The sequence below is a fragment of the Maledivibacter sp. genome, assembly GCA_025210375.1.
GTDB lineage: Bacteria > Bacillota > Clostridia > Peptostreptococcales > Caminicellaceae > JAOASB01.
The window spans coordinates 1-97,322 of the sequence record JAOASB010000051.1; the positions used below are offsets into that span (position 1 = coordinate 1).

The following is a 97,322-nucleotide window of genomic DNA, read 5'->3' on the forward strand; positions in this document are numbered from 1 at the left end:
ATAATATGTATACTCCATGGTCTTTGCCGGATTGTAAATATAGTTTCCTGGTTCACCGGTTCTTCCCTTAGGTGCTATTTCCCTTATTAATTGATTTCTAGCACCATATTCATATATGATCTCATTCCCATTTCCGTCTATTTTACTTATTAGGTTTTTATTTAAATCATAGCTGTACCTTGTTTTTGTACCTTCCGGAGTCAATACCCCATATAAATTGTTGTTTTCATCGTATTTATAGGTCGTTGTTCTGTTGTTTTTATCGGTTTTAGTTGCCACATTTCCCAGGTCATCGTAGGTTATTCCTTCTACTTTGCCGAGGGGGTCGGTGGTGTATATAAGTCTATTATTTTTGTCATATTGGTATGCGGTTTCATTTCCTAGGGCATCGATGCTCTTGCTTTGGGCACTGTTTAGATTATATTCCAGTTTTTGTATTGTATTTCCATAGGGGTCCTTTTCCTCTATAAGCCTATCTATTGTATCATATACCTTTGTATATGTATTTTCCCTCCAGTCCCTTGTACTTGCTAGATTGCCATTGGGGTCATATTCATAGGTAATGGTTTTATCGATGCTTCCTACAGTATACTGCTCCCCAGTTTTTCTATTTAGTTTGTCATAGCTATATGTTCTTATATTTCCATTTCCATCGGTACTAGTTAGAACATTACTATTTTTATCATAGGTATAGGATACTGTTATGGCTTCCTCACCACTTTGGTTTTGCTGTGTTTCTCCCGTTAATCTGCCTAAAATATCATAGGTCTTGATTATCTGCTTTCCTAGGCTGTTTGTTATACTTCTTACATTTCCAAGCTTGTCATATTGATAGGTTTCTATGTTTTCATCTATTGTTTCATCATCTGGATAGGTAATGCTTCTTATCTTTCCTAATCCATTATAGGTATATATAGTGGTATTTTCTAAAGCATCTGATTTGGTAAGCATATTACCTAGTTTATCGTAGGTGCTTTCTGCTAAGGTTTTTTCCTGAGAATCTTTGTTTTTTCTTCTGGTAATTTTAATAACATTATCATCTTCATCGTAGCAGTAGCTTGTGATTGCTCCCTTTCCATTTATCTCTGCTGTTTTTCTTCCCCTTGCATCGTATTCATATTTAGTTGTGTAGGATTTGCTTCTATCCTTTGCAACGGGGTCTAGGATGGTTTTTACCATTCCTGCTAGATTATAGGTAGTAATAACCCCATAGCCACTGTTTATTTTCTCATCCGATGATTTTCCCCCGCCAGAGTCATAGCCTAGTCCATCGAGTTCTTTGACAGGTTGTCCCATGGCACTATACTTATATGCCTTGGATACTATGTGCTGCCATTTACCTTTACTGTCTTTATAATGGTATTCCTTGGTTTTGAGCCTATCCATTTTGTCGTAGGTATAAACTGTACTATTCATCTCATCAAAGGTCTTGGCCTCATCGTAGTTCTTTGGAGTTATTTCACCTATTTTCCTACCTGCAAGGTCGTATTTAAATATACTAGTTCCCCCAAGTGGATTTATGGTTTTTTCTAATAGTCCCATTTTATTGTATTCATGGGTGGTTGTGTTTCCCTTAGGATCAGTTTTGCTCAGTGGATTACCTTCATAGTTGTAGGTAGCCGATGATTTGATGTTTGTTAGATTTCCATCTACATCTTTTATCTGACTAATTACGCTTATCTGGTTATCATTGAAATCATATTCAAAGGTAGTTATATTACCTTCCGTGTTTGTAACCGATTTAACATTACCATTTCCATCATAGCTATAGATAGTTGCTAAGTCTAGTTTATCGGTACTATCTAAGGCATTTCCATATATATCCCCTGACATCACATGTACTGTTTGTTTCTTTAGTCTATTTAAGTGGATATATTCATATTCTGTGACCTTTTTATTTGTATCATCGATATATTCCTCTGTTTTAGCTAAGTTGCCATCTAGGTCATAGGTATATGAAGTTTTTGCTCCGCTACTCTTTGCTGAATCTTTTAATTTCCCGTTCTTATAATATTCATTATTGACGATTATAAACTTTGTAGGGGTTTCATTTATTTCTACCTTGTCTATTCCTACCTTTTCTTCGGTCCTTCTTCCTGCCTTATCATAGGTATATATGGCACAAGTATATTTTGTCTGTCCATCTTCGATTTCAAATGGACTGTATTCTTTAATTAATCGATTTAACCCATCGTAATAATGATATTTTGTACTTCCATTTTTCTGGGTTATTGTTTCTATTTCTCCGTTTTTGTAATATGTTACGGATTGTCTTGTACCATCTGGATATTCTTCCTTGATTACTCTTCCTGCAAAGTCAAAGGTTTTAAAGGTTTCAGCTTTTTCACTATCATTTAGATATAATATATGCTTTACAAGCTCCTTGTTATCTGCACTTTTGCCATAGGTATGTTCTTCTAGGGTAACTGAATCTAAGTCCGATGCTTCTTTAAATTCTATTTTAATGATCCTATCGAGCTTGTCATAGGTATAGTGATATATTCCTCCATTTGGCATGGTTTTAGTCTCGGCATTGCCATAGACATCGTAGGTATATTCAGTTATGCTACCCATTGGGTCGGTTTCAGTTTTTAGTTGTCCATTTGGATAGTATACATATCTTGTGCCGTAGTCTCCATTATATGTGTTATTTGCGGTATCTTCATGGGCATTGTTATATTGGTTAGGGGATATTTCCTTTGTTTTTCTTCCTAATATATCATAGACTATTCTTTCGGTTTCTCCCCCATGATAAATAATCTTATTAAGCTGACCATTATTGTTGTATGAATAGTTTGTCGTGTACTGCTTTGCAGTGGTTTCACTTAGCTTCCATCCGTTCTTATTGTAGGTATAGGTTTTTATATTACCTTCTGGATCAGTAGCTGTCTTTATATTACCATATTGATCATAGGTATAGCTTGTCCTATTGCCCTCTGGATCGGTTATGCTTTTTAGCAGTCCCTTTGCACTACATCCTTGGGCCTGGGATTCTGCATCGGTATAGTAGCCATAGTTAATTATTGCAAAACCATCCACACTGCTTTCTCCTTCAATATATTCATCGGTACCATTTAATGGTCTTACTTTTTTTTGAAGGTATGTTTTTGTATTATCGTATATATAATAGGTGGATTTATTTTCTGGGTCCTTTTCCTTTATTACATTGTTCTTATCATCATAGGAAATACTCTTAATACTACCATCGGGATAGGTAATCTTTGTTACATTTCCCCTGTCGTCTATTTCATATCTGGTAATATTTCCATACTTATCTGTCTCACTTTTAATGTCCCCATACTTGTTTTCTTCACCTACTCTATAGTATTCCGTCTGGGTAGTATCCCCCTGTGGATCTTGAATCTTTGTTATATAGTTGCTTTTATCATACCAATATACCCATATCCTATCGTTATTATTTTCTATGATGGTGGTTTTTTGATTTACTGTATCATAGGTATATTTTGATATACTACCATAGGCATCCTTTGCTTCGATTACCTTGCCTTGGTCATAACCCGTTGTATGGTTATATTTTAACGTCTGAATAACTGTGTCATTGTTATCCTTTATTTCATTTATGAATCCATGGGAGTCATAGCTGTATTTCATTTGACTTCCCACGGGGTCGGTTATTGTCTTTAGTAGATCATTTTCGTAATTATAGGTTACTGTTCTGCCTAGGGGGTCAGTGATTTTGCTTATATAGCCCTTGGGATTATATGTGATTATAAATTCTCTACCTACTATGTCCTTAATTTTCGTAATTTTATTTTGTGAATTTAGTTCTATGGTTACTGTATTACCCTTTGGATCCTTCATCTGGGTTAAATATTTATTTGCATTGAATATATATGTATATTGATCCTTTGTAGTAAGGGTAAAGGTTCCATCACTATTTTTTACGAAGATGCTTCTATTATCCTCAGGATTGTAGGTGCCATCCTTTTTCTTTCTAAAGGTTTGAACACTACCATTGGGCAGGGATACAAGTATATTGTTTTCCCCCTCTATTTTTCCTTGGAACCCAAAGGTCCAGCCTTTTCCCAGTAAAGTTTTTTTATCATCCTTGGCATTGTATGTCCTGCTGATATTCATTTGAAAGCCCGGAGCAGCCATACTCATATCATTTACAGTAAAGGAATAGTTTCCCGTCGATGGATTTACTCCACTTTTACCATAATGCATTTGTTCCTTTATTTTTGCCAGCTGATCCATGGTATACCATGAGTCGTCGTTGAATCCATTGTCCCCTGGATCAACGGGGGTTTCTCCACTGGTGTCCTCATAGGTGTCGGGCTGTGGCTTTGTGTTACTTAGGGCCGCAAAGCCATTGACTCTACCATTTGTTGCTATCTTGTCCTTTAGGGTATGGCATACTACTACATTTTCCTTTATCCTATTTACTATTTCAGTGTATGTTAAATCCGGAAGATTACTCTTAAGAAGTCCCGCAATTGCCGTTACATGGGCCGCTGCTGCTGAAGTCCCGCTAAAGGTTTTATATTGGTTTTCCGGCATAGTGGTCATTATGTTTTCACCGGGGGCGGCTACATCGATGTATTTTCCATATCCCGAATACTTACTTAAAACTCCCATATTAGTTATTGAAGCTACGGATAATAGGTTAGGGATATTAAAGCATGCTGGATAGGTTGGATGGGTAAGTACATTACCACCCCTGTTTCCAGCCGATGCTATAAATAGAATGCCGCTGTTTTCCATGGAGTCCCTTAGGGCATAGTTGTTGTCAGAACCTCCAAAGCTACAGTTAATGATTTTTACTCCCTTTTCCATTGCATATTCAATGGCCTGTATGGCATCACAGGTATATCCTGAGGTTCCATTTATGAATTTTAGGGGCATTATCTTTATATTTGGTGCTATTCCCATTATACCCTTTTCATTGTTCTTAGCCGCTATTATTCCTGCAACCGCTGTACCATGCATATCATAGTTGGCACCATCATAGACACTGCTGTCTCCATTGACAAAGTCCCAGCCAGTTATATCATCTATATATCCATTGCCATCATCATCTATTCCATTGCTTGCTATTTCATCTGGATTAATGTATATATTTGCTGTTAAATCCCCATGATAAATATCTATACCAGTATCAAGGATACCAATAACTACATCGGAACTTCCCTGGGTGATATCCCAGGCAGGTGTTATATTTATATCAACACCTGCTCTTCCCGCTACCCCTTCTATTTCCTGTCCATTGTTAAGCAGGGACCACTGCTGGGTGAAAAGCTCATCCGTAGGCATGGAATCCACCGTAAGCTTATAGTTTGGCTGTACATATTCTACTTCTTCAGATTTTGAAAGTTCTTCGATTACACTATCAATATCCTTTTCTTCGGTTTCCATTATGTCTATTTTCTGCAGCTTAAATTCCTTTTTTGTTTCCAACTTGACGGATTTTAGCCTTTGTTTTATCCCTTTTTTCACATTTTCTTTTTTTTCTTTGAACTCCTTGTCTGGTTTTAAATCTGCATCAAATAGGGACTTTGTATCCTTTGCTTTAGACTTGTCCTTATATTTGACGATTATCTGGGTCTTTTCTTTATCGACTAGATTAACCTTGTGCTTTTCTCTATGCCTTTTATCTATTGGTTGTTTTGTTTTTTCTTTAATTTTTTCTAGTTTCTGACCAGGGTCTTTTATATCATCCTTTGTCTGTGGCTTTAGTGGCTGAGTCTCTTTAACTTTCTTTGTTGTATAGGTAGACATTCCTTCCTCTGCTAGGGCATATTCTGTAAAAGCTGAGAATACACTTGTTAGAGTAAGTAGTCCTATTAATGTAATGGAAATATATCTTTTGAAGCTCTTCATTCTTATCCCCTCCCTTACTGAATTGTATAGGTTATTACAGCTTCTTTATCTACTTTGAATTTAAGCCTTATACTGTTTATGATTCCGCTGTAGCTTTGTCCTATAGGTAGGGTGCTTTTCTTTTTAAACTGCAAGGTTCCCGGGGTATTCTGAATGACTTCAATATCCGTTCCACCAATATTTCCTATGGATAAATCTGGTCTTGCCGTTTGACTAGCTATGTCAACTATCTCAATTTCATTTGGATTATAGGTTATTGTAAAGGTGTAGTTTTTAAAGTCTCTAATATCAATGGCATTTAGAACTAGATTCTTTTCTTCACCTATATTTCCATTTATGTTGTAGTTTTGTATAGAGCTTTTTGTTCTTATGGTTATAGGTTGACTCCAGTTACCTATGGTTGCTGGATTTTTTGCCCTTACCTTATATGTATATTCTGTATTTGGAGTAAGTCCTGTTATAAGATAGTTATTTGATGCTCCTGCATTTAATATCTGTCCACCTGCTTCTACCTCGTATTCAACTGCTCCCACTGCTCCATCCCATGATAATCTTACGGAATTTAGTGTGGATGATGCCGTTAGATTCTGTGGTGCATCCGGTGCGTCTGCCATTGTTATGACGGTCACTGCCTTGCTCCACTGCCCCTGCATACCATCTGCTTTATTTACTCTGATTTTATATGTATAGGTTGTATTTGGCTGTAGCTCTGCAAAGGTATAGCTATTGGCTGATATCGCCGATGTAACTGCTCCATTTCCTTCTATATCATAGCTCACTGCTCCCTGTATGGGTTCCCACATGAGTGTTATCTGATTCTTTGCTGTTAGTGCTGAGATATTCTGAGGCGAGTCACTACTGCTTGCCTTTGTTATAACAGTAATTGGCACTGTATAGGCACTGGTGCCCTTTGCATTTACTGCCCTTACCATTATTTTTTTCTGGGTTCCAGGTACTAGTCCTGATATGGTATAGGTTGTGTCTGTAATGTTCTCTATAGGGCCATTATTTATTTTTATATCATAGCTGTCTGCATTGGTTACCATATCCCAGCTTGCTACGATCTTCGTTTCCGTAGCCGTAGCCCTTAGATTCTTAGGTGTAGCTAGGGCATAGGTGCTAATATTGACAATGTTTATGGCACTGCTCCAATCACTTGTTGTATCACCCTGTCTTGCCCTTATCCTATATATATGACTTGTGTTTGGCATAAGTCCTTTATGGGTGAAGCATGTGTTTAGACCATTGTCTACTATAACTCCATCGGCTTCCACATCATAACCATCGGCTCCCGTTACCCCTTCCCATGAAATCATTATGCTGGTATCCGTGGCACTGCTCCTTATATTTGAAGGGGCCGTAAAAATGTCCTTACTGGTTCTAACCTTGATAGGTGAACTCCAGTCGCTATAGCTTCCAGCTTTATGACTTCTAACCCTATATGTATGCTCTGTATCAGGGGTGAGTACACTGTGAGTGTATATACAATTGATACCATTATCTATGATATTTCCATCGGCTTCTATTTGATATTCCATACCAACTATCTCATTCCATCTTATTTCTACTGAAGTCTTTCCTGAATTAGCTACTATATTCATAGGTATTGGTAAACTATCGGTTATAGTTTTAGCTGTTACTTCACTACTCCACTCACTCTTACCTGCTGGATTTATACTTCTTATCCTATAGCTGTGGGTTGTATTTGGAAGTAATCCTGTATGGACATAGTTTGTACTGTTTCCATTTGATATGACTTCACCATCTAGTTCTATGTCATAGGAAACTGCATTTCCTACTGCATTCCAAGTAAGGGTTATGGTATTTTCCGTTGAAAGTGTATTTATATTTGTTGGTATAACTGGTGCCAGTGGTAAGGTTGATTTAGTAATTGCTTCGCTCCATTCTCCCTCGACCTCACCATTTTTAGCCCTTACCCTATAATTGTGTTCACTGTTTGGTAATAGCTGTATATGGGTATATGATAGGTTTGTCCCGTTATCAATTGGTTCTCCACCATCTGCTTCTACTTCATATGAAGTTGCATTATCTACAGGATTCCAGTAAATTGTTATTTCATTACTTGTTGCCGTAGCTGTTACTTCTGAAACCTTTTTTGGAGGTGGATTTAGTGTAGTTCCGCTGACAGGGGAACTAAATACGGTTTCTATCCCTTCTTCATTTTTAGCTTTTACTTTATATGTATAGGTTGTTAATGGAGCTAGTCCATTTATTGTTATACTTTTATTCTGTGGAATAAGCCATGTTGGTGATGTTGTTTCTTCTCCTGAAGATGATATGTAATTGTTATTTGATGTATTTACTATTTGGTATACTGTGTTGCTAGAATTATTATCTTCTATAGTTAGTTCCAATGTTATTGACGTAGGATTGTTTACTGTTATACTTGGTACTTCTGCCTTTGTATATATTTTTCTTGTAACTGATTTAATATTACCAGCTACATCCTTGGACTCTACCTTAATGTTATAATCCTTGTTTGGTGATAGTTTTGAAAAGGTATAGCTTGGGATGCTTTTCCAATCACTTATCATATTCCCGATTGAAAAACGATATGGAGATGCTGATAAGCCCGATGGGTCTGTTGCAGTACAGTTTACTGTTATATTATTAGTTGTGGAAGCTATAGAAGCTATACTAATGTTACTTTCTCCTCTTATATACCAATAACCATCAGAGTGGATTCCATTTTGGGGATATTCTGATGCAGTTCCAACTACAATGCCTTGTCTTGAACCTTTTTCCTTATGTTTATAAATAGTATAACTATCTAGAACATGCCTTTTATTTAAATAATATTTAGTATTAGCTCTTCCACCAGATATACTAATACTTGTTATTGGACCACTAAAATACTGATGATATCGATTACCCCAATCATAGGACGAATTAGGGCCAGGATAATTTGTCCAAAGTTCTCCTCCTTTAAAAGCATGTCCGTTCGCTCTATTGAATAAATATGAATAATACTTTTCTGAAGAACCTCCATCAATTACTTTATCTAAATATATTTTATAACTTACTAAGTCAATTGACCCATCGTCATTCACATAACTATTCAAGTGAAGGTTATATATAGGTGGAATTGAATATGTAGTATAAGTATTCTTATAAATTTTTTTGCTCTCAACACTACCACTGCTATCTTTATTCCAAACTTCATTGACTTTATATTTATAATAATAATACTTATTAGTACTAGCATAAGCCCCATCACCTTTAACCCAAAGCATAGTTATGCTCAAGATTAGTACTAAGCTTAATATAATCTTACAAAAATTTACATTTGAAAAATACCCGTTTCCTATCCTAGGTGTCTTGAATTTATTAGTTCTCATGATTTCTCTCCTTTAAAATCTCTTATATCTAATTTATATAGCTATTTTTAAACAAATTAAATAAATATAGGTATTAGCAAAGATTTTCAACATATTCTCCTATTCCACCACATACTTAATCCCACTCTTTCCACCTATCTTAGCCCTGAACTTTATGGTGTTAACCACTCCAGACCATATTTCATTTTCATTTATTCCTTTGTTTATCATCATCTTTATGGTTCCCGGAGAGTATTCTAGGATAGTTATATCTGTGCCGGAAATAGCTCCTGTAGAAGTATCATTTTCTCCAGTTAATGTACATAAATCTACTACTTCCAAGTTTTGTGGATTGTATGAAAGGGTAAATGTACGGGACTTTAAATTGTTTATGCCCGATGCTGTAAATATAATATCCACTAATTCATCTTTCTTAAGATTTATGGAGTATTCAATAAAAGATATTGGTTTACTTGCTAGGGTCTTTACAACTACCTCTCCACTCCACATACCTTCTGTTTCTTGATTCTTCGATCTTATTCTAAATATATGCTCTGTATTGGGTTGTAATCTTGCATGTATATACTCTGTAGCCGATACATTTGTATCCATATTGCCGTCTATCTCTATATCATAGCTAGTGCTTCCCTCTACGGCATCCCATTTTAAATATATTTTTTCCTCCGTTGAAAATGTAAGTATACTTTTCGGAGCCTCCAATAAAACTTTTTCTACTGGTTTCTCGATTGAAATTACTGCTTGGGAAGATATCCCTTGATACTCTGCTGTTATGAAGGCTTCACCCATTGAAAGAGCAGTTATCTTACCCTTGGCATCTATCTGTGCTACCGTAGTATCTGATGTAGAATATTCTGCATCTGTGGTTACATCCTCGATACTGTCATCGGAGTATATTGCTGTAACCATTATATTGCTGGTCTCACCCTTTTCCATGGAGTATTCCTTTGAGTCAAGCTGTAAAGACACCAATTTTTTTTCTGCTATTTCGATTTCTTCATTAATTTTAGGAGCAATGTTTTCATTTGCCTCTTCATTTATATCCGATTCTTCTGTTTCTTTATCTTTAGGAATTTCATCCTCCTCTGATATTGGCTGTTTATCCTCGGTTTTGACTTCTTCTTCGGATGTAGGTTTGGTAGTTTCCTTTACTTCATTGTCTGTATTTGTCTCCTCTGGATTATCCTTATTTACATCCTTAGGAGCTGTATCCTCCGGTGAAGTTGGTTTATTTTCTTCTATGGGCCCGTCATTTTCTTCCGGCGTACCCTCTACCTCCTTAGGAGTATTCTCCGGTGCTATTGCTTCTTCTCCTTGAGTCACTTCCTCTGCATATACCCCTTCTGTGGAGCTTAATAGGTTGGTTGGAAAAATTAGATTTTGAATTAATAATGCAATAACCAACGCACGTGAAAATAGTTTTAATTTTTTTAACATACTGCGCCTCCCATTTTGTATTTTTAATATATTTTGTTGAATATTATCGTTATATATCATATTATACATATTTGTCCTGTAATTTTTTGTCGTATTTGGTTGTATTAGTATAATTTTTTTTATATATAATAGGGGTAAAGGATTTAGGAATAAGGCATATGAAGGAAATCATAATGGTATCATAAAAGAATAGAAAAAATAACCAGCGGTCTTTGGGCAGACATAGTTATTTTAGAAAATTTAAATCTATGGAGGATATAGAAAAGTCACGGCAATAAATGGGATTGCCGTGACTTTTCATACATATATATCTATTTATAGAGAAATCAGCTCTTAATTATCTCTGCAAATTCTTCCTCAGTAATAACCTTTACTCCTAAACCATTTGCCTTATCTAGCTTTGAACCTGGATTTTCACCGGCCAATACGTAGGAGGTTTTTTTACTCACACTGCCCGTTACCTTTCCCCCTAGGCCTTCTATTATTTCCTTGGCTTCCTTTCTAGCATAGCTTGACAAAGTACCGGTGAGTACAAAGGTCATACCCTCAAGCTTCATATCTACATTGTCTAGGGATTTTTTCTTGCTTTTCATATTAACCCCTGCGGCCTTAAATTTGTCAATAACCTTAATATTTTCTTGATCATTAAAGAAGGCCACAATGCTTTTAGCCATTTTAGGTCCAATTTCATCTATGGCTGTAAGCTCCTCTTCCCCTGCCTTTGCCAACATATCCATATCTCCAAAGGTATCGCCAAGGAGCTTTGCCGCCTTGGACCCAACAAGCTTAATACCAAGGGCGTTTACAAGTCTTCCTAGATCATTTTCTTTGGATTTTTCTATGGCTTCTAGAAGATTTTGAACGGATTTTTCTCCCATTCTTTCCAGATTAACAAGTTCTTCTTTTTTATCCTTTATGTAATATAAATCTCCGGGATCCTTGATAAAGCCCTTCTCTAGAAGCATGGTAACCAATGATTCTCCTAAACCATCAATATTCATGGCATCCCTAGATACAAAGTGAATGATTCCCCTTCTAAGTTGTGCAGGACATGCAATATTAATACACCTCACTGCGGCTTCTCCTTCAAATCTTACGGTTTGTTCTCCACATTCAGGACATTCAGTGGGTAGGACATATTTTTCCTCATTACCCCTCCGATTTTCTTCTATGACCCTTACAACTTCTGGAATTACGTCCCCAGCCTTATGTATAACCACCCTATCCCCTATCCTTATATCCTTCATATTTATAAAATCTTGATTATGAAGGGTGGCTCTACTTACTACTGAACCCGCAACCCTTACAGGCTCAAGTATTGCCGTAGGAGTTATGGCTCCTGTTCTTCCAACCTGAGGGATTATATCTAATACCACCGTTTCCTTCTCCTCTGCTGGAAATTTAAATGCTATAGCCCATCTTGGACTCTTCGCCCTAGTCCCTAGGGTCTGTCGCTGGGCAAGATCATTAACCTTTATTACAAGTCCATCTATTTCAAAGGATAGATCGTGTCTCTTTTCCTGCCACTTTTCACAAAGTGCTATCACTTCATTGATATCCTTACACACCCTATACTCTGAGGTTTTAAATCCAAGCTTTTTTAGATATTCTAGTCCTTCAGAATGTTTCTTCACCTCTATACCAGAGGCAGTGAGTATATTAAAAACAAATATATCCAATGGCCTTGATGCCGCTACTTTAGGATCAAGCTGTCTTAGGGAGCCCGCCGCTGCATTTCTTGGATTTGCGAAAATAGTCTCTCCATTTTCCTCCTGGCGTATATTAAGCTCTGCAAATTTTTGCTTTGGTATATAAACCTCACCCCTAACTTCAATATCTATTTCATTTTGAAGTCCAAGGGGAATGGATTTTATTGTCCTAAGATTTTTTGTTATCTCCTCCCCAATGGTTCCGTCTCCTCTAGTTGCACCTCTGACAAAACTTCCATTTTCATATTTTAAAGCAACCGATAATCCATCGATCTTGTATTCCACTACATATTCTACCTGTTCTCCAACTTCTTTTCTAATTCTTTTATCAAAATCAAGTAAATCCTTATCATCATAGGAATTGCCGAGACTCAAAAGAGGCACCGTATGGGCGACCTGATCAAATTTTGACAATGGTTCTCCACCCACCCTTTGACTAGGTGAATCCGAGGTTTTAAACTCTGGAAATCCTTCTTCTAAATCCATAAGCTCCTTCATAAGCATATCATAATCATAATCACTTATTTCTGGTATATCTAATACATAATATCTATGGTCATGGTGGTTTATTTGTTTTTTCAGCTGTTGAATTCTTGTTTTAGCTTCATTCTTATTCATAGGATAGTCTCCTTTCGTATCAAGTTGAAAGTTCTAAGTGCTTGGGTCAGTTCTATATTGTCCTTTTTCTTTGCCTTAGAACTTTCCATCTGGAACATTAAACTAATTTATTATTTCAATCGGTGCAAAACCTAGCATGAGCTTTTTGATTCCTTGTTTGTCAAAGGCAATGGTCAACTCTGCTTTGTCTCCTGTTCCATTTATACTGATAATAGTTCCGCTTCCGAACTTTTTATGCTGTACCTTTGTGCCGGGTCTAACCTCAGAGGAATCCACATTGCTTACAGGTTTTTTTTGTATTTTTTCTTCCTTAGGTTTTTTAAAGCTTATCATATGGCTATTTGCAAAGGTATTAAGATCACTTGACCCAAAATCAATATTAGTCTGTTTTCCTATTATATCATCCATATTAACTAACTCTTGGGGTATATCATCTATAAATCTGGATACTGGATTTACATTTGTTCTACCATATAAGGTTCTCATTGAAGCATGGGTCAAGTATAGTTCCTCCTTAGCCCTTGTTATGCCTACATAGCACAGTCTTCTTTCTTCTTCCAATTCCTCATCATCCGCCATAGACCTTGATCCAGGAAAGATTCCATCCTCCATACCAACCATAAATACTACTGGGAACTCTAGTCCCTTGGCACTATGTAAAGTCATTAAGGTCACAGTATTATAATCATCTTGAAGATTATCTAGGTCAGAGCTTAAGGATATGTTCCCTAAAAATTCTTCTAAGGTATTTGTTTCAGATGTATTTTCAAATTCCATAGCCACGGACATAAACTCCCCAAGGTTTTCGATTCTGGTTTGAGCCTCGATAGTATTTTCATTTTTCAATTCCTCTAAATATCCCGTTTCATTTAATACATTCTCTATGATTTCTGCCACCCTTAATTCGTTTTTATTAACAATATATTTTGTTACTACATCTAAAAAGGAATTAATACCTGCAGTTACCCTTTTTGAAAAACCACCGATTTCATTTATATCAAGCATGGTATTAAATAGTTTTTCTCCCCTTTGCTCGGCTAAATCCCTAAGTTTTTCGATGGTCTTATTTCCTATACCCCTTTTAGGAGTATTAATCACCCTTACCAAGCTCACATCGTCAATGGGATTTTGAATCACCCTCAAATAGGCTATGATATCCTTTATCTCTTTTCTATCGTAGAATTTAAGTCCCCCATACATCCTATAGGGTATATTATTTCTCATTAAAGAATCCTCTATTACACGGGATTGGGCATTGGTTCTATAAAGAACGGCAAATTCCATAAACTTCCTTTTATCGTATTTAGCCTTTTTTTCAATCTCCCTTACCACAAAGTCTGCTTCATCACGCTCAGTTTGACCTTTGTAGTAGTTTATTTTTTCACCCTCATCATTGGCTGTCCAAAGTCTCTTTCTTTTTCTTCCCCTGTTTTCCTTTATAACATTATTAGCGGCCTCAAGTATGGTTTTTGTGCTTCGATAGTTTTGTTCCAGCCTAATAACCTCAGCATCATGAAATTCCTTTTCAAAGTCAAGTATATTTCTAATATCAGCCCCCCTAAACTTATAGATAGACTGATCGTCATCACCCACAACACATAAATTTCTATGAACCTTTGACAGCTTACTTATAAGGGTATATTGAGCTTTATTTGTATCCTGGTACTCGTCGACCATTATGTATTCAAATCTTCTTTGATAAAAATCTAAAACCTCGGGATTTCTTTCAAACAAATCAATGGTTTTAAGTATTAAGTCATCGAAGTCCAATGCATTATTGCTAACGAGCTTTTTTTGATAAAGCTCATATATATCACAAAGTGTTTTCAATTTATAATCACTATAATGAAGATTGCTATATTTTTCTGGTGTAAGGAGCTTGTCCTTTGCATCTCCGATTACGCTTTGTACATATTTAACGGGATATGCTTTATCATCCACATTAAGCTCCTTGAGACATTGCTTGATTACAGTTTTCTGATCGGCTGTGTCGTATATAACAAAATCCCTAGTATAATCTATTTTATCTATATCTCTACGAAGAATTCTGACACATGCGGAGTGAAAGGTACTGATCCACATATTTGAAGCAATACTCCCTATTAGGCTTTCTACCCTTTCCTTCATCTCCTTTGCAGCCTTATTTGTAAATGTAATAGCTAATATATTCCTTTCATATACACCTATATCCTCTATCAAATGTGCTATTCTATGGGTTAAAACCCTAGTTTTTCCCGATCCTGCACCTGCTAAGATAAGAAGGGGTCCCTTTGTTTTCTCAACAGCTTGCCTCTGTTTCTCATTTAAAGTAGATAAATCCATTATAAAGCTCCTTTCAATATATCTATGCGAATAATAATTTTCTAAGATAATCTTATATGATTTACTATCGACATGCAAATGTTTGTTCGTATATTTTTCTTTTTTTATTTCCTTCTTGTATTATTATCTAAGAATAGCAATATGATATCAAGTAAAATAATTAAAATAAAAAAACTGGCAAGCAATTTAGGTATTGTTACCAGTTTCTTATTCCTTATGACAATCTATAGATTAAAAAACTTACTCAGTCATAGCCACTTCAAATAATGTAAGCTGCTCTTGCTCTCCAAGCCTTATTAATGCCATAGGATCATTATCCTTAAAAAATGTATGGCGTATTTCTTTTTCCTTACTAATAATCAGACTATCTCTGTCAGCGGCGGGTCTTAGCTTACAGCTGTATACAACGGGAAAATAATCCCGTATAAATTTCCCTTCAGCATGGGCAGTTAGTGCTATTATTTGAAAACCCAGTTGCTCTGCTATAAAAAATACGGGATCTAGTACATGGTCACTAGAAGCCTTTCCAAAGGGATTGTCCATTATAACTGTACGATTTCGTTTTTGTTTTGTGGATATATGCTGTCTTTTCTCTGACAAATAATTCAATACCCCTAAAAACAATGCCATATTTTTACTCCACTTTTCTCCTCCGGACCATTTATTCGATCTTTCCCATGAGTGGGGCATGCCGCTTATCCTACCATCATTAGTTACTTTACGGCATTTTATCCTTATTTGGTTTTGCTTCATTACATTTTTTAGGAGCTGCTTAGCTTGAAGCCATTTTTCAATATTTTTTTTCATAAGCACATAATCTTCATTTCCCTGTTCATCCTTGAAATTATTACTATCTAACTGACTTAGCATCCAATCTATATGCCTTCTCAGCTCTTCTTTACCCTCTTGCTCATCCCAATCTGGAACATCAAATAAGTATATTTCTCTCCATTTATCTTCTATTTTAACCTTTGTTTTCTTTGGTATTAATCGAAGTTCCCCAGCAATATCACATATATAAGTATGCAGATGATTGATGAAGTGCTGAAGGTCTTTATCGTATTCCCTCATATGGTCCTCTGAAATCTTAATAATTCTTGATATTCTATCCTCCATCTTTGATTGCCAGTCAAGGACTTCACTATATTTGTTCTTAGTTTTAATACCTGATACAGCCATTTCCTTAATCTTAATATCATATATTTTTTCTTCGCAAAAAATTATAAATTGATTCCTATGTTCCCCTACCCTTTTCATCAACCTCTTCAAATTCTCTTGATGCAAATCAAGCTCTTTTATTAAACCCCTAACAATCTCTAATCTTTTGTAGGGATATTCCTGCTCCATTTCCGAGGACAATGTTTTAGTATTTATTTCTTCCACAAGATAATTATATTTTGTATTGTACTTTTCAAACTCAGTTATGGCTTCATTTATTTCCTTTAATTCCTTTGAAAATTTAGTTTTCATTTTATCTAAGTATTTACCCTCTTTATCAATATCAACTTCCTCATTCTCTAATTCTTCTTTTACAATGGGTAGTAGCCTTGTAAACACAAATATTTCTTCATAGACATCATGGAAATCTTTTTTTCTTAGCTCGTATTCCTTTAATTTATCCTTATATAACTCCTCTGCCCTTTCAAATTTTAAAGCTATTTTATCTAAAGATTCTTTATCATTACTTATCTCGTCTATTAATCTATTAATCTGCTCTTCTCCCTTTAATGGAAAGTTGAATTCTTCATTTATTAAATATTTTGCTAACTTACGCTTATTTTTTAAACCCCTTTCAAAATTTTCTTTAGCTGTCTTGGAATTATTAAGGGATTTTTCTATATCCTCTCTCCCTATTTGCTTTTTATTTAGTCTATCCTTAAGATGCTGACGTTCTTCTTCTAAGGCTTTTTTGCTTTTATCTGTATAGGAAGATATTTCACCTATAACCTCATTATAAAGCTTATCCTGTCTTATCATATTTAAGCTTGCATTATTTTCCCTAAGATCTTCTTTTATATCCCCAAGGGTATCTTCAGTAACTTTGACTTCATTGCTGACTTTTTTCGTATCAATTTCAATTATTTTTATTTCTTCTTGTACTCTAAATAATTCTTCCTCGGATTTCTTCTTCATGCTTTTTTTATCTGAATAGTAATAAAATTTTTCAATCTTACCTGATAGTAAATTATGCTCTCCTTGGAATTCACTGAGTTTCCTCCGATGATTTGATGTTTCTTCTTCTATTTGCTTTAATCTATCTTCCTTTGAATTAATTTTCCTTTGAACTTCATCAATGGAGGTTCTCAATTCCTTTAAATTTTCTTGAAGCTCTTGATGATATTCATAGGGATATTTGTCATAAAATCTTTTTAAATCCAGTAAATATACCTCATATCTATTATTTTCATTTTCCTTTGCCCTACGTTCCTTAGATGTGGCATCGGCTACTGCCTTTATTTGATTTTTCCATGAGATAAAGTTCCTTTGATCCAAATTTTCTTTCCATAAATATGGAAAAATGTGTCTTTCCTTAAGGTTTCCTTTGTTATTTATAATATTTCTTGCTTCATTATCAGTAATAATATAAACTGGATGGGTTAGAACATCGATCTTACCTTCTATTTTTTTTATTAGTTTATTTATTTCACCTTGGGTTGTAACTACAGTTATGGCCCAATAGGGATAAGAATTGTAAAGCTCAGTTTCTGATATTCCAAGGGTCTTCGCTACTCTCCCCACATATATTGTTCCTGTTTCAAGTAGATTAAATTGATTTTTCCAAGCATCTATTAAACCTTGAAGGGGTGGATCAGCGGTAAAATAATCATTATTCCCATAATCATCATAAAATCTATATGCTTTACGTTCCCTTTGAAATAGCTCCTCTTTCTGAGTTCTTAGTTTTTCTATTTCACCTTCAAAATAGCTTAATATCGTTGGTTGCTTAATGTACAAGGAACTAAAATAGTCCCAATCTAATCTAAACTCCTTTAATTTAAGTAATAGCTCATCATGTACTTCAGTCAATGCCTCTATCCCATTATTTTTTGTGTTCTCTTCTTGTAATAGGTTTTTCAGTTCATCTCTAAGGGGAGATAATGTATTAGATATTGTTTGTTTTTCTTCTTTTATACTACTTATATGGTCATTTGTCATATTTATATTTTTATCTAAGTCCTGGATTCTTCTTTTCCATTTGATATTTTCTTCTTCAATATCCTCATTTTGGGCATTATCTAGAACCTGTTTACATACTTTATCCATATCGTTCCTGTAGTTTTTTATATTTGCTTCTAGTCCGGCCCTTTCGTTGTTCTTTTTCAATCCATCTTTTTGCAGTTTTTGTAATGTATTTTTATGAATTTCAAGGGCTTCTCTATATCTATCAATCTGACCTTCTATATAATTAGCATTTTTTAAAAGCTTGTTTTCTTCTTCCACAAATATTCCCTTAAGCTCTGAAGAATTTTTATCAAGTTTTTCTTGAATATCTACTATTTCTTCATCCTTATCAAGCTCCATAAGCTGATTTTGATAAAGAATTATGGCATCTTTATTTTCCTTTATTTCCTTTTTGAGCTTTGCCACTTCAAGATTCATGAGTTTTTTTTCTTTAGCTTCATATGCTTCCCTTATATGGTCATACTCTTCCTTTTTCGTATTATATTTATCTTTCCTATGGGTTAACTCTTCATTTATTAATGCAAGCTTATATGATGCTTCTTTTCTATTGAATTCCTTTATCTTTTTTTCTAGCTCACCGTGGGAGGCATTATTTTCTTCGATTTTACTAGTAATTTTATTCCTTTCATCGGTACTGAAATCATATAAAGCCTTTGCTTCTTCCTTTTCCTTTATAAAGTCATGCTCGACCTTATTCAAATCAGTAAATGTTCTTACATAATAGCCTATTTGCTCCTCTACCGCCTTACTTTCTTGGATTCTAGCCCTCAGCTGTTTATGCTTTTTAAAGTATTCTCTATTTTTTTGAAATATCTGGGCAAAATCCTTTGTACCCTTTCCAGCTAAGGCTTCCTCAATCGTCGGTATTAGAAGATTATCCACAAGCTGTCCAGTAGTCTTACAGCCATCAAAAAAGCTTTCTACTCCACCTTCAGCACTATTTATAATGGCTATTCGCTTCCATTCTGAAGATATTATTTTATAATAATCTTCAATATATTTGTGATAGTCCTTTATGGTATCGAAGAGATGGGCGTTCATATATTGATTCTTCATTTGCCCATAATATTCATTCATTTCTTCTTTACTGGAAGGACGAAGTCTGCCATTAGTTGTTTTCTTTGTAAAGGGTATATTTTCTATGGAATGCTTATCATTGCTCTCATATTCATACACGTATTTATATGAATCAAGTCCCTTTTTACTAGTGAAAAGGGTAACAGCTGTAACTACATACTTTCTAGGTCTTTCATTGATTATCCACTCTATTGCTATATGGGCTGAATTACCCTCTAGGGATAATGTCTCCTTTATTTTTCTATCTGCCAAATCGGAATGGGGCAACACTGCCTGTATAGCAGTTTGTATCAATACTGTTTTACCACCACCATTTTCCAGTAGTATAGCTCCATTATGTCCATCAAACTGAAATATGTCATCGTTATATCTTTTTCCTCCGCCCTCGTATATTACATTTGTAAAGCGTATTTTAGAAATGGCTGGCATGTTTTTCTTTCTCCTTTCTCTTATCCAGTTGATACATAAATTCTAGTATTCCTCTATTGTATTCTAATTCCATATAATATCTCTGAATGATGGTTTTAGTTTTTTCAGTTAATTCTATTTCATCATTTCCTATATCTTTAATTAATTCCTGGGCTTCTAAAAACCTTTTTACTGTATTAAGAAAGCTCAATCTACTAATTGTCCTTGCATTTTGGGCCTTAACATTTTCCTTTAGGTCATCCATTGCATCCCATTTTTCAACTATTGCCACCCAATTATACTCATATTCCTTCTCAAATTTCTTTAATTCCTCAATATCCAACTCCTTTAATGAAAATATCCTTTCATTAACCCCCAAGAGCCAATCTCCTAATGATATGAAATCCCTTGTGGCTTCCATGGTTTGATAGCTATCATAGAACTCACCAAAAAGTATTATAATCGTGACATACATCAAATATATATCTAGATTTACAGCCTTAGAGGGTAGATATATACGTTTTATAGTGTCATTAGATACATGGAAAATGGAATCTATAGATATAGGTATAAGATATATATAATCCCCGGCTGAAACAATAGTGCAATCCATTTCCTTAGCAAATTGATCCACTAAGCCCCTTATGGCATCGTCCGCTAGATATAACCTTAATTCATCGTTTTCTCCGTATCCCTTAACCGATAGTTTTGAATATAAATTAAAGGCTTTTATGACCTGTTCATGATGATACAACATTATCCCTTTCCCCCAGTCTTAGTCTAATATTTCCTATACTATACCGATGGTTTTCATTTATCACTCCATTTATCTCATTAGCTTCTATGGTTTCAAATTTGCCCTTTAGTAAATTTTTAACTTCTCCAAATAATGGCGTAATCTCCTCTTCTTCTGATTCTACAATTAACAATGGCGAATGCTGATGAAGTATAATCCAAAAATCATAAAATGACCGATAATTTAGCATTTTACTATATTCTTTATGTTCTTTCATATACTTAACAAGTTGCCCAAGGGTTATTTCATTTCTACCATCCATTATATCCAGAATCATTTCCATTATCTTCTTGAAGTTCTTTCTTAAAATAGTTTTTTCAGCATCCAGCATGTCTTCCTCATATACATCTGGAAATTCGTCAAAATTCTCTTCCTGCTTTTCAACCTCAATTCTTTGGGTACTAAAGACAGTAAGAGGAGACCATGCATCAAATTTTTCCGTGAATAGGAAGGGTTCTATTAATCTACGGGAAGCTTCTAGGGGTAATGGAGAAGAAAGCATTCGACTTGTTATATCTTGATTAAAGTTAAAAGAGTCTATTCCAACATAATATAGGGACTCTTGAGCCGCATCAAGGGCGCTGGTTTTTAATATGATACTTTCCTCCAAAAGCTTTTTATGCTGATGGTGAACTTCTCCAAGCTCACGATCGATTTGAATTATAAGTTCATAGGTATCGTGTTCCTTTTCTTCCCTTAACTCATATCCTATTCTTTCCTTGGTATCTCTTACAAAACTTCTTAATTCTTCAAACTCCTCATTTTCTCTAACTAACCTTTGATTTACATCCTCAATAATTTCTTTATATCTTTTATAGGTTTCATCGGATATTATATTACGTTGTATTTCATGTTTTATATTTACTATTCGATCCTTAAGATTCCTTACATCTATTGACATCTCATCTATTTGCCGGAGGGCACTCACAAACTCTCCCTTTTCTAACTGCTTTCTTAACACTAATTGATTTATAGAAAGTTGAAATTCACTAAAATATTCTTTTGTAGCAAAAACTAGCTCTAACCCTTGTTCATCCAAGGTGTAATATTGGGTATTGTTTTCTATATCTGATCTATCCGCCTTTAGAATAGAATACTGTACTATTTCTTCCCGTCTTGTGTTCCAGTTATAGAAGCTTCTAAAGCTTCGTTTTCCACTGGTAGGTCTAAAGGTCTCTATTATTGTTCTAGCAACCCTTTCAAAACCATCTAAGCTTAAATCTATTTCCCCTTGATTTATTTCAAAGAAGAACTGGGCAAGCTCCTTTACTCCGGTTTTTCTGTTCCTAGTGAGCATATTTTCAAAAAAGAAAAGGAGAGTCAAAAGCCCTAAACTATGATAATCAATAGTTTTATCGCTATTATCCCTGCCTTTTTTATTTTGAAGCTTGAATAATGGATCAAAGAGGGCTAGTCTTTGTATACGCTCTTTATAGTTCTCCGTTATAGCTTTCATATTTATTACCATCGAAACTTCCTCCAAATATCCTGTAATTCCCTTTTATTCAATCCTTCTTGAGGATAATATCCCTTATTTTCTAGGGTGTATTTAATATTATTTTGATTATCCTTATCAAAAAACTTCAAAAAATTATTTAAGGCTTCTTGATTTTTATTTTGATTTTCTTTTCCCTTTGCACTATTCTTTTTTACAAGCTCTCCATAAAAATCACAGGCAGGCTCTATAGGTACCTTTTTATTTAAAGCATTCCAAATAGCTATTCCCTCAAAATCTATATCCCCAAAATAATACAAAGTATGTTTTCTGCCCTCTAAGGATAGCTGTTTTTCAAGGTGTGAAATACCCGATATTATTTTCCAGCCAGCTCCATAGATCAATGTAGTAAACTTTGTACTATCAAGGGCACTTAGTAATCCATAGTAGGTTGCTTTATTCTCTACGATAAGATGACTATACTCCGCTTGTGAAAAGTTTTTAGGATTTACGGCTAGCATAAGGGGATCAGGTTCATTATTGATTTTAAGCTTGCTAAGGATACCAAGTCTTTCTAATAGTACCTTGCCTCCACCTTCATCAATCCATTTCTCATCTCCTACTAATTGGAATGAGCGTTCTTGTGGGGTAACGTTACCGGTAGGAAATCCCTTTTCATTGAGATAAATATCGATCATCTTAATATATGCTAAATCATTTTTCCATTGCTGTTCACTTAAGGATAAGAAAGAGCTGAGATTAATATCCTTATGGACCCTTAATTGAAAACATTGTATTTCATCTATAAATGTTTTTCTTAAAGCATATTTGTTTAATCGATATGTATTTGCAAGGGGTATAGGCTTATTATTTTTCCCATGTTCCTTTATTTCCCTAAGTATATCTAGTTCAATAAGTCTATTTATCTCCCCAGCAAAGACTTCATAGGCTATATCCCCAGAAAACAATTTTTCCAATTCGCCTAGGGAAATAGTTTTTTTATTCTTTAAGGATTTTAAGAAGGACAAAATTTTTTCATTCATAATAATCACCTAAATTCTTAGTCTATTGAGGAAATTACATAACGTTTATATAAAATAATTATACCATTTTATTTAGGACAAGCTTTAAAATAATAAAAAAACTGGCAACAATGAATCCATTGCTGTCAGTATACAATAAAATAGAATCCTCTATTATTTAAGGATTCTAATATAGATTTAGATTCTATAGCCTTTAAAAACTTTAATTCCTACAATAATCCCGATATTTTAGGAAGCCATAAAGATACCTGGGGTACGAATGTAACCAAAAGTAATATGAAGAAATTACATGCTAAAAAAGGAATTGCATTTCTAAAAATATCTACAATAGATAAATCACAATCTCTTATTTTAGTACATGCATTTAAACACATACCTAGGGGAGGAGTAACTAACCCCATAGCCAATCCTACTATCATTATGGTTCCGAATTGTAGAGTATCTACCCCAATGGAATTCATAATCGGTAACAATAAAGGTGTTACTAACAAAAGGGCTGGGGTAACATCTATAAACATACCTATTAAGAGTATAAATATATCAAGCATGAGTAAAATCCAAAACTTACTAATATCTAGATTCATAAAGAAATTTGATACTGTATTTGGAAATTGCACCATGGCCAATATCCAGCTAAATATCATGGAAAACCCTATAACTATCATAACAGAGCTAGAAGATAGGACGGTTCTCTTCAATATCCTAGGTAAATCCTTTATTTTTAGTTCCCTGTAAACAAAATATCCAATAATGAATGAATATAATACCGCTACTCCTGCAGACTCACTGGCAGTAGCAATACCAAAGGAAATGGTTATAACAATCAATACGGGCATTATTAAAGCCAAAATTCCTTCCCTTGCTATATTAAATATATTTTTATGCTTTAATTCTTCACTTAAGTCTAGTTTATAATTGTTTTTCTTAGATATGATTTTTGAAATAACTATCTGGCTTCCCCCTATAAGTATCCCTGGGATTACTCCTGCCATAAACAGGGCCCCAACCGATGCTCCAGATATCATTGAATAGGTTAGCATAGGAACACTAGGAGGTATTATCATTCCCATGGTAGAGGATGCGACTGTTATACCTGCTGAAAAGCCTCTACTGTAGCCTTTTTTAACCATCTGAGGAATCATAACTGATCCTATAGCAGATGTATCGGCAACCGACGACCCAGATATTCCACCAAAAATCATACTTGCAAATACATTTACTTCTCCTAAGCCTCCTTTAATAGGCTTTACAGTGAATAAACTAAAATCTATTATTCTTTTTGTTATTCCTCCTGAATTCATTAATTCACCAGCCAATATAAATAGGGGTAACGCTATCATTACATATATGTTGGTTCCAGCCCAAATTCTTTGAGGAATCATTTCTATAAACCCTGGATTTGTGAACATTAAGAACAATATACTTGACATACCTAATGAATAGCATATGGGTACACCAATTATTATAAATACTAAAAAAAATAATAAAAGAAATATTACATTCATTTGATAAATCCCTCCATTTATACTGCTAGCTTCCAACACTCTTTTGATTAGATAACTTGCCGCTTAATATATCCAATACTACACTTTTGATTTTCCATACCTCATAGAATGCCACTAGAATACAGCTAATAGGAAACATGGCATAAATCATCTTATTGGGTATTCGCATACCAGGGGATAAAACATTTCCCACTTTTTGTATCCATACAATGGAAGCTCTAAATACTATTATTTGGACAAAAATTACTATGAGCCCAATAATCACATCAGATATAGCCTTTCCCCTTTGCCCATACTTTTCAGTCAAGAATTCTATCTGTATATGTTCATTATGCTTAACTCCCAGCACAAGTCCAAAATAAGTAGTAGCCAAAAATAGGATTGTTATTAATTCTTCTGTCCAAACAAAGCTTATAGAAAAAACATATCTTAGAATTACACAAAGGATTACTAGAAAGCTCAACGACCCCATTAAGGATATACATAAAAATGATAAGGCTTTATTCAATATTTCTTCAACTCTATCCATATTTTCACCCACTCAAGCATAGTTTAATGGGGGTGCCTCAGGGATTATATTTTGAGACAACCCCAATATTAATTATATTTTATATTTTTTACTTTATTGCTTTGATCTCATCTATTAAGTCTTGACTAAAGTATTTCTTTTCATTGATAAAGTAATCATAAACAGGCTTAGCAAGCTTTCTAAACTCCTCTATTTGTTCTGGAGTCAACTCAGTAATTTCAACGCTATCCTTTATTTTTTCAAAGGCTTCCTTATTTCCTTCTATCATCATTTTGTCACTTATTACCATCATATCTTCAGCAGCTTTAGTCAGAAGTTCTTGATCTTCTTTACTCAACGTATCAAACCATGATTTTGAAACATAGAATGGATCTGGATGAACTTGATAGTTTATTACGGTTAGATATTTTTGAACTTCATTAAACTTCATGGATTCGATATTCACAAATGGATTTTCCTGTCCATCAGCTACTCCGGTTTTTAAAGCCATATAAGTTTCAACATATGGAACGGAAACTGGATTTGCACCTAATGCTTCCATAGTTTTGATTATACTTTCAACACCAGGGGTTCTAATCTTTAATCCCTTTAGATCTTCAGGACATTGTACAGGTCTTACATTATTTGTTATATTTCTAAATCCACCTGCATCACCGGTAGCTAAAATAACTATATTGTTTTTCTCGGCAGCCTTTGAAATCTTTTGTCCTACTTCTCCCCTTGCAGCCTTTTGGAAGCTTTCTACATCATCGAAAAGGAAGGGCATAGTATATACTAAAAGTTCAGTTGCAACATCATCAAATCTACCTGCTCTTACCCCTTGTATAGAACCCATCTTAACGGCTTCTATCATTTCAGGCTCATTTCCTAACTGACCCGATGGATATATCTCAACTTGTATTCTTCCATTTGATCTTTCCTCAACTATTTTCTCAAATTCTAAGAAAGATTTATGTCTTGGAGTAGTGGTTGGTTGTGAATGGCCTACCTTCATCACTATCTGTTCCTGTTTTTCCTTGGCTTTAGCATCATTTGAAGTAGTTTCACTAGAAGCCGGTTTTTGTGAACATCCTACCATCAATCCCATAATCATTATTACGGCTAGTAAAATACTAATACTCTTCTTTAACATCTTAAGTTCCTCCCTTTTATTTAAACGTTTTCCCCTTCTATAAAGACTTGAGCAAAAGTCCTTACATACATCCAAAACTCAAAAAACATACAGTACTTAGATATATATATTGGATTTCACTCTATAATCTCTATAGGAGGAAATTTATCTAACCAGCCAGCCACCATCTATAGCTAAAATATGTCCATTGACATAATCTGAGGCTTTACTAGCTAAAAATACTACAGTACCCATTAAATCAGATGTTTCTCCCCATCTTCCTGCAGGTATCCTACCTAAAATTTCTTCATTTCTTTTTTCATCGGCCCTTATAGGTGCTGTATTAGCCGTTGCTATATATCCAGGAGCTATTGCATTTATTTGTATATTTTTATCAGCTAACTCATTGGCAAAGGCCTTTGTAATCCCTGCAACTCCATGTTTACTTGCTGTATATGGTGGAACAAATTTTCCTCCTTGAAAGGATAGCATAGAAGCTATATTTATAATTTTCCCACAGCCTTGCTTCACCATATGCTTAACCGCACTTTGACTTAAATAATACACCGCATTTAAATTAATATCTATTACAGCTTCCCAATCCTCATCCTTATATTCTAAAATAGGAGATCTTCTTATTGTTCCTGCATTGTTAATAAGTACATCTATTCTTCCAAATCTTTTTATGCATTCATCTATGGATTGTTTCGCATTTTCCTTCTTGGAAAGATCTGTCTTTATAAACTCCACTTTTTGTCCTAATCCTTTGATTGATTCATTGATTTCTTCCCAGTTATCTTCATTATAGCTAATTATAAATATATCTGCTCCAGCCTTAGCTAATGCCATGACGTATGCAAGTCCTAACCCTGTATTACCTCCGGTTACTACTGCAACTTTTCCCTTTAATGAAAACATATCCAAGGAAAAACTTTCACATAATTCGCTTAAATTATAATCCATATATAAGCTCCTCCCTTATCTATTTTAAATCACAATTATTTATATGATCCATGTCAGAAAACACTTGATTTTCTCCTACCATACCCCATATAAATGTGTAGTTAGCAGTACCAACCCCGGAATGTATTGACCAGCTTGGAGAAATAACTGCTTGTTCATTTTTCATTACTATATGTCTAGTTTCTTCAGGTTTTCCCATCAAATGGAATACCAATCCATCCTCTGGCATATCGAAGTACATATAAACTTCCATTCTTCTTTCATGGGTATGGCAAGGCATAGTATTCCAAACATTGTTTGGTTCCAATATAGTCATTCCCATTGAAAGCTGACAGCTTTGACAAACCGCTGGATGAACATATTTATATATGGTTCTTTTATTGGACTGTTCTAAGGAACCTAAATGCTCTGGCTCAGCATCGCTTATATTAATTTTTTTCATAGGATATTCCTTATGTGCAGGAGCGCTATTGAAGTAAAATTTAGCTGTTTTTTCAGAATCTTCGCTACCAAATACTACTTCCTTCACACCCTTGCCTATGTATAATCCATCCCTTGGATTCATCTCTATTTTCTCTCCATCAGCTACTACATATCCCTTGCCTCCAATATTGATTATTCCTAACTCTCTTCTCTCAAGAAAATAATCTGTGCCAAGGCTTTTACCACCTTCCAATTTAAGGGGCTCTGTAGGACAAGCTCCTCCAACAATTATTCTATCAACATGGCTATATACGAGATTTATCTCATCCTTCTTGAATAAATCCTCTATCAAAAAGTTTTCTCTCAAACCCTGTGTATCAAGTTCTTTTCCTTCTACAGGACTAACACTATACCTAGTATCCATTTTATATTATCCCCTTTCACTACTTTTGATACTTTTATGATACTATAGTGCCATAATAAATGTCAATATTTTTTGTTGTTTTAATATAGATTTTTATTTTTTCGCTATATTTCAGCGGTTAAATGACACTTTTAAGACTAAAGTGTCATGATAAAGATACTTTAACTGAAAATGACCAGTGCTGAAGTCTTTACTCTTCATACACAAAGGAGTATTTCCAAACCAAAGTTCTAATAAATAAAAGCCATAGTTATTTAATAACTATGACTTATATTTGACGTACCGATTCTCGCTCTATTATTGAGTGACTTAGAAATGCCTTTATAGTAGTAAAATCGTATTTTATAATATTTATAAGCTGTTCTACGGATTTTTCTCCAAGTGATTTAAAATTCACCTCCACTGAAGTTAACGGAGGCACACTATATTCAGCCATATTTACATTATCCATTCCTACTACAGATATATCCTCGGGAATGGAGAATCCCATGGTTCTAGCAATATTGATAAACTTTATTGCCTTTGAATCGCATATACCAAAATATGCAGTTGGTCTATCCTTAGAAACCAATATATTTCTTATGGCTTTTTCACTTTCCTTACTATCCTGTGAAATTATTATATGTTTATCCTTAATTTCAATATCATTATCCTTCATAGCCTTTAAGTATCCATTTATTTTCAATTCATCAACTAACAATTCCTGGGGATTTCCTATAACCAAAATATCTCTATGCCCCTTATTTATAAGATAATTAACTACATCATAGGCAGCTTTTTCAAAATCAACACATACATAACTTATATCGGGAATTTCTATTCTATGGTTTATAAAGATATGGGGAATATTCTTTTTCTTTAAGAACTTTGCTTCTCTAATCTCATCCTCTTTGTTTTTACCTATTATCAATACTCCTTTATTGTCACTCTTGACCCAGTTGGAGTAATCCTCATCGATTTGCTTTCCGGACCTAATAACAAGGTTCACTTTTATATCCTTTTTTTCACATGCCTCCATTACTCCTTGAACCATCTGGGTAAATCCTTGGAAATGCATATATTCTGGAGATACGCTTATTTCAAAATTTAGATTGAGACTCTTCGTGAGCTTATCCATTTTATAGTTTAAGTCCTTCATAGCTTCTACTATCAATTGCTTACTAGATTCCCGTACATTGTTTCCGTTTAGAAATCTAAACACAGTACTTCTAGAAACTCCAGATTTTTTAACGATATCATCTATGGTAGCCATTTAATACACCTCTTAAACTAGTATTGATTCAAAGTATCTGTTTTTTGATACTGTTGTATCTTTTTATATAATATCATATTTTATGGTATTTTAAACATAAAATTGTTCAGTTACACAGGTAAGGAAATTGCATAACTCTAACTTGGCTAAGTTGCATAATAAATGTGGTATGCCTCTAGGGCATTTAAGACTATATGTAGCAGTAAGTTTTTGAGGATTGTAATTATGCAATTCTGCCAAATCACAGTTATGCAATTTCCTCTATTATAAAAACTTATTGCATATTTCATCTTTTTATCCTATACTTTCTATTAAGTTTTATTTCATGAAGGGTGGTTTATCGTATGAAATCTGATATTGTGCAATCAGTAGATCGAACCTTTGACATCATAGAGGCCTTAATGAGTGGAGAAGTGGGTTTAGTAGATTTATCAAAAAGGGTAAACTTAAATAAAAGTACTGTCCATAGACTTTTAAACACTCTCATCTATAGGGGATATGTTAATCAAAATGAGGATAATAATAAATATAAGCTCACATTAAAATTTTTGGAAATTGGCAGTATAACCCTAAATTCTGTAGATATTGTACTTATTGCCAAACAACACATTAAAAGACTTTCAGAGGAAACTAACGAAGTAGTTCACTTAGTTTCAATAGAGAAAAATGAAATAGTATATATAGATAAGATTGAGTCTAACAATACTATTAGAATGCATTCATATATTGGAAAAAGAATTCCAATATATTGTACTGCAGTGGGAAAAGCCTACATGGCACATTTGGATAATGATCAATTTTCAAAGCTTTGGAAGTCCGTTAAGGATGATTTGAGTAAACTCACGGAAAACACTATCATTTCAAAGGATGATATGCTAAAGGAACTAAATATCATAAGGCATAATGGCTTTGCAATAGACAATGAAGAAAATGAAAAAGGGGTAATATGTGTTGCTGCGCCAATATTTAATTATAACAAAGAAATCAAATATGCTATAAGTATTTCTACCCCCAAAATGAGAATAGATGAAGATAAAATAGAATACTTTGGAAAGCTAGTTAAAGAAACTTCCAGAGAAATTTCTAAAGACCTTGGATATATTTATTAGTGTCCAAGGTCTTTCCTTATATGCCCCCTTATCCTTGGGCATATGAAAAAATAAACGAGTAAGGTCATAGTTTATTTTTCAATCTGCCTTAGATAAAACTTAGATTCCCTTGAGACTCTATAGTCCTTAACATATTCACATTTCCCTTAGGTGTCAAATGTAATCCATCAATGTAAAATTCGGTCTTATTCTCTTCATTTATGATACTGCCCAATTCTCCACAAAAATCCACAACTTGGACATTGAAAATACCACTAAACTCCATAATCCATTCCCTTATTTCCATCAATTCTTCATTAACCCTTACAAAGTCAGTTATATTAGACCAATATCTTTTAGCCATTTTAGGTTCTGTTAAGGGCTGAGTTCCAATAATAGGTATTATATTATTTCCATAGGCTTGATGTACCATAGTAGAAATATTGGATTTAATGACATTTAAAGGTACCTCCATAATTAAATCATTTGCTCCTCCCATAATAAATACATATGAGGGTTTATTATCTATAACGTCTCCATAGAACCTAGACAGCATTCCCCCTGTGGAATCTCCATTAATCCCTTTATTCAATACCTCTACACCATATTTTTTCTCGATCAACTTTGTCCAAACCTCTGATCGACTTAATTTATAACCATAGGTTAAGCTATCACCAATACAAACTATCTTCAAAATCATTAGCTCCTTTCTTAGGGTAAACTACACTATAACCTATTTTATCAAATTCTCCAGCCTATTACATAAATAATCAACATATAAAATAAAAATAGTAATTTCCCCCTTGCTAAAAAGGATTTTTTTTTTTATAATCAAGATATAGGTTCAAATTATAAAACTTAGTTTCATATTGTGAAACATTTAGAGTCGGGAGGATTCTTATGAAAAGACATGAGATTATCAAACGAATTGAAGACACAGGTATAGTTGCTGTTGTAAGAGCAGAAAACACAGAAAAGGCAGTTAATATTTCAAAAGCATGTATGGAGGGTGGAATAGATGCAATTGAAGTTACATTCACTGTTCCTGGAGCCCATAGGGTAATCGAGGATTTAGTTAATGAATTTGGTGATAGGCTTCTAGTAGGTGCTGGTACTGTTCTTGATAGTGAAACAGCTAGGATTGCAATACTTGCAGGAGCCAAGTATATAGTTAGTCCAGGCTTTGATTTAGATACTGCAAAGCTATGTAATAGATATCAAATCCCCTATATGCCAGGTTGTATGACAATAAAAGAAATGATTACAGCTATGGAGGCCGGTGCGGATGTTATCAAGGTGTTCCCTGGAAGCGCATTTGGCCCTTCATTTATCAAAGCCATTAAAGGCCCTCTTCCACAAGCAGTACTTATGCCAACGGGTGGCGTTAGTTTAGATAATGTTGATCAATGGATCAAGAATGGCTGTGTAGCAGTTGGAGCTGGTGGAGCTTTAACTAAAGGATCTAGGGAAGATATAACTGAAACAGCTAAAAAATTCGTTAGTAAAATAAAAGAAGCTAGAAAATCTTAAATTCCAAATGGATTTTTAGTTCCAAGTTCCATGTTCCAAGTTTCAAGGATTTAAGTAGTTTTTAGTGTCTTAAAACAAACTTCAAATACTTAAGGAAATTATAAATTTATAGATGGAGGTTATTTAAATGAAAAAAGTTGTTACCATGGGCGAAATAATGCTTAGACTTTCTACACCTGGATATGGGAGATTTGTTCAAGCTGAGTCATTTGATGTGGTATATGGTGGTGGTGAAGCAAATGTAGCTGTTTCCTTAGCAAACTATGGACTAGATGCTCATTTTGTATCAAAGCTACCTAAAAATCCAATTGGTGATAGTGCCTTAAATCATTTAAGAAGATTTGGAGTTAACAGTGATTATATTGCTAGGGGCGGAAATAGGGTTGGAATCTATTTCCTAGAAACAGGTGCTTCTATGAGACCCTCTAAGGTTGTTTACGATAGGGCCCATTCAGCTATAGCAGAAGCAGATATTCAAGATTTTGATTTTGATGAAATATTCAAGGACGCAGAGTGGTTCCATTTTTCAGGCATCACACCGGCTTTAAGCGAAAAAGCTGCACTTGTTACTGAAGAAGCCCTAAAGGCTGCTAAAAAACATGGCGTTACAGTATCAGTGGATTTGAACTATAGAAAGAAATTATGGACTCCTGAAAGAGCTAAGGAAGTTATGTCTAACCTAATGCAATACGTTGATGTTTGTATAGGAAATGAAGAAGATGCTGAAAAGGTTCTTGGCTTTAAACCTGGTAACACCGATGTAACTACTGGAGAATTGGAGCTTGAAGGCTACAAGAGTATATTTAAACAGATGAAGGAAACCTTTGGATTCAAATACGTAGTAACTACATTACGTGAAAGCTATTCTGCATCCGATAATGGTTGGTCGGCTTTAATTTATGATGGAAAGGAATTCTATCATTCTAAAAAATATGATGTGAGAATTGTGGATAGAGTTGGTGGAGGAGATTCCTTCGCTGGTGGACTAATATACTCCCTTGTATCTGGTAAGGATTTCAAGGACGCATTAGAATTTGCAGTTGCAGCATCTGCTTTAAAGCATACAATTCATGGGGATTTTAATCTAGTTTCCCCTGAAGAAGTTGAAGCCTTAGCAAAGGGTGATGCTTCCGGTAGAGTTCAAAGGTAAATGGCTATTAATATTATATGTTAATGAGCATTAACCCCCTCATAAATATATAATTATATATATAAACCTCACATTCCGATAAAAAACTGCTTTTAAAGCAGTTTTTTATCATTTTCATTATATTATTTTGGAAACTAACTCTCTACTAGGTGAGGCTATAACAGATGTACATACAATTTCACCTGTATCCTTCAATTTATTTAAACAAGTTTTTATTGCCGATTTAACGGAGGATATTTCTCCCGTTAGGATTACAAACCCCTTCCCCCCTAATCCTCTGGCTATTCTTATCTCTAATAATTCAACATTTGCGGCTTTAACAGCTATATCCCCAATAACTACAGCTGTCAATGCAGATATTGTTTCTACAATTCCTAAGGAAACTATTTTATTAACATCCGTCGTTGCAGTCAAAGCTGGAAAAACAGCTTTATGTACATTAGGTATTACATGGGTATCTATCGTAAATATCCCACCGAGGTTTCCACCTACTTTAACAGCAGTATTTACAGCTCCAACGTCTCCACATATCAAAGATACGTATTTCCCAGGACATAGAGGCGTAGATAATACAAGCTCAACATTTGCAGATTTTATCATCTCATCCGTTGCCTGTATTCCCCTTGCTATACTTTTAAATTCCACTAATCCAATAGCATCTTTCACCTGTATCCCCTCTTTTCATAAAAGATAAATTTACCATATTCCCCTTTCTTTGATTTTACTCCTTGCTGATTAAAATATAGTCGTCATGAATCTCTTTTACAATACCATTTATACTGGAATGCATCTTAGCTGCTAGCTTATCCCCTGGTATATCTAAGATTAATTGTCCTTTGCCTATCTTATCACCAGTTCCAACAACGGGCTCCGTACATGCTCCTATATGTTGTCGTCTATTTATCTTAACGGTATTGAAATTCCTTGTGATATCCTGTTTTAATGGGGCCTCAACATCATATTTTTCAATTCCCAATCGTGCTATTAATTTTTTTACTGGAAATTTTCTATATTCCCTAAATGGATTTGCCAGTTTAGGCTTTCTATTATGATTTTTCTTTATTCCATTACGGCCCATTTGATTCTTAAGAAACTTATTTAATTTCCAAGGTTGTAGACCCATAATACAAGCTTGTTCACAAAGTCCACATTCACAGCATAGAAAGGCTTCGGTTATGGACAGGGTACTATCACATGCATCTCCATAGCTCGCAATTCTCATTATTTTATCCGGATGTAATTTATGTCCTAATAGATTCCTTGGACAAACCTCGGTACATAGGGAACAATGACAGCAAGCACTTCTGGCCTGCTTTAACATCTTTTCTATGCCTTTATCCTTTGATTTAATCAAGCCATGATCCTTAGGTAGAACTATTATTCCCTTTGTGGTTTTAGTAATAGGTGCCTCAATGTCATCAATAAGTTTACCCATCATGGGGCCACCATCAATTACACAAAACTCTTCCTCCATAGTTCCACCAGCTAAATCCATGGCTTGCTTAATACTTATTCCTATTGGAAGCTTCATAGTTATAGGCATTCTCACTGCTCCAGTTACAGTTACATATTTATGTGTAACTACAATACCATTCAATGCATTATGTATATTTAAAAGTGTTTCAACGTTTATGACAATCACACCCACTTCTAAGGGTATTCCACCTTCGGGTACTATACGATTTAACACTTCATATACAGTGACTTGCTCATCTCCTGCAGGATAAAAATTCCCCAATTTAAATATATCTATATTTTCATATTGATTAATATATTTATTTAAGCTTTCCAAGGCCTTATGATATTTTGATTTTAAAGCCACTATTCCTTTTTTAGCTCCAGTTTCCTTAACAACACCATCTAACGCCTTCAATATTTCATTAGTCTTAGATGCCATAAGCTGTTGATCTACCCTCAATAATGGCTCACACTCAGCACCATTAACAATAATATACTCAGCATTCCCCCTCAATTTTATATGGGTTGGAAATCCAGCTCCCCCCGCACCTACAACCCCAGCTTCCTGTACAGCTTGTATCAGTTTATTTTCCATGTCGTCACCCTCAATTCTATTTAATTGAGAATCCTTCAACTAAAACACATCTTCTTTTCCTTGAAAAAGCCCTAGCAGAAGTTAAGCCTTCACCGGTTGGACCAGCTATTGTAAAGGTGGTATATCCCTCTGCACCATAGCCTATGCCCGAATAAGAAGGCCCATTCTTAACAAATATAGTTGTTTGTATGGCCCTAGCAAGTCTAGTTAAATTGTCAACATTTTGGGAATGCATGATAGCAGTATGCCTATTTCCATGTTCAACCCTAATAGCTAATTCTATTGCTTCATCAATGTCCATAACCCTTACTATAGGAAGTACTGGCATCATTAATTCCTCCATCACAAATGAATGGTCTTTATCTACTTCGGCTATTATCACTTTAATATCCTCATTGCAATCTATTCCAATGCTTTTTAGTATATAATCTGCATTTTTTCCAACAAATTCTCTATTTGGTTCGCCATTTTCCTTCAAAATTAATTTTTCAAGTTTATCTATAATTGTGGTATCCTTTATTTCATATGCATTGTTCTTTTTCATACAAAACATTAAATAATCTGCTATACCGTCTAGGGCAATAACTTCTTTTTCAGCAATACAGGGCAAATTATTATCAAAGCCACAGCCGTCAATAATATCCTTGGCGGCTTTTTCAATATTTGCTGTGGAGTCAACAACGGCTGGAGGATTACCTGCACCAGCGCCTATGGTTTTTTTCCCCGATGACATTGCCGCTTTAACTACACCTGGTCCCCCGGTGGCACATACCATATCAATTTTTCCATGCTTCATAAGTATCTGTGCTTTTTCTATGGTCGGATTTCTTATTGTTGTAACTAGATTTTTAGGGCCATTTGCCTTTTCAATAGCTTTATTAATAATTTCCACGGTTTTAACAGATACATCCTTAGCCCCAGGATGTGGTCCAAATACAATTGAGTTACCCGCTGCTATCATTCCTATACAATTACAAATAATAGTTTCCGTAGGATTGGTTGAAGGTGCTATAGCCCCTATAACACCATAGGGAGAATATTCGATTAATGTCAATCCACCATCCCCAGTAAAAACTTCTGATTTTAGGTCTTCTACCCCTGGAGTTTTTTCAATGACCAATTTATTTTTTAAAATCTTATGTTCATATCTTCCCATACCCGTTTCTTCAACAGACATTCTTGAGATATATTCAATATTTTCATTTATTTCATTTTTGATACTCTTAATGATTCTAGTTCTATCTCCTAAACTATATTTTGAAAATTTCTGCTTTGCTATCCAAGCAGCTTCAATAGCATCATTTATATCTTCATAAACTCCTAAATTATCCTCACATAGGGTATTTTTCTTGGTAGTTTGTTCATTGATTTCACACATTACCTTTTTTATGATTTCTTCTATTTGATTTATTGCCATACTCATACTAAATTCCCCTTTCCAGCTCAAACACTTTTAAGGAATGTAATGCGATTTCCATATCCTGCTCCACAGTCCCTCCACTTACGCCTACTCCACCAATAATCATATCCTTGTCCCTTAAGGGATAGCCTCCACCAAAGGCCACTATTCTATTATTATTTGTCCATTGAATTCCATATAGCTCTGAACCTGGCTGTACTAAGGAAGCAACCTTATCCGTTGACATCTTCAAAGCTGTAGCCGTATATGCCTTATTGATAGATATATCTGTACTCGCCAATAATGCATCCTCCATCCTATGTAGGAGGATAATGTTACCTCCTAAATCAACAATGGAATATACTATGGATACACCCATTTTTCTTGCCTTTTCTTCAGCGGTTCTAGCCATCTTCGTTGCCAGCCTAAGGGTCAATATTTTTTTATTTAAAAGCACATCTAATCTCTCCATGACTTTCCTTTTTACATTTTTTATGAAGGCTCTTTCCCCTTGTATTCTTGCAAGAACGAATAAAGCATCGGATAATCTATTCATATACATTAGAATAGGTTTACTTACCCCGGTATTCTTACTCAAAGTAATAATCTTTCTCTCAGCTCTTCTGATTATGGTTCTAGCGACATGTAATGTAGCTGATGCAGTGGTTTTTCCAGGAATGACAAAGTTTTTTTGAGGCCCAGCCTCTTCCGAATATCTATCTATTATACCTTCCAGTATAGAAACATCTTCTTCTCTAATTTTATCCCTTAGCAGCATATTTCCCTTTTCATCACTTGCAAGTTCAGCACCTATGCAAAATAGTTTGTTTTGGGTACATCTAAGTATTTCCTTTATGTCCATATCCTCTATAATGGAATATGCAACTCCTATCATTGATATAGCCTCATCCAAGGTACCATAGCAATCAACTCTAAGATCATCCTTTAATATCCTACTTCCACCGAACAACCCCGTTTCACCGGTATCCCCGGTCTTAGTATAAACCTTACCCATATGGCTTCCCTTCCTTTAAGATTCTACTTCTATATTGTCAATTATTGCTACAATAGCTCTATCAATAGGTGATTTTGAATTATTAAAGATATTTCTAGCAGAGCTACCCGTTGTAACAAGTACATACTCTCCGGCACCTGCTCCAACACAATCAACTGCAACCTCAGTATTACCAATCGGCTCATATTTTGCATTCATAGGCTGAACTATCAATATCTTTTTTCCCACAAGCCCTTCATCCTTGCTTGTAGAAATTACTAAGCCCACTATTTCTCCTATATACATGTTATAAATCACCTTCTATGGATAAACAACCTTAAAATTGTTTATCTTTATGATTTTCTTATTATTTTTACATCAAATTCTTTAATGGCTTCCCTTGCTAAATCAGTTATAACCGTTCTATCTCCAAGTATGATTTTTTGCTTGTTTTGACTGGCTTTTACTATGTCCTCTCTAGTGATAACCTTCTTATTTAAGGATATTTCTGAATCCCTAGTTACCTTCATAACAGCATTGTTATCAGTAATATTTTCTTTGCCCATAATGGAATTAAATAATTGATAGGAATCTACTAATATAATTCCATATTCTTTCATTGTTTTCATGTAATCCTTTAATCTATCCATATATTTTGTTGGTATTTTATTAAAACCTAAACTTGGCCTTATGGGATTTTCTAAGTCGCAGGCATCCTTTACTGCAAATATTTCAATCCCCTTCATAATTGCCCTCGAAACAATGTTGGTGGTTAATGTATCCGATATACATAGGGCTATTTTAGCGGCTGAATTCATTGTCAAAGTTGGTAATATCAATAGGTCTATATTAGCCATAAGCTTATTTACATCCTCGACTTCACTTTCCCTATAAACTGTATCCACTGCTAAATTATCCTTTATCAACTCAGGAGTTAGTATTTTTTCTGCTGACTTTGATAAAACAACATTCAATCGATAGTCATTATCTAGAAGCCTTTTTATCTGCTTAATTGATTCATTAAAGCCTATAGTTCCTCCTGTAAATATTACTAATGCATTCTTAGGTGGACTTTTTAGCCTATTAAAAACTTCCTCCACTATAAGATTAATCATTTCATCAAGATTCAAGATTTCCACCTCACTTCATAAAATCTAAAAGGGGTATAAAATAAGTCTTAACAGCTTCACTGTATTTGTTCAAATCTAGTAAAGCTGCAAGCTCTTAGTTTATTAAGCTTCTATCATTACCGTGTCCCCATTGGAAAGCATAGCTGCATTTGCTTCATCGGTATCAATATGCATCTCTAAAGCATAATTATCCGATACTCTGACTAAAACATTATAGAACTTCACCCTTCTAATACCATTGGTAACCACATCAACCATTGAATTATTCTTATAGCCATATCTTTCGGCATATTCCCTGGGCATATGAATATGTCGTAGGGCCGCTATTACACCTTTATCCTTTTCTATATGGCCCTTAGGCCCTTTAAGGATCATACCAGGAGTCCCATTTATTTTTCCCGATTCTCTAACCGGTGGCTTTATTCCTAGCTTGAATCCATCGGTTACCGATAACTCCAATTGTGTTGTATCCCTAAGGGGTCCAAGTACTCTTATGTTTTCCAGTCTCCCCTTTGGCCCCATGACACTTACAGTTTCTTTAGCAGCAAATTGTCCTGGCTGCTTCAAAGCTTTTAGCTTGGTTAGCTTATATCCCCTTCCAAATAGTGCTTCAAGATCCCCTTTACTAAGATGAATATGTCTGTTTGAAATACCAATGGATATATTTTTATCATCATTGCCTTGCCTCAGTCTATTTAAGACCTCAACTACTATCTTCTTCATGGTTTCTTGATCCATTTCAATCATAGGGATATTCTCCTTCCCAAGATTTCTATTCCTTGTCTAATTTGGGCAATATTTTTTCTGTATCCATATGGGGTCTAGCTATAACATGAACAGAAACTAGCTCTCCAACCTTTTCAGCTGCAGTGGCTCCAGAATCCGTTGCGGCTTTGACAGCCCCTACATCGCCCCTTACCATAACAGTAACTAATCCTGATCCGATTTTCTCATATCCTAGTAAAGTTACATTTGCGGATTTTACCATTGCATCCGCCGCCTCAATTGCACCTACTAAACCTTTAGTTTCTACCATCCCTAATGCATCTCTCATTGACTACTCCTCCTTTTTTTCTTTTTTATAATTGATACAAAGCTTTCTTGGTTCCCCCTTTTTCCTAGGACAAAGGGGATCTCCACATAGATTACATATCTCCCTTTGGTTTTTATATTGTTTTTCTATATTTTCAGATTCATCCTGTGATCCTACTACTTCAATTTTTTCTACCAACTTGGATTTTGATTCTTGTATTTCTTCAATATTCTGGAGTTTATTTTCTTCACTTTTCTTTAATATTCCAACGGTTTCCTCGGTTACTATTAATTTTTCTAATTCCACATGGGGTCTTGGTATAACCTGCTTACTCCACACCTTACTAACCTTCTGGGCAGCAATACACCCTGCCCTAACTGCAGCTTTAACAGCACCCACATTTCCTTCTATTTTGATTGTGACCAATCCTCCGCCTTTGCTTAGTTCATATCCTAGTAGCCTAATATTTGCTGATTTTACTGCAGTATCGGCAGCTTCTATTGCGGCAGCAAGACCTACAGTTTCAATAATCCCCAAAGCAAGCTTAGACAAGGAGAACACCTCCTTTAAAACGATTTACTTACCTCTAAATTCATCTTAGAATACTCTTTATTTGCTTATTTCTATATTTCTCAAACTAGCCCTTTAATCCATATCCTTAAAGGGTACTCCCTTTACAAGCCTAGCGGCATTTGAACCTAATAATCTCAAACTGTTGTGTTGGATATTTGCATTTATCCTAAATAAGGGTCTATCCCTTTTAAGCTTTACGTGGTGAAGAGTGACATAACCATCATGGCAAATTCCTAATCCCACATCCAATCTGGATTCTTCAGCAGCCTTAAAGCTGTATACCATAGAGGATTCTCCATCCATGCCCTTTATCTCATAGGGGATTCCCTCTTCTTCAATTCCCAATAGCAGGTCATGGAAGAAACTGATATCTCCTATTCTAGAATCATAATAAATCTTTATTGCGGACTTATTGTTTTTCATATATCATCTACCTCTTCCTTGTATCCCAATACCAATCCCGTTGCAACAGCATTTCTAGGCCCTTGACTTCCTCTTATATTGCCTCTGCCTGCCACTACCCCATATTTTGAAAGTGCATCTGTAACTAATTGTGGAATTTCAAAATCTAGGGCTGAACCCCCTACTAAAACAACATGCTCTATTTCTCTTATATTTCCAGTGGGGCATACCATTGTTAAAGCCCTAATGGCATTAGTTACAAATACCTTTTCCTTGGCTGTCCTCCTGATATACTTAATTCTTTCTAAGGAATGCTGCCCTGGTATTGGAATCATTGTATCTTCCTTCAATATTACGACCCTGGCAAATACCTTTGGATCAAGGGTATTTTCAAAGAACTGAACTGACCCGTCTTCATGTCTTATATGGAAAAGACTCTCGACCTTTGCCAAGGGGTACTTCTTTATATCCTCGGAAAGATCAAAATTCTCTAACCCAAGTTCTGAATTTATAAGCATAGTGACCATATTACCAGCACCGGCTAAATGAATAGAACTGATTTTTCTATCCTTACTTATAAATGATGCGTCGGTGGAACCTGCACCCATGTCTATTATAGCTAAAGGCGTATTGGTTCCAGGGGTTGTTAAAGCCCCTCTTATTGCCATATCAGCCTCTACCCCACCTACCTCTACAGTCACATCTATTGTTTTTTTAAGTTCATCGGCTATCATTTGCATTTGTAACTTATCCGCCTTTACCATAGCTGCTATTCCAACGGCATTTTCCATAGAAAATTCACCGGCGAGTCCTCCCTTTACTATCTGGGGAACAAAGGTATCGACAGCAAGGAGGTCTTGTATTTTTATAGAATTAGGATGTTGTTTTGTTAAATCCGACATAACCTGTCTAACCCTCTCAAGCATTCCTCCCGCATTAGTCCCGGGCTCACCCTTCACATCTTCTATGGGGGCACAAGTACTTAAAACCTTCATTATGGTCTTGGAACCTTCATCTATATCTATGATTTTCTTCCTTTTTTCTCCTATTATCTGTATTTTACCGGCCGGTATCCTTCTTTCCTTAACATCCCCCTTAGGTGTCTTTATAACAACAGCTGATCTGTTTCCAATTAACGCCCTGGCTATTGGAACTATCATCTTAGTTTCCTTGGAACTTAATTCAAATACTGTGGCTATGCCATAGGGATTTGAAAGTACTTCTACTACACCTCCAACCGGTGCCACTTCTATGGATGCCCTCATTTCTAAGGGTACTTTACTTAAAAGTGTTACTTCATCTACTATCGGTATAGTCTTACTGAGTCTATTTGCTATTAGAACCCCATCATCTTTTTGTACAATTGCCCCCTGTAGGTCTACTCCATTTTTTACTGCCCTATTTATTAGTGAAGCTGCATCGCTAAAATCAATTTCCTTTGGAATCAAAACTATTATGGGCTTATCTTCTTCTACTAAATTGAGATCTTTTATTGATACAGTATATCCTACCCCTAAACCTATACCCCCAGGGGTTGAAGGATTATGTCCTATCATAGTTGATTCAGTGATAATTGTTTCTGTTATGGTTTCCATGGCAACATCTCCAATAACTGGAGCGGCTTCATTTATCCTTATTAAATCTAAGTCCCCTATACTATATCCAGCTTTCTCTAAGGACTTTTTTAACGAGGAAAATACACCATGAATATTTTCTCTTGTTCCCTTTATGCCCGATGTCTTGACAATACCACTAGACAAAAACTCAATCTTCGTATTTTCCTTTAAACTTGCTAATGCTGTTTCTGTTGTAGCATTACCAATATCTATTCCAGCAATTAGTTTCATAGCTTAACCTCTTTTCAACCTGTTTCTTTCCTCATAGACCTGGGCTGCCTCTTTGACAAAAGCACTGTTTATTTTGGCATCATATTTATTTTCAAGTTCATCGGCTATATCTAAAAGCTCCTGTTTAGTTGAACGATAAGGTCTTAGAGCATTATATATTTGAAGAATCCTATCATCGGGTATGGTTATGAGTTCCGCCGCTCTTCTTAGGTTTCTTGCGAATGCGTCCTTTCCTACAGACTCGGATATTTGTGCTTGTAGCTCTAAGGTCCGAGGAGATATTCTAACATCATCAGCCGTTATACTCCCATTCAAAACAGCATCTAGGGTTATATCCTGTAATTTTTTATTTGTTGGAGTCCTTACCAATTCAGGTCTTTTCTCTGCCAATGGATAATCCTTATTTGCATCCATATGTCCTTTGTCATTTAGTAATTTCTCGTCTTTTATATCGGTTTCACCTTTTATGCCTTTATTCCCCATTGACATTATGACTTCTCTTACAATTTTTTCAATTATTTCTTTTTCGTTCATTATTTCACCTCCAATTATTTGAAGTTCACCTCTAAATCCACAGGCTCTTTGTGTGATACTACATGCTCAGTTTCCTTTATATGTAAAAGGGCAGCTAAGGCTTGATACTTTGGTCTTGCCATTTGATCGTTTTTAGTGGGAACCGGGTTAGGTGACTCTCCCTTTGCATATTTTGCCGCATTTTTACCAATAGCTCTATAGTCCTCCAATGTTATTACTGGAGCTTGTGGGAAAAGTTCTAAATTGCTTAGTGGGAATAAATCCTTTTGATGAATTACTGTTGTTCCTTTGGATTGAATTCCTATGCCTATTCCTGAGCCACTTATTTTTGCCGCATCATGGGCAATAAATGAAACATCCGATGTCCTATAAACCTTTATAATTCTGGCCTCTACCCCTTCTTCTTCAATGCCAGCAATAATCTCTCTCAACACCTTGGAATGTTCTATATCAGTGATGGTCTTTGTTTGGTATTTGCCAAATGCCGGTGCAACTCCAATTACGACTTCATTTGATTTAGTTCCCATATTTGAACTTCCCTTTTCCTTCAATTCCAAGTCCTTACACTCTAAGTTAACTTTTTCAACCCCTATGCCATCATCAAATTTCATCTGATCTTCTTCCACATCGAATTCCATAATAATATCCTTGATTATTTTACGTAACATTTTTTCATCTAAATTCATTACATAAACCCCCTCTCTACCATGGCTTTTATTCAAAATCTGAAGCTTTTCTTGCATTTTGAATATTTTTTATCTCATCCCATCTTTCTTGGCTAATTATATATCCGGTGCCGGGCCCAGCATAATCATTGGGTAGATTGACAGCACTTATTACTTTGAAATCCTTATCCAAAATTGCTGAAGTATGAAGGTAATCTCCCGCAACCCTTTGCTTTAATAAGGATAGTACGCTATCGGCAACATCTTCAAAACCTTTATTATAAAGGGCTTTGACTATATCTATTCCCGTTATTCCCCTTGCCATCATATCTTCCGCTGCCTTAAGATCCTCTACCACATTTCGATCGGGCATATCCTTGCTTCCGTGGGCATAGGTTGCTGCCTCTACTTCTTCATCGGTAATCTGTGGGAGTTCAAGTTCATCAAATAATCCTTGAACAACCCTTGAAGCCTTATTTCTTACTTTAATGACTTCTTCCTCTGTAACCGGCCTAAGTCCTGCATCTATCTTTAAATCTCTCTGGATTATATTCCAATCATCATAATCCTCAGCATCCCAATTTGATCCTGCAAACATATTATCGTAATTTGGTGTAGAGCTATATCCAGAACAAATAAAATCAGTTCCAGGGGCCATCTGCATTAAGGATCTAGCCACTCTTCTAAGGTCAGAATGGGTAAAGGTTTGATCATTACTTGATGCACATTCTAAATCCAGCATCATGGCAATTAGATTTTCAGCTAACACCGCCCTTATCCCTCCAGGTACTCCAGCGGGTACACCAATACAACTTACAGAACCATTTTGAGTTCCTTGAACACCTGCCCCCCTAGTTACATATAAGCATCTAGCCTCTAAGTAAAGCATTGATTTCCCCTCTGCATAACCCATCTGAACCTCAGAACCTGTTCCAGATGTAAATCGCATCTTTAACCCCCTTGATGCATAAGCAGAAGCCAAAAAAGATTTTGACCAAGGAGTATCGTCCCCATCTATAAAAACTGGCTCTGTACCGTAAACGGAAACTGTTTCGGCATAGGCTGTAAGTCCTCTCATTCCAAGAATTAATTCAGTAGCTTCCTCAACGGCACATTGGGTTAGAATTCCCGGTCTACCAACTTGAGCCCCCACCATTAACGCAAGGGCATTAAATGGTGCATACCGTACAATACCCACTGTTGTTTCCTGTTCATCAAAGCCTCTAATTGCTGATTCAGCTGCATCAGCAGCTATTTGAACAGGATTATCCTTAAGGTTAGTTACATGACATTGATTGGATGGTCTTTTTCTTGCTCTCATCTTCTGAAGAGACATCATCATTTCCACAACATTCATATAACCTACTACCTCAACTATCTTAGCCGGGGTCATGGAAGTACTAAGCTTTACAATCTCTTCTCTAGGAACATTTACATCACAAAGCATCTTAGCAAGCTCTTGAGAATTCATATCCATAACCTTTTCTGCATTTTCTAGATTAATTGCATAGTCTGCAACAAACCTATCTATCATATCAAATTCCTGTCTTTTCTTTCCATCTAACTCTATTATCCTGCCATTTTCTATTTTCAAACTTGGCTGGGGATCGTTTGGACTATTCATTGCAATCAAGCCAACTTCTGCCCATTCTTCCACAAAACCATCTTGATTTACTGGTCGCTCAGCTAAAACCTGAAAACGTTTGGATTTCATACACATTTCCTCCCTTCAATCAGTTCATTACTATATGTATGGAGTCGTAGTCGACGGTGCATCACCCGCCATAGCTTCTAGAAGCTGTAGTCCTATTTCCCTTGCAGCTATAAGGGATTGTCTAACCGCACCGGAATCTCCACTAACCATCAGAATTGCTTCGTTTGAATAGCTTGTTCCCTCAGCCGGAGAACCATATCCCACAACTTCGACATTGGCTGCCTTTACCGCCGTATCTGCTATAAGAACACCTATTGCAGCTGGGGCTCCTACTATAAGTCCAAAGGATTTTCCGATAGGGGCATTAAATGCTTTGTTACATGCATAGCTTGCTCTGGCAGTATATTGAAACTCCAAATGCCCTGCATCGTTTGCATAAACATCCCCAAAGGTTCTGTCTAATTCCTTCAAAGTAACTTCCACTGCTCTCCTAGCATCGGATACATCTTCTGCTCCAAATATGATTAAGCAACCATGACCGGCTCCTCCCTTTGTATCCCTAGCTAATTCAATAGTGATAATTTCTGTATTAGTCGCCTTTACCGCTTCGTCAGCAGCCATAATATGAGGCCCTGCCCCCGTACGACCGCCAACAATACCTATGGAACGATACTTTTTATCCAGCTTCATGGCTTCGTGTAGATTATAATCTACATTAGCAATAACCATCCCTATGGTGTCGCCAATTGCCGTTCCTACAAATTCCGTTAAGCCACAGGCCCTTGGTCCTTTATTGATTTCTATCTCTTGGCATTTCTTTTCTTCAATATTTGTTTCATTGACTTTCTTCATTACCTCTTCCATAATCTTATCCATTAAATTTTCCTTCATTTATTTACACCTCCATAAATATTTGATATCAGCGGTATCTTATATTTCTACTTTGTATGTAACATTTTTTCCACATCAGTATGTGGTCTTGGAATCACATGTATCGATACAACTTCTCCAACTTTTTGAGCCGCAGCAGCCCCCGCATCTGCAGCGGCCTTTACTGCTCCAACATCTCCCCTAACCATTACTGTCACCAGTCCGTGTCCAATTTTTTCGCAGCCAATTAGTTGAACATTTGCAGCTTTAACCATTGCATCTGCAGCTTCAATTGATCCTACTAATCCTTTTGTTTCAACCATTCCTAGTGCCTCATTGCCCATACTTTAATCCTCCTTTTTCAAATTTGTTCTATTTAGTAAAAACTTTGATTGCCATACTTTTATTTAAGGAAATTGCATAACTCTTACCTACCTAAGTTGCATATGGGTATATCATCCTTGATGTGATTACTTAAGATATAATCATATTTGATGTTTTTTAACTTTTGGGATTTTAAAACTATATAGGGTGGATGGTTATTATAGAAAGTAATTATAAAATCTGCTCATTTAATTACTATTCAATAATTTCTTTCATTATGTCGAAAAACCTCGATAATTATTTGTTATCCTAATGTATTAATTTGTGTTCCTTAAAAATGCCCTTAGGAGTTCATTAATTTTCTGAGGGGCCCTATGATAATTTTTTGTACTGGAAGTATATTTTTTTGTCCTATGTTTTTTGACACCACAAAAAAACACACTAAGAGGTCAATCTCAATGTGTTTCTTTGGTTTTCAATATTTTCATTTTATATCATATCTGCCACTTTCCATTTGAAGTATGTACATATTTGGTCATAAGATTACTTTTTAGCCGACTCTGTTTTTCCAATCTTTTTTTATTTCTATACTCAGAAGGAGTGATCCCTACTATCTTTTTAAAAACCTTACTAAAATAGTTTGATTCATTGTAGGATAGATCTACAGCGATATTTAGTATTGGCATATCCGTATTTTCTAACAGCTCCTTGGCTTTGTTGATTCTACGTTCCGTAATATATGTACTAATATTAATATCAAGCTCCTTCTTGAAGAATTTACTCAAATAACTGGGATTTAAATTTACATACCGGGCTACATCCTTCAAGGTTATGCCCTTTTGATAATTTTTTTCTATATAATTCATGGCAAGAAATAGGGAGTCATTAGAACAACATATTTTTTGATCTATTATCTCATTAAATATTTTTTCTAATATTTGAAATAGCCATTTTCTAACCTCAAAGGCATTATTCATTGATGAAATCTTAAAATCAAATTCACTATCTATAATTCTTGTGGTTTTCAAACCGATTTTGTCATATGCATATTGAATTCCATCAAGTATACTTCTCACATTTAATTTAAATCCTTTATTATCCTTAAAATACTGGGAATATATACTACTGAATATTTCATTCAATTTCTCCCTCGATTTGTTATAGTCACCATGGCTTATATTATTTATCAAGCTTTGAATCTCTACCTGTGAAATAACATACCCCATTTCAATCCTATCCATATATTTTCTCATTGTATCTAGAATCACTTGTGGTCTAGCTGGCTTTAGTATATAATCGTCTGCTTTAACCTTTAAGGCTCTTTGGGCAAGTTCAAACTCATCATAGGCAGTAAGTATAATAACTATTTTTTCTTTATTCTTAGCTTTAATTATTTTAGTTGCTTCAATACCATCCATTCCAGGCATTTTTATATCCATAAATATAATATCAGGATTGAATTTTTCACATAACTCAACCGCTTGTCTTCCACAACAAGCTTCTCCTACAATGCTTACATCTTTTATGCCTTCACTTATAATGATGTTTAGTGCATATCTTTCTAAATATTCATCATCAGCCAAAAGCACTTTAAACATTTTAGCTCCTCCTCAGCCCCTATGTTTTTGGTATTAAAAGCTTCACCAGGGTACCCTCGTCTATACTGCTCTTGATTTCTATACTGCATTTATCCCCATAGTAATGCTTTAATCTTTTACTTACATTACTAATACCTATACCAGTTGATTTACTTATACTACTATTATTTTTACTGTCATCTAAAATAATTTTCAGCTTATCATTATCAATACCTACTCCATCATCACTTATTTCAATCATTATACTTTCTTCTATGCTATATCCGACAACCTTAATACTTCCACCGGATTCCTTAGGTTCTAAGCCATGAATAATAGCATTTTCTACAAATGGTTGTAATGTCATAAAGGGAAGCTTTACTTTATTTATCCCTTGAGGGATATCTATTTCAAATTTTATTCTATTTCCAAACCTTATAGATTGTATTTTTAGATATCTTTCAATGTGAAGAATTGCATCTTCCAATAACACTATTTTGCTTTTATTCTTCAATGTATACCTTAGCATCTCGGCTAAGGAGTAAACGATTTCCTGTGTTCTAGGAGCTTTTTCAATTAAGGAAAGTCTTCCTATGGTATTTAGAACATTAAATAAAAAATGGGGATTTATCTGGGACTGCAATGCCTTTAGTTCTGCATCATTTAAGGCCTTTTGAAGTTCCCCACGAATTTTCATTTGTTCCAACAGCTTTATATTTTTGCCATTTAGTTCTTCTTGTATTAAAGTAATCATAGCCTTTTCAACAATATAATTTGACATATAGAACATCATATGTGCAGCAGCTACTACCTTATCATAAGGGGTTATGCATATTTCATCATAGGCCTTAACTATCTCGGGATTATCAGTCCAATTTCTTATTCGTCTAGTGATATTATCTAGCTTTAGCAATTCATCATCCTTCAACTTCGCTTGACCTGACAATATGGACCCCAAATACTGACCCTTTACAATTATAGGTACGGCAAAGTCTACTAACCCCATAGGGCATTTATAAATAGCAGGTTTTTCTGTTCTTGCTGCTTCTAAGCCTCCATGGGCATCGGATTGATAACATGCATATCTACATTGTTCGTCCTTTCTTATAAGTTTGCAAAAATTGGAAAAATTACTGTATCTCGTTATGGGTTTGCCTCTATAATCCACTGTTACAGCTGCAAAACCCGTGGCTTCTGCATATCTGTCTTGGATTTCCTGCAAAATATCAACATCAATAATGTCTTTAAGAAGAAACATATTCACCATAACTTTCCTCCATAAATTTGAATTATTGACTCAATTGCATATAAAACTTCTGCAAATAAATATATTAAAATAATCACAATTATGCAATTCCCCCATGTCGTCTAAGCATCTTTCCTTTTTTATTAACTTTTTAGTCCCATACATATATATATGCAATTTCATCTATTTTTTATAATTATTTCTATTTTATTTATTAATTTCCTTCTTAATCAATGCTTATTTTAATAATTGTCTTAGATATATAGGGTTTCCATAGTATAAGTTAAAGTCTATACTAATAAATAAAAGCTTCAAAGTTTTGACTGGAATCTCTATAGTGTCACAAAACTTCAAAGCTTTTATAATTTTAGTTACTCAAATCTTAAAGCATCAATAGGCTTTAATTTAGCTGCCCTATTAGCTGGATATATGCCGAAGATAATTCCTACGGCTAATGAAAAGCAAAAAGCAAATAAAATGATTTCCAAGCTGACCCTTGTTTCTAAAGGGGAAAACTTAGTGATAAGTTCACTAACTCCGATTCCCATTAATATACCGATTATTCCCCCCACACCACTTACTACACTGGATTCTATGAGAAATTGTATAAGTATATTCTTTCTTTGGGCCCCTATTGCCTTTCTAATCCCTATTTCCCTTGTTCTTTCTGTTACGGATACAAACATTATATTCATAATCCCAATTCCCCCTACAAGTAGGGATATCCCTGCTATACCTCCAAGCATTAAGGTAAGAATTCTAGTTGTCTTATTAACTTCTTTTAATATTTCCTCCGGTGTAAAAATATAATATTGTCTCGAATATTCATCCTTAGAAGGATATAGTTTATCTAAACTACTCTTTATTTTTTCAGAAAGCTTTATTACTTCTTCTTTATCATGGGCTTCTATCATAATATTGTTAATTCCCTTTTGACCCATAACCCTCTGCATTGTTGTGATTGGAATATATACCTCTTCCTGTGACATTTCGAACATTGATGCTTCCTTATCTCCAACGATTCCTACTACCTGATAGTTTTCTCCATTTATTTTTATAGTTTTCCCAAGTGGGTCCTCACCCTTGAAGAAGGTATTAACCATCATATTATTTACTGCCACAACCTTATGACGATACTCTATATCAAGGGGTACTATAAACCTTCCCTTTGACATCTTTTGATCATTAAGTTTTATATAGCTTCTATCGGCTCCTATTATAGAAAAGCTCTTTTTAGCATCCTTGTACTTAACTTCATCATTAGCGGTTAAGACCGGTGATATATTTTTTATCTTGAACTGCCCATAAAACTTTATAGTTTCTTCATAATCCATAAGCTTATCAGGGTCTTCTGGGAAAATATTTATCTTGATTATATTTGCACCTTTTTCGAGATCTGCTGTTATGCTTGAAGTTGCTCCCTGACCTATTGATACCAAAACTATTATTGAGAAAACACCTATTATTACTCCCAACATAGTTAAGATGGATCTCAATTTATTAGAAAGTATCTCCTTTATAGAAAGCTTTATAATCGTAATTAAATTCATCTTGATCTCCTTTTTTCTAATTTATTTCATCCACAATTTCCCCATCTTTTATCTCAATTATTCTATTGGCCAATTTGGCAACCTCATTGTCATGGGTTATTAGCACAATTGTGATTCCCTTTTTATTTAGGTCTACTAACATATCCATTACTTCCTCACTGGATTTACTATCTAGATTTCCCGTTGGCTCATCCGCAAGAATCAATGGAGGCTTTCCCGCTAAGGCCCTTGCTATGGCTACCCTTTGCTGTTGACCTCCCGACATTTCAGAGGGTCTATGCTTTAATCTATCGCCAAGCCCTACCATCTTCAATGATTCCAATACCCTTGTCTTTCTTTCATCCTTGTCTATACCCCTATATAATAATGGAAGTTCAACATTTTCGTAGGCATTTAATTTTGAAAGCAAATTAAATTTCTGAAATATAAATCCTATCTTCTTATTTCTAACAATGGCCAATTCCTTTTCATCATAGGCATTAATATCCTTAGAGTCCAATAAATATTCCCCTGCAGTATATGTATCCAAACAGCCCATTATGTTCATTAGTGTAGATTTACCCGACCCACTGGATCCGATTATGGAAACGAACTCTCCTTGTTCTACAACTATTGAAATTCCCTTAAGAACCTCCACCTCTAGGGCCCCTGTTTTATACGTTTTTCTTATATCCTTCATTACTATAATCGGCTCTTTCATTTTAATATCCAATTCCTTTCCATATAATATCTCCTTCTTTCAGATTATCAGATACTATTTCTGCAAAGTCCTTAGATACTAATCCAAGCTCAACTTCAGTTTCCTTAGTTTCTCCATCATTATTTTTCACCTGTATATAATATTTATCTTCTTTTTCATCAATATAATCTACTGGTACTAATAATACATTTTCCTTTGAACCTAATAGGATCTTCACATTAGCACTCATACCCAATTTTAAATCCTTAGGCTCATCTATACTTATTGTTACATCAAAGGTAGAAACTCCATTTTGAATATTTCCCTCTTGAGAGATATCCGTTACTTTCCCATTGAAGGCTTTTCCCTTTAAAGCAGATACATCAATAATAGCATCCTGTCCTTTTTTTACTTTAAGTATATCCAATTCATCTACTGGAATAGTTATTTTTAAATTATCTAAATCAGCAATTTTAGTCGCTGTATCATCTGAAGTTATATTTTCACCTGAAACAACATTCATACCTATTACGGTTCCGGCAATAGGCGAATATATGATATCATCATCAAGTTCCTTCTTTTTCTTACCAAGCTCAAGCCTATTATTTCTTACACGTTTTTCTTGCACCTCTATATCCCTTAAATAATCTTCATTACTAATTTTACCTAAAATATCACCTTTACTAACCTTCTGGTCTTGCTCGACACTTATATTATCTAATGTTCCATCTATCTTAAATTCTACAATTTTATTAGTTTTCCATTTCAATTTATTTATTTGTTCAATTGCGTAATAGGAAAATCCACCCTTGTTTATATCCACTTTAACTTCCATACCCTCAGCTAAGGCTCCTGGATTTTTAACTTCAACGGTTACATTATGCAAAAGTCCACCATTTTTTCCTCCAAAGCCTTGCTGACTTATCTTAGTAACTTTCCCCTCAAGGGTTTGATAGCTTCCTAATACAACAACATTTGCTTTATCTCCGACCTTCATCTTTTCCACTTGTTTCTTATTGAATGGTACAACTGCTTCCAGTACACTTTTATCAATAATCCTTAGATATTTTTGATCAGAAGAAACCTTATCTCCCTCTTCCCCAGAAATTTCAGTCACAATCCCGGAAAAAGGAGCCTTAATGGTTAAATTTTCAGCATCTTCCTTTAATTTTTTTAATCTATTTTCTGCTTCAAATATATCTAGACTACTTTGATTTATACTTATGTCATCCGATTCATTTCTAAGCTCTAATATTATATCCCCTTTGTCCACTCTTTGCCCTTCTTCAACATATACTTTAGCAACTGCTCCATTGTTTTGGGTCTTTAGTTCCTTCACTATTTTTGATTTCACATTTCCATTTCCGGTAATACTAGTTTGTATATTCCCGATTTCGACAACTGCAGTATTATTAGCTTCCAAGTTGTTTTTTTCTAGATTCGCCATTTCCTTAGCATCTGACTTTCCCTTAAAATAGAAAAATAATCCCAAAGCTATTATAAATATTACAATGATTATAGCTCCAATTTTCAAATATTTCTTTTTCACTTAATACAACCCCTTATAGATTTTTTTAATTAACAATTAAATCAAATATTGACTTGAGTCCCATCATAATTTTATACAATCTATATAATTCAATCCATCTATTTATCTTACAAAACAATTTGTAATCTTACATTTTTGTCACTAAAAAAGGGATGTATCAGAATGAATAAAGTTAGTCATTCTGATACACACCCACTTAAATTATCCTATAAAATTCTCATCCGCTAAAATTTAAACTTTGCAATCATTTCATGTAGTTCTTGTGAAAGCTGTGATAAAGTTTGACTTGTTGAAGTGATCTCTTCCATTGATGCAGTTTGCTCCTCAGTTGCCGCCGATACGTTTTGGATCTGTCCCGCCACTTCTTTACTTGATTTTTCTATTCCATTAGCCGATAGAACTACATGCTGACTCTCCTTTGCCACTTCAGAAATAGAAGCTGTAATAATTCCTATTTGAGTATTAACATTGTCAACTAAGACGGATATCTCATTAAAAGTGTCTTCTGCAATACCTACAGTTGCAATTCCATTTTTTACATTTCTCATACCTTCTTCCATAGTAACTTTAGCATTATCTATATTGGTTTGGTTTTCTATTATTAAGTTGTTTATTTCTTCTGTAGCCTTCTGTGATTCCTCAGCTAGTTTTCTTACCTCTTCTGCCACAACAGCAAACCCCCGGCCTTGCTCCCCTGCCCTAGCAGCTTCTATAGCTGCATTAAGTGCTAAAAGATTTGTCTGTTCTGCTATATCCTTTATTACATTAACTATCTCATTCATTTTATTAGAGCTGTTAGTAACATCTAATAAGGATTTTTGTACTTCCTTTGTACTATTGTTAATGCTGTCCATTTGCATACTAACCTTTCTCATTTCTTCCTTACCAATATTTGATCTATCAAAAACTTTACTGCTTACATCATTAATTACCTGTGCATTACTTGATACTTCTTCAATACTTGCTGATATTTCTTCCATTGCTGAAGTCACACTTAAAACCCGACTTAATTGTCCATCGGAGCTTTGTGCCACTTCAGTAGAAACCGATGCAATGTGTTCAGATGCCATTGTAGATTGCTCTGCTGTTGCCGTAAGCTCCTCAGAAGCCGATGCCACCTGTTCCGATGAATCAGCAACCAGACTCAAGGCATTACGTAAATTATTAGTTATAAGATCTAAAGCCCTGGCTAGACGTCCTATCTCATCCTTACTTTTTATATATTTTTTGGGAGCATCCTTTGTGATGTCAAGATTAGCCATTAACTCAAGATGCTTTGTCCCTTCGTTGATTGGTGTTATTATTTTTCTACTAATATAATAAACCACTATACTTCCAATGGCTAAAACAGCTATTGCCGCCATAATCAAAATTCTATTAAATTTATCCTGGACCCCAAACACTTCATTTTTTTCTAAAGCAATTGCAATCGATGCTCCCATACTTTTTATTGGTGCATATCCCAAATATTTATCAACACCATTGTATTCATATCGTCCTACTCCACTTTTTCCAGCTACCATTTCCTTTTGCAACTCTACCAAAGACTTAAGACTTGGATTATTTTTAAAATTTTCAAAATCATTATCCCTTTGTTTAACTAAATTAATATCACCGTGGGCTATTTTAACACCGTCCTTATTAATCATAAATGTCTTCCCTGTTTTTCCATAGGTAATATCATTAGTAATAGCACTCCAATGAGCAGCATCCATGGTTGCTGTTAAAACACCTAAAACCCTGCTTCCCTCTTTAATAGGCACTGCGAATACAATAACAAGAGTATCATCCACCTTGCTAATTATAGGATCTGATATTACATTTTTACCCGACATGGCTTCTTTAAAATAATTACGACCCTTGATATCCGAGATCTTACCATTTGTTGAATGAAGCATTCCATTTTTATCTACAGTACCCATTCTTAAATATCCCAATTTTTTTGCTTCATCATTCAGCATTAGAGACTTGTTTTTCCATGTTATTTTTTCATCCTTTAAACTACTGTCAGCAGCTATAATTTTAAGTGTATTAAACTCTCCTGTAATGCGACTTTCTACAATCATTGCGGCTTGTGATGCTATTTGAGTTAAAGACTCGTTTATACTCTGAGTTAATGATCTAGCTGCAAAAATTTCGACTAAAATACCTAAACTTGCACAAACAACCAACAATAAAACCGTGATATAGATTATCAGTTTAGTGCCTATACTTTTCATTATTATTCCCCCCGTATAATTTAACAATTAATACACTCTATGCCGTAAGTCCATAAAGACTCTGGATCATATATATTTTGGTCACATTCAATTTATAATATAGGGATTTTAGTATAGACTTTAACTTATACAAGTCCAAAATGCCCAGAACCATCGCATATTTGTCCATGTATAAGTTAAGTTATACTATGAAAACCCTATATATATTAGATAAATTAAACTTTATATGTATTTTTATTCAAAACATAATTCTACTAATTCTACTTTTTTTCATATTTCCCTTCATTTTTTTGTATTTAGACATTTTTTAGTTTGATATTCACAAAAAGGAACTAAAAAGAGAGATGACCTTTGTCATCCCTCGTACAATTTCTCAAAATTCCTATTTAACCTTTTTTTCAAGCTCTATTGCAATGCCTTTTATCTTCTCTTGTATTTTTTTTACATCATCAATTATTTTATCTAAATTGCCACTTAAAAGCTTTCTATCCCTCATAACAACATTTCCATTTACCATAGTCATTACAACATTATGGGGATATGCTGCATAGGTTATGGCTGAATAGTAATCATATATGGGTTGTATGTTAGGTGTATTTGTTTCTATTATTATTATGTCTGCTTTTTTTCCAACCTCTATTGACCCAATGGTATTATCAAGCTTTATAGCCCTTGCTCCACCAATAGTTCCTAGCTCAACGGCTTCTATTGCAGGGCAAATTCTGTTATTATTTGCAGCTACTTTTTGGATTTTAGTATATTGATCTAGTACATTTATTATATCTTGATGATTACCACTCATAGGTCCATCTGTTCCTAAACCAACCTTAACTTTTTTATCTAACATCCTAGGAACAGGTGCTACTTTTCTACCACTTTTGGCATTTGCGGCTACATTGTGTATTACTCCAACATCATTTTTATAAAGTATATCCATATCTTCTTCATTTGTATATACTAGATGGGCTCCTATAACTTTATCAGATAAAAAACCTATTTTATCAAGATATTGCACCGGTGTCATATCATATTCTTCCCTGAATTTATCCATCTCAGATATCATTTCCGATATATGAATAAGTATTGGCACATTATATTTTTCAGATAGTTCTTTTATCTTAAGTAAATGCTCTTCATCATTAGTATATGTAGCATGTGGGGCCAATGCAGGTATTATTAATTCATCATTCTTCCATTCCTTTATAAACTTGATGGCATAATCTAAGCCCCCATAGGGAATATCGGTATCGGGAGCAATTTTTTCAAGTATTGTCTCCCCTGCTATAGCCCTTATTCCTAATTCCTTTGCAGCCTTTGCAACTTCATCCTCAAAGTAATACATATCTACAAAGGTAGTAACTCCCCCAAGGAGCATTTCAGCAATACTTAACTTTGCTCCAGTGTTTACTAATCCTTCATCCACAATCATATCTTCTAAGGGAAACATATACCTTGTAAGTCTATCGGGTATATCCTCTCCCAAACTTCTAAATACAGACATAGATACATGACAATGCCCATTGATAAACCCCGGCATAATAATACCATTTTGAGCATCTATCTTTTCAGTATAATCATATTTATTTAATAATTCACTTGTATCCCCTATTTCCACTATATCCATCCCATTTATTACCACAGCACCGGCTTCAATAATGTCTTTGTTTTCATTCATGGTTATTATGGTACCATTATAAATGCATTTATAGGACATTTTTACTCCCCCTTTGCTTTTAAACCCGATTATTCATAGAAAAACATCACTATCCTAAATAATTCAAAGCTAACTATAGGTAATCTAGGTTTATAATTATATTGGCTGTAGAATAATAGTAACAATATCCTACAGCCAGTAGATTAATTCATCTGCTTTTTCTTTCTTTCCAATTCCTTCTTGTCATTAATTACTGATATTACAATAAATCCTATTATAGTAACCAAATATGGCGTCATATGGATAAATTCAACGGGTATAGGAAATGCTTGAAGATAATTTGATAATGTATCGGCAAATCCAAATAAAAGGGAAGCAAATAATGAACCTAGTGAGGTATTACCTGCTATGGCCCTAGCTGCCAGTGCAATAAAACCCCTACCGGCAGTCATTCCCGAAGAAAACCAAGAAACATAGCCCATGGATAGGAAGGCTCCCCCTAAAGCAGCAAATATCCCACTTATTATTAGGGCAATAAATTTTATTTTAAATACATCTATCCCAACAGATTCAGCAGCTTCTGGCGACTCACCAACAGCTTTTATTCTAAGTCCTAAGGACATATTATTAAATAGTATATGCATCAGCACTATACATACTATTGCCACATATGTTAGTATATTGTGTCCCGACAGTATACTGCCTATTACTGGTATACTACTTACTAAAGGTATATTAACATTTGGTAAAACCAAGCTGTTTAATGATGTAGATATCCCCTTATCTCCTGTAAGCTCAGTAAGTAAAAATACCGTGCCCCCAGCGGCTAATATATTGATAGCTATCCCAGTAAGCACAATATTAGTCTTAAGCTTTAGTGCAAAATATCCAAGAAGCATACTTACTAAAACACCTGATAAAACCGCCGCTAAAAGTCCTATCCATACATTCTGGGTATAAGCACTAAATATTACACCCATTAATGCACCTGTGATCATGGTTCCCTCAATACCTATATTTATGGCTCCAGCTCTACTTGCTACAACTGCTCCTAAGGTAGCAAAAAGTATCGGCGTAGTCGATCTTATAACTGCAAACCAAAATGCATCTTTAAAAATCATGCTAAGTAATGAATCCATACTATTGTACCTCCTTCTTAGCATTTAGATATTTTTCTTTTGCTAATTTATTTTCTTCTCTTTGCTTCCAATAGGCCAAGAATCTTTCAGCTGCGATCAATAATATCATAACAGCTTGTATAATAGAAATGATTTCATTATCTACATCTGCTCTTCTAGACATCATATCTGCACCTATTCTTAAATAGGATAGAAAAAAGGCAGCCAAGGGCACATATTTAGGATTATTCTTAGCAAGCAAAGCAACGATAACACCATCCCAAGCATAGGATGGTGTAACATCCCATAGGAATCTCTTATACATTCCTGACATCTCTATTGCCCCACCAATACCAGCAACAGCACCGGCAATAAATTGTGAGCTTATTATAACCTTTGCAGTATTTATACCAGAGTATTTTGCAAAATTTATATTATCACCAACAGTTCGTATTTCATATCCCCATTTTGTTTTATATATGTATATATAAGCTAAAATTATAAATAACATAGCTATTAAAAAACCTGCGTGTAATCTTGTCCCCGGTAATATTCTAGGAAGTGCAAAGCTTTTACTAAACCTATAGGATGCAAATACACTTGCCTCTGGATCCCTTAGATAATAATTAACTATGTATAGCCCAAAGAAATAGAACACATAGTTGAGCATAAGGGAAGTTACTAGCTCATTGGCCTTCCATTTTATCTTAAGAATTCCAGGTAATACTCCAATACATCCCCCTACAACACCTGAAAAAATCATGGCTACTACTGGATGTATCCCATTTGGTAATGTATAGTTTATGGCAACATAGGCTGCTACTATGGCCCCCATAAAAAAGCAACCATCAGCAATTAAACTAAAATGCTTTGATTGATATATTATACAAAGTGCTAAACCAGTAAATGTCAGAGGAATCATCATCTCAAGCACATTTGAAAAGTACTTAAGCTTTTGTAGGGGTCCAAAAAGGAAATTGGTGATAGAGTAGATAGGAGTTTTACTGGTTGCAAAAATAATTATTGTAGAGATTATAAGTGCTATAAATATAGCTATCATTGTTCTTAAAGTATCATATTTATTTATTTTTGGCTTCAATTTTAAACTAGTCATTTACGGCCCTCCTTATCTCCTCTTCCGATTGCTTATTTACTCCTAGCATATAAAGCCCAAGCTCTTTTTCCGTAACTTCACTTGCATCAGGTAAATATCCAACTATCTCGCCGCCGTTCATAACAATGAGGGAATCACTTAATGTCATTACTTCATTCAAATCTGCTGAAACTAATAATATGGCATTTCCTTCGTCCCTCATTTTGATTATCATTTTTCTTATAAATTCAATAGCTCCAACATCTATCCCTCTTGTTGGCTGATTTACTATTAACAGATCTGTGTCGGAACTAAATTCTCTACCAACTACCACTTTCTGTATATTCCCACCGGATAGTCCCTTAACGGCTGTTTTTTCGCTATCTGTTTTTACATTAAATTTCTTTATCAATCCTTTTGCCCAATCACTTATCTTTTTATTATCCAGTAAATATCTATTTTTTCTAAGTTCTTCACTTCTATATTTTTCAGATATAAAATTCTCTTCTACGCTCATATTAGGAGCTATACCTGTATGCATTCTATCTTCCGGTATATGAGCCATACCCAATTCCCTTATATTTCTTACATTTAAATTATTTATTTCCTTACTATGAACTAAGACTTTTCCATTAGTGGCTTTCTTAAGTCCAGTTATAATCTCTATTATTTCAGATTGTCCATTCCCCTCTACTCCAGCTATCCCTACTATTTCACCTTTTCTAACTGAAAAAGAAACATTTTTAACTACAGTCTTACCAAAGTCGTTTATATAATTAACACCATCAACTCTTAATAATACTTCCTTAGGTTGTGCTTTAGCCTTATCTATTTCTAGCTTTACATCTCTACCTACCATAAGCCTTGAAATATCATCTTCTGAAACTTCATTCACATTATGTACCCCTACGGAAAGTCCATCTCTCATGATAGTAAGCCTGTCACACAGCTTCTTAATCTCATGGAGCTTATGGGAAATAAATATTATGGTATGTCCAGATTCTTTCAATAACATTAGTTGTTCAAACAATTCTTCAATCTCTTGGGGTGTAAGAACCGCGGTAGGTTCGTCTAATATAAGTACCTTTGCCCCCCTATATAGGGCTTTTAGTATTTCAACCTTTTGCTTCTGAGATACGGATATATCCTGAACCTTGCTTTTAGGATTTATGGGCAGATTGTATCTTTCAGATAGTTCCTTTGTAACCTCTATAGCCCTTGCTTTGTCAAGAAATATCCCCTTCTTTATCTCACTACCAAGAACAATATTTTCTGCAACCGTTAAACTTGGAACTAACATGAAATGCTGATGAACCATACCAATACCAAGCTCAAGGGCATCCTGTGAAGAGTTCATATTTATTTCTTTTCCTCTTAAATATATCTTACCTTCTGTTTGCTTTTGCATACCAAAAAGTATCTTCATTAGTGTTGATTTCCCTGCTCCGTTTTCACCAACCAAAGCATGAATTTCCGCTTCCCTCAATGAAAATTCAACCTGATAATTTGCCACTACACCACCTGGATAAATCTTAGTGATTTTATCCATTTTCAGCATCTCTGACATTATATACACCTCTTTTCACTTATACATAAAGCCAGCTATAAGCTGGCTTTATGTCTCCCTAAGAAATTTTTTTGCTGATTCTATATCCCAGAGTATTACTTTACAGATTCCTTCAATTTTGCAAGTACTTCACTATCCATACCCAATGCACTGTCCACATCTATATTTCCAGCAGATATTTCCTTTTCGATTTCTTCCATTTTTTCTCTTACTTCCTGTGGAACTAGTTTTTCATAATAAGCATTTTTAGCAATGCCAATTCCATCCTCTTCTAAACCAACTGCTTCCGCTTTACCCTTTGGTATTGTTCCTTCAAAGTACATGTCAAGGGCTCTTAATAGTGAGTTATCAACTCTTTTTAATGCTGAACTTAAGATTCTATTTGCTTTTTCTTCATTGTCGGCAAATAGCTTTGCTTGGTCTGAATCAACACCAATAGCATACATTTTTGTCTCATGTGCTGCTTCTATTTGTCCTAATCCTGCTCTACCAGCAACATTAAATCCAATATCTACACCCTTAGTTTGATACTGAATCAATGCTAATTCTTTACCCTTTGCAGCATCACCAAATGAATCAATATAAGATATATCTATTTTGATATCTTCGTCAATATATTTTCCACCTTCAATATATCCAACTAAAAAGTCGTTGATTACAGGTATATCCATAGCTCCTAAGAAGCCTATTTTCTTTTCTTCATTTATATTTTCTACATCTGTTCTAGTAGTCATTTGAGCAGCTAAAGCCCCTGCTAAGAATCCTGCTTCATTTTGCTTATATGTAATTGAATATACATTATCTAATCCTTCAATTTCATCATAATTCACAGCAGTATCAAATAATATGTATGTCTTTTCAGGATAGTTTGGAGCAACTTCTTCTACATGCTCCTTCATGTGGAAAGTTCCTGTTATGATAATGTCCCATTCTTCTTCTGAAACATCTTCTAAAGTAGGAATAAACTTAGTCTTATCTGAACCCATTTCAATCGTTTTTACTTCTACCTTATCACCATATTTTTCTTTAATCATGTCCATTCCAGCTTGTGATGAATCATGGAATGACTTGTCACCTAATGAACCTGAAACCAATAATACAATCTTTGTTACATCAGCTGGAGCTTCAGTATTTGTTTCATTACCAGCATCAGCCTCTTTCCCTGAATTTTCAGTGTTTGTTTCAGCCTTTTCAGCAGAACAAGCCCCAAAAACAAGAATCATTGATACAACTAATAATAAAGATAAAATCTTTTTCATTCTACATCCTCCTACATATTTATACTTTTTTCGCAAAACTATGCTAATGATATCACATTTGAATTGATTTGTAAATTCTTTATTAAGGAAATAGAAGTGTTAATTTTTAGGAGTTACGGAAACATCCTTATGGATTTATTGTCAAGCCAATCCTTCATGTAATTACCCTTAGTAAGCCTAGGAGTATTGTCATCAATAATCTTTTTTGCTTTTTCCCCGCCAGCTTCTAACAAATCTACGATCGTCATAATTATCGCTTTTTGAGGTATAATATATGCCATTTCTTCATCAACTATCTCAAAATTTGACCCATGAACATTTCCCATGAACCCGCTGAAACCAAACTGAATCGTAGGCTTTATAGCTGCCAAATCTCCTATATCCCCCGATGCCATAGATTTTTGACCATCATAAATGTTTTCCGAACCTATTAATTTACCAAGATTTTGTTTTAAAACCCCTGACAGATCAGCACATTGCTCAAATGGCATGTATCCAACGGTATCCTCTATTACACACCTTCCTCCAACGGCATAGGCCCCTGCTTCAAATGCTCTATCCACCTTGGAATTGGCATCCATAATTGATTCTAAGGTTCCTCCCCTAACATAACCTTCTATAACAACCCTTTCAGGAATTGTATTTACAGTTTGTCCACCATCTTTGATTATTCCGTGTACTCTAATGTTATGTTCATCCATAAAGGTTTCTCTTTGGGCATTTACTGCTGTGAGTCCAATAGTAGCTGCATTCAAAGCATTTATACCAAGATGTGGTGCAGCACCGGAATGTGCAGCTTTACCATAGTAAGTTATTTTCTTTGCTATAAATCCATTAAGGGATGAATTTACATCTGCTTTTCTTTCCCTTATTCCTCCCATAGTATGACAGGATATGATTAAATCCCCATCATCAAATACACCTTTACTAATCATATCCTGTTTACCAGACATATAGTTTATCTTTCCTTCTTCTACTAGCCCTCTTCTATATTCAAAATCTGTAAATTCCTCGGCTGGAGTACCTATTAATGTCACTTTCCCACCTAAATTGTCCAATATATTACTTTCTTTCAACGCCTTCATTACCCCTAGCATTATCGCCACTTGATTTGAGTGGGCACATGTATGGGCTGCTCCATTGTCCTTTGTGGAATATTTATGTCCAGGAGTTGGAACTGCATCAAGTTCAGCTATCAAGACAATATTTATACCTTCTTTATCTCCAACTATGGATTTAATACCGGTTATGGATAGATTTTCTTCCACTTCTAATCCCATATCTTTTAAATATTCAACCATTAATTTGGAGGTTCTAAACTCCTTAAATCCTAATTCGGGATTTTTGAAAATATCATTTCCAAAATTAATTATTTCCTCCCTATTTTTATCTATAATTTCACACAATTTATCCTTAATTTTTACCACCCCATTATTTGATATTTTAAACATAGGATGATTTTATCATATAAAATTATCATAATACAATGTATTTCATCACTAAAAAATTTAAAAGCCGCTTTATATAAAGCGGCTAAATTCTTTGTTCTATCCATTTACCAATATCATCTAAAACCATATCTCTATCTTTACATTTTAGCATTTCATGCCTTAAACCATCATATATCTTTATTTGCTTATCGGTTGATGAAATTGAAGAGTGAAATTGAATAGATGCTTCCTTTTCCATAATCTTGTCATCGCTGCCGTGTAATATAAGGCATGGATAATAATAATCACCATAATTTTGCCTTAACCATCCAATTCCATAGATTAAAAACTGTACACCAAAGTTTAATGTTAATGATCTTAGATCTAGGTCTTGCCTCTCATAAATATCTATAGCTTCTTTATCCCTAGGTATGTCCCTTATAAGGGGATTTTTTATATAAAGCTTAGGTACAATTCTATTGATGAGCTTATAAAATTTCCCTTTTACTCCCCTAACTTGGATTGGCTCCATTGTGCCTGCTGAAGACAGTATTTGCCCATCTATTCTGTTTTTGAACATAATTCCATAGGAAGCCGTTATAAAGCCTCCCATGCTATGGCCTAACATAAAGATTGGAATACCAGGGTTCTCACCCTTAACAAATTCAATAAAAACATCGGTATCCTTTACAAAATCTTTAAAAGTGTTTACATACCCTCTTTTTCCCCCGGATCTGCCATGTCCTCTATTATCAAATCTATATACTCCATATCCGAATTCATTTAATTTATTCTTTATGTATTCGTATTTACCCAAGTGTTCACCGAATCCATGGACAATAACTACTATTGCCCTTGGGTTTTTAGTCATATCCTTCATATAATATAGGTTTGTAGAATCAAAGGATTCAACACTTCCACTTATTGATGCTGTTGATTTCATTTATCATACCACCTCAAAAACTGTCGATAAAAAATACTTTATGCTATATCATACCACATTATTTAGTATATAATTATAACTTTTTGATAAAAAATCATTAGCATCAATTTTACCACTATTGAAAAACAAAAAAACTTTGTTTTGTAAGGTTTTCTTGAACTTCTTTTCCAATAATTCTATTTTTATACATTAGATCAAGTACAATCCCTTGTCTCTTTTTTGCTCTTTCAGGATATTTCTTTGGGTTATATCCACTTGGAGCTTGGGGTAATCCAGCCAACAAAGCAGATTCCACCAACGTAAGCTCATCAACATCTTTATTGAAATAGGTTTGACTTGCATTTTGTATTCCATAGGCCCCCGCTCCATAATAGATACAGTTTAAATACATTTCTAATATCTCTTCCTTTGAGTAATCATTCTCAATTTTAATTGCTATATACAGTTCTTTTACTTTTCTTGTCAATTTCTTTTCACTTGATAGGAATAAATTTTTAGCTAGCTGCTGAGTAATTGTACTTCCCCCCTGTATAACTTCTCCTGCTTTCAAATTTGCAATAAAAGCCCGGCCTATTCCTATAACATCAAATCCATAATGTGAAAAAAACCTTCTATCTTCAACTGTAATTATGGCATCTATAAGCCCTTTAGGAATGTCGTCTATCTTAGTATAGTTGGGAACATCCGATGAAATTTTCTTTATTAAATTTTCATTAGTAGAATATGTTTCATTAATATTCTTATATACTAAGAAATTAATACCAATAAAACAAACTACTAAAGCTACCATAAATAGTATAATTCTTTTCATCTTAATCCCTCCAACTTCCTTAATTTATTTAACTTTAAGTTCTTTATCTTCATAGTTTCATTATATATTTATATAAAAATTGCATCCATTGAATAACATTACAATGACACTAGTTAACCTTACATTTTTGTAATGTAATCAAAAAAATAGAGCAAAATAAAAAACTTCACCCTAATTTATTGGCTTGAGGAATTTTTCTATAAAAAAAGAGACTATTTACTATAAAAATTCATAGAAAACAGTCTTTAAAATAAAACCTATTTTTCACACCACACTATACACATTTAAATGGACTACTATTAATAAACTAAAGCCTTTTCCTCAGTATATTTATCCATCCATTTAATACCATTAATCTTCTTAAACCCAAAGCCTGGTTCATCCTTTAACATAATCATGTATTCATCAAATATAGCTCCGCCCTCTATTGGATCTTCCTTACATAGTACTGGGCCATCCAAATCTATTTTAGTTATAATAGATTTCGCCCCTGCTAAGTGTGCCGCCGCTGTAACACTGATTTTACTCTCTAGCATACATCCTATCATACATTCTACTCCATATATTTCAGCTACGGAACATATTTTGAGTGCATTTTTTATACCACCAGTTTTCATAAGCTTAATATTAATAAAATCAGCTGCTCTCATTTGAATAATCCTTATTGCGTCCTTAGGTGAAAAAACACTTTCATCGGCCAATACTGGTATATTAATATTATCAGTTACTAACTTAAGTCCTTCTAAATCATCTGCAATTACTGGTTGTTCAACAAATTCAATATTAAATCCTGCATCCTCCATATTTCTTAGTATTTTGATGGCTTCCTTGGGTTTCCATCCTTGATTCGCATCTATTCTAAGGTCTACATCATACCCAACTGCATCTCTAATAGCTTTAATCCTTTCAATATCCAGCTTAGGATTCTTGCCTACTTTAATCTTTAGTGTTCTATATCCTCTTGTAACAGCATCTATACTATCCTTGGCCATTTCTTCGGGATCGTTAACGCTTATTGTTATATCTGTGATGATTTCCTTGGAATATCCTCCTAAGATTTTATATATGGGGGCATTATACATTTGTCCATATAAGTCATAAAGGGCTATATCAACCGCTGCCTTAGCACTAGTGTTTTTGACAACAGAATTATCTAGTATATCCATTATCTCTTCAAAATTTTCTATTTTTCTTCCAACTAAATTTTTTCTAATATGATCATTTATGGCTCCTATGATAGCTCCCCTAGTATCCCCCGTAATGACTCCCGTTGGAGGAGCTTCCCCGTATCCCACATTACCTGTATCGGTTTCAATTTTTATTATTACATCATCTACGGAATTAACCGTTCTAAGTGCTGTTTTAAATGGTGTCTTAAGGGGAATGGATACAAAGCCTATTTTAATATCGGTGATTTTCATTATATTCCCTCCAAAGTTTAGATTAACAAACCAAATTTTTTTGAGTATTAAGTATAAGCAACAGAGGGATTGCTTATACTGGATTTCATTTAGGTGAATATATTACGTTATGATTGTAAAATACCCGATAAATAAAACAGTATAATTTAATAATATCTTTGTTTAACCTCTGTATATTTTTTAACTGCATCTTTATAAGCCACTATTATAGCTCTTTGAGAAGTACCAAAATACCTTCTTTTTACCTCATCTTCTATTTCTTTATAGTACTTATCAAATTTTTGACCTAAGAACATACTTTTTATAAATTCTGAAGTTATATCTATAGTTGCAGTACTCTTAGCATCCACTACCTCATCAAGATCGGTATCAATAACAAAACCAATAAAAAATAGCTTGAATCGTTCTGTTATAGCATTATCATTACTGGTTTTTGCATGTCCTACTACATATACAGTATTCTTTCTATACACATTAACCATCCTTCACTTATACTTAATTATCGATAATTAACATTTATCTACTTTCTTACATAACCATATGTATATACAGTTATCTTCTATTCCCATGCTTTATTTACATCAAGGAAAGAACCTTACCCACTAGGAGGCCCCCACCAGTTCCTATTATATAACCCATCATAGCCATTAGTACCCCTATTGGAATCAAGGCTTCACTATATGAAGCTGCCAGTATAGGAGCTGATGCCACTCCACCTATATTAGCAAGACTGGCAACCCCACATGTAAATAAATCCAATTTGAATATCTTAGCTACTAAGGCTAAGACAACTGCATGTACAGCAAGGATTACAAAACCTGCAATTATATATATGGGGGCTTGAGTTAATTCTGCAAAGTTTGCCCTTGAAGCTATTAATCCAACTATTGTATATAACATAAGATTTGATAATTGTGGTGATCCCGGCAGCTCCCCTAAAGGTGTCATGGCACAAATTACTCCTGCGGTTGTTGCTATAATGACAGACCAAGTGGTTCCTGAAAGGAATGTTGTTGTTGGTAAAACTGTGGCAAGAGACTTTGCCATTGCTGAAACAAATAGGCTTGATCCCATTAATAATATCAAGTCAAGAAACTCAATATTTTGTCTCTTGTTTTCTTGTGAAGCTGCCAATTGTTCTCCTACTTCATCGATTATCCTAGTATCGGCCTTAGTCCACTTATTAAATATCTTGGAATATGGAACAAATGCTAATAGAAGCATAACCCATATGGAATAATCTATGGAATCAATAAGAAGGGTATATCCCATACTGGAATCCGGTACATTTAATGCACCTTGAATAGCTGCCATATTTCCTGTTCCACCCATCCAACTTCCTGCTAGGGCTGCAAAAGCTTTCCAAGTATCTGGTTCATACATTCCTTTAAATATCATAAAGGATACAATAAATCCTATCCCAATACTAAAAGAAGCAGCAAAAAATCCTAATAGCATTTTAGGTCCAAGTTTCACAATTTTTCTAAGGTCACATCTTAATAACATTAAAAATATCATAGCTGGTAATAAATTCCCCTTAACCATTTTATAATACATATTTACATCATCTGTTTTTTGCCAAACCTTAAATGTTGCCAGTAACATTACAGTGAAATATAGTAAAACGATGGCGGGAACATATTTAAAAAATTTACTACTGCTTTTCTTTTCAGCTAACACTATCAAACTAGCAAAAAATATGATGAATGCAAGATAAGTAAAACCATTTGTAATCATATAACTTCCTCCCTATTCTTTTTTTTAATTCCCATGATGATATTTATAGCACTTCAAATATTTCCACACCTCCTTCTTCGCAAGAATGTGTATTAATAATTGCAAAAAAACAAAAAGAAGCTCGTAGATTGTATAGCAATCAAACGAGCCTCATCTACGCTAATGCTTTGGGCATCTAAATAAATAAGGTCTAAAATTTAAATCCATTTCACTGAAATTATATCAAACTTAACTTGTTTTTTCAAGTATATTTGAAATCTATTGACTTTTCTAAAAATTTTAAAATAGCTTTATCATGAAATTTACTTATAAATGGAACTTATACCTTTGCATTTACAATCTTTGCATAGGAATTTACAGTTAAAAAATAATAAACCATATAGATTAGTGTATAGGCCCCTACACTTAAACTAATTGGTACAACTAGATTTATATCTAGCATTTTATTTAACAATGATACAGCCACTAAACTATGAAAAATACCTACCACTAGGGGAAGAAGAAATACGAATAGCATTTGCTTGGCTATTGAGGCCCTTATTTCCCTTTTATTAACTCCTATGTTTTTTAATATTTTATATCTTTCCTTATCTTCGTTGGCTTCTGAGAGCTGCTTAAAGAATATTATACTTCCCGTCGATAGTAAAAATACCAATCCCAGAAAAGCTCCAATAAAAATTGTTAAGCCAGATTCAATTAAACCCTCTCTATAACTTGTATAATATGAAGTAAACCTCCACCCAATTCCATCATGTTCTATATCAGTTTCTGTCACAATATCAGCTAACTCCTCAGTCAATTCCCTACTATATTTTTCATTACTATTTATATATGCCCTTCCCTTTATAATGTTTTCCCTACTCAAATACTTATCATATATCTCATCCTTAACTACTAATATATTAAATACCATAAATTGATTAAGTAATGAGTATTTTTTAGTATCCACTATTTTGAATTCATTTCTTTTATTTCCTAGATTGATTTCAGCCATCTTTCCAATATAGCTATCCATAAAACTTTCACTATAAAATTCATCAATAATTACTGCTTCATCCCTGCTATCTATATTGATTTTATCCTCAATTCCTCTTACTTCCATTATTTCATTAAATTCACTTTCAGAAATAATATTGATAACGTGTTCTGTTACTTTATATTTTGTGACTTGAGGTAATCTCCCTTTGACTTTAGCAAAATTAAAATCTACAGAGTTTATAACTTTATTTTTAGGATATTTCCCCATAACTTCTTCAACTTTCTTATCTACATTATCATCATTGCTTATATAAGCATATGAAAAGGGATACCGTATATCTATCGTTGTCTGAAAGTCATAATAGACACTGGCGGTTACACCCATGGCAGTAAGCGTTGTGGCACTAAGTATAGCTATGGTAGCTAGGGTTTTAGAATGACCCTTTATTCTATATGAAAGCTGAGATATTCTAATCATATTTATACCTTTATAATAATTTTTCCTATTCTCTTTTGCCAATTTAATCATAAATATTATAAAGGATGAAAAAAAGAAATATGTTCCCACAACTACCATAATGAAGGTTCCTAATATACTATATAAAGAGGGAAACTCCGGAAATAGATATAATGCGTATCCTCCCAGTATCAAACCTATTCCCAGTATTGCAAATATTATTGATACCTTTGGCTGCTTTTCTCCCATTTTTTCCGCTTTAAATAGTTCAATAAGCTTAAATCTAAAAATAATAGTATATCCTTGAACCGAAGTAATAAGAAACAATATGGCAAAGGTAATAATAGTATTGATTATTGCCTTGTGTATGATAGTAAATTTCACTTCCACGGAGAATCCCATTAATTTAATCAAAAGCATGGCGAAGACCTTTGACAACAAGCTTCCCATAAAAATTCCTGCCCCAAGGGCTACTATACCCATTATTAGATTTTCATAAAATAACATTCTTCCAATTTGTTTCTTTTTAACACCCATAAGCGAATATAGTCCAACCTCTTTTTTTCTTTTTTTGGTAAAAAAGGAGTTAGAATACAATATGAACATTATAGTAAAAATTGCAACTACAATAGACGATGTCTTAAATGCCACATCTATCCTTCTATCCACACCAACTATTTTTAGGATCTCCCCATTATATTGTATCGATGTAAATATGTAATATATCATAATACTAGATATCATTGATATAAAGTATATTAAGTAATTATAAAAATTTCTCTTAATGTTTTTTACAGCAAGGTCAAATAAGGTCACTATTATCACCTCCAAGTGCCCTTAGTATATCGATTATCTTCTGAAAGAACTCCCTGCGTGAACCTCCCCTAACAAGCTCAGTGAATAGGACCCCGTCCTTAATAAATATTATTCTTTGGCAATAGCTTGCCGCAAAGGCATCATGGGTAACCATCATTATGGTAACTTTATTATTTTCATTTAAGTCACTTAAGCACTCTAACAGCTCACTGGATGATTTAGAGTCCAATGCACCGGTGGGTTCATCTGCTAATATTAACTTAGGCCTATTTATAATTGCTCTAGCCGCTGCTGTCCTTTGTTTTTGTCCCCCTGAAACTTCATAGGGATATTTGCTCAATATATTACTAATTCCCAACAAAATTGCCACTTCATTTAATCTTTTTTCTATCTCTTTATGATTTACCTTTGTCAAAGCCAGAGGCAATACAATATTTTCTTTAATAGTTAATGTATCAAGAAGATTAAAGTCCTGGAAAATAAAGCCTAGTTTATTTCTTCTGAAGGAAGATAGCTTGTCCTCATTCATTTTTACAATATTATCTCCATCTATAGTGATTATTCCTGATGTAGGCTTATCTATGGTTGAAACCACATTTAAAAGAGTAGTCTTTCCAGCTCCCGATGGTCCCATTATCCCTATAAACTCCCCTTCTTTAATTTCAAGACTTATATCATCAATTGCAGGATATATATTCCCTCTTGATCCATATATTTTCTTTACATTCTTAGCTACTAAAACATTATTCATATATATCCCCCCATAATAAAGCAATTTTTGTATTTTTCTATGTCCTAAAAAAGGTTGGAAGCTCCTTAAGGATTTATAAGAGCTTTCAACCTTATTTTAATCAAAATATATAGTTTAAACCATTTATTTTCCTAACAAAACAATACTCAAATCTTACGTTTTTGTCACTTATAATTATTCATGGCTACAGGGCTTTATATATTATAATCAATGTAGATTATAATAATTTATAAGCTTTGGAAAATGTATGGTCAGTCTTGTATATTCTCCGTATACGGATTCCACGGATATATCGTGTCCTAGCTTTCTAGCAAGCCTTTTCGCCAAATATAATCCCATTCCCGTAGACCTATAGTTTTGTCTTCCTGTATATCCCGTAAATCCTTTTTCAAAAATTCTTCCTATATCCTCTGGCTTTATTCCAATTCCACTGTCCTCAATTATGAGTCTCTTCTCTTTGTTGTCTTTTTCAGTACTAACCCTTATTTTTCCACCACTATCAGTATATTTTAAGGAATTTGTTAAAATCTGATCCATTATAAACAAAAGCCATTTTTTATCCGTAGACACATCCATATTTACATTTTCCATTTCAACTTTTATTCTTTTATTTATAAAAACTTTAGCATGCTTTTTTATAATCTCTTTTAAAGCTTTCTCTAAATTGATTTCACCAATTAAATAATCCTTTGAAAAAGCATCTATTCTTGAATAATATAGCACTTGTTCAACTTTAGTCTCTATTTTATCCAGTTCTTCTTCTATACTATTCAATATATTCTCATGGGATTTACCCATGCTATTCTCAATGATTAACCTACTTGCTGCTATAGGTGTTTTTACCTCATGAACCCAAGAAGTTATATATTCAAAGTTCTCTTTTTTATTTTCATATAATCCTTCTATTTTATCATTTTGCTGCTGATAAATCCTTTTAAATAGCTGATTATATAAATACTGTTTATGGGTTTTAGGCTCGGGCAAACTATTAATGATATCCCCCTCAAAATTTTCTATGATGTAATTTATAGTACTATAATATCTTTTATTATATAAATAACTCCCCATAAAATATATTATAAAAAAAACGAAAGCAACAATGTTTATATATATAATATTATCTAAACCAACCTTTACACTTGGATCTAAATATACCACCAATGATATAAAAAACATTAGTGTAGCATAAAATAGAAACAAATATCTTCTATCGGATAAATATTCTTTAAGCTTCATTTTATTATATACCCCTGCCCTCTTTTTGTTTTTATAAAATCGTTTACCCCAATATCCGATAATTTTTTTCTCAATCTATTAATATTAACCGTCAAGGTATTATCATCTACAAAGCTTTCATCCTCCCAAAGCTTCCTCATTATCTTATCCCTACTTACTACATTGCCGTTATTTTTTATAAGTATATAAAGTATCTTGAACTCATTATTTGTAAGCTCTACTTTTTTTTCATTATATATAATATCATTATCCTTTAAATTTAATATTACACCATCATGCTCAATAACATTTGATTCAGTACTACTATAAGAATAGGTTCTTCTTAAAAGGGCATTTACCTTAGCCATTAATACATCTAGTGAAAATGGCTTTTGTACAAAATCATCTCCCCCCATATTTACCGACATTATTATATCCATATTGGTATTTCTTGAGGAAATGAATATAATGGGAACCTTTGAAACCTCCCTTATTTTATTACACCAATGAAACCCATCAAAGGTAGGAAGATTGATATCTAATAAAACCAAATGAGGATTAAACTCTACAAATGTGCTAAATACCAAATTAAAATCTTCAATAGCTAGTCCATTATAACCCCATCTTTCTACATTTTCTAGGATTATTTCTCTTATTTTTATATCATCCTCAACTATCATTATTTTAAACACTTTTGAGCCCCCATTCCATTTGCGGCATTATATTATATTATAACAAAACACAATGTAATAACCTAGGTTATAAGTTGAAATTTTATATATTATGTCATTGAGTAAATATATGAAGAAATTGCATAACCCTTACTTGGCTAGGTTGGATATGGATTTTCAAACTACATGGGGAGAGGGTTTTTATAGGAAGTAAATATGGAATTTGCCCATATAAATAAAAGAACCTGTTTATTTATATATGATTTCATTTAAATAAACAGGTTCCTTTTAAGGCAAATGTATACAAATTTTTATACAATTATAACGGTAATTTAGGAATTATATGTTCTATCATATCAGCTGCTATTTCCTCTGATCATTTAAATATGAGCAATCTCCTACTGGTGGCCTTAAATATACTTGTTTGCTATTTTTCTAGCACAGTAGCTCCGCCAGGATGTGTAAAAACTCAGAACCCAACACCCTTATATACGGTATACAGTGTCGATACTTTTTGAACATGTTTTAATAGCAAGTCAAGTAAATTTCTAATATTTCTTATTGCTTTTTCTCCAGATATGCATCGTCTCAGCTTCTTTAACTAATTCATCACGAAAATCAGGATGGGCAATGTTTATTAGTGCTTCAGCTCGCTGCCAAGTATTTTGCCCCTTTAACTTGGCTACACCGTATTCTGTTACTATCATATCAACAGCTGACCTAGGAGCGGTAACTATTGCCCCTGGAGTGAGTATAGGCTTAATCTTTGAAACCTTCTTACCTTTGACTTCAATAGTTGAAGGCAGGCAAATAAAGCTCTGTCCACCCTTTGATTTATAAGCCCCTTCCACAAAGTCCAATTGTCCGCCAGTCCCACTAACATGTCTGGTACCAATACTCTCAGAGCAAACCTGCCCGAATAAATCCATTTCAATAGCAGCATTTATGGACACCATATCGTCTATCTGACTTATTATCCAAGGAGCATTAGTATAATCTATAGGGCATGCTGCCAGTCCAGGATTATCATCGATAAAATCATACATTTCCTTAGTTCCCATGGCAAAAGCATAGACCTGTTTATATTTATCAATATTTTTACGGGCTCCAGTTATTTTACCTGCTTTGTACATTTCTACGTAAGCATCAGCATACATTTCAGTATGAACACCTAAATCTTTTAAGTCGGATTGTGCTACCATCTTACCTACAGCATTAGGAATACCCCCTATACCCAACTGTATACAGTTTCCATCATACATACGTTCTAAAATATAGGAAGCAATTTTTTTATCGATATCATTTGGCTTTGCTACTGGCAGTGTAGTTATCGGAACATTATTGCTTTCTATTACATAATCCACCTGTGAAATATGTACACTTTCCTGAAATCCGCCAAGACAACGGGGCATATTTTCGTTAACTTCTAAGATAACAGTCTGGGCAGTTTCCATCATTGCCCAACTACTTACAGCACTCGCTCCGAAATTAAAATAGCCGTGCTTATCCATAGGAGTAACCATTACCACAGCTATATTAGTGGGAATGCAATCCTGACGAGTCATTCTAGGATTTTCGTGAAGCTTTTGAGGGCAATGATAAAGATTTTTATGTATATATTTTTTATCATATCCTGCCGTATGCCATGCACTCCAAACAAAATGTTCACCACTTGGATCAACTTCAGCTGTAAAATGATGATAACCACCTATATCGCAACGTATCTTAACATCCCAGAGTTCATCTTTTCTTTTAGACAGTGCCTCATCAAAGTCATGGGCACTATTAATAGTAGCAGCATATTCTACCCAATCTCCAGATTTAACCAATTTTACAGCTTCATCGGCTGTCACAAGTTTTCTTTTATATTCATCCATAAATATTCTATTCATATCCTTTTAATCCCCTCTCTTCAATGAAATTTTTCTACTATAGCTTAGACTAAATCATCCTACAAGAAAGACTAAACCAATAACTTTTCTTAGCATAGATGTATCTGTAGACTACATGATACTTTTATATCTTCACACCCCCTTTAATTTTATTTTACTTTGGTATTAGGTTGATTCACTTATATTGATTTTTTTATTTGAGACTAAAATGTTACTTTGTCTCTTCCTTATCAATTCTGCTAATCTCTAATCGTAATCATCATCACTTTATCTTAATTGCAAAATATGTTCCACTTTTTAATATTTCTCCACAAGCCACTAAAAAGCCACTTCATTAATTAATTCGTATAAATTCTTGTGCTAATCTGGTAATAAACTTGTGCAATTAGTGCAATTTTTGTACAAATTATACATGTCCTGGCAATCTGAAGTTGTCTAATACAATTCACTGTTTATGATAATCTACAATTATCCTAGTAAAATAATTGTAGACTCTCCTAGAGGTAGCCCCTTTAAAAAACTGTATTTAATCTTCAAGCCTTAGTTTAAATTTTTCTTGACTTATTCTAGTACTATAGAACTCTAACAAAGTTCTTCCCTATATCTAAAAAGACAAACCCTCTTTCTTTAAAATAGGAATTTGTCTTTTTAGATATAAAATTTAAATTATTTAAACCAAAATTATTATACTCCGATTACTGCTCCATTCATTACATATGCACCATCAAGAACTTCGACAAATTCCTTCCAGAATTTCATGTCCTTTTCCTTGTCGATAATAGGTTTAGTTAAAGCTAATTCTTTTAAGAATTTTTCTTGCTTTTCCGTATTATTTTGGCTATTTAATTGAGTTAATGCATATTTATTAACATCTTTAATAAACAAGGCAAACATCTGGTCAATTAAATCTTCGTGTACATCTCTCAATCTAGCCCCTTCTAATATGAGCTGAGCATATACTATCATTGTAAATATTTCTCCATAGTTAAGCATATAGTCCATATTTTTTATTAATTTTTCGTCTGGTGCAGCCTCAGCCAACATTTTTTTAAAAGTTTCTACTTGATTTAAGAATACTTTTACGTTAGGAATTTCTACACCTTCATATGCCTTTTTATAATCTGGGAATTTAACCTTTGCAAGTCCGCCCATCCTTTGTGCAAATACATTAGAATCATCCTTAGCTTGATCACATACTAAAATTTCTGGATACTCTACATTTCCAAAGAAATAGTTCTTCATAAACTTAAGTACTAATGCCATATTTACATGGGCAGTACCTTCTAATCTAAATAAATAATCCATAGTTCCATAGGCATCAGATATATAGTTTTCATTTTCATAGCCCTTAGCACATACAACATCCATAATCAATCTTATTACATCTCCACCTTGAGTTGTAACCTTCATCTTCTGAATTGGGTTAAACAATAGGTACCGTCTATCTTCTTCTGACATGGACCTGAAGTAATCAAGGCTTCTAAGTGCATATAATTTCATTGCATTTGTACGGCAAAAAGCTTCAGATAAAAATGCTCTAATATGGGGAAACTCAGTAACTTTTCTACCATAGATAACACGCCTATTTGCATGGGTAATCGCTTCCCAAAATGCATGGGCAGCTATACCAGAACTCGCAAAGCCCAATTGGAATTTCCCAATATTTACTGTAGACAAGCCATCTGCGAATGCTTTATCTCCAACCGTTAATATATCTTTATCTGTAAGAGGATACTCTATCATTTCATATTCTCCAACTCTAGCTTGACCTATCGATGGGGTTTCTATATCCTTTACATATTTATAATTTCTATGTCTACTATCCACTACCCAATAAGTCCATTCTCCAGTTTCAGAATTTTTACCTAGAGTAGTTATCTTCGGAGCTATTTGAGCATTTCCTATATAGTATTTATTACCATTAGCTACATATTTTTCATCATTAACTGGTCTAATTGTACATTCATTAGAATAAAGATCTGCACCATGTTCCTTTTCAGACATTCCAAATGCAAATACATGACCCTCTTCTAATTGGTCAGCTAATTCCTTCTTTTGTTCTTCATTTTTACTCATCCAAATTGGTCCTACCCCTAGTACTGAAACCTGGAAAGTATATTGATACGATTCACCATAAAATGCAAGTATTTCACTCATTTCGCACATTCTTGCCAAATCAAAACGAGAGGCATCTTCACCATATCCTTCAGCAGTTAACATTGTTGCAAATATTTTATGATCTGCCTGATATTTCATCCAATCTTCCTGCCATCTAAAAAACTTATGATCTTCTCTTATTGATTGTAAACCTTTTTTCTCAAAAAACTCCATAGTTTTAATCATTGCATTATGGGTTTTTTGATCGGGATGCTTTACATTGTAGTCATTTGGATTTAATAATACTGTTTTTATTGCCATTACCATTCTCCTCCCTTATTTCTTACTTTTTTTCATAGTAATGTACCAACTATATACTTAATCTATAAATAGCTTAAGTATGGTTTGCTCTCCTATACATCTCTTTAATGTTCCTAGTCTATAATTCATTGTATAAGATTGACATAGAAAAGCTTGATTTATACATATACAAATACTCAGTGCTTATAGAAGTTTTGAATATGTTAAATTAATAGTCTTGCTTGAATCTCCATAAAGGTTAAGATACAGCTAAAGGTTCTATTCCTAATGCTTCTAGCTTTTCCCTCAGCACAAATAATTGCTACTTAATACAATTGAAGCTATTCCTTTTGATATATTATATATCTTTAAAATTCATAGCTAACACATCTTTCACCTTTCCTTATTAAAATGTTTATGAAATATATAATAGCAAAAACAATGCCAATTTAAAATCATCTAAATAACTATATACAAAGTTTCACATTTGTGAAAAAATTGTACAACAAATAAAATTTTTGCACAAATTATCCTAAAATCATATCGACAATATTAGACCTCTTTTCTCTTATTCTAAACATAAGCCATCAATTTCTATTGTTCCATAGTTTTACAATCATCTATTTAATAATACTCTTTTAATAAAGCTTACTAAGACCTATATAATCTTTTCCTTATCCTCAATTATCTCCGTTTCTAGAAGAATTCTCATTCTTTCTTTATAGTAATCTAATGTATAGGAAAATTGGAACATTATAATTTTCTTATATTTTTAATACTTAAATTTATCAATACGTTCTTGCATTTCTTGCGATAACTGTGCTAAGGAATTACTGGAATTAGCTATTCCTTCCATAGATGCAGTTTGTTCTTCTACCGAAGCTGACGCCTCTTCCGTTCCTGCTGCATTTTCCTTGGAAATATCTGATAGATTTTCAATAATGCTTACAATCTCGTACTTTTTATCTTCCATATCTTGTGATGATTCATTTATTGATACTATTATTTTCTTCATTTTTTCAATGGCATTGTCAATGCCTTTAAATTTGGTATTGGTCAATTCTACACTCTTGGATTGAGATGCAACAACTTCTTCTACCTCTTTCATTATCTCAACAGCATATCCAGTTTTATCCGTTAGCTCCTTAACAATAGTATCAATTTCTTCTGTAAAGACACTAGACTGTTCTGCTAGTTTTCTTATTTCATCTGCTACTACTGCAAAACCTTTGCCTGCATCTCCTGCTCTAGCTGCTTCTATAGCTGCATTTAGTGCTAATAGATTTGTTTGTTCTGCAATGTTTTTGATCATTTTACTAGCACCTTCTATCTTTTCTGCACTTCCATTGGTGTTAATAATAATTTCATGTATTCCTTTTGTTGAATTTTTACTAGTTTCTGTCTTTTCTACTAGATCATGCAAAATAATAATACCTTCATCTTTTAATTTAGTTACTTCATTAGTAGAGCTATTCAACGCCTTAATGTACCCTTGTTCTTTTTGGATTATATCACCTAATTCAGTAATATGTAATTCTCCATTTTCAGTATCTCTAGCTTGGTCACTAGCTCCTCTAGAAATTTCTTCAATGGTTCTAGCTACTTCTTCTGCTGCTGTTGATACCTGTAGGCTAGTTGAAGTTAGTTCCTTTGATGCTGAAGCTACATGTTGGGATTTGTCAGATATGTCTTTTAAAATATGAACAAAATTATTGCGTACCGTAGTCATGGCATTAGCAAGGGTTCCTATTTCATCTTTCTTATCCAAGTATTTGATGGCTGGACTATTTTTATCAAAAGTTAAGTCATATTTACTAAGACGATCTAACAGTTTTGATAGTCTTATTATTGGGATCGAAATTTGATGTCCAACAAAGTTAGCCATTGCTAGACCTAAAATAATGAAAATAAAAGCCGCAAGTCCTACTCCTATTTTTAAATCACTTAAGCATGCTAACACGTTTGAACGCAAGCCAGCTACTCCAACAATCCAATCAGTACCTTTAACAGGCGCATAACCAACATAAATATTTTCTCCATCTAAATTATCATAACTGCAAAAACCGTTTTCCCCATTTGTCATGTCATTAGCTAGTTCTGTAAGGGTATCATCTCCCTTAGCTTCTTCAATAAATCTTCGTTGTTCTAGTACAACCTCTTCATTTGGATGTGCTATGATAGTACCTTCTCCATTAATTAAATAGGCATATCCGTCTACTCCAAAATTAACATCATTAGTAATTGCACTCAAGGCTCTACCATCGAAAACAGCCGCTACTACACCTATAACATCTTTGTTTTCATCAAATATAGGAGTGGCACATAATACTATAATAGAACCATCAGCTCTACTAACAACAGGGTTACTAATAGAAGAATGTCCCTGCAATGCTAGCTGAAAATATTCCCTATCACCTAAATATAGTTCATCTCCACGGGAATTTTTTACGTTCCCATCTGGGGTACCAACCCCCATAAATAAGTAGTTGTTTCTTTCCGTTTCGTTTATTAGGGCTGGCAGCTGATCATTTTCCCAGTCCATACTTCGAATAGCCTGCCTATTCGCTATGCTTTCTATAGTGTTTATTTTGGATTCAATATCTTTAGAAATGATAACCGATACTTGTACTGCAAGCTCTTGTAAACTATCCCTTGTGTTATTTTCAATGGAATTCAATGCAATATTATATGAAATTAAGCTTAATCCACCAGCTATAACTAAAATGATTGCTACAAACCAAATGATGAGTTTTTGTCTAATGCTCTTCATTTCTACATCCCTCTTTTATCCTTAATTATATGGCTTGTTGCAAAACTCCAAAACCCCTATAAATACTGAGTTTTCTTATGTTTAAATGACTTAAATCCTCCATTGTGTAGTTTTATAACAAACTAGTGCTACTAAGTTAAAATGTCATATAGAAGAAATACAAATTAAGGGTTTAATCTCAAATGAACTTTTTAAGAATTATTCATCCTTAAAGCTTGGTTTTCTTTTCTCTATGAAAGAAGATATTCCCTCTTTTATATCATGGGTGCCACTACAATAGATTGATTGTGCCTGCTCGAATAATAACCCCGCTTCAGTACTATTATCTGATGCTACATTAATACCTTTTTTAGCAAACCTTACTGCTGATGGTGGATAATTTGCTAATTTCCCAGCTAACTTCATCGCAAATTTTTCTAAATCCTCATCCTCGACGAGATATTCTACTAATCCAATTCTATAGGCTTCATTTGCATCAATTTTATCACAAGCCATTACTAGTCTCTTAGCCTGACCCAATCCAACCAGCTTTGTTATCCTTGTTGTTCCTCCCATATCAGGTGATAATCCCAACTGAACTTCTGGCAATGCAAATACTGAACTTTTACCAGCAACTCTTAAATCTACCCCCGCAATCAATTCAACTGCCGAACCAATACAATATCCATGTACCGCTGCAATCACTGGTATAGGTAGTTTTTGCCAAAAGCTATATAGCCCTTGTAACCACTCCAAATTATCCTTCATGAACCTGCTACTTGCAGTGGAAAGGTATTTTAAATCAATACCTGCCGAAAAAGCTTGCCCCTCAGCAACAATAATAACTGTTCTTAAAGACTTGTCAGAATAGATTTCTTTTTGAATTGCTTCAAGCTCTAAGAAAAATTTTTCATCAACTAAGTTTAGAGGGGGATTGCTTAAGGTTACAATACCTATAGTTTCTTTCTTTTCATAATTAACTCTTGTACCATATGACATAATTGCATCTCCTTTTTTTATTTTTAATGCCACATTAAACGCATCATCGTGGGCATCCATAATTTTTCTTACTTCCTTCGCATCACCGATGACATCATACTTAATTCCCTGCTTATCAAGAATTTCTGTTAGCTCTTTCCCTAAAGGTGTGTAACCAGCAGCTAATATAATCGTATTTGCATTTATTTTTTCTATACCATCTTCACTTTTTAAAGTTATATCATTTTCATTAATTGAAATAACCTTAGTATTCTTTTTTAAATTAACCCCCAATGTCTTAAGTTCTTTAGTCATGATCCATTTATATCCACCCAATCCTTTACCAAGCTTATTGGTCATTTCAGCTACTGTAATTTTAGGTGAATCCTTGGATTTAGTATTCGGTAAAACAAATTTTACATCTTCTGGATTAATTGAAAGCTGAGGCATTAATTTTTTAGGTATATACTTTGCTTTAAAATTTTGATAATATACATCCGGGATCAATTTACTAATTAAATGTTCAGCAGTCTCTAAACCTACAATTCCTCCCCCTATAATCAAAACGTCCTTTTCTAAGATTTTTTTAATTTTATCATCTGAGGCCAATAATACATCCTCTGCCATTACAACCTTTGATCCATTAATCCCATCAATTGGTGGTATGATTGGGCTACTGCCGGTAGCAATAAATACATGATCAGGCCCTATCTCTTTAATCAATTCCCCTGTCACTTTAGTATTAAGCCTTACTTCCACGTCTAGCTTTCTTATTGTATCCTCTGTAACCTCTATATAATTTATAAAGGTTTCTTTATGAGGTGGTTTACTTGCTACAACTACCTTTCCACCTAATGCACCTTCTTTTTCACATAGAATAACATTATGTCCTTTTAAAGCACTAACTCTAGCAGCCTCCATACCGGCCGGTCCACCACCCACAATAAGGATAGTCATCGGATCATCTGTTTTTGTAATTTTAATTGTTTCTTTTCCTACCTCAGGATTAAACACGCATTTAACATCCTTAAATCTTAAAACTCTCTCTATACAACCTTGATTACAAGCTTGACATTTTCTATATTTTTCCCCATTTCTGACTTTGTTTGGATAGTATGGATCAGTAATTAACTGCCGACCAAGTCCTACAATATCCCCTTTATCTGCTTTTATTATATTTGCAGCTACCTCAGGATCATGAACTCTATTTGAAACAATAACTGGAAGTGAAATTACTTTTTTAATAGCTTCGGCCAAGAAATCATATCCTCCATAGGGAATATGCCTTGTCATTTGAGGAATAGGTGCTTCATGCCACCCTCCTGTAACATTTACTGCATCAATCATATCTTCTACATGTACAGTAAATCTTTGCATAAAATCTACACCATAACCCCCTAACATATCGGCAGCAGAAATTCTTAAAATAATTGGGAAATCACTTCCTACTTTTTCTCTAATCTTACCAATAACTTCTTTAGGAAATCTAATTCTATTTTCTTCTGATCCACCATATTCATCGGTTCTTAGATTCGTTTTAGGTGATAAAAACTGAGTAAGTAAATAGCCAACACTACAACTTATTTCAACAGCATCAACCCCTGCCTTTTTAGCCCTTAAAGCTGCATTGCCAAAGTCCTCAATGGTATTTTCGATGTCTTCCTTTGTCATAACACGTGGCTGGCTCTTATATAGTGGGGATGGCACTGCTGAAGGTGCTACCGGCTGTTTATTGCCAATTAGCATGGGCATATTATTTCTCCCAGTATGGAATAACTGTACAACTAATTTACAATCACCTTCATGCATTAAATTACTTAATTCTTTAAATTCTTCAATATACTTATCATGATCTAAAAAATGCATATCCGGTGGGCCAGCCACATCATTAACTGCTGCAATAACAGTTATAGCAGAAACTCCACCCTGTACTCTTTCTTTATAAAATGCCAGATCTCTTTCTGATATTCTTTTCTTTCTTGCATAGCCTGTATGCATTCCCAACATAAACAATCTGTTTTTCAACTCTAAATTTCCTATTTTAACAGATTTAAACAATGTATCTACCATTTAAAAATCACCTCATAACTTTTTGATTTTTTAGTATTTCCGCAACATGAACAATAATAAATTGTCTTTATTTATGGGATTGGATCTATAAGCGGCATGAAAATAACAGCACTAAATGCTACTCAAAATGATAAGCCTAAAATATATTGATTGACAAGGGGATTCATGGAAACCATATAATAACTTCTCTAAAATTTGTAAATTATAACATATTAATGTTGAAAGTGTAGTCCTTTACAATAGTATATATTGAGCAAAAACAATGCCAATAAAATTCAGCTAAATAACTGTATTCAAAGCTTAATGCATGTGCAAAAATTGTACAACAAGCTGAATTTTTGCACATAATATACGGATTTTATAATAAATAAAACCCCTTACATCTCATTATATGTGCAAGAGGTTAGTGTAAAATCATATCAAATTCAAAGTTCCTAGCTTGATAATGCTTTTCTTACAAATCCCACTAATTCCATTACAATCTTTTCCTCATCCCGGATTGTTTCTGATCCTAAAAATATCTTCATTCTTTCTTTATAGTAGTCGGATGTATAGGAAAATTGGAACATTATGATCAGGTTATCAATATAAAATGCCGTAAGTCGCTCATCAATATTAGCATTGATTATACCCTTCTCCTTGGCGGTTCTTATAACATCACAATATAAATCAACGGTAATAGATTCAAACTGTCTTGACAGTTTACTAGACAGCTTTGCAAGTCCTTGGGTTGTAGAATCTAAATATATTTGATTAAGCTGGGGGAAGTCTATGGCATATCTTCTAGATGACCGGAGTAGCTTTTCAAACACTTTAAATATATTATCATCCCTAATATTTACTTCATTTAAAGCTTTTTCTAATAGATGAAATCCTATATCTACAACCGTTAGAAAAAGATCCTCTTTAGAGTTAAAGTAACTGTACATTGACCCTATACTAATCCCTGATTTCTTAGCTATAACATTTATATTAGTCCCATTATATCCTTTGGCGGCAAATTCAGAAGTAGCTACATCTAAAATTTTTCGTCTCCGCTTTGCAGGTATCTTTTCAAATGTACTTTTATAAAATTTTACTTTATTCCTTATTTTCTCATATTCCTTAATACCATCTATCATCTTAACCTCCACTTTTTCATATCCATATCTCCCATTATCCCTCTGAATAGTATCTTTTGAATTTATTTTTGGCCATGATTTCCCCAGCTATCCCACCTAAATATCGTATAACAGGATAATTAACCTTAAGGTCAATGAGTTCAATTAAATTACCATCTCTATCCTTTAAAAACACCCAATCTGCTTCATCAGAGTGTTGGGGCTCTGAAAAGAAATACACCCCCTTTTCTCTAAGTCTGTTATACCATTTATGTACATTTTTCACATCTAAGGTAAAATGGGTGACCCCCGGTGTATTCCAAATAACCTGCTGACCCGGTAACGAAGATGAAAATTCAAATATTTCAACCACACCTCCCTTAGGCACTCTTAAAAACCCTAGGTGTACATGTACATCTTTCAATTTATATAAAGAATATAGTTTTTCTAATTCATCATTATTAAAATAATCCTCACTGATTAATCTAAAGCCAAACATATCATGATACCATTTCACTGATTTTTCAAAATCTGATACCGTTATTCCCACATGGCTCAGTGATCGTATCTTCAAGCTTTTCACCTCCCGTAACTATCAAATTAGCCTCTGAATCTCTTCCATGAACCTTTAACCCAGATTATTCATAGAAAATTTGTCAGAGGCTGATAAAAAGTCTTTATTTTGCATAGGAACCTACTAATAACATATATTCACCTAGTTGGGCCCCATACTCCGGCGCACCTTCCATAATAAGCTTACCCTTCATTGTTGCTTCAATCATATCATCGCTTTGGAGCAGTATACCAAGGGCACTATCTACAGAATCAAATCTCATAGTAAAAAATGGCTTTGACCTCTTGTATTCACCCCTAGCCGCCTTAGATTTACCAGCTTTTATTCTTATATATGCACAAAGCTCAGGCTTATCCTCAACAGCCCAAGCATATACTCTATCCGGACTTCTCTTCACCCAGTTTACAACATCGGGATGTCCTGCTTTATTTAGCTGACTAATTCCCGTAGATAATAAATAGAAATATAATTTGACTAAAAGTTCTTTATCTTCTTCTTTTTCCGGTGGCTTATCCATACTAAGTAACTTTGCCATACTATTTAGTGCCTTTAATGTACCTAATAGGAACCTCAAGTTACGCCACCCTTTAATGCGAGGAAGCTTTTTAGTTTTTCCAGCAAAGAAAGAATTTAGATGGGGAATACTCTTGAATTCCAATTCAATATCCCATGTATCAGTAGTCCCCTTAACAACAGTCCATATACCATCCTTAATAATAAAATGTGTACCAACCTTACCATTACTATCCAATGCACTTATTTGTATTTTACCTGTTTTCCCATTAAAGCCTTTGGCAAGTTTTTCTCTACTATCAATAATCACCTTCAATAGTGGTAAAACTGCATTTAAAAATATTTTATTTGCATAAATATCTTCCCTGGTAATCATGACTACACCTCATCTTCCCAGTCATCATCTTCCTCAAAATCCTTACCCATGAGCCGACGTACATTTTCTATAATTCCATTTGTATCTATCTTGTAATGTGCCATGAGATCCTCATGAAGTCCAATCATTGAAAATATGTCTGGGATTCCTAGCTTAACAAATGCACAGGACTTTCCTCCCTCTGCGATTACATCTGCAACGGCACTTCCTAAACCTCCTATCACATTGTGATCCTCCACGGTGATAATTCTTCTCGTTTCATGTACTGCCTTTAATACTGCCCCTCGATCAATTGGTTTAACGGTATGGATATTTAATACCCTTACCTTTATCCCATCAACAGCCTCCAAAATCTTAGCTGCCTCCATAGCCTGAAAAACACATGAGCCACATGCAATAATGGTTAAATCTGTTCCATCAACTAGTTGTACTGCTTCACCTATTTTGTATCCGTATTCCATATCCTCGTAGACCTTTCTATCAAATCCACGATTTATACGAATATATATAGGTCCTGGTGTTTCATAGGCTGCATATATGGCATTGGCAGTTTCTACTCCATCAGCAGGTACAATGACCTTACAATTGGCCATAGATCTCATAATTGCTAAATCCTCCGTACAATTATGGGTTGATCCTCCTTGCCCAAAGGAAAGCCCTGCATGGGTTGCAATAATTTTCACATTTAAATTTTGATAACATATATCGGTGTGTACTTGATCAAGGGCACGCATGGAAGCAAATATTGCAAAGGTTGAAACAAAGGGGACTAATCCAGCCTTAGCCATACCTGCAGCTATGCCAAACATATTCTGTTCAGCAATTCCTAAATTAAAGAAGCGCTCTGGAAATTTTTCTGCAAAGATTCCTATCTTAGTCGATTTTGCTAAATCCGCTGAAAGCCCAACTATTTCAGGATGTTTTTCTCCAAGATCACAAAGCACATTTCCGTATAGCTCCGTCATAGACAGATTTGTAGCATCAAGCATTGTATATGTCAATCCACCCATATTTACTCTCCTTTTAATCTTTTTTCATGATATCTTTGTAGACTTTCCCTACTCTGCTTTACTTTCACGGAATCAAGTCCACCATAATGCCATTTATAATTATCCTCCATAAAATCTATTCCACAGCCCTTTATTGTATTTGCTATTATTACTACTGGGGCTTCATCTTCCTTTAAAGCATACTCAATGGCTTCAGAAAGCTCTTTGAAGCTATGCCCATTTACTTCTTTAACAATAAAACCAAAGGCTCGCCATTTATCCACAAAGGGCTCTAGCTTCATGATATCCTCGGTGGGCCCATCTATCATGCATCTATTTCTATCAACTATGGTTATCATATTTGTAACTTTATAGTGGGATGCTGCCATGGCCGCCTCCCATATGGATCCCTCATTACATTCCCCATCACCTAAAAGACAATATGTGGTATAGGATTTTTTCTTCAATCTTGCAGCAAGGGCTGTCCCCAATGCTATGGGCATTCCATGACCAAGGGAACCCGTTGAGGCATCAACTCCTGGAACCTTCAATGAGTCAAGGTGTACACCAAGCTTTGAACCAGTATGATTATATTCCCTTAGAATCTCTTTAGAAAAATAACCCTTATCCGCCAACACAGGAGCAAATCCTACCCCTACATGACCTTTACTCAATATAAATCTATCTCTGTCCTCCCACTGAGGATTCTTATGATCAACATTCATGTACTTATAATAAAGAATAGTCATGATATCCATTGCACTTAAAGCTCCACCTATATGCCCACTTCCTGCCCACACAACGGTATCTACACATAGATTTCTTAGTTCATGGGATTTATTTTCCAGTGCTTTTATTTCATCATTACTTATTGGCATATTATTCTCCTTCCTTATAATAATTCTGGATGACGCTTTTTAACAAATCTAAAGGCCTCGTCTGCAATTTCATGGGTAAGCTTAATATCTTCATCGGTTATTGAACAATTCATAAATAAATTATGATGATTTGTAAAATAAGCTCCTCTACGTACGCATTCAGCAATCCACTCTTGATGCAGCATAAGGGAATCGTCATTGGTTATTCGCATATACCACATAGATGGTATACCAGTAACTTTAAGATTAAATCCGTGACCTTTACCGATATCTATAAGCCCATCGGTAAGCCTTTTTCCCATCTCCTGCATTAACCTTGGTGCCTTTAACTTTTTAAGTTTATTTATACATGCGATACCTGCTGCAAATGGTATTGCAGACATCCAATAGCTTCCGGTATACATAACCGATGATGCGGCATCCTTTAATGCATCGCTTCCACATAAAGCTGAAAAATTCCATCCATTCCCTAGTGCTTTACAAAAACACATCAAATCAGCTTTAAATCCAAAATAATGATCTGACCCCTTCATATCCAAACGAAAACCACAGCGAACATCATCTATAGCAAGTACAATTCCATTATCTGTACATAGCTTCCTAATTTTTTGCCAATAATCCCGATCTGGCAATTCACTATCTTGAAATACCGGATGATGATATGGCGTCGCCATAAAACATGCTATTTCCCCTGGATTTTCCTTTATTACTTTTTCCACCTGCCCATAGTTATTCCACTCAACATAGATGTTATTTACAACATCTTCCTCAGTAATCCCTGAATATCCAAGCTTTTGAGTCCATGGAGCTACCCCATGATAACCACCCTTGACTAATATAACCTTCTTTCTTCCTGTAGCCGCTTTAGCAACCATTGTTGCAAAACTAGTTACATCCCCTCCATTTTTAGCAAAAAAAGCCCAATCCGCCATATCTATGGTATCAACCATCAGCTCTGCAAGCTCTATCATTATAGGTGATGGTGAAGTAGTACAGTTCCCTAATTTCATTTGCTTTTCCACAGCTTTATCAACATCTTCATCGTTATATCCCAAGACATTTGGCCCATAGGCACACATATAATCAATGAACCTATTACCATCCACATCCCAAAAATATGATCCCTTTGCTCTAGCTCCAAAAAACGGATAGGCACTTACTGGAATAAAACAGCTATTTACTGGTCCTAAATGTCCATAGACACCTGTGGGAATAACCTTTATGGCTCTATTAAATAATTCTTGATTTTTATCATATTTATAAACCTCCACTTATATCCTCCTCTCTATTATTTTATATAGTATGGCACCTGTCCCAATAGCTTGTTCATATTGTCCAACATAGGTATAAAGCCCTTCATCTGTAATTTTTCACTGGCGATGCAGGTATAAGTATCAATCTCATCATTTAATACTAAATTTACTGTTTCTATATCCTCAAATATCATAGCCGCCCTTGGATAGCCAGAATTTTCTTTGCTTACTTTTATATGACCTTTTTCTACAGTAAGATAGATGGATAAATCACTATTTAAAACTGATATGGAAATTATTCCATCGGGAATTCTCTTTACATTTAATTTACCTATTTTATCTAGCTCTGCAATTTCAGCAAGTGCAAAGAATGCGGTGTAAGCAGTGAGAATAGTATTTATTTTAAAATACGACGGGTCTTTTAGAAGAGACTCTGTGGGCTTGAGATAATGTGATAGTCTATCAGTCATCTTTATGAACTCATTTTTTAAAAATCCTATCTTTGTAAATCCTTTAAGTATAATTGGGTTTGCCCTTCCATCGATCATTTTATTGAAGTGCTTAGGGGATTTAAAATAAAGCTTTATGTTACTTCTTCCTGTTCCCCTTTGTAATTTGCATTTTCCATTATTTAATGAAATCAATCCTTGTGGTCCATTTCTGACTGTGAACTGAATCGAAAGATTTTTGTTATTAGCTAATGCTTTTATTTCACTGTCTAGCTCACATAGATCTTCAAGATTCCTCAATATTGCAAATAGATTTATATTAGCCTTTATCAAGTCATCCTTCAATTACTTTCCCTCCTTTTTTAAATTAATTTATAAATTGCATATATATAGAGCGAGTACTCACTCTATGTATATGCCAAAAAAAAATAAACTAGAACAAATGCCAGTTTATTTTTATCTAAATATTGATAGCAACTATCAATTCAGTCCCTCATTCTATTATAAAATCTCTTTATCCACATACTCCAATACATTGTCCATGATATCCATAGCTTCTTTAAGCTCTGCCTCTTTTATTGTAAGTGGTGGAGCAATAATCAATATATTATCATGGCTGTAATTCCAAAACCCTTCACTTCTAAGTATTGAAAGAATTCTCTTCATTGTACCTTTAGAATCCTTGCCATAGGGTACTAAAGGTTCCTTTGTTCCCTTATCCTTTACAAGCTCTATGGCACTAAAAAGTCCTATACATCTAACATCTCCTACGCATCGATATTTTTCTTTCAAGTCCTCAAGAATCTCAGCTAATACTCTCCCCATTTCCCGTGAATTTTCTATTAGCTTTTCTTCCCTATAAACATCAATTGTTGCACAGGCTGCAGCACACCCCATTGGATGTCCACTATATGTTAATCCGCACCACAGCTTATTGTTATCAAAATATTTTGCTATTTCTTTACTAACTATTATTCCACCTAAGGGCACATATCCACATGTTATTCCCTTAGCAAATGAAATAATATCCGGTTTTACATTCCAGTTGTCTATAGCAAACCATTTTCCGGTCCTTCCCCAGCCTGCCATAACCTCATCACAAACCATCATAATACCATACTCATCACAAAGGTCTCTTACTCCCTGCATCCACCCCTTAGGTGGTATTAATACTCCATTACTTCCCACCACTGTTTCTTGGAATATTGCGGCGATCCTATGGGGGCCCTCAAATTCTATTTGATCCTTTAAAAGGGTAAGATAGTATTTTGTAGCCTCTTCTTCATCTTTAAACTCAATAGGCGCTCTATAGGTATATGGTCCAACAAATTTAACAAATCCTGGGATACCTGGTTCACTTGAAAATCTTCTATTCTCCCCCGTTAAATTTGCAGCTCCATATGTGGCACCATGATATGATCTGTAGGCTGAAAATATTTTATATTTCCCAGTAACCATACGAACAACCTTTATGGCATTTTCATTTGCTTCCGCTCCACCATTTGTAAAAAATACTTTACCCATATTGTCCGGTGAAACTTCAATAATCTTTCTAGCGGCTTCAGATTTGACATCTACTGCAAAGGCGGGGCCGATAAAGGGCAATTTTTCAGCTTGCCCTTTAATAGCATCTATTACCTTTTCATTGCCATGACCAATATTAACATTTACCAACTGTGAAGACATATCAAAGTATCTATTATTATCGGTATCCCAGAAGTATATACCCTTAGCTCTAGTTATCACCTTTGGATCTAATTCCCCCTGTACGCTCCATGAATGCATATTGTATTTCAAACTATCCGCTTTAATTTTTTGTCCATAATTAATACCCGCCTCAGTAATCACTATCCCCTCCTAATTTCTATAATTCATCCTACAGCAATGGTATTAGTATTATAAAACATCACTATTCCACCATACTTATTATCCTTATTCAGCAGTAGCCCCAATATCCTTTAACATTATATCCCCGAACAATTCTTCATCAGTGGGTTGAGTTGATTCAATTGGAGCAGATACCCATGTTGTATTTATTAAATGCTCCCAAGTAATATTTCCAGAAGAAATATTACCACCCCATGATCCGCAACCCAAGGTCAAGGTCATTGGCATGCCATTTGTCCAAGCCCCACTATTTGCTAGACACTGAGGCTGTCTAACCATGACACGACTTGTTCTAGTTTTATTTGCAAATTCCAATATACGATCTTCATTAAAGGAATGTATACCACAGGAATGGCCTCTTCCATGATATGAAGTTATTTCATTTACCCTATCTATTGCCTCTTGAAAATCATTGTATTTAAATAATGTTGTTACAACTGAAAGCTTTTCCCCAGAGAATGGATAATCTGATCCTACACCTGTTTCTTCTACCATGAAAAAGGTTTTTCCCTTAGGTAGATCAATCCCAGCTATGGCTGCTATTTTATGAGCAGGTTGAGCTATTATTGCTCCATTTAGATGTCCATGTATCCACATACCATTTTGAAGCTTTACTTTTTCCTCTGGACTTACGAGATATCCACCTTCATCCTGAAGATTTTGTACCATTTCACCATAAACACTTTCTTGAATAACACATGAATTTTCTGTTGAACAGCTTGTGGCAAAATCAAAGGTTTTACTACGCATAATTTTATTTGCAGCATCTTTCAAATCCGCTGTTTCATCTACAACTGTAACAGCATTTCCTTGTCCTACTCCATAGGCAGGTGTCCCAGAACTATATGCTGCTTTTACCATGCCACCGCCACCGGTTGCCAATACTAAGTCAGCCTGTTTCATCAATTCTCCACTTGTCTCCATAGTAGGTTCCTCTATGGATATAACCAAATCTTCCGGCGCTCCATATTTCCTTAAGGTCTCACGAATAATATTTACAATATATGTATTTGTTTTCTTTGTACGCGGATGTGGTGCCAGGATAATTGCATTTCTTCCTTTAATTGCAAATATTGCCTTTAAAACAGGAGTGGCCTCTGGATTTGTGCAAGGTACAAGGGCAGCAATTACGCCTACGGGTTTGGCAATCTTAAACAAAGCCCTTTCCTCATCTATATCTATAACACCTACGGACTTCTTGCCTTTCATATCACGAAGTCCGCCCCTAATCTTTGTCATAAGCTTTGCATACTTACCTTCGTAGTTTCCTAATTTTGATTCCTCCACAGCAAGCTTTGCAATATCCTGTGCGGGTCCGTCCTTTACTATATCCCATGCAATAGCTGTCACTAATTCATCTACTCTTTCTTGAGTATAATCATCTGCTATTTCTTGTGCCTTTCTAGCCCTTTCCATTAGTGATGCAACATACTCTCTTGCTTCTTTGTTGATCTCCATAGTCATAATAATACCTCCTTTTAAATTATTATTAAGTTATATGCTTTTAATTTAGATATATACAGAGAGTTCCAAGTAAGTCTTAATTTATACAGATAGAAATATCTTAGGTTTCTGGATATTTTTGATATGCATAAATCAAAATTTTGATTGGAATCTCTATAGAACTCAATAATAAATCGGAAAATTAATAATATTCATAACAAAGCAATTTTCGTGCCAAGTTTTTCTTTATTTAAAGCCTAGTAAAATCAATTGTTTTATTAGGCTTTTTCTTTTCATGGATAAAACTATTTTTATAATATTAGGCGTAATTACCCCTTGTGATCTCAAAAAACATTGTGGATAAGCCTACGGTCTTATTGAAAAAGCATGAGGCGTAATCACTCCCAATGGCGTGTTTACACCTCACACTTTATAAAGTATATATTTTAAATTTTGTAATTTTAAAGACCAAAATTTTTTTTCATCCCATGTTTCTTCAATTTTTTTCTCACATTACTACGATCTAGCCTTAATATATTAGCCATTTCCTGTACGCTATCAGCTCTTGCCATGACTGCAGTAAGAAGTTTTCTCTCACATTCTTTCATGGTTTCCCTAAATAATAAGGAATCACTGGGCTCAAATATTTCTTCCCTTTTAATATGCTTATAATCCTTAATTATACTTGGAAGATTATGTACTCCAATAGTATCCGTATTTGTGACTACAACCAAGCGTTCAATTATATTTTCTAATTGTCTTATATTTCCCGGCCAATCATAATTAATTAAATATTCCAATGCATCGGCTTCAATCCATTTTTGGAATATATATTTTCTATTAAATTTGTCTAAATTTTTCATAACTAAGGATTGGATATCCTCCCTTCGCTCCCGTAAAGGGGGTATAAAAATCGGAACAACATTTAAACGATAATATAGGTCTTCTCTAAAGGTTCTTTCTTTAACCATTGTTGCAAGATTTCTATTGGTCGCTGCAATTATTCTAATATCTACTGAAATTGAATTTTTTCCTCCAATCCTGACAATCTCACGGTCTTGAAGAACTCTTAATAGCTTGACTTGCAAATTCAAAGGAACTTCTCCGATTTCATCTAAAAACAGAGTTCCTCCATTAGCTAACTCAATTAATCCTATTTTACCTTCCTTTCTTGCTCCCGTAAATGCACCTTTTTCATATCCAAAAAGCTCCGATTCCAATAGGGTTTCTGGTATAGAACCACAATCTATCTTAATAAAGGGACCATTTTTACGCTTGCTATTATTATAGATAAACTTACTGAGAACCCCTTTGCCAACTCCCGATTCCCCCTCAATTAATACTGTGGAATCTACAGAAGCAATATGATTTGCCAAGGTTACAATCTTTTTCATTTTAGGGCTATGTATTACAATATCCTTCATTTTTATTTGTTTCAATCTCAAATGCTTAAGCTCTGATTGATATTTTTCTGCAAGCTGATGTGCCTCAGTTAATTCTCTTTTCAAATCATTTAATTCTGTTATATCCCTAGAGTTGGTAATAACTCTTATTATTTCATCATCCTTAAATATAGGAGTTCCTGTAACTATGATTTCTTTTCCACTTGGTACCTTCTGTAAAATTGTAACGGTTTCTTTTTTTTCCAAGGCCCTAAGTGTAGCAGATTCAGAGTAAATTCCTTGTTGTACCAATTCCTGCAATGGCTTTCCCTCAACATCCTTACTAGTTACTCCTTCAATTCTCTCTCCTGCTGGATTTATGCGTAGAGTTATTCCTTGCCCGTCAGTAACGGTTATACCGTCATAGGATGACTCAAATATTGCTTTATATTCCTGTTGCAATTCTTTATAGTACTGAATTTTTCTATAATATTTTTTCTTCAACAGCTGTTTTTCTATCATGTCTATTTTAACAAATCCTATATACGATCCTTGTTCATCAACAAAGGGAAGAATTTTTTGCTGTAATTTATTATAACTATATATATTGTCTTCTTTTCTGGCAACAACAAATTTTTTTTCCATTATTTGCGACACTTTTTTTCCCCCATGAAAGTTTCTTGTTAAGGAAAATATATCTACTATACCTATAACTCTGTGATTTTCGATAACTGGTAGCTGTGTTGTTTGTGCCAATTCAAATATATCAATTGATTTAAAGTAGTTTTCTTCCTTGGCATCCAAGAAATAATCTTTTTCTAAAAAAAAATCACTACTTAGCACTAACACACCCTCTTTCTTCAATCCCATTTTCCAATTATAGTTTATATTCTTCATAGGATAATTTAATCCTTTTAAAAATCAAAAATTCGTACCATATATTTACAAAACAAAAAAACACAATCGTCATTACATAACGAATGTGCTTTAATTTTAAAATAGTTATTGTATTATAAAACTTTGAGGAATTAGATGATTTCTCTTTTATTACTTTTATATTACTACACTATAAGTCCTTTTTAATTACAGCAATGCAAATTTTTTCAATTTATATTGAAGAGTACGCCTTGATATACCAAGCTCCTTAGCAGTTCTCTCTCTGTGTCCGTTGTTTCTTTCTAAGGCTTTTTGGATGGCTTTAATTTCTTCGATTTCCAAAATACTGCGTTCATCATGCTCATTAGATTTCATTTGACTAGATACTTTTCGCCTAATTCTAAGGGGTAAATCCTCTTGCATCAATATTCTTCCACTGGATAAAGCTATTGAACTTTCTATGGTATTTTGCAATTCTCTAACATTCCCCGGCCAATTATAATTCAAGAACATTTCCCATACACTCGGAGAAATATCTTCAATATTCTTGCCAAGTCTTTTATTCAATTTTTCAACAAAATGAAGCGTCATCTCCTCTATATCTTTTTTTATGTATCTTAACGGGGGACATTCTATAGTAATAACATTTAATCTATAATAAAGGTCTTCTCTAAATCTTTTAAATCTAACCGCCTCTTCAAGGTTAGCATTTGTAGCAGCAATAATTCTAGCTTTAAGTTGAATTGTTTTATATGATCCAATTTTCTCAAACTTTTTTTCTTGTAATGCTGTTAGAAGCTTCGCTTGTAGGCTATGATCCAAAGTTCCAATCTCATCTAAAAAAATAGTTCCTTTTCCAGCTAATTCAAATTTCCCTTGTTTACTTTCACTAGCTCCTGTAAAGGCCCCTTTTTCATGACCAAAAAGTTCACTTTCAATAAGGGTTACTGGTAATACTGCACAATTAACATGGATAAAGGGCTCTTTACTTCTATTACTTAGATTATGAATATCTCTAGCAATAACTCCTTTTCCTGTACCACTTTCTCCAGTTATCAATATTGTTGTATCCAAATTCTTGATTTTTTCTATCTTTTTTCTTATTTCTTTGATCTCTTTACTGGATCCTACTAATTGAGTATCTTCTTTAATGTTATCAGGTCTATTAATCATACTATCTTTAACTTTGAAAGCTTGTTTCACTTTATATATCAAATCATCATTATCAAAGGGCTTAGTTATATAGTCATAAGCACCAAATTTCATAGCTTCTACTGCATTATTTATTGTTCCAAAGGCTGTCATCATGATTACTATAATCTTTGGATTAGAACTCTTTATCTCTTTTAATACATCAATGCCATTCTTTTTAGGCATTTTATTGTCAAGAATAGCTAAGTCATATTCTCCTTCTTTGAATTTTCGACATGCTTCCTCCCCATCGTTAGCTGTATCTACTCCATATCCTTCATTGATTAATTCCTCACGCATAACCTTCAAAATAACTGCTTCGTCATCAGCGATTAATATTTTCTTCTTATTTCTATACATGTTACATACCCTCTTTCTAATAAGGTAAGTAAACTTTAAACTCTGTGCCTTCATCTAGCTTAGAGTTTACTACAATCTTTCCACCATTTTTTTCAATTACTCTCTTTACAATGGATAATCCCAATCCTGTACCGCTACTTTTAGTTGTATAGAAGGGGTTAAAAATTCGATTAATTTTATAACTACTTATCCCTCTTCCATTATCTGAGATATTAACTACAACTTTATTTTCTTTCTCTAAATTATAACTTTCAATAGTTATTGTTCCTTCTGTTCCAATTGCTTGAACTGCATTAAATAGAATATTTAAGAATGCCTGCTGCAATTGAACATTATTTCCTGTGATAAGGGGTAAATCCTTTGTAAATTTCTTTTTTATATTAATATACTTTGATTCTTCATGAAAACTTACAACATTAAAACATTTTTCTAATACTTCATTTATATCTAATAGGGAATATATATCTTCCTTTGTGATGAAGGAATAGGATAGCATTTGTTTTATTTTTTCATCAACTCTATCTACTTCATCTATAATTGGTTTAA

Annotated in this window: 71 protein-coding genes and 1 pseudogene; 3 read left to right on the forward strand and 69 right to left on the reverse strand. The window is 34.3% G+C overall.

What is annotated here, in order from left to right:
- The 15 genes from N4A68_17290 to N4A68_17360 form a co-directional block, all read right to left on the reverse strand.
- The coding region (locus N4A68_17290) for a S8 family serine peptidase (GenBank protein ID MCT4566049.1) at window positions 1–5,841 on the reverse strand (5,841 nt) is incomplete at its 3' end.
- Window positions 5,842–5,855: 14 nt separating this feature from the next.
- Entirely contained in the window at window positions 5,856–9,200 is a 3,345-nt protein-coding gene (locus N4A68_17295; protein ID MCT4566050.1) for a fibronectin type III domain-containing protein, read from the reverse strand.
- A 99-nt stretch (window positions 9,201–9,299) separates the two neighbouring features.
- Window positions 9,300–10,634, reverse strand: a complete 1,335-nt coding sequence (locus N4A68_17300; GenBank protein MCT4566051.1) for an Ig-like domain-containing protein — start codon at window positions 10,632–10,634, stop codon at window positions 9,300–9,302.
- A gap of 326 nt (window positions 10,635–10,960) precedes the next feature.
- Window positions 10,961–12,961, reverse strand: coding sequence for an NAD-dependent DNA ligase LigA (ligA, locus tag N4A68_17305; GenBank protein MCT4566052.1), 2,001 nt, complete (start codon window positions 12,959–12,961; stop codon window positions 10,961–10,963).
- 102 nt (window positions 12,962–13,063) lie between these two features.
- On the reverse strand, window positions 13,064–15,283 hold the full coding sequence (pcrA, locus tag N4A68_17310; protein ID MCT4566053.1) for a DNA helicase PcrA: 2,220 nt from the start codon (window positions 15,281–15,283) through the stop codon (window positions 13,064–13,066).
- Between the two features lie 240 nt (window positions 15,284–15,523).
- The gene (locus N4A68_17315) at window positions 15,524–19,972 is read right to left on the reverse strand and encodes a hypothetical protein (GenBank protein MCT4566054.1); all 4,449 of its coding nucleotides are present in this window, start codon (window positions 19,970–19,972) and stop codon (window positions 15,524–15,526) included.
- A complete protein-coding gene (locus N4A68_17320; protein MCT4566055.1) occupies window positions 19,956–20,708 on the reverse strand; it encodes a DUF6063 family protein in 753 nt (250 codons plus the stop codon). The genes N4A68_17315 and N4A68_17320 overlap by 17 nt, the downstream gene beginning before the upstream one ends.
- Window positions 20,692–22,215 (reverse strand): replicative DNA helicase, encoded by a 1,524-nt coding sequence (locus N4A68_17325; protein ID MCT4566056.1) that lies wholly within the window; start codon window positions 22,213–22,215, stop codon window positions 20,692–20,694. The genes N4A68_17320 and N4A68_17325 overlap by 17 nt, the downstream gene beginning before the upstream one ends.
- On the reverse strand, window positions 22,209–23,225 hold the full coding sequence (locus tag N4A68_17330) for a DUF2220 domain-containing protein (GenBank protein MCT4566057.1): 1,017 nt from the start codon (window positions 23,223–23,225) through the stop codon (window positions 22,209–22,211). The genes N4A68_17325 and N4A68_17330 overlap by 7 nt, the downstream gene beginning before the upstream one ends.
- A gap of 209 nt (window positions 23,226–23,434) precedes the next feature.
- Window positions 23,435–24,730 (reverse strand): TRAP transporter large permease, encoded by a 1,296-nt coding sequence (locus tag N4A68_17335; GenBank protein ID MCT4566058.1) that lies wholly within the window; start codon window positions 24,728–24,730, stop codon window positions 23,435–23,437.
- Window positions 24,731–24,755: 25 nt separating this feature from the next.
- Entirely contained in the window at window positions 24,756–25,259 is a 504-nt protein-coding gene (locus N4A68_17340; protein ID MCT4566059.1) for a TRAP transporter small permease, read from the reverse strand.
- 88 nt (window positions 25,260–25,347) lie between these two features.
- On the reverse strand, window positions 25,348–26,391 hold the full coding sequence (locus tag N4A68_17345; protein ID MCT4566060.1) for a TRAP transporter substrate-binding protein: 1,044 nt from the start codon (window positions 26,389–26,391) through the stop codon (window positions 25,348–25,350).
- 144 nt (window positions 26,392–26,535) lie between these two features.
- Window positions 26,536–27,333, reverse strand: a complete 798-nt coding sequence (gene kduD, locus N4A68_17350; GenBank protein MCT4566061.1) for a 2-dehydro-3-deoxy-D-gluconate 5-dehydrogenase KduD — start codon at window positions 27,331–27,333, stop codon at window positions 26,536–26,538.
- 19 nt (window positions 27,334–27,352) lie between these two features.
- The gene (gene kduI / locus N4A68_17355; protein MCT4566062.1) at window positions 27,353–28,180 is read right to left on the reverse strand and encodes a 5-dehydro-4-deoxy-D-glucuronate isomerase; all 828 of its coding nucleotides are present in this window, start codon (window positions 28,178–28,180) and stop codon (window positions 27,353–27,355) included.
- 268 nt (window positions 28,181–28,448) lie between these two features.
- Window positions 28,449–29,432: a LacI family transcriptional regulator gene (locus N4A68_17360; GenBank protein ID MCT4566063.1), complete on the reverse strand. Its 984-nt coding sequence runs from the start codon at window positions 29,430–29,432 to the stop codon at window positions 28,449–28,451.
- 344 nt (window positions 29,433–29,776) lie between these two features.
- On the opposite strand from N4A68_17360, the gene N4A68_17365 reads away from it, so the two are divergent.
- Window positions 29,777–30,541 (forward strand): IclR family transcriptional regulator, encoded by a 765-nt coding sequence (locus N4A68_17365; GenBank protein MCT4566064.1) that lies wholly within the window; start codon window positions 29,777–29,779, stop codon window positions 30,539–30,541.
- Between the two features lie 88 nt (window positions 30,542–30,629).
- Here N4A68_17365 and N4A68_17370 read toward each other — a convergent pair whose 3' ends face one another.
- Window positions 30,630–31,214: a GDSL-type esterase/lipase family protein gene (locus tag N4A68_17370; GenBank protein MCT4566065.1), complete on the reverse strand. Its 585-nt coding sequence runs from the start codon at window positions 31,212–31,214 to the stop codon at window positions 30,630–30,632.
- A 206-nt stretch (window positions 31,215–31,420) separates the two neighbouring features.
- Here N4A68_17370 and N4A68_17375 point away from each other — a divergent pair, with 206 nt between their 5' ends.
- Both N4A68_17375 and N4A68_17380 read left to right on the forward strand, forming a co-directional pair.
- Window positions 31,421–32,050, forward strand: coding sequence for a bifunctional 2-keto-4-hydroxyglutarate aldolase/2-keto-3-deoxy-6-phosphogluconate aldolase (locus N4A68_17375; GenBank protein MCT4566066.1), 630 nt, complete (start codon window positions 31,421–31,423; stop codon window positions 32,048–32,050).
- Between the two features lie 127 nt (window positions 32,051–32,177).
- A complete protein-coding gene (locus N4A68_17380) occupies window positions 32,178–33,200 on the forward strand; it encodes a sugar kinase (protein MCT4566067.1) in 1,023 nt (340 codons plus the stop codon).
- 117 nt (window positions 33,201–33,317) lie between these two features.
- Here N4A68_17380 and N4A68_17385 read toward each other — a convergent pair whose 3' ends face one another.
- The 53 genes and pseudogenes from N4A68_17385 to N4A68_17645 form a co-directional block, all read right to left on the reverse strand.
- Window positions 33,318–33,866 (reverse strand): BMC domain-containing protein, encoded by a 549-nt coding sequence (locus N4A68_17385; GenBank protein MCT4566068.1) that lies wholly within the window; start codon window positions 33,864–33,866, stop codon window positions 33,318–33,320.
- A gap of 55 nt (window positions 33,867–33,921) precedes the next feature.
- Window positions 33,922–35,253, reverse strand: coding sequence for an SLBB domain-containing protein (locus tag N4A68_17390; protein ID MCT4566069.1), 1,332 nt, complete (start codon window positions 35,251–35,253; stop codon window positions 33,922–33,924).
- Window positions 35,254–35,269: 16 nt separating this feature from the next.
- The gene (locus tag N4A68_17395; GenBank protein MCT4566070.1) at window positions 35,270–36,676 is read right to left on the reverse strand and encodes an aldehyde dehydrogenase EutE; all 1,407 of its coding nucleotides are present in this window, start codon (window positions 36,674–36,676) and stop codon (window positions 35,270–35,272) included.
- Window position 36,677: 1 nt separating this feature from the next.
- Window positions 36,678–37,667, reverse strand: a complete 990-nt coding sequence (locus tag N4A68_17400; GenBank protein ID MCT4566071.1) for a cob(I)yrinic acid a,c-diamide adenosyltransferase — start codon at window positions 37,665–37,667, stop codon at window positions 36,678–36,680.
- A 15-nt stretch (window positions 37,668–37,682) separates the two neighbouring features.
- Window positions 37,683–37,952: a EutN/CcmL family microcompartment protein gene (locus N4A68_17405; GenBank protein ID MCT4566072.1), complete on the reverse strand. Its 270-nt coding sequence runs from the start codon at window positions 37,950–37,952 to the stop codon at window positions 37,683–37,685.
- 47 nt (window positions 37,953–37,999) lie between these two features.
- On the reverse strand, window positions 38,000–38,776 hold the full coding sequence (locus N4A68_17410; GenBank protein MCT4566073.1) for a flavoprotein: 777 nt from the start codon (window positions 38,774–38,776) through the stop codon (window positions 38,000–38,002).
- A 102-nt stretch (window positions 38,777–38,878) separates the two neighbouring features.
- Window positions 38,879–39,523, reverse strand: coding sequence for a phosphate propanoyltransferase (locus tag N4A68_17415; protein MCT4566074.1), 645 nt, complete (start codon window positions 39,521–39,523; stop codon window positions 38,879–38,881).
- Window positions 39,524–39,548: 25 nt separating this feature from the next.
- Complete coding sequence (gene pduA / locus N4A68_17420; protein ID MCT4566075.1) at window positions 39,549–39,830, reverse strand: propanediol utilization microcompartment protein PduA; 282 nt, start codon at window positions 39,828–39,830, stop codon at window positions 39,549–39,551.
- A gap of 264 nt (window positions 39,831–40,094) precedes the next feature.
- Window positions 40,095–40,361 (reverse strand): annotated as a pseudogene (locus N4A68_17425) (BMC domain-containing protein).
- A gap of 93 nt (window positions 40,362–40,454) precedes the next feature.
- The gene (locus N4A68_17430) at window positions 40,455–40,805 is read right to left on the reverse strand and encodes a glycerol dehydratase reactivase beta/small subunit family protein (protein MCT4566076.1); all 351 of its coding nucleotides are present in this window, start codon (window positions 40,803–40,805) and stop codon (window positions 40,455–40,457) included.
- A complete protein-coding gene (locus N4A68_17435) occupies window positions 40,802–42,631 on the reverse strand; it encodes a diol dehydratase reactivase subunit alpha (GenBank protein ID MCT4566077.1) in 1,830 nt (609 codons plus the stop codon). The genes N4A68_17430 and N4A68_17435 overlap by 4 nt, the downstream gene beginning before the upstream one ends.
- A 3-nt stretch (window positions 42,632–42,634) precedes the next feature.
- Window positions 42,635–43,165 carry a diol dehydratase small subunit gene (locus N4A68_17440; GenBank protein MCT4566078.1) on the reverse strand — a complete coding sequence of 177 codons (531 nt, stop codon included), beginning with the start codon at window positions 43,163–43,165 and terminating at the stop codon, window positions 42,635–42,637.
- A 14-nt stretch (window positions 43,166–43,179) separates the two neighbouring features.
- Window positions 43,180–43,851, reverse strand: coding sequence for a propanediol/glycerol family dehydratase medium subunit (locus N4A68_17445; GenBank protein MCT4566079.1), 672 nt, complete (start codon window positions 43,849–43,851; stop codon window positions 43,180–43,182).
- A gap of 28 nt (window positions 43,852–43,879) precedes the next feature.
- Window positions 43,880–45,544, reverse strand: a complete 1,665-nt coding sequence (locus N4A68_17450) for a propanediol/glycerol family dehydratase large subunit (GenBank protein MCT4566080.1) — start codon at window positions 45,542–45,544, stop codon at window positions 43,880–43,882.
- A gap of 30 nt (window positions 45,545–45,574) precedes the next feature.
- The gene (pduB, locus tag N4A68_17455) at window positions 45,575–46,375 is read right to left on the reverse strand and encodes a propanediol utilization microcompartment protein PduB (GenBank protein ID MCT4566081.1); all 801 of its coding nucleotides are present in this window, start codon (window positions 46,373–46,375) and stop codon (window positions 45,575–45,577) included.
- 47 nt (window positions 46,376–46,422) lie between these two features.
- The gene (locus N4A68_17460; protein MCT4566082.1) at window positions 46,423–46,698 is read right to left on the reverse strand and encodes a BMC domain-containing protein; all 276 of its coding nucleotides are present in this window, start codon (window positions 46,696–46,698) and stop codon (window positions 46,423–46,425) included.
- Window positions 46,699–47,172: 474 nt separating this feature from the next.
- Window positions 47,173–48,276 (reverse strand): response regulator, encoded by a 1,104-nt coding sequence (locus tag N4A68_17465; GenBank protein ID MCT4566083.1) that lies wholly within the window; start codon window positions 48,274–48,276, stop codon window positions 47,173–47,175.
- Window positions 48,277–48,295: 19 nt separating this feature from the next.
- Complete coding sequence (locus tag N4A68_17470; protein ID MCT4566084.1) at window positions 48,296–49,522, reverse strand: PocR ligand-binding domain-containing protein; 1,227 nt, start codon at window positions 49,520–49,522, stop codon at window positions 48,296–48,298.
- Window positions 49,523–49,872: 350 nt separating this feature from the next.
- A complete protein-coding gene (locus tag N4A68_17475) occupies window positions 49,873–51,051 on the reverse strand; it encodes an ABC transporter permease (protein ID MCT4566085.1) in 1,179 nt (392 codons plus the stop codon).
- A 16-nt stretch (window positions 51,052–51,067) separates the two neighbouring features.
- The gene (locus tag N4A68_17480; GenBank protein ID MCT4566086.1) at window positions 51,068–51,739 is read right to left on the reverse strand and encodes an ABC transporter ATP-binding protein; all 672 of its coding nucleotides are present in this window, start codon (window positions 51,737–51,739) and stop codon (window positions 51,068–51,070) included.
- A 13-nt stretch (window positions 51,740–51,752) separates the two neighbouring features.
- Complete coding sequence (locus N4A68_17485) at window positions 51,753–53,279, reverse strand: HlyD family efflux transporter periplasmic adaptor subunit (GenBank protein MCT4566087.1); 1,527 nt, start codon at window positions 53,277–53,279, stop codon at window positions 51,753–51,755.
- Window positions 53,280–53,503: 224 nt separating this feature from the next.
- Complete coding sequence (locus N4A68_17490) at window positions 53,504–55,498, reverse strand: methyl-accepting chemotaxis protein (GenBank protein ID MCT4566088.1); 1,995 nt, start codon at window positions 55,496–55,498, stop codon at window positions 53,504–53,506.
- 382 nt (window positions 55,499–55,880) lie between these two features.
- Window positions 55,881–57,212: an amidohydrolase gene (locus N4A68_17495; protein ID MCT4566089.1), complete on the reverse strand. Its 1,332-nt coding sequence runs from the start codon at window positions 57,210–57,212 to the stop codon at window positions 55,881–55,883.
- Between the two features lie 143 nt (window positions 57,213–57,355).
- The gene (locus N4A68_17500; GenBank protein ID MCT4566090.1) at window positions 57,356–58,291 is read right to left on the reverse strand and encodes an ABC transporter permease; all 936 of its coding nucleotides are present in this window, start codon (window positions 58,289–58,291) and stop codon (window positions 57,356–57,358) included.
- Between the two features lies 1 nt (window position 58,292).
- Complete coding sequence (locus tag N4A68_17505; GenBank protein MCT4566091.1) at window positions 58,293–59,384, reverse strand: ABC transporter permease; 1,092 nt, start codon at window positions 59,382–59,384, stop codon at window positions 58,293–58,295.
- Entirely contained in the window at window positions 59,377–60,930 is a 1,554-nt protein-coding gene (locus N4A68_17510; GenBank protein ID MCT4566092.1) for an ABC transporter ATP-binding protein, read from the reverse strand. The genes N4A68_17505 and N4A68_17510 overlap by 8 nt, the downstream gene beginning before the upstream one ends.
- Window positions 60,931–61,025: 95 nt before the next feature.
- Window positions 61,026–62,189, reverse strand: a complete 1,164-nt coding sequence (locus tag N4A68_17515) for a BMP family ABC transporter substrate-binding protein (protein ID MCT4566093.1) — start codon at window positions 62,187–62,189, stop codon at window positions 61,026–61,028.
- 113 nt (window positions 62,190–62,302) lie between these two features.
- Window positions 62,303–63,640, reverse strand: a complete 1,338-nt coding sequence (locus N4A68_17520; GenBank protein MCT4566094.1) for an amidohydrolase — start codon at window positions 63,638–63,640, stop codon at window positions 62,303–62,305.
- An 82-nt stretch (window positions 63,641–63,722) separates the two neighbouring features.
- The gene (locus N4A68_17525; GenBank protein ID MCT4566095.1) at window positions 63,723–64,562 is read right to left on the reverse strand and encodes a lysophospholipase; all 840 of its coding nucleotides are present in this window, start codon (window positions 64,560–64,562) and stop codon (window positions 63,723–63,725) included.
- Window positions 64,563–64,677: 115 nt separating this feature from the next.
- Window positions 64,678–65,373, reverse strand: coding sequence for a transglycosylase domain-containing protein (locus tag N4A68_17530; GenBank protein MCT4566096.1), 696 nt, complete (start codon window positions 65,371–65,373; stop codon window positions 64,678–64,680).
- Between the two features lie 299 nt (window positions 65,374–65,672).
- Window positions 65,673–66,794, reverse strand: coding sequence for a dipeptide epimerase (locus tag N4A68_17535; protein MCT4566097.1), 1,122 nt, complete (start codon window positions 66,792–66,794; stop codon window positions 65,673–65,675).
- A gap of 146 nt (window positions 66,795–66,940) precedes the next feature.
- Complete coding sequence (locus N4A68_17540; protein MCT4566098.1) at window positions 66,941–67,276, reverse strand: DUF3870 domain-containing protein; 336 nt, start codon at window positions 67,274–67,276, stop codon at window positions 66,941–66,943.
- 94 nt (window positions 67,277–67,370) lie between these two features.
- Window positions 67,371–68,531 (reverse strand): DUF819 family protein, encoded by a 1,161-nt coding sequence (locus tag N4A68_17545; GenBank protein MCT4566099.1) that lies wholly within the window; start codon window positions 68,529–68,531, stop codon window positions 67,371–67,373.
- A 319-nt stretch (window positions 68,532–68,850) separates the two neighbouring features.
- Entirely contained in the window at window positions 68,851–70,782 is a 1,932-nt protein-coding gene (locus N4A68_17550; protein MCT4566100.1) for an ABC transporter permease, read from the reverse strand.
- The gene (locus N4A68_17555) at window positions 70,769–71,533 is read right to left on the reverse strand and encodes an ABC transporter ATP-binding protein (GenBank protein ID MCT4566101.1); all 765 of its coding nucleotides are present in this window, start codon (window positions 71,531–71,533) and stop codon (window positions 70,769–70,771) included. Before N4A68_17555 ends, N4A68_17550 begins: the two co-directional genes overlap by 14 nt.
- A gap of 207 nt (window positions 71,534–71,740) precedes the next feature.
- Window positions 71,741–72,769: a sensor histidine kinase gene (locus tag N4A68_17560; protein MCT4566102.1), complete on the reverse strand. Its 1,029-nt coding sequence runs from the start codon at window positions 72,767–72,769 to the stop codon at window positions 71,741–71,743.
- Window positions 72,766–73,440, reverse strand: a complete 675-nt coding sequence (locus N4A68_17565) for a response regulator transcription factor (protein ID MCT4566103.1) — start codon at window positions 73,438–73,440, stop codon at window positions 72,766–72,768. Before N4A68_17565 ends, N4A68_17560 begins: the two co-directional genes overlap by 4 nt.
- A 527-nt stretch (window positions 73,441–73,967) precedes the next feature.
- Window positions 73,968–75,311, reverse strand: coding sequence for a butyryl-CoA:acetate CoA-transferase (locus N4A68_17570; GenBank protein ID MCT4566104.1), 1,344 nt, complete (start codon window positions 75,309–75,311; stop codon window positions 73,968–73,970).
- Between the two features lie 684 nt (window positions 75,312–75,995).
- Window positions 75,996–77,729, reverse strand: a complete 1,734-nt coding sequence (locus N4A68_17575) for an acyl-CoA dehydrogenase (protein ID MCT4566105.1) — start codon at window positions 77,727–77,729, stop codon at window positions 75,996–75,998.
- Window positions 77,730–78,480: 751 nt separating this feature from the next.
- A complete protein-coding gene (locus N4A68_17580; GenBank protein ID MCT4566106.1) occupies window positions 78,481–80,478 on the reverse strand; it encodes a methyl-accepting chemotaxis protein in 1,998 nt (665 codons plus the stop codon).
- Window positions 80,479–80,676: 198 nt separating this feature from the next.
- Window positions 80,677–83,505 carry an enoyl-CoA hydratase-related protein gene (locus tag N4A68_17585; GenBank protein ID MCT4566107.1) on the reverse strand — a complete coding sequence of 943 codons (2,829 nt, stop codon included), beginning with the start codon at window positions 83,503–83,505 and terminating at the stop codon, window positions 80,677–80,679.
- Window positions 83,506–83,939: 434 nt separating this feature from the next.
- Entirely contained in the window at window positions 83,940–84,626 is a 687-nt protein-coding gene (locus N4A68_17590) for a TetR/AcrR family transcriptional regulator (GenBank protein ID MCT4566108.1), read from the reverse strand.
- A 34-nt stretch (window positions 84,627–84,660) separates the two neighbouring features.
- On the reverse strand, window positions 84,661–85,179 hold the full coding sequence (locus N4A68_17595; protein MCT4566109.1) for a VOC family protein: 519 nt from the start codon (window positions 85,177–85,179) through the stop codon (window positions 84,661–84,663).
- 103 nt (window positions 85,180–85,282) lie between these two features.
- Entirely contained in the window at window positions 85,283–86,068 is a 786-nt protein-coding gene (locus N4A68_17600; protein ID MCT4566110.1) for a hypothetical protein, read from the reverse strand.
- A 2-nt stretch (window positions 86,069–86,070) separates the two neighbouring features.
- The gene (locus N4A68_17605; GenBank protein ID MCT4566111.1) at window positions 86,071–87,078 is read right to left on the reverse strand and encodes a transketolase family protein; all 1,008 of its coding nucleotides are present in this window, start codon (window positions 87,076–87,078) and stop codon (window positions 86,071–86,073) included.
- A 2-nt stretch (window positions 87,079–87,080) separates the two neighbouring features.
- Window positions 87,081–87,935, reverse strand: coding sequence for a transketolase (locus N4A68_17610; protein MCT4566112.1), 855 nt, complete (start codon window positions 87,933–87,935; stop codon window positions 87,081–87,083).
- A 14-nt stretch (window positions 87,936–87,949) separates the two neighbouring features.
- Entirely contained in the window at window positions 87,950–89,206 is a 1,257-nt protein-coding gene (locus N4A68_17615) for an aminotransferase class III-fold pyridoxal phosphate-dependent enzyme (protein ID MCT4566113.1), read from the reverse strand.
- Between the two features lie 17 nt (window positions 89,207–89,223).
- A complete protein-coding gene (locus N4A68_17620; GenBank protein MCT4566114.1) occupies window positions 89,224–89,982 on the reverse strand; it encodes a hypothetical protein in 759 nt (252 codons plus the stop codon).
- A gap of 156 nt (window positions 89,983–90,138) precedes the next feature.
- Window positions 90,139–91,485: an aminotransferase class III-fold pyridoxal phosphate-dependent enzyme gene (locus N4A68_17625; protein ID MCT4566115.1), complete on the reverse strand. Its 1,347-nt coding sequence runs from the start codon at window positions 91,483–91,485 to the stop codon at window positions 90,139–90,141.
- A gap of 84 nt (window positions 91,486–91,569) precedes the next feature.
- Window positions 91,570–92,988, reverse strand: coding sequence for an aldehyde dehydrogenase family protein (locus N4A68_17630; GenBank protein ID MCT4566116.1), 1,419 nt, complete (start codon window positions 92,986–92,988; stop codon window positions 91,570–91,572).
- Window positions 92,989–93,428: 440 nt separating this feature from the next.
- Window positions 93,429–95,246, reverse strand: coding sequence for a sigma 54-interacting transcriptional regulator (locus N4A68_17635; GenBank protein MCT4566117.1), 1,818 nt, complete (start codon window positions 95,244–95,246; stop codon window positions 93,429–93,431).
- Between the two features lie 186 nt (window positions 95,247–95,432).
- Entirely contained in the window at window positions 95,433–96,776 is a 1,344-nt protein-coding gene (locus tag N4A68_17640; GenBank protein MCT4566118.1) for a sigma-54 dependent transcriptional regulator, read from the reverse strand.
- Between the two features lie 16 nt (window positions 96,777–96,792).
- A partial coding sequence (locus tag N4A68_17645; GenBank protein MCT4566119.1) for an ATP-binding protein occupies window positions 96,793–97,322 on the reverse strand: 530 nt, incomplete at its 5' end.

Coding starts and splice junctions, on each gene's coding strand:
- N4A68_17295 (MCT4566050.1), bottom strand. CDS start 9,200: ATGAGAACTAATAAATTCAAGACACCTAGGATAGGAAACGGGTATTTT.
- N4A68_17300 (MCT4566051.1), bottom strand. CDS start 10,634: ATGTTAAAAAAATTAAAACTATTTTCACGTGCGTTGGTTATTGCATTA.
- ligA (MCT4566052.1), bottom strand. CDS start 12,961: ATGAATAAGAATGAAGCTAAAACAAGAATTCAACAGCTGAAAAAACAA.
- pcrA (MCT4566053.1), bottom strand. CDS start 15,283: ATGGATTTATCTACTTTAAATGAGAAACAGAGGCAAGCTGTTGAGAAA.
- N4A68_17315 (MCT4566054.1), bottom strand. CDS start 19,972: ATGCCAGCCATTTCTAAAATACGCTTTACAAATGTAATATACGAGGGC.
- N4A68_17320 (MCT4566055.1), bottom strand. CDS start 20,708: ATGTTGTATCATCATGAACAGGTCATAAAAGCCTTTAATTTATATTCA.
- N4A68_17325 (MCT4566056.1), bottom strand. CDS start 22,215: ATGGTAATAAATATGAAAGCTATAACGGAGAACTATAAAGAGCGTATA.
- N4A68_17330 (MCT4566057.1), bottom strand. CDS start 23,225: ATGAATGAAAAAATTTTGTCCTTCTTAAAATCCTTAAAGAATAAAAAA.
- N4A68_17335 (MCT4566058.1), bottom strand. CDS start 24,730: ATGAATGTAATATTTCTTTTATTATTTTTTTTAGTATTTATAATAATT.
- N4A68_17340 (MCT4566059.1), bottom strand. CDS start 25,259: ATGGATAGAGTTGAAGAAATATTGAATAAAGCCTTATCATTTTTATGT.
- N4A68_17345 (MCT4566060.1), bottom strand. CDS start 26,391: ATGTTAAAGAAGAGTATTAGTATTTTACTAGCCGTAATAATGATTATG.
- kduD (MCT4566061.1), bottom strand. CDS start 27,333: ATGGATTATAATTTAAGCGAATTATGTGAAAGTTTTTCCTTGGATATG.
- kduI (MCT4566062.1), bottom strand. CDS start 28,180: ATGGATACTAGGTATAGTGTTAGTCCTGTAGAAGGAAAAGAACTTGAT.
- N4A68_17360 (MCT4566063.1), bottom strand. CDS start 29,432: ATGGCTACCATAGATGATATCGTTAAAAAATCTGGAGTTTCTAGAAGT.
- N4A68_17365 (MCT4566064.1), top strand. CDS start 29,777: ATGAAATCTGATATTGTGCAATCAGTAGATCGAACCTTTGACATCATA.
- N4A68_17375 (MCT4566066.1), top strand. CDS start 31,421: ATGAAAAGACATGAGATTATCAAACGAATTGAAGACACAGGTATAGTT.
- N4A68_17380 (MCT4566067.1), top strand. CDS start 32,178: ATGAAAAAAGTTGTTACCATGGGCGAAATAATGCTTAGACTTTCTACA.
- N4A68_17390 (MCT4566069.1), bottom strand. CDS start 35,253: ATGGAAAATAAACTGATACAAGCTGTACAGGAAGCTGGGGTTGTAGGT.
- N4A68_17395 (MCT4566070.1), bottom strand. CDS start 36,676: ATGAGTATGGCAATAAATCAAATAGAAGAAATCATAAAAAAGGTAATG.
- N4A68_17400 (MCT4566071.1), bottom strand. CDS start 37,667: ATGGGTAAGGTTTATACTAAGACCGGGGATACCGGTGAAACGGGGTTG.
- N4A68_17405 (MCT4566072.1), bottom strand. CDS start 37,952: ATGTATATAGGAGAAATAGTGGGCTTAGTAATTTCTACAAGCAAGGAT.
- N4A68_17415 (MCT4566074.1), bottom strand. CDS start 39,523: ATGATTGAAATGGATCAAGAAACCATGAAGAAGATAGTAGTTGAGGTC.
- pduA (MCT4566075.1), bottom strand. CDS start 39,830: ATGAGAGATGCATTAGGGATGGTAGAAACTAAAGGTTTAGTAGGTGCA.
- N4A68_17430 (MCT4566076.1), bottom strand. CDS start 40,805: ATGAAAAACAATAAGTCCGCAATAAAGATTTATTATGATTCTAGAATA.
- N4A68_17435 (MCT4566077.1), bottom strand. CDS start 42,631: ATGAAACTAATTGCTGGAATAGATATTGGTAATGCTACAACAGAAACA.
- N4A68_17440 (MCT4566078.1), bottom strand. CDS start 43,165: ATGAACGAAAAAGAAATAATTGAAAAAATTGTAAGAGAAGTCATAATG.
- N4A68_17445 (MCT4566079.1), bottom strand. CDS start 43,851: ATGAATTTAGATGAAAAAATGTTACGTAAAATAATCAAGGATATTATT.
- N4A68_17450 (MCT4566080.1), bottom strand. CDS start 45,544: ATGAAATCCAAACGTTTTCAGGTTTTAGCTGAGCGACCAGTAAATCAA.
- pduB (MCT4566081.1), bottom strand. CDS start 46,375: ATGAAGGAAAATTTAATGGATAAGATTATGGAAGAGGTAATGAAGAAA.
- N4A68_17460 (MCT4566082.1), bottom strand. CDS start 46,698: ATGGGCAATGAGGCACTAGGAATGGTTGAAACAAAAGGATTAGTAGGA.
- N4A68_17465 (MCT4566083.1), bottom strand. CDS start 48,276: ATGTTTAAAGTGCTTTTGGCTGATGATGAATATTTAGAAAGATATGCA.
- N4A68_17470 (MCT4566084.1), bottom strand. CDS start 49,522: ATGGTGAATATGTTTCTTCTTAAAGACATTATTGATGTTGATATTTTG.
- N4A68_17475 (MCT4566085.1), bottom strand. CDS start 51,051: ATGAATTTAATTACGATTATAAAGCTTTCTATAAAGGAGATACTTTCT.
- N4A68_17490 (MCT4566088.1), bottom strand. CDS start 55,498: ATGAAAAGTATAGGCACTAAACTGATAATCTATATCACGGTTTTATTG.
- N4A68_17495 (MCT4566089.1), bottom strand. CDS start 57,212: ATGTCCTATAAATGCATTTATAATGGTACCATAATAACCATGAATGAA.
- N4A68_17500 (MCT4566090.1), bottom strand. CDS start 58,291: ATGGATTCATTACTTAGCATGATTTTTAAAGATGCATTTTGGTTTGCA.
- N4A68_17505 (MCT4566091.1), bottom strand. CDS start 59,384: ATGACTAGTTTAAAATTGAAGCCAAAAATAAATAAATATGATACTTTA.
- N4A68_17510 (MCT4566092.1), bottom strand. CDS start 60,930: ATGTCAGAGATGCTGAAAATGGATAAAATCACTAAGATTTATCCAGGT.
- N4A68_17515 (MCT4566093.1), bottom strand. CDS start 62,189: ATGAAAAAGATTTTATCTTTATTATTAGTTGTATCAATGATTCTTGTT.
- N4A68_17520 (MCT4566094.1), bottom strand. CDS start 63,640: ATGTTTAAAATATCAAATAATGGGGTGGTAAAAATTAAGGATAAATTG.
- N4A68_17525 (MCT4566095.1), bottom strand. CDS start 64,562: ATGAAATCAACAGCATCAATAAGTGGAAGTGTTGAATCCTTTGATTCT.
- N4A68_17530 (MCT4566096.1), bottom strand. CDS start 65,373: ATGAAAAGAATTATACTATTTATGGTAGCTTTAGTAGTTTGTTTTATT.
- N4A68_17535 (MCT4566097.1), bottom strand. CDS start 66,794: ATGAAAATCACCGATATTAAAATAGGCTTTGTATCCATTCCCCTTAAG.
- N4A68_17540 (MCT4566098.1), bottom strand. CDS start 67,276: ATGGTTAATGTGTATAGAAAGAATACTGTATATGTAGTAGGACATGCA.
- N4A68_17545 (MCT4566099.1), bottom strand. CDS start 68,531: ATGATTACAAATGGTTTTACTTATCTTGCATTCATCATATTTTTTGCT.
- N4A68_17555 (MCT4566101.1), bottom strand. CDS start 71,533: ATGAATAATGTTTTAGTAGCTAAGAATGTAAAGAAAATATATGGATCA.
- N4A68_17560 (MCT4566102.1), bottom strand. CDS start 72,769: ATGAAGCTTAAAGAATATTTATCCGATAGAAGATATTTGTTTCTATTT.
- N4A68_17570 (MCT4566104.1), bottom strand. CDS start 75,311: ATGAATAGAATATTTATGGATGAATATAAAAGAAAACTTGTGACAGCC.
- N4A68_17575 (MCT4566105.1), bottom strand. CDS start 77,729: ATGGCAATAAAAACAGTATTATTAAATCCAAATGACTACAATGTAAAG.
- N4A68_17580 (MCT4566106.1), bottom strand. CDS start 80,478: ATGAAGAGCATTAGACAAAAACTCATCATTTGGTTTGTAGCAATCATT.
- N4A68_17585 (MCT4566107.1), bottom strand. CDS start 83,505: ATGGTAGATACATTGTTTAAATCTGTTAAAATAGGAAATTTAGAGTTG.
- N4A68_17590 (MCT4566108.1), bottom strand. CDS start 84,626: ATGATAGATGGTATTAAGGAATATGAGAAAATAAGGAATAAAGTAAAA.
- N4A68_17600 (MCT4566110.1), bottom strand. CDS start 86,068: ATGATTACCAGGGAAGATATTTATGCAAATAAAATATTTTTAAATGCA.
- N4A68_17605 (MCT4566111.1), bottom strand. CDS start 87,078: ATGGGTGGATTGACATATACAATGCTTGATGCTACAAATCTGTCTATG.
- N4A68_17610 (MCT4566112.1), bottom strand. CDS start 87,935: ATGCCAATAAGTAATGATGAAATAAAAGCACTGGAAAATAAATCCCAT.
- N4A68_17630 (MCT4566116.1), bottom strand. CDS start 92,988: ATGACTATGGAGATCAACAAAGAAGCAAGAGAGTATGTTGCATCACTA.
- N4A68_17635 (MCT4566117.1), bottom strand. CDS start 95,246: ATGAAGAATATAAACTATAATTGGAAAATGGGATTGAAGAAAGAGGGT.
- N4A68_17640 (MCT4566118.1), bottom strand. CDS start 96,776: ATGTATAGAAATAAGAAGAAAATATTAATCGCTGATGACGAAGCAGTT.